We start from the raw sequence: 112,648 nt of genomic DNA, 5'->3' as shown, positions 1-112,648 counted from the left end.
TGCGCGTCGGTGTACTGCGGTGCGTATTTCTGGATCGCCTGGGTGATGGTGAGGCGATGGAAGGGCTTGGACAGATCCAGCTCGCGGCCCTGGTAGTTCAGCACGGCGCTGCCGCGTGCGTCGATGGCGGCCTGGCGGATCAGGTTCTCGGTGAAGTCCATCAGCCAGCGGTAATCCGTGTAGGCCGCGTAGAACTCCATCATCGTGAACTCGGGGTTGTGGCGCGGGCTCACCCCTTCGTTGCGGAAGTTGCGGTTGATCTCGAACACGCGTTCGAAGCCGCCTACCACCAGGCGCTTCAGGTACAGCTCGGGCGCGATGCGCATGAACATCTGCATGTCCAGCGCGTTGTGGTGGGTGATGAACGGCTTGGCCGTGGCGCCGCCCGGGATCGGGTGCAGCATGGGCGTTTCCACTTCCATGAAGCCAGCGTCGGCCATGTGACGGCGCAGCGAGCTGATCGCGTTGGTGCGGGCGCGGAAGGTGGCGCGCGTTTCCGGCGACACGATCAGGTCGACATAGCGCTGGCGGTACCTGGTTTCCTGATCGGCCAGGCCGTGGAACTTGTCCGGCAGCGGGCGCAGGGCCTTGGACAGCAGGCGCAGTTCCTGCACCTGTACCGACAGCTCGCCCTTGTTGGTGCGGAACAGCACGCCGCGCGCGCTGATGATGTCGCCCAGGTCCCAGTGCTTGAAGGCCGCGTAGACGTCTTCGCCGACCTTGTCGCGCGTGATGTAGAACTGGATCTGGCCGCTGCCGTCCTGCACGGTGGCGAAGCTGGCCTTGCCCATCACCCGCTTGAGCATCATGCGGCCGGCGATGGCGACTTCCACCGGGCTGGCTTCCAGCGCGGGCTGGTCGGTCTCCCCGTGCTGCTCGTGCAGCGCGGCGGCCTGGTGGGTCGGGCGGAAATCGTTGGGGAAGGCCACGCCTTGCTGACGCAGGGCCTGCAGCTTCTCGCGCCGTTCCGCGATGATCTTGTTTTCGTCGGCTGCGGCCGGGGCGTTGGCCTCGGCGGGAGCGCGGTTGGATTCGGTCATGATGTCTTGGTGAGTCGCGCGGCGCAGGCCGCGCGAGGTTCAGGTATTGCGGATGTCGTCGAGCTCGGTGCTGCCGAAGTCCGGCCGCTCCAGGTACGCGGCGATGCGCTGCGCGGTGTCATCGGCCGAGGCCAGCTGGTCGTTTTCCTTGAGGTCGCGGAAGCGCTGTACCTGCGCGAAATCGGCATCGCGGATGGTGGCCTGCATGCCGGTGTCGACCACGCCCGGCGCCAGCGCCACGGCGCGCACGGCACGTTCGGCCGGGGCCTGCGCGTACTCCGCGTTGATCGAGCGCACGAACATGTCCAGGCCTGCCTTGCCGGCGCAATAGGCGCTCCAGCCTTCAATCGGCCGGCGCGCCGCGCCGGACGAGATCGCCAGGATCTTGCGCGGGCAGCCGAAGCGCTCGGTATGCGCCAGGAACGCCGCGGTCATGGTCATTGGCGCGGCAAGATTGGTCAGCAGGTGCGGCACCAGCGTCGGTTCACGCAGTCTGGTGATCGGGCCGATCGGCTCGATCATGCCCGCGTTGAGGATCAGCGTGACGCTGGCAGGCGTTTCCTCGACCGCGTCGAGCACGCTGCCGAGCCAGGTCGCCGCCGGGCCGGGCTGCGACAGGTCCTGCAGGTGCCAGGCTACCTTGACGCCGCTGGCGGATGCGATCCGTTCCAGTTCGGGATTGCGGCCGCGCGCCACGCACAGCAGGCGGTTGCCCGGTTTGAGCAGTACCTGTGCCAGAGCGGCGCCGAGCCCGCGCGAGGTGCCCGTGATGATGATCAGATGCGATGCTGCGGTCATGGTCGAGTTTGTCCCGGCGGGTGTGTGGCCGCACCGGCCGCCGCGCCGTGCCCCGGCGCGGCGGCGTGGCGCCGCTGCTGCGTGTTACAGCCCTTGCTTCAGGCTGGCTTCGATGAACGGGTCCAGGTCGCCGTCCAGCACCTTCTGCGTGTTGGACATTTCCACGTTGGTGCGCAGGTCCTTGATGCGGCTCTGGTCCAGCACGTAGGAGCGGATCTGGTGACCCCAGCCCACGTCGGTCTTGGACGACTCCAGCTTGTCGGCCTCGGCCTGACGCTTGCGCATTTCGTGCTCGTACAGGCGCGATTTCAGCATCGACATGGCTTCGGCGCGGTTCCTGTGCTGCGAACGGTCGTTCTGGCACTGCACCACGATGCCGGTCGGGATGTGCGTGATCCGCACTGCCGAATCGGTCTTGTTGATGTGCTGGCCGCCCGCGCCGGAGGCACGGTAGGTGTCGACGCGCAGGTCCGCCGGATTGACCTCGACCTCGAAGGAGTCGTCCACCTCGGGGTAGACGAACACTGACGAGAACGACGTGTGGCGGCCGCCCGACGAGTCGAACGGCGACTTGCGCACCAGGCGGTGCACGCCGGTTTCCGTGCGCAGGTAGCCGAACGCGTACTCGCCCTCGACCTTGATCGTGGCGCTCTTGATGCCCGCCACGTCGCCTTCGGATTCTTCCAGCACCTCGGCCTTGAAACCCTTGCGCTCGCAGTACTTCAGGTACTGGCGCAGCAGCATCGAGGCCCAGTCGCAGGCTTCGGTGCCGCCGGCGCCGGCCTGGATGTCGATAAAGGCGTTGGCCTGATCCATCTCGCCGGCAAACATGCGGCGGAATTCCATGTCCGCGACGATGGCTTCGAAGCCCGCGACGTCGGTCTCGATGGCTTCCATCGTGTCGTCGTCGCCTTCCTCGCGCGCGAGCTCGAACAGCTCCTCGGCGCCGCTGAGGTCATCGGTGAGCTTGCCGAGCACGCCGACCACGCCCTCCAGCATTTTCTTTTCCTTGCCGAGATCCTGGGCCCGCTTGGGGTTGTTCCAGACCTCGGGATCCTCGAGTTCGCCGTTGACTTCGTCGAGTCTTCCTACTTTGACATCGTAGTCAAAGATACCCCCGTAGATCTTCCGTTCGCGAACGGAGATCGGAGATGGCACCGGAGATGGCGTTGAGGCGTTCTGCTTCCATGATGTTCCTGCGCTTTCAAAACCTTGAATTATAGCGGATCGGGGGCTGTCTTCCCCCGCCCGGATGCAGTCTGTTGCATGATTTCGAACGGTTCGCGTCGCGAACGGTCTACAGTTGCGGGTGCCTCATGGCAGACGCGAGGGTGCTGGCGGGCGCAACCGGCTTCAAGATATGGACAGGGAGGAACGATAAGTACGTGATGAAGCAAAGCAACCACGACAAGACAAACGCGCGCCGCCGCGCGCTTGGCCTGCTGGCCGCCGCGGCGGCGGCTTGCCTCGCGGCCGGCTGTGGCACCCTGGCCAGCGAACCCGCGCCCGACGGCTATTACCGGGTGCAGAGCGGCGACACCTTGTATACCGTCGCCCGGCGACACAAGCGCACGGTGCGCGAGCTGACGCGCTGGAACCAGTTGCCCAGCGCCGATCGCATCGAGGTAGGGCAGTTGCTGCGGATTCGCCCACCGGCCGGCGCCAGCGCCAGCACGGGTGGCGGGGCCAGCGGCGGCCCGGTGGCGGTGGGGGATACCCCGCGCGTGGACAACAGCGCGCCGTCGCGGGCGCCGGCTACCAGCATCCGCCTGCAATGGCCGGCTGACGGCCGCGTTACCGCGGGCTACGGGCCGCCCGCCAGCAAGGGCCTGCGCATCAACACGGCGCCTGGCAGCACGGTGCGCGCCGCGGCCGGGGGCAAGGCGATCCACGTCGGCAACCTGCGCGGCTACGGCATGCTGGTCATCATCAAGCACGACGACAACTGGCTGACGGTCTACGGCAACCTGGACAAGCCCTCGGTCAGCGAGGGCGCGCAGGTGTCCGGGGGGCAGGAAGTGGGCCGCATGGGCACGGCCGACAGCGAACTGCACTTCGAGGTGCGCAGCAACGGCAAGCCGGTCGATCCGGCAGGATTGCTGCCCGCGCGCGGCTGACGTCGGGGCGGGGCGCGCACGCTACTGCGCGTGCTCGATCACCATCTGCACGCGGGTGACGCCATTGAAGGTGTTGTTGTCGAGCCGGTAGGCCACCAGCGCGCTGGCGCCCAGCGACTCAGCATGGTTGAACCAGATGGCGTCGAAGCGCTGGCTGCCGCGCCCGAGCTGCAGCTTGAGGTGCTTGCCCTTGAGCACGCTCTGGCGCAAGACATCGAACTCGCCGCAGAACGTGGGCGCCGGGAAGCCCTGGCCCCATACCTGCTGCTCCAGCAGCGAAACGAACTCCGGGCTGAAGCAGGCATCCTCGATATCGCCATCGGTTTCGATCACACGGGCAAGCTGCTCGTCGCTCAACCATTCGCGCCCCACGGTCTCGAACGCCTCCATGAACTGCGCGAAATCGCCCGCGCCCAGGGTCAGGCCGGCCGCCATGGCGTGGCCGCCGAATTTCTTCAGCAGGCCGGGGTGGCGTTTGGATATCAGATCCAGGGCATCGCGCAGGTGAAAGCCCGGGATCGAACGGCCCGAGCCTTTGATCGTATCCTCGTCGCCCGGCGCGAAGGTGATGGTGGGGCGGTGGTATTTTTCCTTGAGGCGCGAGGCCACGATGCCGATCACGCCCTGGTGCCAGGTGTCGTTGAACACGCTGATAGTGAAGCGCGCGGCCGGGTCCAGCGCGCCCAGCGGGCCTTCCAGGATCTGCAGCGCTTCCTGCTGCATGCCGGCCTCGATATCGCGCCGCTCGCGGTTCATGCCGTCAAGTTCCTGGGCGATTTCCCAGGCGCGGTTGGCGTCGTCGGTCAGCAGGCATTCGATGCCGAGCGACATGTCGGCCAGGCGCCCGGCGGCGTTCAGGCGCGGGCCCACGCCAAAGCCCAGGTCGAAGGTGTTGGCGCGCGTCGCCTCGCGCCCGGCGGCGCGGAACAGGGCGGCCACGCCGGCGTGCATGCGGCCGGCGCGCATGCGCTTGAGGCCTTGCGCGACCAGGATGCGGTTGTTGCTGTCGAGCTTGACCACGTCCGCCACGGTGCCCAGCGCGACCAGGTCGAGCAGGGTGTCGAGGCGCGGCTGGGTCTGTGTGTCGAATACGCCACGGCGGCGCAGTTCCGCGCGCAGCGCCAGCAGCACGTAGAACATCACGCCCACGCCCGCCAGGTTCTTGCTCGGGAATTCGCAGCCTGGCTGGTTGGGGTTGACGATCACTGCGGCGTCGGGCAACTGGTCGCCGGGCAGGTGGTGATCGGTCACCACCACATCGATGCCGAGCGCATTGGCCGCTGCGACGCCGTCGACACTGGCGATGCCGTTGTCCACGGTGACGATCACATCCGGCTGCTGCTTAGCGGCCAGCGCCACGATTTCCGGGGTCAGGCCGTAGCCGTACTCGAAGCGGTTGGGCACGATGTAGTCGATGCGCGCGCCCAGCATGCGCAGGCCGCGCACGCCGACCGCGCAGGCGGTGGCGCCGTCGCAGTCGTAGTCGGCCACGATCAGCAGGCGCCGGCCGGCGGCGATGGCGTCCGCCAGGTAAGTCGCGGCCTGGTCGATGCCCTTCAGGGCGGCCGGCGGCACCAGGCCCGGCAGTTCAGTGGCGAGTTCGGCGGGTTCGCGCACGCCGCGCGCCGACAGGATGCGCGCCAGCGTGGGATGCAGGCCGAGTCCGGCCAGCTTGCCGGCATGTTCGGTGGAGAAGGAGCGAACGGCGATTCGGGTCATGTACGGCTTGCGGGAAAACGGTGATCAGGCGGCATAGGCGAGGTCGGACAGCAGCGCGCGCCAGTCGCCGCGCTGGCCCAGGCCGCGCCAGAATTTGCGCAGGTCGGCGCGGCGCACGGTGAATTCGGCGTAGTGGTTGTCGCCGGCCAGCATCAGCGTCACCGCTTGCAACTGGCCGCCTTCGAGTGCGGCCAGCGCCGGGGAGAACCATTCGGCATCGAGTGCGTGCATGCGCTCGATCCACAGGCCCCAGTCTTCGGCGATATGGGCTTCGATGGCGTCCTCAAGCAGCACCATGGCGCTGCCCTCGATGCCTTCGATGGCCTTGAAGCGCGCCGGCGCGGGCTGGCACACAGTGCCGCCGGCCAGCGCCAGGCCGTGCAGGAAAGCGTCGCCTGTCAAAACCGTGTCGGCCAGGCGCGGCACTTGTTGCAGGATGCCGCCGCCGTGGAGCCAGACAGAATTGATGGAGAGCTCTCCGGCGGCTTCCCTGGCCTGGTTCACCGGATGGTCGTACCAGGTCATCTGGATTTCGTTCTGGATCCGGCGCCAGTCGCGGGCGCGCACTCCGGACTGCATCCATACATCGATATTGCGGCCGGTGGCGCGCAGCGGGCTGGCCGCCACAAGTGGCCCGAACACGGCTTCCGGGATGTACCAGCGGGCCGGATGCGGCGTTTCCAGCAAAATGCCGGACTCCCGCAGCAGGTCAGACACCGCGGCGTGCAGGGCGGCCGACTCCTCGGCCCGGACGTGCAACTGGGCCGGGTCCATCAGCACCAGGTGGTCGCGCGCGGCGTGGATGTGTACCGGTTGCAGGCAAGCCCACGCCTGGCCGTCGTTCGCGGCGCCCGCGCTGGCTGCGCCTATATCCGCCAGTCGCATGAACGGGGCGCTGGGCACGCGGACAGTGTCGAGCCCGGCACGTCCGGCCAGCCAGCGCTCATGCGGCAGCGAGCGCTGGAAGGGATCGTCGTGGCGCTCGCGCGGGCCGGGGCTGGCGCGGGTAAGCAACTTTCCCAGCGCCGGCAACTCCAACTGCCGCAGCAGGGCTTCCAGCATGGCGTCGTTGCCCCCGCCGTCCGCGTCGATCGCGGCGCCGGGCGGGACGGAAAAGGGCACAATCAGGGTCAGGTGCGTCATCATGGTGCCGAGATTGTAAACTTGCGGCTGGCGGCCGGCGGAAATATCGTCCCCCGGCCCGGCTGGGACAGTGGCGCGAGCCCGCAGCCAGTAAGCCAAATGCGGCGTTGGCGGTGTGGCGCCGGCGTTACTCCCTAACAACAGGAACCCTCTTGAACTTTCCTTACGAGTGGCAGATCGGTTGGCGATACACCCGCGCAAGCAAGCGCGCCAGCCGCAACACCTTTATTTCCTTTATCTCGATGATTTCCATGGCCGGCATCGCGCTGGGCGTGGCGGCGCTGATCGTGGTGCTGTCGGTGATGAATGGCTTCCAGAAAGAAGTGCGCGACCGCATGCTATCGGTGCTGTCGCACATCGAGGTGGTCGGGCCCGGGGCGCTGCCCGACTGGCAAAAGACCGCCGCCGAGGCGCTGCGCAACAAGGAAGTGATCGGTGCCGCGCCCTATGTGGCGGCGCAGGCCATGCTGACCCGGGATGATGCGGTGCGCGGCGTGCTGCTGCGCGGGGTCGAGCCTTCCGAAGAACCCAAGGTGTCCGATATCGGCAAGCAGTTCCGGGGCGGCGGCATGGATCGCCTGCTGCCCGGCGAATTCGGCATCGCGCTGGGCAACGAACTGGCCAATGCCATGGGTGTGCAGGTGGGCGACAAGGTCACGGTGGTCGTGCCGCAGGGCACCATCACGCCGGCCGGGGTGCTGCCGCGGCTCAAGCAGTTCACGGTGGTCGGGGTGTTCTCGTCGGGCCATTTCGAGTTCGACAGCGCGCTGGCGCTGATCAATATCCGCGACGCCGAAGCCATGTTCCGCCTCGCCGGGCCCACCGGCGTGCGCCTGAAACTGACGGACATGCAGCGCGCGCCGCAAGTGGCCGACGCGCTGGCCGGCACGCTCTCGGGTGAGCTCTACCTGCGCGACTGGTCCAAGCAGAACCGCAACTGGTTCGCCGCGGTGCAGACCGAGAAGCGCATGATGTTCATCATCCTCACGTTGATCATCGCCGTGGCCGCGTTCAACCTGGTGTCCACGCTGGTCATGACCGTGACGGACAAGCAGGCCGACATCGCCATCCTGCGCACCATGGGCGCCCAGCCCGGTTCGATCACCAAGATCTTCATCGTGCAGGGCGTGGCCATCGGCTTTATCGGCACGCTGGCGGGCGTGGCCGGCGGCGCGCTGATCGCCTTCAACATCGACGTGATCGTTCCCTTTATCGAGCGGCTGCTGCATGTGCAGTTCCTGCCGCGCGACATCTATTTCATTAGTGAATTGCCCTCGGATCCCCGCGTGAACGACATTGCCACCATCGGTATCGTTTCCTTTGTACTGTCCATCCTGGCCACGCTCTACCCAAGCTGGCGCGCTGCCCGCGTCAATCCGGCGGAGGCGTTGCGCTATGAGTGAAACCCTGTTGCGCGCCGAACCGGCCGGCAGCGCCGCCGATGCGCCGGGCCAAGCCAACGGCACGCCCGTCCTGCTGGGCGAGGGCCTGACCAAGCGTTTCCGCCAGGGCGGCCTGGACGTGACCGTGCTCAAGGGCGTGGACGTGCGGGTCGAGGCGGGGGAGAAGGTTGCCATCGTCGGCGCGTCCGGCTCCGGCAAAAGTACCTTGCTGCATGTGCTGGGCGGACTCGACAACCCTGACAGTGGCCGGGTTGCCTTGCAGGGCCGGCCCTTTACGGCGCTGCGCGAGAGCGAGCGCAATATCGTGCGCAATCGCGAGCTGGGATTCATCTACCAGTTCCACCACCTGCTGCCTGAGTTCACGGCGCTGGACAACGTGGCCATGCCGATGCGCATCCGCGGGCTGCGTCAGCCCGAGGCGCGGGCGGCGGCGATGGCGGTGCTGGAGCGGGTGGGGCTGGGCGACCGGGCGCAGCACCGGCCCGGCGAGCTGTCCGGCGGCGAACGGCAGCGGGTGGCGATTGCCCGCGCGCTGGTCGGCAGCCCGGCGTGCGTGCTGGCCGACGAGCCCACAGGCAACCTGGACGACCACACGGCGGGTGGCGTCTACGACCTGATGCTGGAGCTGTCGCGCACGCTGGGCACCAGCTTCGTGATCGTGACCCACGACCTCGACCTGGCCAGCCGCTGCGACCGCGTGCTGCGCCTGCGCGACGGGCACCTCCACGCCGAACGCTGAAGCGCATCGCCGCGCCGGCACACCGCCATGTGGATCGATACCCATTGCCACCTCGACGCCGGCGAATTCGACGCCGACCGTGATGCCGTAGCCGCCGCCGCCGCCGCGGCTGGCGTCACCGGCATCGTGCTGCCGGCGGTGGCCCTGTCCAATTTTGCCGCGGTGCGCGCGCTGGCGCAGCGGCACCCTGGCTGCGTCTACGCCCTGGGTATCCATCCGCTGTGCACGCCGGGTGCCGCGCAGTCCGATCTCGATGCCTTGCGCCGGGAGGTGCAAGCCTCGCTGGCCGATCCGCGCTTCGTCGGCATCGGCGAGATCGGGCTGGATTTCTTCGTGCCCGGCCTCGATGCCGCGCACCAGACGTGGATCTACACCGAGCAGCTCAAGATTGCCCGCGAGTTCGACTTGCCGGTGCTGCTGCATGTGCGCAAGTCGCAGGACCAGGTGGCGGCGCAGCTGCGGCGCGCCGGCGTGCGCCAGGGCATCGCCCACGCCTTCAATGGCAGCGTGCAGCAGGCGCGCGGCTTTGTCGATCAAGGCCTCAAGCTGGGCTTTGGCGGCAACCTGACTTTCAGCCGCGCGAAGCAAATCCGGCGCCTGGCGCTGGAGTTGCCGCTCGACGCCATCGTGCTCGAAACCGATGCGCCTGACATCGCCCCCGCATGGCTGTCCGACGACCAGTTCGGCGAGCAGCACAAGGCGCGCAATACGCCTGCCGAAGTGGTGGGCGTGGCCAGGGTGCTGGGCGAGTTGCGTGGTCTCGATGCCGCGACGCTGGCACCGGCGATGTGGCAAAACTCGGTGGCTGCGCTGCCACGCCTGGCCGCCTTTGCGGCAACCATGTTCCCATCGGCATTGCCTGCCCCGGCCGAAACAACCGGCAACCTTTCCGTCTCATCCTGACAAGTTTCGCGGCTGGCGACGGCTGTATAAGCAAACACATCTGACTTCCCGTCCGGGAGCTGGCATGCGTTTGATCCTGCTCGCCTTCGTGGCGGGCTGCTGGTGGCTGCAACAACAGGGCTCGCTGCCGCGCGGCGCCACGGCGTGGGGGCTGGTGGCGGCCGGGGTTGTCGTGGCCCTGCTCGCGCTACGCATGCGCCGCTCCGGCCGGGCTCGCGCGGTCTTGATCGTGCTGTCGGTGCTGGCGGGTTTCGGCTGGTCGGCTTGGCGCGCAGAACTCAGGCTGGGAGAACGCCTGGCGCCCGAACTGGAAGGCGTGGACCTGCTGCTGAGCGGCGTCGTTGCAGGCCTGCCGGCGCAGGCGCCGCGCGGCCAGCGCTTTGTGTTCGCGCTCGATGAGACGCAGGCCCATGGCATGACGACCGGCATTCCCTCGCAGATACTGCTGAGCTGGGACGATGCGCCACCCGCGTTGCGCCCCGGCGAGCGGTACGTCTTTTCGCTGCGTCTGCGCCGGCCGCACGGCCTGGCCAACCCTCATGGTTTCGACTACGAATACTGGCTGATGGCAGCCGGAATCGGCGCTACGGGCTACGTGCGCGACGTCCGGCGCGAGGCGCAGGAGGCCGTTGGTGAACAACTGGCGTGGAGGATCGCGCGATGGCGGATGCAGGTACGCGACCACGTGCTGGGCAGCCTGCCTCCGGATGCGCGCTTTGCTCCGGTCCTTGCGGCGCTGGTGGTGGGCGACCAGCGGGGTATCCAGCAGCGCGACTGGACCTTGTTCACCCGTACAGGCGTCGGCCACCTGATCAGCATCTCCGGCCTGCATATCACCATGATTTCCGGTCTCTTTTCCAGCTTCGCATACTGGTTGTGGCGGCATTCGTTTGGCCTTGGCAGTTGGCTGCGGCGGCCTTTACCGCTGTACTGGCCCGCGCGGCGCGCCGCACTGGTGGCGGCGGTGATGGCCGCACTCGCGTACGGCCTGCTGGCGGGCATGCAGGTGCCGGCGCAGCGTACCGTGTCGATGCTGGTCGTGGCGGCGCTGGCGCTATGGAGCGGCCGCGCGCCGCCTGCTTCCCTGGTGCTGGCCTGGGCCGCGTTCGCGGCGATCGGGCTCGATCCCTGGGCCGTGCTGTCGCCCGGCTTCTGGCTGTCCTTCGGCGCTGTGGGCGTGATCTTCCTGGCCGCGGCGCAGCCCGCCGGGGATGCTGCGTCCTCGTGGTGGCAGCGTCTGCGGTCCACGCTGGCGCAGGCCACACGCACGCAATGGGCCGTCACCGTCGGGCTGGTGCCGTTGACTCTGTTGCTGTTCCAGCAGGTCTCGGTGATCTCGCCACTGGCCAATGCAGTGGCGATTCCGCTGGTCAGCCTGCTGGTGACGCCGCTGGCCCTGCTGGCGGCGGCGCTGCCGGCACCGCTGGCGGGCTGGCTGCTCGTCCCTGCGCACCTGCTGCTGCACTGGCTGGTGATAGGCCTGGAGTGGCTGGCGGCGCCGCCGTGGGCGGTGTGGCAGGCCGCGCGCGCGGGTCCGTTCGCGCTGGGGCTGGCGGTGCTCGGCACGCTGCTGTTGCTGGCGCCCGTGCGTTGCGGCGTGCGTGCGCGCCTGCATGGCGTCGTGCTGCTGCTGCCGATGGTGGTGGCGGGGCGTCAGCCGGTGGCGCAAGGCGAGTTTCGTGCCACCGCGATCGATATCGGGCAAGGCACCGCGGTGCTGGTGGAAACGCACTCGCATGTGCTGCTCTACGATGCCGGTCCGGCCTACGGGTGGGGCGCCGGACGCGGCGAGCCGGGCAGCAGCGCGGGCGCGCGCGCCATCGTGCCGTATCTGCGCGGCGCGGGCGTGCGCAGGCTCGACGCACTGGTGATCAGTCATGAAGATGCCGATCACGCAGGCGGGGCGCGCGACGTGATGGCGGCGTTGGCGGTGGACAGCCTGCTGTCAGGTGCGCCATCAGGCCATCGGCTGCTGGCGCCGCCTGCGGGTGCTGCCTCGCCAAAGGCCCGGCCCTGCGCGGCGGGGCAGCGGTGGGAGTGGGACGGGGTTCGCTTTGTCATGCTGCATCCCTTGCCGGGCGTGGCGCAGAACGCTGCCATCGACAGCAATGCGCGCAGTTGCGTGCTCAAGGTGGAGGCCAGCGCGCGCAGCCTTCTGCTGACTGGCGATATCTCCCGGCGCGACGAGGCGGCGCTGCTGGCGCGGCTGCCGACGCAAGACCTGCGCGCCGATTTCCTGCAGGCGCCGCACCATGGCAGCAACACCTCGTCCAGCGGGTCGTTCCTGGGCGTGGTGGCGCCCGAGCTGGCGCTGTTCCAGATGGGCTATCGCAATCGCCACCGGCATCCGCGCCCCGAGATCTGGGATCGCTACGGCTCGCACGGCATCGCGCGCTATCGCAGCGACGAAACCGGCGCGGTCCAGATCATGACGCGCGGCGAGTCTTACGAGGTGCGGGCTTACCGCCAGCACGAGCGGCGCTACTGGCGCGCGGCGCCGCCGGCGCCTCGCTGAGATGCGCGGGCTCGGCCTGGGCGATGCGGCGCTCGCGCAGATGGGCCTTGGCGCGCTGCAGGCCGGCGGAGACGGTGTCGGCGCGTTCCAGTGCGACGCCGGCCGCAAGCACGTCGCCCAGCACCAGGTGGCAGATGCGGGAGGTCATTGGCGTGTAGACCTCGCTGTCTTCTTCCACGTCCGAGAACACGCATACGTCCGCCAGCGCGGCCAGCGGCGAACCGCTGTGGGTCAGCGCCAGCACGCTGGCGCCGCTGGCGCGGGCCAGCGTGGCGGCGGCCAGCATGTCCCAGGTGCGCCCGCTGTTGGAAACCAGCACCGCCACATCGCCTGGGCCGAGCAACGCCGCGGACATGCTGAATACATGCGAATCCGAGTACGCAACGGTGGGAATGCCGAGGCGGAAGAACTTGTGCTGGATATCCAGCGCGACGATGCCAGAGTTGCCGCAGCCATAGAACTCGATGCGCCGCGCCGCCGCGAGCAGCTGGATGCCGTGCTCGATCTGGTCCGCGGACAGCGCATTGCGCACTGTCATCAGCGTGGCGATGGTGCGGTCGAACACCTTGCCGGCGATGTCGGCGGGACGGTCTTCGGCCTTGACGTCCTGGTGCACGAAGGGCGTGCCGCCGCCCACGTTCTGGGCGAACTGGAGTTTGAACTCGCGGAAGCCGTCATAACCGAGCGCGGCGCAAAAGCGCGCGATGGTGGGCTGGGATACACCCGCTCGCTCGGCCAGTTCTGGCATCGACAAACGGATCACGCTGGCGCCGTGCCGGGCAACGTAGTCGGCAAGGCGGCGTTCGGAGGGGCGAAGCGTGTCGTAGACGGCAAGGATTCGGTCGCGCATGGTAAGGAGGGCTGTCTGTGCCGGGGCATTCTTGTGCCTTTGGCCCCGGTATCCGGGGTTCGGTAGTTCGCACTGCATGTAGATATTCTACATAATCAACATCGAAATCGCCTCGGCTTCCGGTGGGCTTGTGACTAGGGGTTTCACCTATTCTGTCGATTTTTGCCGTGAATGCGGCGCTTTGTGATGCGTGCGCATGGTGTTTTCAAATTGCCTTTCGATATAATGTAGAAAATCTACAAACAAACGCGTTCCCCAGTCCTCCCGGATACGATCAGGCATCACGACCAGGAATCCCACGCATGTCAAAAGCCCTCCACGCCGAAGTACAGTCCGTCACCGCGCGCGTGATCGCGCGCAGCCAGCGCAGCCGTGCCGCCTACCTGGCGCGTTGCGAACGCGCCCAGCAGGAGCTGGGTCCCTTGCGCGGGCTGTCCTGTGCCAACCTCGCGCATGGCCTGGCCGCGTTGCCAGTGCATGACAAGCTCAAGCTGCGGGTCGAGCATGCCGCCAATCTCGGCATCGTCACCGCCTATAACGACATGCTGTCGGCCCACCAGCCGTACGAGCGCTACCCCGGCGTGATCCGCGAGGCCGCGCGCGCCGTTGGCGCGGTGGCGCAGGTGGCGGGCGGGGTGCCGGCGATGTGCGACGGCATCACGCAGGGCAATGCCGGCATGGAGTTGTCGCTGTTCTCGCGCGACGCCATCGCGATGGCGACCGCGGTCTCGCTGTCGCACAACACCTTCGATGCCGCCGTGATGCTTGGCGTGTGCGACAAGATCGTGCCGGGCCTGCTGATGGGCGCGCTGCAGTTCGGCCACCTGCCGGTGGTGTTCGTGCCGGCCGGGCCGATGTCGACGGGCCTGTCCAACAAGGAAAAAGCGCGCGTGCGCCAGCTCTACGCCACCGGCCAGGTCGGCCGCGAAGCCTTGCTGGAAGCCGAGTGCGAGGCCTATCACGGGGCCGGCACCTGCACCTTCTACGGCACCGCCAACAGCAACCAGTTCCTGATGGAGATCATGGGGCTGCATATGCCCGGCGCGGCCTTTGTGCATCCTGACAGCGGTCTGCGCGATGCGCTCACCGCCGCCGCCGCGCAACGCGCGCTGGCCCTGACGGCGCGGGGTGCGGACTACCTCCCGCTGGCGCGCATCGTTGACGAACGCGCCGTGATCAATGCCGTGGTGGGCCTGCTGGCCACCGGCGGTTCGACCAACCACACCATCCACCTCGTGGCGATGGCGCGCGCGGCCGGCATCATCATCGACTGGGACGACTTCGACCGCCTCTCGCGCATCACGCCGCTGCTGGCGCGGGTCTATCCCAACGGCGCCGCCGACGTGAACCATTTCCACGCCGCCGGCGGCGTGGCCTACGTGATTCGCCAGTTGCTCGACGCGGGGCTGCTGCATGAGGACGTGGAAACCGTGGCCGGGCACGGCCTGGCACGCTACACGCAGGAACCCGTGATGATCGACGGCGTGCTGCAGTGGCGTGACGGTGCGGCTACCAGCGGTGACGCGACGGTTCTGGCCACCGCGGCCGAGCCGTTCTCCGCCGAGGGCGGCCTGCGCTTGCTGCAGGGCAATCTTGGCCGCGGCATGATCAAGGTGTCGGCGGTGGCGCCGGAGCATCGGGTGGTGGAGGCGCCGGCGCGCGTCTTCGATTCCCAGGAAGGCTTGCAGGCCGCGTTCGATGCCGGCGAGCTGGCTGGCGATGTGGTCGCGGTGGTGCGCTTCCAGGGGCCGAACGCCAACGGCATGCCCGAGCTGCACCGCCTTACGCCGGTGCTGGGCGCGCTGCAGGATGCCGGCCACAAGGTGGCGCTGGTGACCGATGGGCGCATGTCGGGTGCTTCGGGTAAGGTGCCGGCTGTCATTCATGTGGGTCCGGAGGCACTTGCTGGGGGGCCCTTGTCGCGAGTGCGCGATGGCGACCGCCTCCGCGTGGATGCCGTCGCTGGCACCCTGGAATGGCTCGGTGGCGCCGACGGCGACGCCGACTTCGCGGCGCGCGCCTCGGCGGTACTGCCGGACGACGCTTTCGCCAGCTTCAGCGTCGGCCGCGGCCTGTTTGGCCTGTTCCGCCGCAATGCGCGGATAGCAGAAGAGGGCGGCAGCGCGCTGGACCTGTCCGAAGCCGACGCGCACGGCGCTGTCCAAACCGGCGCGGCCGTCGCACAATAGGCGGCGCGCCCCGATATTTGTGTCATTTGTGTCCCCGGCAGCCAACGGCTGGCGGGGACGACCCCGAGCCGGCCCATGCGGGTCCTATCATGGCTTCAGGGCCGTATGCTTCCGGACACTGCCGGCGGCCGGCGCGGGGACTACCGACAAGGATGGGCAAACCATCCGAACACGATCGCTGGAGCAGACATGATCTACATCCTGATGGGCGTTTCCGGCAGCGGAAAGAGCACCGTCGGCCAGATGCTGGCCGAGACCCTGCATTGCGGCTTTCACGACGCCGATGATTTCCACAGCGCCGCCAACAAGGCGAAGATGCACAACGGCATCCCGCTGACTGATGAAGACCGCTGGCCCTGGCTGGCCGCCATGCGCGCGGCGATCGATGCGGCCCGCGCCGAAGGCCGCACCCATGTGTTCACCTGTTCCGCGTTGCGCCAGACCTATCGCGACCGGCTGACGCCGCCCGACGGCGGCGTGACCTTTGTCTATATGAAGGGCGACGCCGCGGTCATCGGCGGTCGCCTGGCCGAGCGCAGCGAGCACTTCTTCAATCCGGCGCTGCTGCAGAGCCAGTTCGAAACGCTGGAGGAGCCGCGCGACGCGCTGGTACTCGATATCCGCCAGACCCCTGAAGCCCTGGTGCAGTACATCCTGGCCGAAGTGCCGGCATGCAAGGGTACGGCCGTGGCGCGTTAGCGCGGCGCGGTTGCCCCCGCCCGGACCGTTCCCGGGCGCCGTCTTGGTGCGAATTGAGGAGGGGCTGGCAGACATCTTGCTTAATCCATGTTTGATGGCGCGAATGCCCGCCGCTTGCGGCTTTCGTGGTCATAGGTATCCTATAGGTACAGCACTTCGAAGCATGACGACGGTCCGCGGCTGCGCCGCCGGGCTGCGGGTGGTGACCTCAAGGTGCTGTGCCGGGAACAAGAAGCCAATCAAAACGGGATCGCCGGCAGTTTGGGCGGCGCCCAAATCATGGGGGAACGGCCATCATGGCGGCGCGGTTTTTCGACGAGATGCTCGATTGGCAAGATGGCGTGGCGGCAGCGATCCACGCGGGAGAGTCCCTGCCGGCAGGTGCCGTGCGGGGGCATTACAAGCAGTTCGCGGACTGGCTGGCGCGACAGTCCGAAGGCACCATGGGCAACAAGCGCGCGGAGGCGGACCTGATCTTCCGGCGTGTGGGCATCACTTTCGCCGTGTATGGCGAAAAGGACGAGTCCAACAGCGGCACCGAGCGCACCATCCCGTTCGACGTGATTCCCCGGATCTTTCCCGCCAGCGAGTGGGCCACGCTGGAGCGCGGGCTGCGCCAGCGGGTCTCCGCGCTGAATCGCTTCATTCACGATATCTATCACGGCCAGGACATCATCCGCGCCGGCGTGATTCCCCCAGACCAGATCTACAACAACGCGCAGTACCGGCCCGAGATGCTCGGCATCGACGTGCCGCGCGATATCTATGCCCACGTTGCGGGCATCGACGTGGTACGCGCGGGCGAGGGCGAGTTCTACGTGCTGGAAGACAACCTGCGCGTGCCCTCCGGCGTCTCCTACATGCTGGAGAACCGCAAGATGATGATGCGGTTGTTTCCCGACCTGTTCGCGCGCAACCGCGTGGCGCCGGTGGCCCACTATCCGGACCTGTTGCTCGACATGTTGCGCGGGGTCTCGCCGCAGAACATCGCCGATCCCACCGTGGTGGTACTGACGCCCGGCATGTACAACTCCGCCTATTTCGAGCACGCCTTCCTGGCCCAGCAGATGGGCGTGGAGCTGGTCGAGGGCAGCGACCTGTTCGTGCAGGACGATCATCTCTACATGCGTACCACGCAGGGCCCGCAGCGCATCGACGTGATCTACCGCCGGGTCGACGACGACTTCCTCGACCCGCTGGTGTTCCGGCCCGATTCCACGCTGGGCGCGGCGGGACTGCTGTCGGTCTATCGCGCCGGCAACGTCACCATCTGCAATGCCATCGGCACTGGCGTGGCCGACGACAAATCGATCTATCCCTATGTGCCGGACATGATCCGCTTCTACCTCGGCGAGGAAGCCATCCTGAACAATGTCCCGACCTATATGTGCCGCCGTCCCGACGACCTGCAGTACGTGCTCGATCACATGGACGAACTGGTGGTGAAGGAAACCCACGGCGCCGGCGGCTACGGCATGCTGGTGGGCCCGGCCGCCACCCGCGCCGAGATCGATACCTTCCGCGAGGTCGTGCGCGCGCGTCCGGAGCAGTACATCGCGCAACCCACGCTGGCGCTGTCAACCTGCCCGACCTACGTCGAGTCCGGCATCGCGCCGCGCCACATCGACCTGCGCCCATTCGTGCTGTCGGGCAAGGACGTGCGCATGGTGCCCGGCGGATTGACGCGCGTGGCGCTGCGGGAAGGCTCGCTGGTGGTCAATTCCTCGCAGGGCGGGGGCACCAAGGACACCTGGGTGCTGGAGCGCTGAAGCGCGGCGCTCGCAAGGATTGTTTGAGATTCCCGCGCCGGCCGCCTCGATGCCGGCGGCGCGCGGGCGAACAGTGCAGTACGAGGGGACTGACATGCTTAGCCGCACTGCCGACCATCTGTTCTGGATGGCGCGCTACACCGAGCGCGCGGAGAATACCGCGCGCATGCTCGACGTGAATTACCAGACGTCGCTGTTGCCGCAATCCGCCGAGGTGGCGGAGCAGGGCTGGTGGGCCATGCTCGATATCTCCGAGCTGACCACGGTGTTTGACGAGAAGTACGGCCTGCTGACGCGCGACGATGTGATCGACTTCATGGTGCGGGACATGACCAATGTCTCGTCGATCATGAGCTGCCTACGCGCGGCGCGCGAGAATGCGCGCGCGGTGCGCGGCTCGCTGACCACCGAGGTGTGGGAGACCATCAACACCACCTGGCTCGACGTGCAGCGCATGATCGCTGACGGCATTCTGTCCGACGATCCCGCGCAATTCTTCGAGTGGGTCAAGTTCCGCTCCCACCTGGCCCGTGGCGTGCAGTTCGGCACCATGCTCAAGGACGATGCTTTCCATTTCATGCGGCTGGGTACGTTCCTGGAGCGCGCCGACAATACCGCGCGGATCCTCGATGTGAAATTCCAGGCCGGCACGCTGGACGACAGCGATCCCAATCGCGACGCCAACGATTTCTATCATTGGGCGGCGGTACTGCGCTCGGTGTCCGGCTTCGAGGTCTACCGCAAGATCTACCGCACGGTGATCACGCCCGAGCGCGTGGCCGAGCTGCTGATCCTGCGCCCGGACATGCCGCGTTCGCTGGTATCGAGCATGGACGAGGTGGTGGCGATCCTGTCGCTGGTCGGGAACCAGCATTCTTCGGAGACCGAGCGGCAGGCTGGTAAACTCCACGCCGATTTGAAATACGCGCGCATCGACGACATCTTCGCCGTCGGGCTGCATGCTTACCTGACCAGTTTCCTGGAGCGCATCGGCGACCTCGGCAACGGCATCAGCCGGGATTTTCTCGTGCCGCTGCTGGCTGCCTGAGCCACTTCACGTGGGAGGTTGTGCCGGCCTCGCCATATCGTGAAATACAAGATTCATCACAAGACGGTTTACCGTTACGCCGAGCCGGTCCGGCGCAGCGTGCACGAACTGCGGCTCGCGCCGCGTTCGGGCCCGTTGCAGGCCGTGCAAGGCTGGCAGCTATCGGTGCCGGGCAACCTGTCCGAGGCCCGCGACGGCTTTGGCAATATCGTTCACAGCTTTACCGTGGCGGGCCCTGCGCATACGCTGGTGATCGAGGCAGGCGGCGTGGTGGAAGTGACGCCGCCCGCCGGCGGAGAAGTGCCGCTTTTCTGCGATGCGCCGCCGGCGGGCGAGGCGCGTGTCTCGCCGCTTTACTACCTGGGCAGCACGCCGCTGACCGCCGCGCATCCGGAAATGTTACGTTTTGCCTCGCCCTACCTGGCGGCGGGGCACGAGGTGCCGGCCCTGCTGGCTCTGGCCGGTGGCATAGCCGAGCGGGTGCGGTACAAGGCAGACAGCACGGATGTGGGCACGTCAGCCAGCGAGGCCTTCGGGCTGGGCAGCGGGGTTTGCCAGGATCAGGCGCAAGTGATGGTGGCATGTTGCCGCGCCCTCGGTATTCCGGCGCGCTACGTCAGCGGCTATTTCTACGACCCGGCGGCCTCCGAGTTGGCCAGCCATGCCTGGGCCGATGTCTGTGTGGACGTGGACAGGGAGCTGTGGTGCAGTATCGACGTGACGCACGCTTGCCTGAGCGACACGCGTCATGTCCGGCTTGCGGTCGGGCGTGATTACCGCATGGCCGCGCCGGTGAGAGGCATTCGCGAGGGCGGCAGCGGCGAGCAGCTGGCGGTCGAGATTGCCATTGCACCGCTGCAGTGAGCGAGGTGGTGCGAAGCGCACCAGGAATGGGCGTGATACGGTGTTCCAGCCGCGCAGGGGCGGCGCTAGAATGCGGCCTGGCTCCGGGCAGTGCGCCGGGCGGGGCCGTGCACCATAACAAGACGAGATCATGACGTACTGTGTAGCCATGCGGCTGGATGCCGGTCTGGTGTTCCTCTCCGATTCCCGCACCAATGCCGGGGTCGACGCGATTTCGACCGCGCGCAAGATGACTGTGTTCGAGGAGCCGGGCGACCGCGTGATGGTGCTGCTGACGGCGGGCAACCTGGCGATCAGCCAGGCGGTGCGCCAGATACTCGCAGAAGGCCGCGACGAGAAGCGCTCCCTGTGGACCGCGCGCGATATGTTCGAGGCGGCCGCCATCGTTGGCGACGCGGTGCGCCAGGTGCACAAGCACGATGCCCACGCCCTGCGCGAGGCTGGCATCGAGTTCAATGTGAGTCTGATCTTCGGCGGGCAGATCCGTGGCGAGCGGGTGCGCCTGTTCCATGTGTACGCGGCGGGGAATTTTGTCGAAGCCACGCCCGAGAACTGCTATTTCCAGATCGGCGAGGCCAAGTACGGCAAGCCCATCATCGATCGCGTGGTGGAACCCACGCTGCCGCTTGGCCAAGCCGCCAAATGCGCACTGATCTCGATGGACTCCACCCTGAAATCCAATATCTCGGTGGGCCTGCCCCTGGACCTGCTGGTCTACGAGGCCGATTCGCTGCGCGTGACCCGCTTCGTCAATATCGACGAGAAGAACGCCTACTTCCGCATGATCCGCGATACCTGGGGGCATCGCCTGCGCCAGGTCTTCGGCGAGATCAACGATCCGGAATGGGATGCCTGCGCCCCGGCGGAGTTTCCGCTGGCGCGCCAGGGCGAAGGCGACCGCTGGGGGCAGCCGGTGCGCGCCACGCGCGAACGCGCCGGCACCCAGGACTGAGGGCGGATATCCCAGATGCGTGACATCCTGCATTTTTCGCATGCCAACGGCTTTCCCGTCAGCACCTACCGCAAGCTGTTCGCAACGCTGGAAGACGATTTCGAGATCCGCGCCGTGGACCGATACGGCCATGACCCGAAGTTCCCGGTCACGCGAGAGTGGCCGCACCTCGTCGATGAGTTGCTGGCTTCCGTGGAGCAGAAGTACCGCGAGCCGGTGTGGCTGGTGGGGCATTCGCTCGGTGGCTTCCTGTCGCTGATGGCCGCGCTGCGGCGCCCGCAATGGGTGCGCGGCGTGGTGATGCTCGATTCGCCCGTGATCGCCGGCTGGCGTGCCGCCTTGCTAAAGGCCGGCCAGCGCTTCGGCCTGGACGAACGGCCCGGCCCCGCGGCGGTGACGCGGCGGCGCCGCACCCACTGGCCGGGTGCCGAGGCGGTCTGGGAACATTTCCGTTCCAAGCCGGTATTCGCGGCCTGGGATGAGGAGGTGCTGCGCGACTACGCCATGCATGGCACCGAGCCGACCGGCAACGACGCCGAGCGCCGCCTGCGTTTCGAGCGTGAGATCGAGTACCATATCTACCGCACCCTGCCCACCAGCCTGGGCTCGCGCGTTGCGCGCGGCGCGCCGGTGCCGGTCGGCTTTGTCGCCGGCACGCAGTCGCGCGAAGTGCGGCAGTGCGGGCTCGGCGCCACGCGCAAGCTGGTGGGAGAGCGCCTGCGCTTTATCGAGGGCGGGCATCTTTATCCGATGGAGCGGCCCGGCCAGACGGCCGGATTGATCCGCGATCTCGTCGGCGAAATGCGGGGCAATTCGCCCGCGGCCGCGCGTCCGTAGCCGGGGTCAGGCAGGGGCAGCAGCGAGGGCCGGGGTGCGAAGCGGCGAATGCGTCTCAGCGGTTGCCGGGCAAGGCGACTTGTCGCAAATGCGGCGCTGCAGCAGCCAGGCTCTCATGTATAATCCCGATTTCCCCGGCAAGCTCGGTTTATGACCAAATTCGTCTTCGTCACCGGTGGTGTCGTCTCTTCGCTCGGCAAGGGCATCGCTGCTGCTTCGCTCGCGGCCATTCTTGAGTCGCGCGGCCTCAAAGTCACCCTCCTCAAGCTAGATCCCTACATCAACGTCGATCCCGGCACGATGAGCCCCTTCCAGCATGGCGAGGTGTTCGTCACGGAAGACGGTGCTGAAACCGACCTCGATCTCGGCCACTACGAGCGCTTCGTCTCGGCCAAGATGCGCAAGTCGAACAACTTCACCACGGGCCAGATCTACGAGTCGGTGATCCGCAAGGAACGCCGCGGCGAGTACCTCGGCAAGACGGTGCAGGTAATCCCGCATATCACCAACGAAATCCAGGCCTTCATCGAGCGCGGCGCGGCTGCGTCGCACGGTGGCAAGGCGGACGTCGCGCTGGTGGAAATCGGCGGCACGGTGGGCGATATCGAATCGCTGCCGTTCCTGGAAGCCGCGCGCCAGATGAGCCTGCGCATGGGCCGCAACCACGCTGCCTTCGTGCACCTGACGCTGGTGCCGTTCATCGCCAGCGCCGGCGAGCTGAAGACCAAGCCGACCCAGCACTCGGTGCAGAAGCTGCGTGAAATCGGCATCTCGCCGACCGCGCTGCTGTGCCGCGCGGACCGCCCGATCCCGGACGAAGAGCGCGCCAAGATTTCGCTGTTCTCCAATATCCCGCAGGAAGCCGTGATCTCGGTCTGGGACGCGGACAGCATCTACAAGATCCCGCAGATGCTCAACGAGCAGGGCCTCGACCGCCTGATCTGCGAGGAACTGCGTATCGACCCGAAGCCGGCAGATCTCTCCATGTGGCAACGCCTGGTCAATGCCCAGGAAAATCCGCAGCATGAGATCACCATCGGCATGGTTGGCAAGTACGTCGACCTGACCGAGTCGTACAAGTCGCTGATCGAAGCGCTGCGCCACGCCGGCATGCATACCGCCACCCGCGTGAACATCGAGTACATCGATTCGGAAGAGCTGGAATCGGGCCACCTCGAAGTGCTCAAGCCGCTGGACGCCATCCTGGTGCCGGGCGGTTTCGGCAAGCGCGGCACGGAAGGCAAGATCCGCGCGATCCAGTACGCCCGTGAGAACAAGGTGCCGTACCTGGGCATCTGCCTGGGCATGCAGCTGGCCGTGATCGAATTCGCCCGCCATGTGGCGGCGATGGCCGATGCCAATTCGACCGAGTTCAACCTGGAAACCGAACATCCGGTGGTGGCACTGATCACCGAATGGGTCGACCGTGAAGGCAAGGTGGAGGAGCGCTCCGCCGAGTCCGACCTGGGAGGCACCATGCGCCTGGGCGCGCAGCGCGTACCGGTCAAGCCGGGCACCAAGGCAGCCAGGATCTACGGCGAAGAAGTCAACGAGCGCCATCGCCATCGCTACGAGGTCAACAATCACTATGTGCCGACGCTGGAAAAGGCGGGCATGGTGATTTCGGCTCGCACCCCGACCGAAGACCTGCCCGAGATGATGGAACTGCCGGAAAGCATGCACCCGTGGTTCGTGGGCGTGCAGTTCCACCCGGAATTCACCTCCACCCCGCGCGATGGCCATCCGCTGTTCAAGGCCTACGTGGAAGCGGCGCTGGCCAGCCAGCAGAGCAAGGCGGGCTGAGCCCCGGCACCGCAAGCAGGAGACTAGTGATGAAACTCTGTGGATTTGACGTTGGCCTGGACCGGCCCTTCTTCCTGATCGCCGGTCCGTGCGTGATCGAGTCCGAGCAGATGGCGCTGGATACCGCCGGCGAGCTCAAGGCGATCACCGGCGAGCTCGGCATCCCGTTTATCTACAAGTCCTCGTTCGACAAGGCCAACCGCTCGTCGGGCAGGACCTTCCGCGGGCTGGGCATGGAGAAAGGGCTGGAGATCCTCGCCACGGTCAAGCGCGAGATCGGTGTGCCGGTGCTGACCGATATCCACGAGATCGACGAGGTCAAGCCGGTGGCGGCGGTGGTCGATGTACTGCAGACGCCGGCCTTCCTGTGCCGTCAGACCGACTTCATCCGCGCGTGCGCGCAGAGCGGCCGTCCCGTCAATATCAAGAAGGGACAGTTCCTCGCGCCGCATGACATGAAGAACGTCATCGACAAGGCGCGCGACGCCGCGCGCGAGGCAGGGCTGCCGGAAGACAGCTTCATGGCTTGCGAGCGCGGCGTTTCCTTCGGCTACAACAACCTGGTCTCCGATATGCGCTCGCTCGCGATCATGCGCGAGACCGGCGCGCCGGTGGTGTTCGATGCCACGCACTCGGTGCAGCTGCCGGGCGGCCAGGGCACCAGCTCCGGCGGCCAGCGCGAATTCGTGCCGGTGCTGGCGCGCGCTGCCGTGGCGGTGGGCGTGGCGGGCCTGTTCATGGAAACGCATCCGGACCCGAGCAAGGCCATGTCGGACGGCCCCAATGCCGTGCCGCTGTCGCGCATGAAGGAACTGCTGTCCGTGCTCAAGGAACTCGATACGCTGGTCAAGCGCTCGGGCTTCCTCGAAGACAATTTCGGCTGGCCCGCGGCCTGCGCCTGAGCGCGCAGCGCCGTTGCCGACATGGCCGTCATCAGGCGGCCATGATCAGCCAAGTAGAATCAACACCATAAAATCACACGGAGATACGCCATGGCCAGCGGCTATATCATTGCCCACGTCGATGTCACCGATCCCCAGCAGTATGAAGAGTACAAGGTGCTCTCCAGCCATGCCATGAAGGTGCATGGCGCCGAGGTGCTGGTGCGTGGCGGCAAGACCGAGAAGCTGGAGGGCGACTGGGCCCCGACGCGCGTGGTCGTGCTGAAGTTTCCCAGCTATGACGCGGCAAAGTCGTTCCACGACAGCGAGGAATATCGCGCCGCGCGCAAGTCGCGCGAGCATGCCGCGCGCATGAACATGATCGTGGTAGAAGGCGTTTAGGCATTAATCAGCGCCCGTCAGCGGTAGTCCAGGGCATGGCGCCCGTGTAGTACGAAGTCATCAAGCATCAACAGTCCAAGAGGAATCCATGAGTGCAATCGTAGATATCATCGGTCGCGAAGTTCTCGACTCGCGCGGTAACCCGACGGTCGAGTGCGACGTCCTGCTCGAATCCGGCGTGATGGGCCGCGCGGCAGTGCCGTCGGGCGCATCCACCGGTTCGCGCGAAGCCATCGAGCTGCGTGACGGCGACAAGTCGCGCTATCTCGGCAAGGGCGTGCTGAAGGCTGTCGAGCATATCAACACCGAAATCTCCGAAGCCATCATGGGCCTGGATGCCTCCGAGCAGGCTTTCCTGGACCGTACCCTGATCGACCTCGACGGCACCGACAACAAGGCTCGCCTGGGCGCCAATGCCACGCTGGCCGTATCGATGGCCGTGGCCAAGGCCGCCGCTGAAGAAGCCGGCCTGCCGCTGTACCGCTACTTCGGCGGTTCGGGCGCGATGCAAATGCCGGTGCCGATGATGAACATCGTCAACGGTGGCGCGCATGCCAACAACAGCCTGGACATCCAGGAATTCATGATCATGCCGGTGTCGCAGACGAGCTTCCGCGAAGCCCTGCGTTGCGGCGCCGAAGTGTTCCACGCGCTCAAGAAGATCCTGTCCGACAAGGGCATGTCCACGGCGGTTGGCGACGAGGGCGGCTTTGCCCCCAACTTCGCTTCCAACGAAGAGTGCCTGAACACCGTTGTGCTGGCCATCGAGAAGGCCGGCTACCGTGCAGGCGAAGATGTCCTGCTGGCGCTGGACTGCGCGGCTACCGAGTTCTATCACGAAGGCGAAGGCCAGTACCACCTGGAAGGCGAGGGCCTGAAGCTGACCTCGACCCAGTTCGCCGACTACCTGGCCAACCTGTGCGACAAGTTCCCGATCGTGTCGATCGAGGACGGCATGGCCGAAGGCGACTGGGACGGCTGGAAGGTGCTGACCGACAAGCTGGGCAAGCGCGTGCAGCTGGTGGGCGACGACCTGTTCGTGACCAATACCAAGATCCTGAAGGAAGGCATTGAGAAGGGCATCGGCAACTCGATCCTGATCAAGATCAACCAGATCGGCACACTGACCGAGACCTTCGCCGCCATCGAGATGGCCAAGCGCGCTGGCTACACCGCCGTGATCTCGCACCGCTCGGGCGAAACCGAGGACAGCACCATCGCCGATATCGCGGTGGGCACCAACGCCGGCCAGATCAAGACCGGCTCGCTGTCGCGCTCGGACCGTATCTCGAAGTACAACCAGCTGCTGCGCATCGAGGAAGATCTCGGCGATATCGCCAGCTACCCGGGCAAGAGCGCGTTCTACAATCTGCGCTAAGCGCGTGTCATGCGCCGGCCGCGGCCGGCGCTGACGCAACTTCCTTTTCCGCTTAAGCGCCAGAACCCATGCGCCTGATCTCGTTGCTGTTGTTCGTGCTGTTGCTCGCCATCCAGTATCCCTTATGGCTGGGCAAGGGCGGTTGGCTGCGTGTGTGGGACATGGACAAGCAGGTGCAGGAACAATCGGCGCGCAACCAGTTGCTCAAGTTGCGCAATGCCAAGCTGGAAGGGGAAGTGAAGGACCTGGAGGATGGCACAGGCGCCATCGAGGAACGTGCCCGCTATGAGTTGGGCATGGTCAAGGATGGCGAGGTGTTCGTGCAGTTCGTGGCGCCCGCGCCCAAGGTCAGCGCCACGCCGCCGCTGCCGCCTCCGCCGAATTCCCCGGCGTTCAACCGCCACTGACGACTGGCGCCAGTTCCTGGGCAGAGTCTATTGACCTGCCGCACCTCAAGCGGCGCCCGGCAAACTCACCACCAATACGGATAGCCGCCCCAGCCCCGGTAGCCGGGGCTGCTGAAGCCGACTCCGCCGCCCCAGTGGCCACCGCCCCACCCTCCGTAATACAGGTTCCAGCTTGGATAGGCATAGGCTGCAGCCTGCGCCATGGCCTCGGCCTCTTGCTGGCGCGCGATGGCGGCTTCCTGCTCGCGCAGCACCTGTTGGTTCAGGGCGTCGAGCTTCTGCCTTTCTTCAGGGGTGAGGGGCGCCGGCGGAACACCGTTGGGCACCAGGCGCGCGGTCGGCGGCGAGCCGTTGATGTCGCGCGGCAACTCCGCGCAGCCGCCGCAGGCCAGCACTGCGCCGAGCAGCAAGACGCCGATCGTGCCCTGCGCGCGGACCAGGCGTGACGCTTTGCACGCTGCGGCGACGGCGGACGGGGTTGAAGGCAAAGCGGACATGGTGACTCCCTGACTCTGGTAGGTCGCTGATGCTTGGACCGCGGCGGAGGGCGTAAAGGTTCCTCGTGGGGTTCCTTCCGAGCCGCTCCGCCTTACCGCGTTGCAGTTTAGTGTTGCTGCGCCGCACCGTCACCGGCGCCGGTAGCGACGGGGGCCGGCGCAAATAGTTGCGCGCAGTCAACCGGATCGAAGTGATATTGCTGGCCGCAGAAATCGCACTGGATCTCCACTTCGCCGCGTTCGACCAGGATGTCCTCGATTTCCACGCGGCCCAGGTTTTGCAGCATGCCAGCCACCTTGGCACGCGAGCACGAGCACTGGAAGTGCGGCGTGAGCGGCTCGAATACGCGCAGACCGGTGGCTTGCAGGTCTTCCCAGAAGAGGCGGCGCAGCAGAGTATCGGGCGTTTCGGCCAGGAGTTCTTCGTCCTTCAGCGTGGCGCCGAGCTGGCAGGCGCGGTCCCAGGTGTCCAGGTCCTGCGCGCGGCCGGTGTCCGCCAGCGGCACGCCGGTTTCGCCGACTTCGGCGGGCGCGCGCCCGGCATGGCCTTCCAGCGTGCCACCGTAGGACGGCAGCTTCTGCAGCAGCATGCCGGCGGCAACTTTGTCGTCGGCGGCCAGCCACAGCCGGGTGTCGAGCTGCTCGGACGCTTGCATATAGTGTTCGAGCACGGCAGTCATCGACGCCATCGGGCCGTGTGCATCGGCCAGCGGCACGATGCTCTGGTACGGCTGCTGTCCGGGTAGCTTGTCCTGCGGGTCCAGCGTGATGGCGAAGCGGCCGCGGCCGTTGATGTTGACGAGGTCCGCCAGCGTGGCATCGTCGGCCAGCGCTACGCCTTCGGCTAGCTTGGCGGTCGCCCGCATCGACAGGTCGGACAGGCATTCCACCACCAGCATGCGCACCGGGCCGTCGCCGTGCACTTGCATCACCAGCGCGCCGTTGAACTTCAGGTTGGCCGAAAGCAGGGCGGCGGCGGACATCATTTCACCCAGCAGGCGGCGCACCGGCGCCGGGTAATGATTGCGGCGCAGTACTTCCTGCCAGGTGGTCTGCATGCGCACCAGTTCGCCGCGAACGGGGGCCGCGTCGAACAGGAATTTCTGCAGGGTGTCGGGGGTGGTGGTGTCAGTCACGATGATCCGTCGGTAAATCGGTGCGGGCGTCGCGGCGCCTTAGTCGATGCGTTTGAGTTGCGTCTTGTACATGGCCTGGCGCGTGGCGTAGGTCTCGGCATTGCGGTACAGGTTGGCCACATCCTGCTCGGTGAGTTCGCGCACCACCTTGGCCGGCGCGCCCAGGATCAGCGAACGATCCGGGAATACCTTGCCTTCGGTGACCACGGCCCCGGCGCCGACCAGGCACTCCTTGCCGATCACTGCACGGTTCAGGATCACCGCCTGGATGCCGATCAGCGAGCCTTCGCCCACCGTGCAGCCATGCAGCATGGCCTGGTGGCCGATCGATACCTTGTCGCCGATGGTCAGCGGGCAGCCGGGGTCGGTGTGGAGCACGGTGCCTTCCTGCACATTGCTGGACTCGCCCACCACGATCGGTTCGTTGTCGCCCCGGATCACCACGCCTGGCCAGACGCTGGCGCGCGCCTTGAGCGTCACGTTGCCGATGATGGTAGCCTCCGGCGCCACATAGGCATCCGGATCGATGGTGGGGGCAACGTCGCCGAGCTGGTAAAGCGCCATGAGGTCTCCTGCACAAGTTCGTATGGGTATATGGGGTTTGCCGCCAGGCTTTAAAGGGTCGCGGGCGGCCTGGCATGGAGCGCCACCCGCCGGGCCCTACAATGGCGGCAAACCGGATTTTACGCTTATGCCAGCAAACCTTCCCGATGCCGCCTCTCCTGGCGCCCCTGACCCCGATCGCGGCGGCATGCCGCTTGCCGCACCTGGCTCTTTGTCCGGCGTGGCGGTGCCGTCCTTGCGCCGCCAGGCGCTTGCCATCCTCTGTTTGAGCGATGCGCACGAGAAGGCCGCGGCCACACGCCGGATGCGGCTTGCGGGCGAAGCCATGGCGCCGGAGGCCCTGGGCATCGGCGAGGCGATCTCGGCCGAACTGCCGCTGCCCGGCCGGCCGCCGCTGCCCGAACTGGTGGCGCCGCAGCGGGTCGAGCGGCGGCGGTCCATCCATATGCCCGCCGGGCGCGCGGCGCTGATCCACGCGCTTGCGCATATCGAGTTCAACGCCATCAACCTGGCGCTGGATGCCATCTGGCGATTCGATCTGATGCCGGTAGCCTTTTACCTGGACTGGCTGCGAGTGGCCGACGAAGAGGCGCTGCATTTCAGCCTGCTGGCGCGGCACCTGGCCACGCTGGGTGCGCATTACGGCGATTTTCCGGCGCACAACAGTCTTTGGGAGATGGCGGACAAGACCGCCGGCGATGTGCTGGCGCGCATGGCGCTGGTGCCGCGCACGCTGGAGGCGCGCGGCCTGGATGCCTCGCCGCCGGTGCGGGCCAAGCTCGCAGCCGCGGGCGATCACGAGGCCGCCGCAATCATCGACATCATCCTGCGCGACGAGGTGGGCCACGTAGCCATCGGCAACCGCTGGTACCGATGGCTATGTGCCTCCCGTGGCATGGACCCCGTCACCACCTACGCCGAACTGGCCGCACGGTACCAGGCACCGCGCCTGCGGCCGCCCTTCAACCTGGCAGCGCGCCGCGCGGCGGGTTTCGACGAAGATGAGCTGGCGTGGCTGGAAGGACAGGCCAGTCAGTTGTATTCCGTCACCACGACATAGCCCTGCTTGATGCCGCTACCGGGGCCTGCCGTGAATTGCACGGGCACGGTAAAGGCGCGCGCGGTCGTCAGCTGGACTACCCGGCCAGGCAGCAGCGGCAGGGAGGCAGACTCCGCGGAATGGGCGCCGTTTGCCGGGCAATTTACCGATGCGGTCCCGCTCGTGCCGAGTTGCGTATTGCAGGGGGGCGCAACGATGGCCCCCCGGAAGTGGATCACACCATCCGCGCCCCACGCGGATGCCGAAAGCAAAGCACTCGCCAGGGCCAACGGCAGCCGATGCGCGAAGCGGTGGGAGGCGGCGCGGCCGGTGCTTGCAAGCGTGCTCATTGTGATCTCCAGTTCGTCATTAAGTTGAAGCACATTGGGAAATTTCTGTGTGCTCATTGGGAACTTTATTTCCCGGGATTGGGAAAAACAATCAAGATAATCCGAATTTTCCTAATTCCTTTTTTGCATTACTCTGCTAGGTCAGGTTGCAAAATGGGCTGCTATCCGCCATGTAGTTGCCCCCGGGATATAGGAACAACCCTAATTAAAGGGACGAAAAGAAATGGGTCCGATGGGCTTTTATAGGAGTGATCCTATAAATTTCTCGGAAAAAATAAGCTGTCATGGATGACCCCTCCTGCGACTGGAACGTGTGGCCCGATCTGCCGATCGGGATGCGCCATTGCAATGCGCTCCGCATGTCCTTGCTAACGTCAGATTCGGCAAAAACTTGACTGCCGGGAGGGCGGCGAAAAGCATGCCGGCGATCGGTGGTCCGCGGCGCTGCAGGTTAAGCAGGCCGGGCGCTGAGGGGCAGGGCCTGGGGGGGGGATTTGACGGGTAGGGACGGGGACGGGTGCGAGCCTTGCGGCGGCACCCGCCTGCCAGTGCTACGGGCGCGTTGGCGCGCCGCGCCGGGCTTCGATCTCGCGCAGTACGCGCCGCTGGATCTTGCCGGTGGTGGTCATCGGCAACTGGTCGAGGAACTCGATCGCCTTGGGATATTCATACGGCGCAAGCTGGCCGCGCACATGCTGCTGCAATTCGGCGACCAGTTCAGCGTCGGCCTGCGCTGAGCGGGCGACTAACGGCACCAGTACGATGAACGCCTTGACCACCGCGCCGCGCTCCGGGTCGGGGGAAGGCACCACGGCGCAATTCGACACGGCGGGGTGCTTGAGCAGGCAGTTTTCGATCTCGCTCGGCCCGATGCGATAGCCGGAGGACTTGAAGACATCGTCGGCGCGGCCCTGGTACCAGAAGTAGCCGTCCTCGTCGACGCGCGCAAGGTCGCCTGTGCGGCACCAGCGCAAGCCGTCTCGCTCCAGGTACTTGTCCGCGGTGGCCTCCGCGTTGCGCCAGTAGCCGAGGAAGAACACGGGGTCGGGATGGCCGTGGCGGTCGGTGCTGCACACGGCAATCTCGCCGTCTTCGCCCGGCGGACAAGGCTTGCCCTCGTCGTCGACCACGGCGAGGCGGTGGCCGGGGTAGGGCCGCCCCATCGAGCCCGGGCGCGCGGGCCAGCCGGGCTGGCCGTCGTCGTTCTGGGCGGTGCAGTTGCCCACGATGTAGTTGATCTCGGTCTGGCCGAACATTTCATTGACGACCACACCGAGCGCGTCGCGGCACCAGGCGAACACGGTTTCCCCTACGGCTTCGCCTGCGCTCATCAGCGCGCGCAGGTGCAACTGGTAACGCTCGCGCGGCGCGGGGCAGGTTTTCATCATCTGCTTGAGCGCGGTGGGAAAGAGGAAGGTATTGGTGACCCGATAGCGCTCCATCAGTGCGAAGGCAACCTGCGCCGAGAACCGCCCCTGATAGCCGACGATGGGCTTGCCGAAATACAGCGCGGGCATCAGTGCATCCCACAGGCCGCCGGTCCAGGCCCAGTCGGCCGGGCTCCAGAATACGTCGTCCGCCTGCGGGAACCAGTTTTGCGAACAGACGAAGCCAGTGAGATTGCCGATCAGTGCGCGGTGCGGGATCAGCGCGCCTTTCGGCGGCCCGGTGGTTCCGCTGGTGTAGATCAGCACGGCGGCCTCGTCGGCCTTGGTCTGAACGGCGGTAAATTCCGGTAGCTCGGCGGCCAGCAGCGCGTCCCAGTCATGCTCCGCGCGGCCCACCGCGCCGCCAACACCGATCACCGAGGCCAGCGCCGGGCACTCCGCGCGCGCCGCCAGCACATTGTCGATCGCTGTTTCATCGGCAATGGCCACGCAGGCATCGCTGTGCCGGAGCCGGTAGGCCAGCGCTTCCGGTCCGAACAGCATCGACAAGGGCGTGGCGATGGCGCCGAGCTGATAGATTGCCATCTGTGCAACCACCGTCTCGATGCGCTGGGGCATCACGATGCCGACGCGGTCTCCCCGCGCCACGCCCAGCGTGCGCAGCGCCCGCGAGAGGCGGTCCGCCTCGGCCTGGATGTAGGCGTAGCTGTAGCTGGCGCGGCGCCCGTCCTCGTGTTCGGTGTGGACCGCCACCCGGTCCGCGGTGGCGGGAGCGCGCGCCCAGCGGCTACAGCACACGTCGGCGAGGTTGAAGTGCTCGGGCACCTGCCAACGGAATTCATCGTAGAGCGCGCGATAGTCGTCGCGGCGGCTGGCGGGCAGGGCGGGTGCGGCCATGCTGGGTCTCCTGGTTTGCGCTCGATATTGCGCGGATGCGTGCCGGGCCGGCTTGCCGCTATAATCCACACAAACGAACGATCGTTCTATTTTTTTGGCTTCCCCGTTGTCGCGGGTGAAAGCGTCCGCCACGAAAAGGCACCCGGGGAGACACCATGACAATAAGAGAAACCTCGCGCTCGGAATTTATCACGTTGCGCGGCCTCAACATGCACGTACGGCACTGGGGCCAGCCCGGTGCGCCCACCTTGTTCCTGCTGCATGGCTGGATGGATGTGGCCGCCTCGTTCCAGTTCATGGTGGATGCGCTGGAGCGCGACTGGCGTGTCATTGCGCCCGACTGGCGCGGCTTCGGCCAGACCGATTGGCCCACACGCTATCCCGGCACCGAGTCCTACTGGTTTCCCGACTACATTGCCGATCTCGAGGCCGTGCTCGATCATTACCAGCCGGACCAGCCGGTGAACCTGGTGGGGCATAGCATGGGTGCCAACGTCGCCTGCTTCTATGCCGGCATCCGTCCCGAGCGGGTGCGCCGCGTGGTCGACCTGGAGGGGTTTGGCATGACGGGCACCCGCGCCGAGCAGGCGCCCGGTCGCTATGCGCGCTGGCTGGACGAACTGCGGCAGCGCCAGCCGCTGAAGACCTATGACAGCGTGGAGGCAGTGGCGGCGCGGTTGCAGAAGACGAATCCGCGCCTGCCGGACGATCGCGCGGCGTTCCTGGCCAAGCACTGGTCGGCCAGGAACGCCGAAGGCCGCTGGGAAATCCTTGGCGACGCCGCCCACAAGATGGTCAATCCCGTGCTGTACCGGCTGGACGAAGTGATGGCGATCTGGGCAAAGGCCACCGCGCCGGTACTGCATGTGGAAGCGCGCGACTCCCAAACGCTCAGCCATATTGCAAAGGGGCAGCCGCTGGAGGAGTTCAAGCTGCGCTTCAAGGCGTTCCGGGATTTCCGCGAGGCCATTGTCGATGACGCCGGCCATATGCTGCATCACGACCAGCCGCGGGTGGTCGCCGGGCTGGTCGAATCGTTCTGCGCGTAATGTCCGCTGGCGCCATGCCGCTACGCTCAGGCGTGCGTCAGCTTTTCCTTGAGCGTGGCGTTGTTGCTGGTGTGCACGTGCACCAGCGCCTTTTCGGGGAAGGCATAGTGATAGGCGCGGCGCAAGGCCAGCGCGGCCTCGTGGAAGCCCGACAGGATGAGTTTCTGCTTGTTGGGATAAAACGCGATATCGCCGGCGGCGAAGATGCCGCGCCGGGAAGTCTCGTAGGTGGTGGTATCCACCACGATACGGCCGGCGCGCATGTCGAGGTCCCATTGGGCGATCGGGCCGGGTTCGGAGACCAGGCCATAGAGCGCCACCAGTTCGTCGGCCGGCAGGCTGACGGTGTCGTCGCGGGCGCGGATATCGACGCCGGCCAGGGTGTCGCCCTCGGTTTTGAGCGCGCCCAGCATGCCTACCACGAAGTCCATTTCGCCGGCGGCCACCGCGGCCCGCATTTCGGCCACCGTGCCGTCGGCCGCGCGAAAGCCCTCCCGGCGGTGCACCAGCGTGACGCGCGCTGCGATCTTGCGCAGCGCCAGCGCCCAGTCCAGCGCGGAATCGCCGCCGCCGGCCACCACGACGCGCTTGCCGGCAAAGCGCGCGGTATCGCGCACGGCGTAGTGCAGGTAGCGGTCCTCCAGCGCGGCGGCTTCGGGCAGCGCCACGCGCTGCGGGGCAAAGGCGCCAGCGCCGGCGCAGATCAGCACGGCCGCCACGTCGAAGCGCTTGCCGTTGTCGGTGGTGACCAGCAGGCGGTGCGGGTGTTCGTGGCCGGGCGGGCGAGCGGTGGCCGTGGCGTGCGGTGCGGGCGGAATTTCGGCAAGGCCGTTGGCGCGTTCGTTGAAATGCATGGGAAACGCGAACGGCGCGCATTGTTCGAGCAGGCGATCGACCAGGTCTTGCGCCAGGCAGCCGGGCACGGCAGGGATGTCGTAGATCGGCTTTTCCGGATACAGCTCGGTGCACTGGCCGCCGGCGCGGTCCAGCACGTCGATGAGCTCGCACTTCAATCCCAGCACGCCCGCCTGGAACGCGGCGAACAGGCCGACCGGGCCCGCGCCGACAATCAGGACGTCGGTACGGATCACTTCGGATGGGGCGGCGCCATCGGCAGCATTGCGGGTTTCGGGCGTGGCGGAGTCAGTGGCGTGGATCGGCATGGCTTGGCAGGCAGCGCGCGCGGCGCCGCCAGGGGGGGAGGATCGTCAGGCCACAACTATACCGCGCGGGGCGGCGCTCCATGCCTACGCCAGTGTTGGCGGCAGGGCTATCGGCCTGCCCGCGGGCGTGGGTTGTGTGGGCTAGCCCACGTGGCCGCTGGCGCGGGAGTAACACACGATTAACGCGGAATATGCGCGGGAGTAGAATAGACACATGCAAAATCCACACGCAATCAACGCAGACCTGCATTGCCATTCCACCGTATCCGACGGCATGTTGTCGCCCAGGGACGTGGCCGCGCGCGCGCGCGCCGGCGGCGTGGCGTTCTGGGCGCTGACGGACCATGACGAGGTCGGCGGACAGGCCGAGGCGCGCGCCGCTGCCGAGGCGCTTGGCATGCATTATGTGCCGGGGGTGGAGATTTCCGTGACATGGGCCGGCCAGACCGTCCATATCGTCGGCTTGCAGATCGATCCGGCTTGTCCGGCGCTGGTTGAAGGCCTGGCGGCGACGCGCTCCGGTCGCGCGGCGCGGGCGCAGGATATCGGCGAGGCGCTGGCCGCGATCGGCATCGAGGGCGCCTACGCGGGCGCGCTGCAGCATGTCGGCAATCCCGACCTGATCTCCCGCACGCATTTTGCGCGCTGGCTGGTGGAGCAGGGGCGGTGCAAGACCATCGGCGACGTGTTCAGCGATTACCTCGGCGAAGGCTGTCCGGGTTTTGTGGGGCACCGCTGGGCCAGGCTGGCCGATGCCGTGGGATGGATCCAGGCGGCAGGCGGCATTCCGGTGATGGCCCACCCGGGGCGCTACAACTACACGCAACTGCAGCATGATGCGCTGTTCGACGAGTTCAAGCAGCTCGGCGGGGCCGCGGTCGAGGTGGTCACTGGCAGCCATACGCCGGACCAGTACCGCCGCTACGTCGATGTCGCGCATCACTACGGCCTGCTGGCTTCCCGCGGCTCGGATTTCCATGGGCCGGGCGAAGGCCGGATCGAGCTGGGCTCGCTGCCGCCGCTGCCGTCCTCGGTCACGCCGGTCTGGCATGACTGGTAAGCCGCGCCGGCCCGTACCATGCGCCCCATTCGCTTCTCCCCATCGCAGAGCTGGCCCGGAGTGCGCGCGGTATTCGCCCCAGGCCCGCGACCGTTTTCCCCTGGCCCGCCTATGTCCCAATATTTTGAAATCCATCCGCTCAACCCGCAAGCCCGCCTGATCAAGCAGGCCGCGCAGATCATCGGGCAGGGCGGGCTGATTGCCTTGCCAACCGACTCCAGCTACGCGCTGGCCTGCCGGCTGGACGACAAGGCTGCGGTGGAGCGGCTGCGCCGCCTGCGCGGGATCGACGACAAACACCACCTGACGCTGATGTGCAGCGACTTGTCCGAACTGGGCAACTTCGCGCGCGTGGACAACCGGCAGTACCGCTGGCTCAAGGGCGCCACGCCCGGCCCCTATGTGTTTATCCTGGAAGCCACCAAGGAAGTGCCGCGCCGGCTCTCGCATCCCGCCCGCAAGACCATCGGCGTGCGCGTGCCCGAGCATGCCATCCCGCTGGCGCTGCTGGCCGAAGTGGGCGAACCACTGATCTCGGCCACCCTGCAACTGCCAGGCGACGAGGCCCCGCTCAATGAGCCGGAGGTGATTCGTGCCCGGCTGGAAAAGCTCCTGGAGCTGGTGATCTGCGGCGGCGCCGCACCGGCGCAGCCGACCACCGTGATCGACCTTACGGGCGGGGAGCCTGAACTGGTACGGCAGGGAAGAGGCGACATCGAGCGTTTCGGCCTTTGATCCCGACTTGCCATCGCCGCGCGGCGCCGCTTTGGCGGCGGGCGCACTTTCCCGCGTCCCCGGTACAATAGCGCCCCATGGATTCCTCCCTGATTCAGACCATTGCGGTCTATGCCCTGCCGGTCCTGTTCGCCATCACGTTGCACGAGGCCGCGCACGGCTATGTGGCCAAACTGTTCGGCGATAACACTGCCTATGCGATGGGCCGCGTCAGCATTAACCCGGCGCGCCATATCGATCCCATCGGTACCATCGCGGTGCCGCTGCTGCTCTATTTCATGACGAGCGGCCAATTTGTGTTCGGCTACGCCAAGCCGGTGCCGGTTGCCTTTGACCGCCTGCGCAACCCGCGCTGGCACGGCATGTGGGTGGCCCTGGCGGGTCCGGGCAGCAACGTGCTGCAGGCCTTCCTGTGGGCGCTGGTGGCGATCGGGCTGGTGCTGGGGCAGGTGCAGGAGCCGTTCTTCAGCCAGATGGCGCGGGCCGGCGTGCTGGTCAACCTGGTGATGGCGGCCTTCAACCTGTTCCCCGTGCCTCCGCTGGACGGCGGCCGCGTGCTGACCGCGCTGTTGCCGCGGCGGATTGCCCATGCCGTGTCGCGCATCGAGCCCTACGGCATCTTCGTGGTGCTGGCGCTGGTAGCCGCGGGCGTGATCACCAAGGTGTGGATGCAGCCGGTGATGGGGGCCCTGAGCGGGCTGGTGCAGCTGATGCTGCAGCCTGTCCTGGCACTGGTGCAGTAAGCCGGGCGGGCATCCGCGCTGGCGGCAAAACCGGATACGAGTACCAGTACCGATTCCCCATAAAAACAGACAGACATGTTCCCCGATCGCGTTCTTTCCGGCATGCGGCCCACCGGCGCGCTGCACCTGGGCCACTATCATGGCGTACTGAAAAACTGGGTCCAGCTGCAAGCCGAGTACCCCTGCTTTTTCTTTGTGGCAGACTGGCATGCGCTTACCACGCACTACGAGTCGCCCGAAGTGATTGGCGAATCGGCGTGGGAGATGCTGGTCGACTGGCTCGCCGCCGGGGTCGATCCCGAACGCGCCACGCTGTTTATCCAGAGCCGCGTGCCCGAGCATGCCGAGCTGTTCCTGCTGCTGTCGATGGGCACGCCGCTGGGCTGGCTGGAGCGGGTGCCAACCTACAAGGACCAGATCGAGAAGCTCAAGGAGAAGGATCTCTCCACCTACGGTTTCCTTGGCTATCCGCTGCTGCAGGCCGCCGATATCCTGATCTATCGCGCCGGCCGCGTGCCGGTGGGCGAAGACCAGGTGCCGCATGTGGAGATCACGCGCGAGATCGCGCGCCGCTTCAACTATCTCTATGGCCGCCAGCCGGGCTTCGAGGAGCGGGCGCAGGAAGCCGCCAGGAAGCTGGGCGGCAAGCGCGCCAAGGCCTTTCTCGAGCTGCGCCGTGCCTATCATGAACAAGGCAAGGAAGAGGCTCTGGCAGAAGGCGGCGCGCTGGTGGCCCAGTCCCAGAGCCTGTCCGCCGAGGATCGCGAATTGCTGCTGGGCTATCTGGGCGGTTCGCGCAAGACCATCCTGGTCGAGCCGCAGGCGCTGCTGACCGCGGCTTCGCGGATGCCGGGGCTGGACGGCCAGAAGATGTCGAAGTCCTACGGCAACACCATCCGCATGCGCGAGGACAAGGCTTCGGTGGAAAAAAAGGTGCGTACCATGCCGACCGATCCGGCCCGTGTGCGTCGCACCGATGCCGGCGAGCCGGCGCGTTGCCCGGTGTGGCAACTGCACCAGGTCTACTCGGATGTGCCCACGCGCGAGTGGGTGGAGCAGGGTTGCCGCAGCGCCGGCATCGGCTGTATCGAATGCAAGCAACCGGTGATCGAGGGCATCCTGCGCGAGCAGCAGCCCATGCTGGAACGGGCGCAAAAGTACATGGACGACCCCGCGCTGCTGCGTGATATCGTCGCGCACGGCTGCGACAAGGCCAGCCAGCTGGCGCGCGAGACCATGCGGGACGTGCGCTCGGCCATGGGCCTGGGGTACCGGTGAGCACGGCGGCGGGAGTGGCTTCACACGCGCCACTGGGCGTGCCGTCGCCGTGGGTGACGCGCTGGGCGCACCTGGTGCGCCCGGGCGGCCGGGTGCTCGACCTGGCCTGCGGCAGTGGTCGCCATGCCGTGTGGTTCGCCAACCGGGGTCATGCCGTGCTCGGCGTCGACCGCGATCCGGCCGTGCTGGCGGCGCTGGCCGCTTCCACGGGTGGAGTCGCCACCCGCATGGCCGACCTGGAGCAGGGCACCTGGCCGCTGGCCGATGCGGCGCCCTTTGACGCGATCGTGGTGACCAACTATCTGCACCGGCCGCTATGGCCCCATCTGCTCGATGCCCTGGCGCCGGGCGGCGTGCTGCTCTACGAAACCTTTGCCGCCGGCAACGAAACCGTGGGCAAGCCTTCCAACCCGGATTTCCTGCTGCGGCCGGGTGAATTGCTGGAGGCCGTGCGCGGCACGTTGCGCGTGGTCGGCTTCGAAGATGGTATCCTGCAAGTGCCTAAAACTGCCTTCGTGCAGCGGCTTTGCGCAGTCAGGGAGGATGGTGGAAATACGGGGGGCAATGCGCCGCCCCGTTATCCTTTGCCAGGCTGAAGTGCGGCCCGGGCTATTTGCCTGCCAGGTCGGCGAGACCTGGACTTCACGCGTTGAACTGCCTTGGGATTTGCCCGGTCGAAGGTGCGGTCGGAAGGCCTGAGGTATCCGGTACAATCGCGGTATTCGTTTCTCGAATTCTCAAACGTTATGACACAGATTAACGGCAGCATCGTCGCAATCGTGACGCCGATGCAGGAAGATGGCAGCCTGGATTTCCCGGCGCTGCGCGCCCTGGTCGACTGGCACGTCGCCGAGGGCACCGATGGCATTGTGATCGTCGGCACCACCGGCGAATCGCCCACGGTGAACGTGGATGAGCATTGCGAACTGATCCGCGTCGCCGTGGAGCAGGCCGACAAGCGCATCCCGATCATTGCAGGCACCGGCGGCAACTCGACCAAGGAAGCGATCGAGCTGACCGCGTTCGCCAAGCAGGTCGGCGCCGACGCGTCGCTGCAGGTCGTGCCCTACTACAACAAGCCGACGCAGGAAGGCATGTACCGCCATTTCCGCACCATCGCGGAAGCCGTGGACTTGCCTGTGGTGCTGTACAACGTGCCCGGCCGCACCGTGGCCGACATGCAGCATGACACCATCCTGCGCCTGGCGCAGGTGCCGGGCATCATCGGCGTGAAGGAAGCGACGGGCAATATCGACCGCGCCGCGCAACTGATCAAGGATGCGCCGGAAGGCTTCGCCATCTACAGTGGCGACGACCCCACCGCGATTGCCCTGATGCTGCTGGGTGGCCATGGCAATATTTCCGTCACGGCCAACGTGGCGCCGCGCAAGATGCATGAATTGTGCGTGGCAGCCCTGAAGGGCGATGCGATTACCGCGCGTCGCATCCATATGGAACTGGTTGAGCTGAACAAGGCGATGTTCGTCGAAGCCAACCCGATTCCCGTCAAGTGGGCGCTCCAGCAAATGGGCAGAATGCAGGGCGGTATCCGCCTCCCGCTCACGCCGCTGTCACCGGATTACCACGACGTGGTGCGCAAGGCGCTGTCGAATGCCGGCTTGCTCGGCTGATCGCACCGTGTTTTGCCGTCATCCCATCAACTAGGATTGCGTGTCAATGAAACTCAAGCTTAACCGCCACGGCGCAACGCAAGTTAGCCGTGCCGCCTTGGTCTTGCCCGTGCTGGTGGCGAGCGCGATGACCGGTTGCAGCAGCATCAACGATGCCATGGCGCCCGACAAGATCGACTACAAGTCCGCCGCCAAGCGCACTTCCACGCTGGACGTGCCCCCGGATCTGACCAAGATCGAAGGCGATCGCCGCTATTCGGTGCCGGACCAGAACGGCACCTCGACGCTCTCGACGTATAACCAGTCGAACAAGGTGGCGCAGCAGCAGTCAGGTACCGAAAACGTGCTGCCGTCGACGCAAGGCATCCGCATGGAGCGCGACGGCAACCAGCGCTGGCTGGTGATCAGCAATGGCATGCCGGCCGACAAGCTGTGGCAGTCCCTGCGTGAATTCTGGCAGGAGAGCGGTTTCCTGCTGGTGCAGGACTCGCCGGAGACCGGCATCATGGAAACCGACTGGGCCGAGAACCGCGCGAAGATCCCGCAGGATTTCATCCGCAATACCATCGGCAAGGTTTTCGATGGGCTGTACTCGACTTCCGAGCGCGACAAGTTCCGCACCCGCCTGGAGCGCGCGCAGAACGGCAATATGGAGGTCTTCATCAGCCACCGCGGCGCGCAGGAACAGCTGACCGGCATCGACAAGTCGAACACGATCTGGACGGCGCGTCCGTCCGATCCTGAGCTTGAAGCTGAATTCCTCTCGCGCTTCGCGCAGCGTCTGGGCGTGCAAAAAGAGCAGGCTGATCGCATGGCCAAGAGCGGTGCCGCCCCGGCGCCTGCCGCTGCTGCGGCCCCAGCCGCCGCCGCCGGTACCGCCAAGGCATCCAGCGCCAACGCCAACCTGACCCAGGTGAACGGCACCCAGGCGCTGCAGCTGGCCGAACCGTTCGACCGCGCCTGGCGCTCGGTCGGGCTGGCGCTGGACCGCGTCAATTTCACGGTGGAAGACCGTGACCGCGCCCAGGGCCTCTACTATGTGCGCTATGTCGACACGCGCGATACCGTGGACAACCGCGGCTTCTTCTCCAAGCTGTTCACCAAGACCGGCACCGAGGACAGCAAGAAGGCCAAGAAGTACCGCGTGGCGCTGAAGGGCGACGGCACCGGCACGACCGTGACGGTACAGAACGATGCGGGCCAGCCGGAAGGTACCGAAGTCGGCAAGCGCATTCTTACGCTGCTCGACGAGCAACTGCGCTGACCGGAGTGCAGGTCGCGCAAGACTACCCGCGGCGCCCGGCCGCGGGGTGGCCCCGCAAGTTGTCCGGGGAGGCTGGCGCATGATGCGCTTCGCCTTCCTCGGCAGCGGCAGCGAGGGCAATTCCCTGTTGATCGAATCGCAAGAGGGCACCACCACGACCCGGGTGTTGCTCGATTGCGGCTTTGGCATCCGCGAAACCGCGCGGCGGCTGGAGCGGCTCGGCGTCGCGCCGGACCAGCTCGATGCCGTGCTGGTCACCCACGAGCATGGCGATCATGTCGGCTCGGCGTATTCCTTCGCTGCGCGCCACGACGTGCCGGTGCACACGAGTCACGGCACCTGGCTGGCCACCTCGCATATGCGCGGGGCGGACAAGGCCGATGTACGCGTCTGCTGCGCCGACCATCCGCTGGTCGTCGGCGGCATCCACATCCTTCCGTACACGGTACCGCACGATGCGCGCGAGCCGCTGCAGTTCGTGCTGAGCGATGGCGATGCCCGGCTTGGCGTGCTGACCGATGCGGGCATGGAGACGCCCTATGTCACCGCCCGGCTGGCGGGCGTGCATGCGCTGGTGCTGGAGTGCAACCACGATCGCGAAATGTTGCGGAATTCGGCCTACCCGTATTCGCTCAAGCGCCGCATCGGTGGCGATTTCGGGCATCTGGCAAACGAAGTCGCTGCCAACATCCTGGCAAGCGTGGCACACCCGGGGCTGCAGCGCGTGGTCGCGGCGCACCTGAGCCAGCAAAACAATACAGGGGAGCTGGCCACCCAGGCGCTGGCAGCGGTGCTGGGCACATCCGCCGGCGAAATCCTGGTGGCGGACCAGCATGAAGGCCTTGATTGGCAACCGGTCAGGGCCTGAGGCGGGGTGGCGCGGATGGCCGGTCCGTCGTTGTGATGGCGACGCCCCTGGACGAAATATGGACGAAAAAAAGCCGACCCGAAGGTCGGCTTTTTTATCGGTGGAGACCGATTACTGCTTGGCAGCTGCGGCCGAAGCGTCAGCGGCTGCGCCGGAGGCTTCAGCGGCTGCGCCGGAGGCTTCAGCGGCTGCGCCGGTGGCTGCAGCAGCCGAGGTTGCTGCGCTGGAAGCAGCAGCCGTTGCGTCAGCAGCGGCAGCCGATGCTTCGGCAGCCGGTGCCGGAGCAGCGGCTTCTTCCTTCTTGCCACAAGCGGCGAGAGCAACGGCGGCGAGCAGCGATGCGATCAGGAGAGACTTCTTCATTGTTCGTCCTTTAACTTTAATAACAGAAAAACAGGCGATGAATAATTACCGGTAATTATCGCTCTTGAACTGCAAAATAGAGGCTCTCCCGGGTGCCGACAAATGCAGTGGTACACAGTACTAGCCAGCCGACGATTATATCCGCGTTTTCCCGGCTTGTGTAGCGCTCTCTTTTGCTGTTTTTGCTTGTTACGGATTATTACAGGGCAGATGGTGCAAATTGCAGCCATCCTTCCAGCGTCCAGTGATGAAAAGTCTCCATCAGGTCCGGCAAATCCGCGCAGGCGGCCACTTCCGCGGCGCTCAGGCAGCGGTGGTCCGCCAGCTGCCGCAGCCAGCGCGCCAGCGCGCCGGGCGGTTCGTAGGCTTCCCCATTGATAAAGAAATGGGTGCGGTCATACAGGGCAATTGATCCCGGCGCAAGCACGATGCCGTGCGCCAGGGCGAGTTTGTTGTATTTCTTCAATGTGATTTCGGGTATTTCCGCAAACTCGACGCTCGGCTTGGGTTCGGAGAGATGCGCGCCCAGAAACTCCGAGACCATGCCACCCGACCAACGCAGGGCACTCAGCCGTTCGGTCACGGCACGCACCATCTGGGCCGGCAGTTGGGCTGGATGTGCCGTGGCCGCCTCACCCGGATCGGCATAGCGGCCGCCCAGATCCTCGTTGTCCTCGACCGTTTCCGACAGCCATGCCAGGAAGTGCCCTGCCAGCTCGCGGTAGGCGGGGGCCCGGAAGCCGATCGAGTAGGTCATGCACTCGCCCTCGGCGACGCCGTCGTGGGCATACTGGGGTGGCAGGTAAAGCATATCGCCCGGCTCCAGCACCCATTCCTCTTCCGGGGTGAAGTCCGACAGGATCTTCAGGGGCAGGTCCGGGACGAGGTCGAGCTTGGCCTGGGACGAGATGCGCCAGCGGCGCCGGCCCGATACTTGCAGCAGGAATACGTCGTAGGAGTCGAAGTGCGGGCCCACGCCGCCGCCATCGGTGGCGTAGCTGATCATCAGATCGTCCAGGCGCGCATCGGGGGCGAAACGGAATTGTCCCAACAAAGCCGCGGCTGCACTATCGTGGAGGTTAACGCCCTGCACGAGCAAGGTCCATTGGCGGGCTTTGCGCGAGGGCAGGTTATCGGCGGCGAAGGGGCCTTGCTCAAGCTTCCAGCGGTTCCGGAAGTGCGATATCAGGCGCGACTCGACGTCGTCGCGGTCGGCTAGTTCGAAAAGCGACTCGCGCGATACCGGCGGCTCGATTCCCGGTACCGCTTGTCGGATCAGCAGGGGTTTGCGTTGCCAGATATCGCGCATGAAAGCGGCCGGCGTCATGCCTCCCAGCAAGGCGAGTGGCGCGTCGGGATCGACGGGGCCGGGGGGCAAGGCCTGCGCGTATAATGCGGAATCGTTCATGGAGTCAAGAATTGAAAATCGCTAAGAACACGGTGGTATCCGTGGTGTACAAGCTGTCGGATGCGCAGGGCAATCTGATCGAGGAGTCGGATGAGCCGATGGTTTACTTGCACGGCGGATATGATGGCACGTTCCCCAAGATCGAGGAAGCGCTGGAAGGCCATGAATCCGGCTTCGAAACCCAGTTGCAGCTCGAGCCCGAGGAAGCCTTCGGCGACTACGACGCCGACATGGTGAAGGTCGAGCCGCGCGACCGTTTCCCCGAGCCGCTGGAAATCGGCATGCAGTTCGAAGGCGTGCCGGAAGACGGCGATGACGAGGACTCGATCATCTACACGGTGACCGACGTCGCGGAAGACAAGGTGGTGCTGGACGGCAACCATCCGCTGGCGGGCATGGCACTGCGTTTCTGGCTGCAGGTGGCCGAAGTGCGCGAAGCTACGGCCGACGAAGTGCAGCACGGCCACGCGCATGGTGCCTCGGGCATCGAAGTCGTGGACGAGGATGAGGACGACGAAGGCGATAGCAGCCGCACCCTGCACTGAGTGCGAGGCGCGCGCGAGACCTCGCGGCAGTACCCACGAATAAGCCGGCCTTGCCGGCTTTTTTGTTGGGCTCGCGGCATTGGATTTACCCGATGCGCCCGATGCGTCTTTACTCCGCTTCGGGGCCATCCTTGAGCGTGACTTCGAACAGAGACGGCGAACCAGGGGTGATCGCCAGTTCGGCGTACTGGCCGGGAGCGCCGCTGGGCAGGACCACGCGAGAGACGTTACGCAGTGTCTTGCCGCCGGCATCCTTGAGCGGCCTGTCGATGCCGAAGCCGCCGGCGCCGGTGTGCACCAGCAGGACCTGGCCCCGATAGCGGCCGGCCAGCTCCCGCAACTGCCGCTTGAACTCCAGGAAGCCGTCGCGCGCGCGGCGGCGCAGGAAGCCATCGAACAAGGAAGGGTTGCCGCGCTGTTCCCAGCCGTTGCCGAACTGCGGGTCGGCATGCGCCAGCACCACGATGCCGGGCAGGTTGCGCTGCTGCGCCAGCGAAAAAGCGCGCGCCAGCCACTGGCGGTTGGCCTCGCGGCGATCCTCGAACTCGCCGTTGCGACCGCCTTCCGAGCGGTAGTGATTATTGTCGCCAGGCAGGTTCAGGCCCACCAGCATCACATTGCCGGCGCTCCAGCGCACGTTTTCCCGATAGCTGCGGAAGGTGGCCTGGTCGGATTGCCGCGTCAGCGGCAGGACGCGCTGGCCAAGCGTGGTATCCGCCGGGTAGAACAGCTCACGCAGCCGGTTCAGCCGCTCCACGGCATCGAAGCGGCCGTTCGCGGCGCGTTGGCATTCCGCCCAGTCGGTTTCGCCGGGCAGGTAGACGAGCGGCAGGGGCGACTGGTCGAGCAAGCGCTGGCGAACGGTGAGCAAGGCATCGCCGCAGGATTCGGTGTCGCCCTTGATCCCGCCCAGATGGACGACGAAATCGAGACGGCGCGCGGCCACGAAATCAAGCAGGCGGGTGGTGCCCGTCTCGGCAGCCGGCCACTGCGGCTGATCGGCAATCAAGGCGACGCGCACCATCTCGGCAGCCGGGCCGCGGGCGCGGTCAGCCAGCGCCTGGCCAGGCAGTGCCTGCAGCGCCATCAATATGCCCAGCGTGGCAATCCGCGCCGGGCCGCCAGGCGGCCGCGCATACGCAGCGGTTGGCCCGGATGTCCCCGATCGTTGCATGCGCTCGCGCACGAGCCGGATTGGCATCATGCGGTGGCTACTGCGCCCCTGGCGAGCGCCTGCAAGCGATAGAGCGCGTCGAGCGCGTCACGCGGGGTCAGGCTGTCCGGGTCCAGCTCGGCGACCGCGTCGAGCAGCGCAGCCTGCTGCGGCGAGATGGCGCTGGCCGGCGGCCCGCTGTCCCGCTCCGTGTAGTCGTCGTCATCGTCGTCCAGCGGCGACGGTGGTGCGGCAAACAGGTCGAGCTGGGGCGTGGGCGTGGCATCCGCCGATTGCTGCTCCAGCCACGCCAGATGCTTGCGCGCCGCGCGGATCACCGGCTGCGGCACACCTGCCAGCTGTGCGACCTGCAGGCCGTAGCTCTGGCTGGCAGGGCCATCCTGCACGGCGTGCAGGAACACGATGCCATCGCCATGCTCGACCGCCGACAAATGGACGTTGGCCGCCTGCGTGAATTCCTGCGGCAGTTGCGTCAGCTCGAAGTAATGCGTGGCGAACAGCGTATGGCTGCGGTTGTGCGCCAGCAGGTGGCGCGCGATCGCCCACGCCAGCGCGAGGCCGTCGAAGGTCGAAGTGCCGCGCCCGATCTCGTCCATCAGCACCAGGCTGGCCGGTGTGGCGTTGTGCAGGATGCCGGCGGCTTCGGTCATTTCCACCATGAAGGTGGAGCGCCCGCCCGCCAGGTCGTCGGCGGCGCCGATGCGCGTGAAGATGCGGTCGATCGGACCGATCACCGCGCGCCGTGCCGGCACGTAGGCGCCCACGCAGGCCAGCAGCACGATCAGCGCGGTCTGGCGCATGAAGGTCGACTTGCCGCCCATGTTCGGGCCGGTGATCAGCAGTAGTTTGCGCGCTTCGGTCAACTGGCAGTCGTTGGCGATGAACGGCACGGATTCCGCGGCGAGCTGGCCCTCCACCACCGGATGCCGGCCTTGCACGATGTCGATCACGTTTTCCTCGACGCGCTCGGGCTGGGTCCAGTCCAGCGTCTGCGCGCGCTCCGCCAGGGCGGCCAGCACGTCGAGCCGGGCCAGCGCGCCCGCCACGCGTTGCAACTCGCCGATATGAGGCAGCAACTGTTGCAGCAGCGCATCGTAGAGCAGCTTCTCCCGTGCCAGCGCGCGGTCCTGCGCCGACAGCGCCTTGTCTTCGAAGGCCTTGAGCTCGGGCGTGATGTAGCGCTCGGCGTTCTTCAGCGTCTGGCGGCGGCGATAGTCGTCGGGGACCTTGTCGGCCTGGCCGTTGGTCACTTCGATGTAGAAGCCATGCACGCGGTTGTACTCCACGCGCAGGTTGGCGATGCCGGTGCGGGTGCGCTCGCGCGCTTCCAGTTCCACCAGGAACTGGCCGCAGTTCTCGGAGATATCGCGCAGCTCGTCCAGCGTCGCATCGTAGCCGCGGGCGATCACGCCGCCATCGCGGATGACGGTGGCCGGTTCCGGCGCCACCGCGCTGACCAGCAGCGCATGGCATTCCCAGGGCACAGCCAGTTCGCTCACCGTCTGGTTCAGCAACGGCGCGGCATCGTCAGCGCGCAGGCAGGCCTGTACGTCGGGCAGCGCGGTCAGCGTATCGCGCAGCGAGGACAAATCGCGCGGACGCGCATTCATCAGGGCAAGGCGTGCGGTGATCCGTTCCACGTCGGACAGCCGGCGCAGCGCCGCGCGCAGCGCATCGGTGCCCTGGCCGAGCATGGCGCCGATAGCCTGCTGGCGTGCTTGCGGAATCGTGCTGTCGCGCAGCGGATGGTGCAGCCAGTGGCGCAGCAGGCGGCTGCCCATGGCGGTGGCGCAGGTGTCCAGCAGCGAGAACAGCGTCGGCGACTCGCCGCCGCGCAGCGTTTCGGTCAACTCCAGGTTACGCCGGGTGGCGGTGTCCAGGCCGACGAACTCCGACTCGCGCTCCACCGTCACGCCCTTCACGTGGCGCAGCGATTGCCCCTGGGTGGATGCGGCATAGTTGAGCAGCGCGCCAGCCGCGCCGAGCGCGGCGCCCAGCCCGGCGCAGCCGAACGGATCGAGGCTGGCCACGGCGAGTTGCTCGCGCAGGCGGCGGGTGCCGGCTTCCTGGTCGAAATGCCATTCGGGCAGCCGGGTCCGCGCGCAGGCCAGGGCCGGCAATTCCATGCCGTCGGCAAACAGCAGTTCGGCCGGGCGAATCCGCTCCAGCTCGCGGCCCAGTTGCGACACCTCGCACTCCATCAGGCGCAGCTCGCCGCTGGCGAGGTTGAGCCAGGCCAGGCCGGTCTTGCTGACGCCGCGGCGCGTGGTTTGCTGATGCACCGCCATCAGGTAGGTATCGGCCTTGTCCGGCAGGAGCGCCGCGTCGGTCAGCGTGCCCGGCGTGACGATGCGCACCACCTTGCGCTCCACCGGCCCCTTGCTGGTGGCCGGGTCGCCGATCTGTTCGCAGATCGCCACCGATTCGCCCAGCTTGACCAGCCGCGCGAGGTACTGGTCCACCGAATGGAAGGGGATGCCCGCCATGCGGATCGGCACGCCGTTGGATGAGCCGCGTGATGTCAGCGTGATATCGAGCAGGCGCGAGGCCTTCTCGGCATCGTCGTGGAAGAGCTCGTAGAAGTCGCCCATCCGGTAGAACAGCAAGGTGTCCGGATGGTCGGCTTTCAGGCCAAGGTACTGCGCCATCATGGGCGTGTGCTTTTCCGCGGCACCGGCCTTCGGCTCGGTCTTGGCGGACTGTCGGGGTTCTACGGACATGCAATCCTCTCGGGCGGCTTTGGCGAAACCGCCTGTTTTCGGGTACTCCGGCGGCCTGCGGCCCTGGCGCGGCGTGCGCGGCAGGCGCCGTGGATGGGGCAGGCGCGGATAAAACGGGCATTTTACTGCGAGCCGGGCGCGGAAGGGGCAGGAAGAGGCGAGAAGGGACCGGGATGGGGGCGGGGAGGCATCGCCGGGCAGTCGGAGGCAGTCCAAGGGTCTTTACAAAAAAAATACACCATCGCCAGTCTCTTTACAGAATATTTGCGCCGTCCGGCCTTATATGGATTCCAGATAGCAGGCCTGGACGACAGGCGAAACAATTGAGACAAGGGAAGGTGTTCGACATGCTGAGAGTTCTGGTGCCCGTCAACGGCTCTGCGCACGCGCTGGATGCGGTGCGCCATGCTGCCTTCATGTTCCGGGACCGCTGCGTGTCCGAGGTGGTCCTGCTCAATGTCCAGCCGCCGCTGGAATCCGGCCGGGCGTCGGCCTTTCACTCGCTGGCCGCCTTGCGTAAGCTCGAAGAAGCAAGTGGTGAGGCGGCGCTACGCGATGCACGGAGCATTCTGGACGATGCCGGGGCCAGGTATGTCGCGCAGATCAAGGTGGGCGATGTGGCGCAGACCATCGCGCAGGTTGCGGCGGCGAACGACTGCGATGCCATCGTGATGGGCACCGCCGGGCGCACGGCGGTGGGCGCGCTGCTGGCGGGGAGGCTGACCAACAAGCTGTTGCGCATGTCGCGCGTGCCGGTGACGCTGGTCAGGTAGAGCGCGCCGTCACGCCACATTCATCGGCAGCAGCACCATTTGCTTTCCTTGTTGGTGTAGCCGCGCCTGCAGTTCGCCGGGTAGCGGGATGATCTCGCCCGCCGTGAAGGCCAGCCAAGTCACCATGTAGAACCTTGTCCACTTGCCGTTCGGCACTCGCGGCTCGGCCAGCAAGCCAGGAAGGCCTCCTCGGGCCCGTGGCACGAGGACGAAAGCTCGTCGGCGCCCAGAGCCCAATCCATGCCAGCAGCGGCACCACGGCAATGGCATGGCGGGTTCCCGGTGCGAGTGGATCGAGCGGCTTGTCAGCCAGGCGCCTCCACCATTTCGACCATGCCGCCATGTTCGCCACCCGGGTCGCTATTGCGGCGCAGCGCACGGAGCGCGGCGTCGGTGCTTGCATACTCGCCTGCCAGCACGCCGAACTTGGAAGTCCCGTGGGAGTGATGCAGGCGGCAAGCAGGCCGACTCCCAAGAGTGGTCTTCGACGCCGCGCTTTTACGATCCCTGCTGCGGCCGCAGTGCGTCGATTACCTGCGCCAGCCGCGCGATCAGCCCGTCGATGGCGCCGGGAGGCACGCCGGCGTAGCCGAACACGAAGCCGTTGTACTGCGCCAGCGGCGTGCCGGGCAAGCGGTAGGTGCTAAGCGGCCGCACGATCAGTCCTTGCTCGCGCGCCGCGCGGCTGACCACGGTGTCGGCAAGAGGCAGTTCCAGGCGTGCCGACAGGTGCATGCCGCCGGCGCTGGCCGAGACCGTCACGCTGCCGCGCAGGTGCCGATCCAGTGCCGCTTCCAGGGCATCGCGGCGTTGCCCGTAGCGCTGGCGCATGCGGCGCAGGTGACGGGCGAACTGGCCACTGTCGATGAAATCAGCCAGTGCAATCTGCTCGGCCACATGGCCGCGCCGGGCGATTTCCCCCAGCGTGCCGGCGATGGATGCGGCCAGGTAGCGCGGCACCACCATGAAGCCCAGGCGCAGGGCCGGGAACATTGTCTTGCTGAACGTGCCCAGGTAGATAACGGGCGCGTCTTCGCTGAGCCCCTGCACCGCCGAGAGCGGCACGCCGCCGCGGCGGAACTCGCTGTCGTAGTCGTCCTCCACGATCCAGGCGCCGGCGGCGCGGGCGTCTTCGATCAGCCTGAGGCGGCGTTCCAGGCTGAGGATGGAGCCCAGCGGGTACTGGTGCGACGGCGTGATGTAGATCAGCCGCGGCGGCGCGTCGTGCCACTGTTCGGGCCGGGGCGCCAGCCCGTCCGCGTCGACGGCCACGGGTTCCAGCCGGAGGCCGGCGGACTGGAAGGCGGCCCGCGCGCCGCCGTAGCCGGGGTTCTCGATCCAGGCGGTGTCGCCGGGGTCGGCCAGCATGCGCGCGCACAGGTCAAGGCTGGTCTGGGTGCCGTCGGTGATGAAGACCTGGTCCATCTCGCAGCGCACCCCGCGTGATACCTTCAGGTATTCGGCGATGGCATGGCGCAGTGCGGGCTGCCCTTCGATCCTGCCATAGCCAAGGTGGTGGGGCGCGAGCTGGCGCCACGCGCGCTCGACGCAGCGCCGCCACGCCGCCAGCGGAAACGCTTCGAGGTCCGGCACGCCGGGCACGAACGGCAGCAGGTCGTGCATGCGATCGCCATCGCGCCGCAGGCCTCGCACGCGGCGCGATAGTTCGGCGACGCGCTTGACCGCCCCCGCGCCATGGCCGGCTCTTACCAGACCTACGCGCGCGACCGTAGTGCCATGCCGTGTCGATACCACGAAGCCCTCCGCGGCGAGGCTCTCGTAGGCGTAGATCACAGAGTTGCGCGCCATCCCGAGTTCCGCCGCCAGCGTGCGCGTGGCGATCAGCTGGCTGCCCTGCGCAATCCTGCCGTCGAGGATGGCGCCGCGCAGGCATTCGTACAGCAGCCGTTGCTGGGTGAGCTTGCGCCCGTCGAGCTGGCGCGTGAAGGTAGAGACCAGCAAGCCGTAGTCCATGGTGTCGTTGCAAAAAGCCGTGGTTCTAAAAATGGGACTGCTCATGGGTCTACCCATGGTGCCACGAAAACCCTATCTTGGCTGCAACGCCGGACGTGGCATGTCGCCGCCAGGCAAAACCCACCATAGCCCAGGGAGCCACCATGAACCAGAAACCGATGCCGCCGAGCGAACGTACCCGCGTGCGGCGCGTTGCCGATCGCGGCCGCTACGATCGCGCCATCCTTCATGCGATCCTCGATGACGCCTATCTTTGTCACGTGGCTTTCGCGGACGATCGGGGCACCCATTGCATTCCCACCGCGTGCTGGCGCGAAGCGGAGCACCTCTACATCCATGGCTCGAATGGCAGCCGCATGCTGAAGCTGGCGGCCACGGGCAGCCAGGTCTGCGTGTGCGTGACCCATCTGGATGGGCTGGTGATGGCGCGCTCGGCATTTCATCACTCGATGAACTATCGCTCGGCGGTGATCTACGGCAGCTTCGAAGTGGTTGACGGCGCCGCCAAGGCAGCGGCCATGGACGCCTTCCTGGAGCGCATCGCGCCGGGCCGCTCGGCGCAGGCCAGGCCGGGTGACGTCAATGAGCTGGCGGCGACCACGGTGTTGCGGATCGGTCTGGACGAGGCGGCAGCCAAGATTCGCAGCGGAGGTCCCAAGGATGACGAGTCAGATCTTGCGCTGCCAGTGTGGGCCGGCGTGTTGCCGATGGCTTTGCAGGGGTTGCAGCCGGTGCCGGACGGCGTGCAGGGGAGTCTGCCGGAGTATGTGGCGCGTTGGGGAGATCTCACTGCAACTGCCTGACGTCGAAGGCAGTTTCATCCTCTGCGGGGGGGGGGGGAGGGGCGACCTGCCTTCTTGTCTTGCCAGGAAGGGAAGCGAAGAAGGCGCCCCGCGCGGCCAAGCACACCCTCACCGCTCGCTTCGCATCGCGTGAAGGGGCCCGCCGGCGGGCAGCCCATGGATGTGGGGCGCTTTGTTGCGTTGTGCTTTTACCGGGCCGGCTTGGCGTTGTCCACGGAGAACGGGGACAGCAGGCGCACCATCTGTGCGAAGGCCTTGGGGTTGCCGGCCAGGACTTCGCCTTGTTCGAGCTGGCGCGCTTCGCCCGAATAGTTGCCCACCAGGCCGCCCGCTTCGGTCACCAGCAGCATGCCGGCGGCCATGTCCCAGGGATGCAGGCCTTGTTCGAAGAAGCCATCGGTGCGGCCGCAGGCCACGTAGGCGAGATCGAGCGCGGCCGAGCCCGGGCGGCGCAAGCCGGCGCAGCTCTGCGTCATCAGCGCGAACAGTTCCATGTACTGGTCCAGGCCTTCCATGTCGCGGTAGGGAAAGCCGGTGCCGATCAGGCAGTCGGCCAGCTTGTCGCGGCGCGATACGCGGATGCGGCGGTTGTTCAGGAACGCGCCCGCGCCTTTGCTGGCGGTGAAGAGTTCGTCACGCGAAGGGTCGTAGATCACCGCTTGCGCCGGCACGCCCTTGTGCAGCTGGGCGATGGAAACCGCGTACTGGGGGAAGCCGTGGATAAAGTTGGTGGTGCCGTCGAGCGGGTCGATCATCCAGACGTATTCGCTGGTGGGTTCGCCCTCGCCCCAGGACGGGCCGGACTCTTCCGCTAGAATGGCGTGATCCGGGTAGGCCGTGCGGATGATCTCGATGATCGCGGCCTCGGCGGCGCGGTCGACTTCGGTGACGAAATCGTTGTGCTGCTTGCGGGAGACCTGAACCCGGTCGACGTCCATCGACGCGCGGTTGATGACGGAACCTGCCTTGCGGGCCGCCTTGACGGCGATATTTAGCATCGGATGCATGAATCTCTCCAGGCCGGCCAAGGGTGCGCGCCTGGCGCAAAAGGCCGGCGCGCCGCCCCCCGGGGCGGCTGACAACACAACGGATTGTAGAAGAACGGGCGCGTCGCCATCGCATAAAAACGGGCGGCGCACCGAAGATGAAGCCTGAATTGTATATGAACCCGCAGAACCAGACGAGCGCGGCCGCCAACGGCGCCCCCGCCGCAGCCGCCGATCCCCAGACCGGCCCGGCCCCTATTCCGCCCCCGGGTGCTTCTCCCGGCACCGGCCCGGATGCGGCCGGCGGCGTCCCCGCCGCGTTTGCCGCGGTGCGCTTCGTGCTGGTGGAAACCAGTCATCCGGGCAATGTCGGTGCGGTTGCGCGGGCCATGAAGACCATGGGCTTTGGCGCCGCGCCGGGCAGCCTGGTGCTGGTTTCGCCACGCGAGCCGGCGGTGCGCGAGCACCCGGATGCCATTGCCATGGCCAGTGGCGCCGACGATGTGCTGGCCGGCGCGGTGATCGTAGAGAGCATCGAGGTCGCGCTGGCCGGCACCGCTTACGCGGTGGCGCTCACCGCCCGCCAGCGCGAGTTCGGGCCGCCGCGGCTGCTCCCGCGCGACGCGGTGGCGCAGGCCGGTGCCCGTATCGCCGCCCAGCATGCCGCCGCCCCGGCCGCCGCCGGCGCCCACATTGCCTTCGTGTTCGGCAATGAGCGCTTCGGCCTGCCCAACGAAGTGGTGGATCGCTGCTCGGCGGTGACCCATATTCCCGCCAATCCGGCCTATACCTCGCTCAATCTGGCCCAGGCCGTGCAACTGGTGGCCTACGAGATGCGGCTGGCGCTGCTGGAGGTGAGGGCTACGCCGCTCGCCGAGATCGGCTATGCTGGCGAACCGGCCACGGCCGAGCAGATCGAGGCCATGTTCGGCCATCTGCAGGCCGGCCTGGAAGCGATTGGTTTTCTCGATCCGGCCAGCCCCAAGAAGCTGATGCCGCGCTTGCGCCGGCTGCTCGCGCGCACCGGGCTGGAGCGAGAGGAAGTCAATATCCTGCGGGGCATTGCCAAGCACATGCTGATGGCCACGCAAGGCGCCGGCGCACGGGCGCCAGTGAAACAGGAGAAGTAAGCAAGTGGCGGAGATTCCGGCCTACTACATGCGCGGCGGCACCAGCAAAGGCGTGTTCTTGCTGGCAGACGACCTGCCGACCGACCCGGCCGAGCGCGATGCCGTGCTGCTGCGCGTGATCGGCTCGCCCGACCCGTATGGCACGCATGCCGACGGCATGGGCGGCGCCACTTGCAGCACCAGCAAGGTTGCGCTGCTGCGTCCCTCGCAGCGCCCGGACTGCGACGTCGATTGCCTGTTCGGCGCGGTGGCCATCGGCGAGCGGCGGATCGACTGGTCCGGCCATGGCGGAGACCTGTCGGCGGCGGTGGGCCCGTTCGCGATCTGGCGGGGCTTTGTCCCGGCGCGCGACAGCATCACCACGGTCCGCATCTGGCAGCAGGGCATTGGCCAGGTGTTCCACGCCCACGTGCCTTGCCGCAATGGCCATCCGTTCGAGGACGGTGATTTCCGCGAAGACGGGGTGCCGTTTCCCGCAGCCGAAATCGTGCTCGATTACCTTGAGCCGGCCACCGCGCAGTTGCCGTTGTGTCCCACCGGCAACGTGGTGGACACGCTCGATGTGCCAGGCATGGGCCGCATCGAGGCGACGCTGGTGACGGCCGGCACTCCCACCGTGTTCGTGCGCGCTGCCGACCTGGGACTGGATGGCACAGAACGGCCCGAACGGATCGACTCGGACACCGGGCTGCTGACCGGGCTCGAGGCTATCCGCGCGAAGGGCGCGGTGGCCATGGGACTGGCGCCGGATGCGCAAACCGCCACGCGCGAGCGTCCCACCACGCCCAGGATCGCATGGGTGGCACCGCCCGCAGGCTATCGCGCCAGCACCGGGGCTTCGCTGGCCGCGGCCCATATCGATGTGTTGCGCCGCAGCGCCGACCCTGCCTTTACCGGGGCCGACGCGATCGCGCTGGCGGCGGCTGCCAACCTGCCGGACTCGGTGGTGCATCGGGCCGCCGTGCGCAGCGGCAGCCAGACCCGCATCGGCCATGCGTCGGGCGTCCTTGCCGTGGGCGCCGTCACGGCAAGGCGCGATGGGGCCTGGGTGATGGAGCGCGCCGTGATGAGCCACAGCGCTCGCCGCCTGATGACTGGCCTGGTCCACGTGCCCGAGCGATGTTGATGGCGGCCGCCGTCCACCTCCACGCACCGCGGCCGATACCGCGGTACGGCAAAGGCGGACCGCGTCATCGCAATCCATGTCCATGGCGGCAGCAGGGTAGCAAATCTCTTACACTCCCTGATCCCGTTCCCACCGGCCAATGACCATGCCGGCGACGCGCGTCAGTCCTGCTGACCCAGGACGCGCGGCGCACGGCGTGGCAACACGACACGACCAAGATGTTCTCTCGTCTGAAGGAAGATATCGACGCCATCATGCGGCGCGATCCCGCCGCGCGCAGCCGTCTGGAGGTGCTGACCTGCTACCCCGGCTTTCATGCCGTGATGTTTCACCGCTTCGCCCATGCTTGCTGGAACGCGGGGTTTCACTGGCTCGGCCGGTGGATTTCCCACTGGGCCCGTTTTTTCACCGGGATCGAGATACACCCCGGCGCCAAGGTAGGGCGCCGCGTGTTCATCGATCACGGCATGGGCGTGGTGGTAGGCGAGACCGCCGAGATCGGCGACGACTGCACCATTTACCAGGGCGTGACCCTGGGCGGCACATCGCTCTACAAGGGCGTGAAGCGCCATCCCACGCTGGGCGCCAATGTGGTGGTGAGTGCCGGCGCCAAGGTGCTTGGCGGTTACACCATCGGCGACGGCGCGCGCATCGGCTCCAATGCCGTGGTGCTCAAGCCGGTGCCGCCGGGCGCCACCGCGGTTGGTATCCCGGCGCGCATCATCCTGCCGGATGCACCCACCGGGCAGCAGGGTGCCAAGCAGGAGTTCTCCGCTTACGGCATCACGCCGAACGCGGACGATCCGGTGTCGCTGGCGCTCAAGAGCCTGATCGACAATGCGGCCCAGCAGCACGAGCGCCTCGAGACGGTGATGGCTGCGCTGGACCGGCTCGGCGAGCACCTTGAGAACACGCCGAACGACCGCTTCGACGCGAGTGAGTTGCGCAAGCTGATGAAGTAGGGAGGCCGGGGCCGCCTGGGGGACGCCGGCCCCGGCGTCAGTCCACTTGCGGCAGTACGTGGAAGCCGTCCGCGTCGAGTTGCAGCACGGCGGCGCGTGGCCGCTTGCCGTCGAGGTCCCAGTCGGTCAACACCCAGCGCACGCCCTCCGGACTTTCATGGCGGGCGGGGCGGTGCGTGTGGCCATGCACCAGAACCGGTGCATGGCTGTCGCGCAACAGCGCCGCCACGGCTTGCGGCGTGGTGTCGCCGTAGTCGGGCGGGGCATCGCGGCGCGCCTGGTCGGCGCGGCCCGCCTCGCTATCGGCGCGCAGCCGCCGCGCCACGCGCAGGCGCAGCGTCAGCGGCAGCGACAGGAATGCGCGCTGGACCCACCGTTTGCGGGTCCAGCGGCGGAATTTCATGTAGCGTTCATCGTCGGTGCACAGCATGTCGCCGTGGCTGAGCACCACGCGCTGGTCGGCGCATTCGATCACGGTCGGATCGGGCAGCAAGGCGGCGCCGGCGGCGCGCGCAAAGCGCTGTCCCAGCAGGAAGTCGCGGTTGCCATGCATCAGGTACACCTGGACGCCTCGGCTGGCGAGCTGGCGAAGCATGGCGGCCACTTGCGCCGCAAAGGGGCTGTCGGCTTCCTCGTCGCCTACCCAGAATTCGAAGAAATCACCCAGGATAAACAGCGCGCGCGAGCCTTGCGCCGCGCGTTCGAGCACGCGCTCGAAGGACGCCAGCGTGCGCGGCATCTCCGCCGTGAGATGCAGGTCGGAAATGAACCACGCCGGCGCTGGCACCGCAAGGGCGCCGGCAGCCGGCGTGGATTGGGTCACAGTCATGCGCTTGGAGAGAGAGTCTGGCCTGACTTCGTGCCGCGACCCCGCCAAGGCGCGCGGTAGAGCGTGTCCTGGCGGGGGGCAGTGACTTATTCAACCACCACGGCCTTTTCGATGATCACGTCTTCGAGCGGCACGTCCTGGTGGAAGCCGGCGCTGCCGGTGCGCACGCCCTTGATCGTCTCGACCACGTCGGTACCGTCGATCACCTTGCCGAACACGGCGTAGCCGAAGCCCTGGGGGGTCGGCGAGGTGAAGTTGAGGAAGTCATTGTCGACCGCGTTGATGAAGAACTGCGCGGTGGCCGAATGCGGTGCGTTGGTACGCGCCATGGCAACCGTGTAGCGATCGTTCTTGAGGCCGTTGCCGGCTTCGTTCTCGATCGGGGCATCGGTGGCCTTTTGCTTCATGCCGGGTTCGAAACCGCCGCCCTGGATCATGAAGTTCTTGATCACACGGTGGAAGATGGTGTTGTCGTAGTGGCCCTTGCGCACATAGGACAGGAAGTTTTCAACCGACTTGGGCGCCTTTTCGGCGTCGAGTTCGATGGTGATGACACCTTGGCTGGTGTGGAGTTCTACCTTGGACATTTGCTTTCCTTTGTACGGTGGTACGGTGTTATTTGACGACAGAGGCCGACTCGATCACGATCGGCGTGGCCGGGACATTACGCATCGGGCCATACGAGGTGGTGGGCGTGTTCTTCATCTTTTCGACGGTATCCATGCCTTCCACCACCTTGCCGAACACAGCGTAGCCGTTACCGTCCGGCTGCGGATAGTCGAGACTGGAATTATCCACCACATTGATGAAGAACTGGGCGGTGGCCGAGTTGGGATCGCTGGTGCGTGCCATGGCGACCGTGCCAGCCTTGTTCTTCAACCCGTTCTGGGCCTCCAGCGGAATCGGCGCGCGCGTGGGCTTCTGCTTCATGTCGCGGTCGAAGCCACCGCCTTGCACCATGAAACCGTTGATGACGCGATGGAAGATGGTGCCGCTATAGAAGCCGCTCTTGACGTATTCCATGAAGTTCGCGACCGTCTTGGGCGCGGCGTCCGGATAGACCTCCAGCGTGAACTTGCCGGCGCTGGTGACGAATTGCACCCGCTCGGCTTTCTGCTGCTGTGCCTGCGAGGCCAGGGGCGAGAGCGCCAGGGCACCGGCGACCATGCCGGCAAGGACGAGGCGACGCGAAAAGATCATGCTTGACTCCGTGGATCTGGAAAACGATAAGACCGGGGCCTGGCTGCGGCCCCGCCTGCCGGGCAAGGCATTACCGGGCGGGTGCGGCCGCCGGCTCGCTGGCCGCGGCGCTTGCCTTGCGCGTGGTGCCCGCGGGAGGCTGGATGGCCGCCGCGGGTTGCGATAGCTTGAGGCCCGAGGCCGCAGCCGCGTCCTTGGGATTGCGGCGGAGTGCTTCCCGGTAGGCATTCTCGGCCAGGCGGCGGTAGACATCGCCCAGATTGGTGTAGCCCACCGCGAAATCGGGTTTGGCATCGAGAGCGAGCAGCAGTTCCGCCTCGGCGCGCTTGAGATCCCCGCGCTTGGCGTACAGCAGGGCCAGGTTGTTGTGCGGCTCGGGCAGTTCCGGGAAATCCTGTGCCATGGAAGACAACGCCGCGATGGCCTCGTCCTCGCGTCCGGCCTGGGCCAGGGCCCAGGCACGCTCGAAGCGCGCCTGCGCATTGCGCGGGTTGGTGGCCAGCACGCGGTCGAAGCGATCGATGGCCTCGCCATATTTCTTCTGCGCCGCCGCCTTCTCCGCCTCGGCCATGCCCGGATCGGCAGAGCGCACGCCGCCGGGCGGGACGGCCGGCACGGCAAGCGATACGGGCCCGGCCTGCGCGCGCACGGGGCCCGCCATGACAAGCATGCCTGCCAGGCTGGCCGCCAGGGTTAACGAGGCGGCCGCAATGCGCCGGCGCAGGGGCGGGGATGAAGCGGTTGCTATGGTGGGCAGGAACAGGCTCATGTATGGCGGTCCGTTATACTCCGCGGCATTCTAGCAAAAGCCCGGCCATGCCGGCCCGGGTATCGGGGCGTTCCCTTTGCCACGCGGGCTTGCCGTGGTGCGCCGCAAGGCGGGCGCGGGGCCACCCTGGTCGGTCGCTTCCGGTAAGATATGGGTCGCGCCTGGTTTTGCGCAGGCGCAAGTTGCCGGTCTCGCGAAGGCGCGACAATGGCGCATCTGGTGTCTTGCAAGTGCTGTCCCGCCGTATCGTTGCAGTGTTGTCCCGCTGTGCCGTTGTCCCTCTCGTCCCGCATCGTTGCGCGAGGATTGCCCGCAGTCGGTTATGGGCAACTTCGGGGCAACGCGGGGGCGGCCCCTGGCAGCCCCGGGGGCAGGGCAGCAGAATGCGGGCGGCCGGTTCAGTTCCAGCCAGTGCCAGTTTGTGCCCGGTCATGCCGCCGGCAGGATTCCTCATCCTTTCACCTCGTTTCATGCATCCTCTGAATATCTACAACACGCTCGCGCGTGAAAAACAGCCTTTCGTGCCAATCGAACCCGGCCGTGTACGCATGTATGTCTGCGGCATGACGGTGTACGACTATTGTCACGTTGGCCATGCGCGCGTGATGGTGGTATTCGACATGGTGCAGCGCTGGCTGCGCACGGCCGGCTACCAGGTGACCTACGTGCAGAACATCACCGACATCGATGACAAGATCATTCGCCGCGCCGCGGAGAATGGCGAGACCATCGGCGCGCTGACCGACCGCTTCATCCGCTACATGCACGAGGATGCCGACGCGCTGGGCATCCAGCGCCCGGACCATGAGCCGCGCGCGACCGACTACGTGCCGCAGATGCTCGATATCATCGGCAAGCTGGAGGCCCGCGGCCTGGCTTATCAGGCCAGCGATGGCGATGTGAACTATGCGGTGCGCAAATTCCCCAATTACGGGCGCTTGTCGGGCAAATCGCTGGAAGACCTGCGCGCCGGCGAGCGCGTGGCCACCAACGAAGCCAAGCACGATCCGCTCGACTTTGTGCTGTGGAAGCCCGCCAAGGAAAGCGAGCCCGCCGAAAGCAAGTGGGACTCGAAATGGGGCGCCGGCCGTCCGGGCTGGCACATCGAATGCTCGGCCATGAGCTGCGCGCTGCTGGGCGAGCATTTCGATATCCACGGCGGCGGCGCCGACCTGCAGTTCCCGCACCACGAGAACGAGATCGCGCAGTCCGAAGGGGCCAGCGGCAAGACCTTCGTCAACTTGTGGATGCACAACGGCTTCGTGCGAATCAATGACGAGAAGATGTCGAAATCGCTCGGCAACTTCTTCACCATCCGCGACGTACTCAAGGAGTACGACGCCGAGGTGGTGCGCTTCTTCATCTTGCGCGCGCATTACCGCAGCCCGCTGCACTACAGCAATGACCACCTGGAGGACGCTCGTCATTCCCTGACGCGCCTTTACACGGCACTCAAGGACGTGCAGCCCGATGATCAGCCCCTGGACTGGGAAGAGGCGCATGCGCGGCGTTTTATCGACGCGATGGGCGACGACTTCAACACGCCGATCGCCATGGCCGTGCTGTTCGACCTCGCCGGTGAAGTCAATCGCACCGGCTCGCGGGCGATGGCGCGCCAGCTCAAGGGCCTGGGTGCCACGCTGGGCTTGCTGGAGCGCGGCGCGCACGCGTTCCTGCAAGGCGGCAAGACAGCCGATGGCCTGCAGCCGGAGCAGATCGAAACCCTGATCGGTGCGCGCAAGCAAGCCAAGGCGGAGCGCAACTTCGCCGAAGCCGACCGCATCCGTGCCGAACTGCTGGCCGGCGGCGTGATCCTTGAAGACAAGCCGGGCGGTGCCACCGAGTGGAGGCGCGCTTGAACGCTGCCGTGCGCAAGACGGCGACGCCTGCGGCGCCGTCCAAGACTGCTGCGGCCAGCAAGGCCAGGCCTGCGGCGAAGCCGCCGGTGCCGCTCAAGTCGCCCAAGGCAAGCACGGTGGCGAAGGCCGCCAAGCCGCTGAAGAGCGGTGTCAAGGTGGCCAGCAAGGCCCCGGTCAAATCGTCCGGGCCGGTGGTCCGGGCGGACGGCAAGGCGGTGCTGAAGACCGCGGCACGCACGCCCAGGGCGCCCGTGCTGCCGGAAGCCGCGGCAATCCCCCTGCCGGTCGAGACGGTGGTGGGCGCGGTGCGTCCCGCCTACTGGGACGAGGCCTGCGCCGACCTGATGAAGCGCGACCGCATCCTGCGCAAGATGATCCCCACCTACGGTCCGGCGCACCTGATCTCGCGCGGCGATCCCTTTATCACGCTGGCCCGCTCCGTCGTTGGGCAGCAGATCTCGGTGAAGGCCGCGCAAACGGTGTGGGAGCGTCTGGCGGCACTCTGTCCCAAGCTCACGCCGGCACAGATGCTAAAGGCCGGGCACGACAACCTGGCCGCTTGCGGCCTGTCGCGCCGCAAGGCTGAGTACATCGTCGACCTTGCCGAGCATTTCAAGGCGGGACGCGTGCATGTCGACAGCTGGACGGAGATGGACGACGAAGCCGTCATCGCCGAATTGACGCAGATCCGCGGCATCGGCCGCTGGACCGCCGAAATGTTCCTGATGTTCAACCTGATGCGGCCCAATGTACTGCCGCTTGACGACGTCGGCCTGATCAACGCCATTTCGGCGAACTATTTCAGCGGCGAACCCGTTACCCGCAGCGAAGCGCGCGAGGTGGCGGCCAATTGGGAGCCGTGGCGAACCGTCGCCACCTGGTACATGTGGCGCAGTCTTGACCCTCTGCCGGTGACGTATTAGCCTGACAGGCAGCAGAAAGACAGCAGAATTTGCATGGAAGTGCGCGAGGCTGCATCCGCAGACTTGCGGTTTAGTGGGTGAATTCCGGTAGAATGCGCCCCTTCACAGACAGGTACGCGAGTCTCATGAAAACCACCTTCCTGGATTTTGAGCAGCCAATTGCCGAACTCGAGGCAAAGATCGAAGAACTGCGGTTTGTGCAGGACGATTCGGCTGTCGATATCTCCGAAGAGATTTCGCGGCTGGCCGGCAAGAGCCAGCAGCTTACCAAGGACATCTACGCCAACCTGACCCCATGGCAGGTGGCACAGATCGCCCGGCATCCGCAACGTCCGTACACGCTGGACTATGTGCGGGAGATCTTCACCGACTTCCACGAACTGCACGGCGACCGCAGCTTTGCCGACGATCTCTCCATCGTGGGCGGCCTGGCCCGCTTCAACGGGCAGGCGTGCATGGTGATCGGTCACCAGAAGGGGCGCGACACCAAAGAGCGCGCGATGCGCAACTTTGGCATGCCCAAGCCCGAGGGCTACCGCAAGGCCAAGCGCCTGATGGAGCTGGCCGACAAGTTCGGCCTGCCGATCTTCACCTTCGTTGACACGCCGGGTGCATTCCCCGGCATCGACGCGGAAGAGCGTGGCCAGTCCGAAGCCATCGGTCACAATCTCTACGTGATGGCCGGCCTCAAGGTGCCCCTGATCGCCACCATCATCGGCGAAGGCGGCTCCGGCGGCGCGCTGGCGATTGCCGTGGGTGACGTGGTGCAGATGCTGCAGTTTGCCACCTACGCCGTGATCTCGCCGGAAGGCTGCGCTTCCATCCTGTGGAAGACCGCCGAGAAGGCACCCGAAGCTGCCGAAGCCCTCGGCCTGACCGCGCACCGCCTCAAGGCGCTTAGCCTGATCGACAAGATCGTCAGCGAGCCGCTGGGCGGCGCGCACCGCGACGTCAAGGGCATGGCCGCCATGCTCAAGCGTTCGCTGGCGGATTCGCTGCGCCAGTTCCAGGGCATGAGCGTGAAGGAGTTGCAGGCGCGTCGCAACGAGCGTCTGCTGTCCTATGGCAAGTTCAAGGAAACCGGCGCACCGGGCTGACCCGTCCGCCGGCTTGACCGACAAGGTCGCACAGGCACTTCAGGCCGGTGCGGCCTTTGTTGTTTCTGGCCATGGCGCACGGGCAGGCACGGTGGCGGTGGCGCTCTCCGGCGGACGCGATTCGGTAGCGCTGCTGCACGCGTTGCGTGCGGCGGTGGCGTCGTCGTCGCTGCCGCTGCGCGTGGTGGGGCTGCATGTGCACCACGGGCTGCAGGCGCAGGCCGACGAGTGGGACGTTTTCTGCGCGTCGCTGTGCCGCGACTGGCAACTGCCGTTCTACAGCCGCCGCGTCACGGTGAGCCAGCAGCACGGCGAAGGGCTCGAGGCGGCCGCGCGCCGCGCGCGCTACGCAGCGCTGGAGGCCATGTGCGATGAGGCCGGGGCGGAACTGCTGCTGTTCGCGCATCACCTGGATGACCAGGTCGAGACCGTGTTGTTGCGCCTGTTTCGCGGCAGCGGGCTGGCCGGGCTGGGCGGCATGCCGCGCCTGCGCCGGCTCGGGCCGCGGCAGCAGATTGTGCTGCTGCGGCCCTGGCTTGACGTGGCGCGTGACGACATCGATGCCTACTGTGCCGCCCATGCGCTCGCATGGATCGACGATCCCTCCAACGACGACCCCCGTTTCGCCCGCAACGCGCTGAGAGGGCAGATGCCCGCGCTGGTCGCGGCGTTTCCCGCCTTGCGCGCCAACGTGGCACAGGCCGCCGCCCACCTGGCGCAGGCCGGCGAATTGCTGGATGGGCTCGCCATGCAGCTGATGGCCGGGCTGGTGCGCCCGCCGCGCGATGCCGGCACCATCGCGGAACTCGATCTCGCGGGCCTGCGCGCGCTTTCGTCCGCGCAGGCCGACACTGTGCTGCGCCTGTGGTTGCGCGACCTCGGCACGCAGGCCCCTTCCACCGCGCGCTTGTCCGCCATGCGCGCGCAATTGATCGAGCACGAAGGCGGGGAGCCAGCCATCCATCACGAGGCGCTGGTGCTGCATCGTTTCCAGGGGCGCGTGCTGGCCCGGAACGCCGGGCCAGCGATCGCTTCGGGCGATCTCGCGCTAGCCTGGCAGGGCGAGGCAAGCCTGGCGGTGCCGGCCTGGCATGGCGAACTGCGCTTTACGCGCGACGACACCTATGGCTTGCCCGAAGCCGCGTTGCGGCAGCCCCTGCGGCTCGCGGCACGGCAGGGCGGCGAACGCATCGTGCTGCGCCCGGGCGGCCCGGCGCGCGCACTCAAGCAGGCCTATCAGGAGGCCGGCGTGCCGATGGCGCGGCGCGCGCGGCTCCCCCTGCTGTGGGCGGGTGGTCAACTCGTGTTCGCGGCCGGGCTGGGCATGCACCGGCGCTGGCCGGCTGCACCCGCATCGCCACGCTGGCGCATCGAATGGGTGGAGTGGACGAGGGCGTAACCGCGCCCTGAACAGGCGGTGCAAGCGGACGCCAGATCGCATCGATACCGCGCGCAAAATAGGCGCGCGAGCCGTGCGCGCCACTTCCGCCGGGCGCGTGTCATCATGCGATGCCTTGCTTCACGCCGCCTCTTCGTGTATTTTCAGAGGTTTTGCACAATCGCTGGCGTCGACAAATAGATGGCTCTCATCGTTCACAAATACGGCGGCACTTCGATGGGTTCTCCGGAACGCATCAAGAATGTCGCCAAGCGCGTTGCCAAATGGCATCGTGCTGGTCACCGCGTAGTCGTGGTGCCTTCGGCCATGTCCGGCGAAACCAATCGCCTGCTTGGTCTTGCCAAGGAAATTTCGGCGCAGCCGAGCCCGCGTGAGCTGGATATGCTGGCCGCGACCGGCGAGCAGGCCAGTTCGGCCTTGCTGGCCATCGCGCTGCAAGGCGAGGGCGTCGGCGCGATCAGCTACACCGGCTGGCAAGTGCCGGTGAAGACCGACTCGTCCCACACCAAGGCCCGCATCGAATCGATCGACGACGAGCGCATCCTGGCCGATCTCGACGCCGGGCGCGTGGTCGTCATCACGGGTTTCCAGGGCATCGATGGGTACGGCAATATCACCACGCTCGGCCGTGGTGGTTCGGATACCTCGGCAGTGGCCATCGCCGCCGCCATCGAGGCTGACGAATGCCTGATCTACACCGACGTGGACGGCGTCTACACCACCGATCCGCGCGTGGTCGAGGACGCCCGCCGCCTGGACCAGATCACCTTCGAGGAAATGCTGGAAATGGCCAGCCTGGGTTCCAAGGTGCTGCAGATCCGTTCGGTGGAGTTCGCCGGCAAGTACCGCGTGAAGACCCGCGTGCTGTCGTCGCTGACCGACCCCCTGATGCCCCTCGAGCAAGAAATGCACTCGGGCACGCTGATCACTTTTGAGGAAGAGTCTGAAATGGAAGCAGCCGTCATCTCCGGCATTGCCTTTGCCCGTGACGAGGCGAAGATCACCGTCCTGGGCGTGCCCGACAAGCCCGGCATCGCGTACCAGATCCTGGGCCCCGTGGCCGACGCCAACATCGACGTCGACATGATCATCCAGAACCAGTCCGTCGACGGCAAGACCGACTTCACCTTCACCGTGCCGCGCGGCGAATACCAGCGCGCGCTGGCTATCCTGAACGATGGCGTGAAGGCGCATATCGGCGCTGCCAGCGTCTCCGGCGACCCCAAGGTGTCGAAGGTCTCGGTGGTCGGCGTGGGCATGCGCTCGCACGTTGGCATCGCCAGCAAGATGTTCCGCACGCTGTCGGAAGAAGGCATCAACATCCAGATGATCTCCACTTCGGAAATCAAGATCTCGGTGCTGATCGACGAGAAGTACATGGAGCTCGCGGTGCGCGCGCTGCATAAGGTGTTCGAGCTGGATCAGGCGTGATTCATGTTGGACAGGCCGCGTGCGGCTTGTCCAACCGCAGGTCCAACTATCGGTTCTGAGATTTTTTTGAATTAGTTATCGAATCATCGTTGACCAATTGAAATCTGACCGATAGAATACGCGCTTCGTTGTGTGGCCTCCCTCACACAACGGCAGGTTTGGGAGACGTGGCCGAGAGGTCGAAGGCACTCCCCTGCTAAGGGAGCATCCGGGCCAAAACCTGGATCGAGGGTTCGAATCCCTCCGTCTCCGCCAGCAATGGCGGCAGAACCCCGGAAGATCGCGGTCTTCCGGGGTTTTGTTTTTTGTGGCCCCGATTTCACTGCTGTCCCCGCGTGTGTACCTGACACAGACAGAGCGGGAACCAGCATGTACCTCACCCCGCCGAGACGGCATCTGCTACCTGCGCAAGCGCGTGCCGATGGACCTCGTTGCCGTCCATGGCAAGCGAGAGATTCTGCGCAGCCTCAGCGTCAGATCCTCGCCGCGATCGCGCAGTGCCGGGGCACCGAGCCGGTCAAGTATCGGGTTCCCCGGCTGGGACGGTTCACGGGCGCACGTTGAATAGGTTGTGCCAGCCTCGCGCGTTCGACATCGTCGTTCCTGACAGCATCTGCGGTCTCCTGCTGGCCGATCGGATCTCGCCGTTCGTTGCAACGAACGCGCTGAGCGTGTGCGGCACGCCGACATGCCCAGGTCCGTCCGGACCTACTTCGTCGCCCGTTCGCGTAGCAGCAGCGTCTGGATCGCGATGCCGATCGTCCCCATCTCGTCATAGAGGCGTGACATCGTGACACCAGTTCCGCTGCCATGCACCTCTGTACCGGACAAAAGCCCGATCCATTCCCCGACGGGCTCACGATGCAGATGCAGGCTAAGGTCAGCATTGGCGAACAGATAGCGACTCGCCGGAAGCACCCAGCTCAGCCCATTGCCGAAATCGGACGCGGCGGCAGCACGCATGGCGGGAGATGTCGGCGCTCCCTGCACGATCGGCACCGTGAGCCTGAACCAGGCAGCGCTGGGGCCGGCTTGCGAAGGGTCGCCTTGTGCGACGCGTGTCTCCATGGCCGATTGATAGAAGGACGTTCCGTCGGGCAAGCCTGGGATGCGCACGCTGTCATTGCAGTTTGCCGGCAACGGTTCAAGCCGCGTGGGCGACCAGCCGGCAGGCAGGTCACCAGGCAGCGTCAATTGCGCGCCACGCAGCATCAGGGCATGTCCGCGGGCAACCAGAAGGTCTCCGGCAAGCAGGTCGATAGTGATACGCGATGTGGCTCGCGACGACTGGAGGTTACATCTCGTTGTCAGCGGGGTAATCGGAACTGGCTTGATCAGTTCGACACTCAAGCGCGCGAGGCGCCAGCCAGGCTCCGTAACTGCGCTTTCGGCCGCATGCGCCAACAACGCGCATGGCGCCCCGCCGTGCTGGAAACGCGCGTCCCATGGACCGCGTGAGAGCTCTGTCGGCAACCATGTATCGCCTTGTCGTTCGTAGACAGCCGATGAACTGTCACTGAATGCCGGGATCGCTTGCGTCATGGTGTGCTCCAAATCGAATCGTGGGCGGCCGTGGCTGCCCAGTTGTAAATTGGATGGCCCGGCGCACGCCGAGGCCGGTCTTTTCGTAGAGAATCCTGGCGCCGTTTCCCGTCTTGAAGGCTATCAAGGGCGGGGAGATCATTCAGCGTGCAAAGTCGTTCCGCGTGAGTTGGTAGTCGCCATTAGCGAGCCGGAGGCACGATCAGGAGCGTTGAAGTTCCGTGTGCCAGGACGCGGCCATCGGTGGCCAGGACCCGCGCCTCGGAGGTGACGATTTGGCGCCCCTGGCTGACAACCTTCGCTTCGGCGCGAACACGGCCGGTATCTGGCCTGATCGGCCGCGAGAAGTTGCCCTTGGTTTCGACGGTGGTGTAGCTGGTCCCCGCAGGCAGCAAGGAATGGGCAGCGCAGGCGGCCACACTGTCGATCAGGGTCAGCGCCCAGCCGCCATGCACCGTGCCCATCGGATTCAGCAAGTGCGGCGCGGGTTCGCCCTCGAAAGCAGCAAAGCCGTCGCCGACTTCAACGAGCCAGAAGTCCAGCGCCTGCGAGATCGGCGCCTGCGGCAGTTGGCCGTCAATGATTGCCTGAAGCAACACTCTGCCACTCATTCCGGCGATGTCTTCCAGGTCGGCCACGCCAAAGCGATAGTTTTTCATGTCTCTGTTTGTTATTGAAATTATATGTAGATGCAATAAATGCAGATGCATATAATAGAAACATGAACAGGAAAACACAAGCACCAAGAACATTGCGCGCGGACGCCGCCGATGCGCTGGAGTCGGATCTTGGCTGGCTCTCGCGCTTGGTGGCGCGGCGCATTACTAGCAAGCTGGATGCAGCATTGCTGCCATCTGGCTTGTCCAATACCCAATTTGGGCTGATGTGCCTGATCGCATCCGCGCCGGATGACACGCTGGGGGCGCTTGCGCTGCACGCCGGACTGAATCAATCCACCATGTCCCGAAACGTGGATCAACTCGCCGGGGCCGGCTTGGTGGAAGTCGTGAGCGCAGAGAGTGACCGCCGGCGACGCGCAGTCTGGCTGACCGAGGAGGGGGCTTTTCGCCTCCAGCGGGCCCTTGCGTTTTGGTCGCCGGCGAACCGCGAACTGTCTGCGAGTCTGGGGCCGGACCTGCTTGGCCTGCTCGGCAAGGCGGCAGACAAGCTAGGCGACTAGGTCGCGCTGGCAAGATGGGGGCGCACAGGCGATCGCCGAAGCCGGCGATCGCCTGATCGAGCAGATATTCCTCCGGGCGGCCACAAGATAGCGGCTCAAGTAAAGCGGTCGCTCAGCACCTGTGCCGTCAGTTCCCGGCCTTTCCAGAACATGTGATGGATGCGCTCGGCGTACTTGTGCAGCGTATCCGGGTCAATGTCATCGAAGGTCATTACCACGGATGGCCGCGTCCCATCGCCAGGCACCTGCTCTATGACATCGCAGGGTGGTAGACCGTACTTTTCGAGAAGCGCGCGGACTTCGTCGTCAGCGGTGCCGGGTTCGATATTCGTCAGCAGTAGACGTGACATGATTACCTCTTGCTTCGATACAACGGGCAATGTCCACTATGTGCCGTTGGCTGGGTTAGCCTGATATCTGGCAACTGCCAAATCCAGGGTGATGAACATCCGGTCACGGCCGAGCGTCTCTCCCAGCGGGGAGCGTCGAACCATCGCCAGCACGTCGGGATTCATGCCGACCAGCCAGAGCAGGACACCGTCTTCCTCACGCAGTTCTTTCTCCGCATCGATCAGCATATGGAGCGCGGTGTACTCGAGGTCCGAAACGCCTGCCAGGTCCAGGGCCAAAATCTTCGGCCTGACCTTGGCAACCAGAGGCCTCAACTTATGCCCGATGCGCCGCGCATTCGCAAAGTAGACTCTTCCTTCCGGCCTCAGCATCAGCAAGCCGGGGATGGCCTCGTCTTGCGGATGTTCATCCGACCGCGGGCGGATCACATTGGTGTCGGGCTTGCGGACGAGCACGTAGACGGGTGGGTCTGATGTCTGGTACGCCAGGGCTAGCAGCGACACGATGATGGCGATGACGATCCCCTGCAGCGTGCCAAGAGCAACAACGCCGGCCATCGCAATCAGCGCCCAACTGAACTCGGTGCGCCGTATGCTCAGAATCGCGCGAAATTCGGCGGGCTTGATCAGGGTCACGGAGTACACGATGACCACTGCGGCCAGTGTGGCCTCCGGCATCAGTCCCACTACTGGTGCGAGCACCAGCATGGTCCCGAGCGACGCCAGGGCGGTCACCAGTCCGGCCAGTTGCGAGCGTGCGCCAGAAATGCGGTTGACGGCGGTTTGCGTGGTGCCCCCGCCGGCTGCCATGGCACCGAGGAAGGCGCCGCCCAGGTTTGCGAGTCCCGTGGCCAGCAGTTCGCGATTTGCCGCTGGCGGCGGCTCCCCGCTTTGCGCGAATGCGCGCCCGGCGGCAATGCTCTCGGTAAAACTCATCAGCGCGACGCCAAGCGCCCCAGGCCATAGCCGCTGCATCATATCCACATCGGGCAGGGTCACGGGCGGAAGGCCGGTCGGGACTTTGCCGACGATGGCCACGCCGTAGTCCGGGAGGTTCAGCAGCGTCACGCCGGCGATGCCTGCGGCCACGGCAATCAAAGGCGCGGGCAAGCGCGGCAGCCAATGCTCCATGGACAACAGGATGCCGACCATGGCGATACCCACAGCCGCAGTCGCCAACGACGCGTGCGGAATGCCTTGCGCGATGGCCAGGAGATTATGGAAGATCGATCCCTTCTGAATATGCATGCCGAGCAGCTTCGGAATCTGGTCCACCATGATGACGAGGCCGATCCCCGCCTTGAAGCCAACGAGCACGGGTTCGGAGATGAAGTCGGCGACAAAGCCCAGGCGGAGCAGCCAGGCGGCGAGGAGCATGGCGCCGACCAGGAACGTTAGCGTTGCCGAAGCCGTGATCAGGGTTGCCGGGTCGGGGTGCGGGCCCAGGCTGCCGAATGCCGCCGCAACCAGGATCGCGAGCGTTGTCGTCGTGCTGACGCTGAGCGTGCGCGAACTGCCGAGCAGGGCGTAGATCAGCATGGGCGCGAAGGCGGTATAGAGCCCCACCTGAACGGGCAGGCCGGCAATGGTGGCATAGGCGAGCGCCTTGGGGATGACTACCGCCGCAACCGTGAGTCCGGCAATCATGTCCGGTGCAACCCACTCCTTCCGATAGCCTTGCAGCGACCAGCGCATATGGCTGACGTGGATGTCGCGGCGCCCGTCTGGCGCTTCCTGCTGCATGGCTGCCTCCCTCCCGGTTTCGGTTCTGATGAGGGAACCTAGAATTTCTCGGGAACGCGCTTGTACGGGTAGTCCGGCTCCACGTAGCCTTCCGGCTTTTGCCGCGCGGGCAGCGACACCTCCTTGCGCGGCATGGCTTCATAGGGAATCTTGTGGAGTATGTCGCTGATGATGTTGAGGCGGGCGCGCTCCTTGACATCGGAATTGGCCAGGTACCATGGGGCGATTGCGGTGTCGGTAGCCCGGAACATGGCGTCACGGGCGCGAGAGTAGTCATACCAGCGGCTGTAGGACTTCAGGTCCATGTCGGACAGCTTCCACAGCTTGCGTCCGTCGTGGATGCGCGCTTCCAGCCTGCGAGTCTGTTCCTCCTGGCTGACTTCCAGCCAGTACTTGAACAACATCACTCCAGAGTGGACGATGGCCTGCTCGACCAACGGAACGGCCCTGAAAAAGCTCTCCACCTGTTCCTCGGTACAGAACCCCATGACGCGCTCCACGCCCGCCCGGTTGTACCAGCTACGATCGAAGATCACCACTTCTCCCGCGGCCGGCAGGTGGGGCAGGTAGCGTTGCACGTACATCTGACTCTTCTCGCGTTCCGTGGGTGCCGGTAATGCCACCACGCGGAACACGCGCGGGCTCACACGCTCGGTCAGGGCCTTGATGGTTCCCCCTTTGCCAGCGCCGTCGCGGCCTTCAAAAATGATGCAGATCTTGGCGCCCGACTGAACCACCCATTCCTGGAGCCTGACCAGCTCTACATGCAAGGGGAGCAGGGCCTTTCTGTATTTCTTATATGACAAAGGCTCTCTCTGATCACCGTGCTCAGGCTTTTCGCGCCTGGTTTTTTCCTTCTCCTTTGGCATGGTCGTCTCCTTCCGGTGTGTGCGGATCCTTGCATGAGGAGCCATTTACAGTTTCGTCGTCCATGCGGAGAGAGTCAAATCACCGGCCATTACATGGACGACGCAGTGCACCCATGGAGCAAACCATGGCAAGGCAAACCGGCGGACGGCTTGAAGCGTGAGCAGGCTCCCAAAATGCACCGCGAATAGCCCCGGGCTGCCTTGCCGCTACCGCGCATCCACGGCCGTCGTCCTTGAAATCACACGCTGCGCTGCCGTGCGTCAGCACTCGGGCATGCGGGGGATGAAACGTTCACGTTCGACGACGCCGCCTCTGGCAAGAATGGCCGTACCCTCCGGGATCTCCTCCCATGCGCCAGCGAGGTCGACCACGGGTTCCGAAAGCACCAGGATGGCATCGTCGCCCGCTTCGGCAATGTGCGAATTCTCAGGATAGAGTTCGCGTAAATGACGAACGCATGTACTGTGGAAGAGCGAGCGCGAATCCGCTTCGCTGGAGTAGCGCGCTGCGACGATCTGTTCTCCGTCGCTCGCGCAGACCGTCATGTTCAGCGGGTACTCGACGCCATGGCGGTGGCCAACGTTCTCGATCAGGCCCACCATCTGTTCCAGCGCCGCGCGCGGATCGCGTTCAAGCCCGAACGTGAGGGCGAGAAAGAACATGACTTCCGAGTCGGTGGAACCTTCGATCCAGCGGAACAACTCAGGCGCAATGGCCATCATCAGCTCCCGCCTGACCGTCGGATAGTCCCGTATCAGTCCATTGTGGGCAAACAGCCAGCGACCATAGCGAAAGGGGTGGCAGTTGGTTTCCTGCGCCGGCGTGTCGGTCGCCGCACGGATATGCGCAACAAACAACGAGGCCCGGATAGCGCGGGCCGCCTCGCGCAGGTTTGTGTCATTCCACGCGGGATGCACGCAGCGATAGCGGAACGGAACTTCCGAGTGGTGGCCATACCAGCCCATCCCGAACCCGTCCCCGTTAGTCGTGGTGTGCCCGAGCCGTGAGCGCAGGCTCTGGTCGATCAAGGAATGCTCGGCCCGGAACAGCACGGTCTCGAGTTGGATCGGATTGCCCGAGTACGCCAGCCACCGACACATGATGCCTCTCCTCAACGCGTTTCCATGCGGAAGCACTTCTGCCAGGCGGCCGATCGCTCGTCCTGCGCCCGCCAGATCGCTATTTGAAGTTTTAGGACAGTGCGCCGCCTCAGGCAATGAGGCAAGCGGCGATTCCCGAAACCGCGGCGTCGCAAGAGGATATATGGCGTGCAACGCGCATCGGCGCTCTGCATTGAAGTGGCGCATGTGCCATTTACGCCAATCTTTCCAGGTAGCCGGGATCAAAGCCATGCTGGCGGGACGCCAACGCGTTCACATCACAATGCGCAGGCGCCGGCCACCGCTCAGCGCGGCCTGAGTTCAACCGGCGCATCGGCCAGGTAGCCGCCGCCAAGTGCCTTGGCCAGGGCAATCTCCTGGCTGATCTTCTGGCCGTTGACGTTGAGCAGCGCAATCTGCTCGGCAATCAGCGGCTGGCGCGCCTCCATGGCCAGGAACCGGCTGCCGAGTCCGCGCTGGTAGCGGGCCTCGGCGCTGTCCCGGACGAAGGAAACCGACTGGACCTTCCGCCGCTGCAGTTCCGCTTCGGTGTCGAGGTCCTGCAGGCGGGTGCCGGTGATGGCGACATCCCGCACCGCATTGAGCACCGCCTGGTTGTATTGTGCGATGAGCGTGTTACTCGCCGTGCGCGTGCCGCCCAGGTTTGCATTGAGCCGCCCGCCGTCGAAGATCGGCAGGTACAGGCCGGGAATCAGGTTGATCTGCTGGCTGGCGTGGGTGAACAGATCGGCCAGGTGCAGGGCATTGAAGCCGAAGAAGGCGCGGATGTCGAAGCTCGGATAGAACGCCGCCCTGGCCGCGTCGATCCGGTCGAACGACGCTTGCACGTACCAGCGCAGGGCCTGCAGGTCGGGGCGCCGCGCCAGCAGTTCGTACGACAGCGTGGCCGGTACGCCGGACGTGGACTGGGGCAGGGGAACCGGGCGGATCTCCGGCAAGTCATCCGGTCCCGCGCCGATCAGGGCCCGCAACGATTCGCGCAATTGCCTGACCGTGCCCCGCGCCGCGACAAGCTGCCGTTCCAGGGCCAGTTGCTGCGCTTGCGCTTGCTCGACGAATGTGCGCGATTCCAGGCCGCGCGCGGCACGTGCCTGGTGTGTCTGCACCGAGAAGGCGGCGACCTGCCGCGATTGTTCCAGCAGTTCGATCAACTGGTGGCTGGTCTGGATGCCGTAGTACAACTGCGCCACATCGGCCGACAGTTCAAGCTCCACCGCATACGCTTCGGCCAGGCGGGCATTGTTGACGCCCATCGAAGCCGCCACCTGCGCCCGGTGCAAGCCCCAGAGATCGATGTTCAGGCTGGCACCCACGCCGACGATGCCCTCGGTGTACCAGGGACCGTCGAGCCCCAGGGCCGGCACGTTCATCGCGAACGGCCCTAGGAAGCCGTTCGCCGAAACGTGCTCGCGATCGATCGCCCCGAACGCCACGGCCTGCAGGCGCGAACCGGACTTGACCAGTTCGACGTCGGTTCTGGCCTGGGCCACGCGCCTGCGTGCCACCACCATGGTGGGGGCGTCCGCCAGGGCCCGTTCGATCAGCGCGTCGAGCTGCGTGTCGCCGTAGCGCGTCCACCAGCGCGTTTCGGGCCAGCCATCGCGGGCCAGGTGCGTGTCGTCCGCCAGACGGATCTGCTCAAGGGGAATTTCCGGTGAGGGAACCCCGTTTTCGTGGATCAGGGCGCAGCCGCCCAGCGCATACAGGAGCGCGGCGGCCAGCCAAGCTGCGGGGCGGCGCGGCCAGGCGCGGGGTGGCTTGCGTTCAGCCGGCATCATGGGACTCGCGAAGCATCGCCGGGGACTGCGCCGCCGCAGCCTGCCAGTCCGGAAGGACGCAGAGCTGGCGCACCAGGTGCCGCATGGCCGCGACGACAGGCGCCGCAAGGGTTGCGTCGCCAAGCGCCGGGATCTCGACGGGCGGCGGTGTACTGGCGGAGGGTGGGTTGGCAACCAGCGCGTCCGCATAGTGGCCGAGCCGCGCGGCGGTTTGCGCCTGAAAGGCGCGCGCCGCGTCGTAGGCCGTACTGCCCAGGTGGCCATCGGTGGCCTCCAGTGCATTATGAAGTGCATTGCCGGCCAGCATGATCTCACGCCCCTGCGCCAGGACTTCCTGGGCGCGCAGCGTGAGCGGCGCCTGCTCTCCTTCCTGCCAGCCCGGCTCGAGCGCAACGCGCGCCAGCGTATCCTCGCAATCGGACAGCACGGCCCAGGTCTGCAGCTGTAGCTGCGCGTAGGCCAGGTGCCCGGGAGGCGTTGCGGTGCCGGTTGCCGCCTGCGCCAGCAGCTTGCCAACCGAATGCAGCATGGTGGCCAGCTTTTGCCGCAGGGCTTCCCCTTCCGCCTCCGGCCACAGCGACATCTGGATAAAGGTGGAAATGCCAACCCCGAGCAGGATGCCGAGCACGCGGTCCCGGATTTCCGTGAGATTCGTAGTGGGGCCGAACTGCTCAAGCAGTGCAAGCGAAAAGGTGAAGAGGATCTGGGTCCCGGCGTAGCCGATGCGCTCCGATCCGGCCGCGATCCATGCGGCGAGCGCGACCACCGGCAGCGTCATCAGCAGCAGGCCGGCGATGCTGTCGAGATGCGGGATGACGAACACCACCATGAACAAGGCCAGCGCGCTGCCGCCCAGTGCGCCACCGACGCGCAGCAGCGCGCGCTGCATCGACGCGCCAAGGCTGGGCAGGGCAATGATTACGCAGGTCAGCATGATGGTGTGGATGCCTTGCCAGTCGGCCGCGGTGTAGAAGACGTAGCAGATCAGCACGGCGAGCAGGGTCTTGAGCGCGAACCGTACGTACGCCGGATTGGTCAGGGCGTCCGGCACCACCATCGGCGGCTCTTCCGGCGCCTTGCCGGGCGCGCCGGCGGCCGTGTCCGCATCGGCGAACGCCACCAGCGCCCGCTGCATTTCTTGCGCGGCGGCGGGCAGCGGCGCGGCCCCGCCTTGGCCGGGCGTGGCAAGTGGGGCGGGCCGGTATGGCTGGTCCGCGATGACCGATGCGTCCAGCGCCTGGCAGTCGGCGCGTAGCTGCCGCAGCGCTCCGAGCTGCGCCGCCGAAGCGTTCGGCAGATCGTCCGGCAGTTCGCCCGCTGCACGATACAGCCGCGACACGGTAGCGATGCAGGCTAACTGATGCGCCTTGTCTTGCCGATAGTGCGCATCGCGCATGGTGGCGAACTTGAGCAGTTTCTGCAGCGTCAACGCACCTTGCTGAATCGCCATTGGCGTGATTGGTTCCGCCATTGGCGTGCCGTCGGTCAGCCGCGCCAGATGCGCGTCGACAGCACCCAGTTGCCGGTGGACTTCCGCCTTCAATTGCCGCTGCGGCTCCGCGGGCAGCAACAGCGTATTGATCAGCAGCGTCAGCGCGATCGGATAGTTCACGGCGACCCACACCCACAGCACGGCGCGGATCAGCAATTCTGCCTCGCCGGTGCGGTCGACGAAGGTCTGCACGTAGATCACCACGATCGCGACGATGAAGAAAACGATGCCGATCTTCAGCACGCGCATGAGGTACACGCTGGCGAAGAACAGCAGGCTGGCGACCACGATGCGCAGCAAGGGAAAGTCGAAGGTCAGCTTGAGCAGCAGTATCGAAACGCCGATGGCGAGTGTGGATCCTGCGATGAACATCACACCCACCAGCCGGGTGACCACCACGTTCGCTTGCGTGACGTAGAACACGACGAGCAGCGAGAGCGCGAGCGAGGGCACCTGGAGCGCCATCGAGACGACGATGACAATGGCGCTGGTCAGCATGCAGCGCAGCAAGATGTTGACGCGTCCCGGATACGGCGCGAGCTGGGCGCGCAGGAACGCCGCCGCCTGCAGCAGGCTGTCCGGTACGAGCGTGCCCGGGCTCATGGCGGTGCCTCAGCGACGCCCGTCGGGGTTGCCTGCCTCGGGGTGCAGGATGGCCACCGCTGAAGTGCCGACCCGGAACAGATCCGGATTGGGATTTTCGACGCGGATCTTGACCGGGAAGCGCTGGGCCACGTGCACCCAGTTAAGGCTGCGCTGGATGCGCGGCAGCCCGCCGGGCAGGGCCAGGCCGCCTTCGTCCGGCGCCACGCCATAGCTGATCGAATCGACTGTGCCGCGAAAATGCTGGCCGGTGTCGCTCATCAGGTAGACGGTGGCCGGCGTGCCGGCCCGCATGCCTTTCAGCTCCGTTTCCCGGAAGTTCGCCACCACGTACCAGTGGCGCGTATCGATCAGCGTGAACACCGGCTTGAGCGCGGAAGCGAACTGGCCGGTCGATGTCTTCAGCGCCGCCACCCGGCCGTCGAATGGTGCCCGCACGGTGGCAAATTCCAGATGCAATTCGGCCAGCGAGATTTCCGCCAGGACCACCGCGCGTTGCGCAACCAGCGCGTCCACGCCGCTGACCGCCGCCGCCGCCTGCTGCGCCTGCAGTTGCACCGCATTGAGCTCGGCCTGGGTGGCGCGCTGCGCGGTGCGGGCGCGGTCGACGTCTTCCGCCGACACATAGCCTTGCGGCAAAAGCGGCTCGGTGCGGCGCAGGGTATCGGTTGCCTGGGTGGCCGCTGCCCGGGCGCGTTCGACCGCCGCCCGTACGGATTGCGCATTGTACTGCTGTGCATTGACCGTGCGCTGCGTCAGCATGATCTGCTGGTCAAGCGCGGCCAGCGAAGCCTTGGCCCGGGTCAGCGCATCCTGGTAGGGGCGTGGATCGATCTGTAGCAGCAGGTCGCCTTGTTTCACCGCCTGGTTGTCGCGCACGGCGAGCTGGACGATGCGCCCGTTGACTTCCGGCACCACGTCGATCGCGTCGGCGTAGACATAGGCATCGTCGGTGCGCGGCGAGCGGTCCAGCATCCAGATCACCAGAATCAGCAGCGCCAGCGTGATCAGGACCAGTACGAGGGCCGGCCACGCCTTCTTGTTGTTCGTTGTCGTCATGTTCATGCGCCCGGGCGGGTCAAGGTTGGAACAGGATCAGCCAGGCAACGAGGGAAAACAGGGTGACGAGTGTTGGATAGGCCAGGGCCGGAGGGCCGAGCCAGTATCCGGACCGGCTGCGCTCCAGCAGCAGGTAACAGGCGATGGCAAGCGCAACGCCAGCGATGATGCAGAACATCCAGTCGGGAAAATACGCGCCGAGCACGCTGAGGGAGGGCGATCTTGCACATCCCCCAAGCGCGGGGGCGACAACGGCAGCAACACCGATCACTCTCATGGAGTCTCCCATTATTCAGCGCTGCGTGTGTCTGCCGGCAGGCGTCGACACGTTGTGCAGATCGCCTTTATGCGCCGACTCCGGCTGCCCATTTTGCACGATCCGCATAGCCAATGGAAGAATTTGCTCCGGGACTGGCCCTGTCTGCGCGGCCGGCCGGCAAATTTGGCAAGCGGTCTTCGATGGTCTACATTGCATGCATTTCCATGCGCTGGTTCCCGTTCCTGGCGCGGTCGCGTTCATGCCAAAGGCCCGGTCCGTGCGCTGAAGCTGCGCACCATGGGCGCATATCATGAAGTTGCGAATAAGTGACTTGATGAGCCTGTATCGGGGGGGGCGCGACGCCAGCGGAAGATCGAGCCGGGCGGCGCGCCGGCCACCACATGATGCCAAAGCCCCGGGAGGGTTTCATGAGCACGGTCTCCATACTCCTCTCGGCTTTTATCCTTTCCGTGGTCGGCCTGCTCGTGTTTATCCTGAGCGTACGGTACGGCTTGCTTGACGGTTCCCCGAGCGCGGCAGCGGTGATTTTCGCGCCCGGGGAAATCGGCAGGGCGGAGGAGCCCTCGGTCACCGGGCAGCAGCGCACGGCATTGCAGGAGGTCGCAACCCGCACCGGGTTGCCGGCGCCGTCTCCGACGCTGGCCGCGGAACTGACGGCCAGGGCGGAAGCGGATCGCTCGTCTTCCATGGTGGTCTTCGTTTTCCTGTGTTGCGCCATGGCCTGGCTGCTGGTGGCGTCGCTGGCCGGGCTGACGGCTTCGCTCAAGCTGCACCTGCCGGATGCGCTCGCCTCGCAGGCCTGGCTGTCCTTCGGGCGCATCCGCACCGTCCACCTGAATGCCGTGGCGTATGGCTGGGCGCCGATGGCCGGGCTGGGCATTGCGCTCTTTGTCTTGCCGCGCGTGCTGAGGACCCGCCTGGTTGGCGCCAACTACGCGCTGCTGGGCGCCATGATGTGGAACGCCGGCGTGGTTGCCGGCCTGGGCAGCATTGCCGTCGGTCTGTCCGACGGCCTCGAATGGCTGGAGATCCCCTGGCAGATCGGCATCGTGTTCGCCGTGGGCGGCGCCTTGATCGGCATGCCGCTGGTACTCACGTTGTTGGCCAGCCGCGTCAGCCATTTGTATGTCTCGGTCTGGTACATGGGATGCGCGCTGTTCTGGTTCCCGGTCCTGTACCTGGTGGCCAAGGTGCCCTACGTGCATTTCGGCGTCGAGCAGGCAACCATGAACTGGTGGTTCGGGCACAGCGTGCTGGGCTTGTTCTATACGCCGCTTGCCCTGGCATCGATCTATTATTTCCTCCCCAAGATCATTGGCCGGCCGATCCAGTCGTACGGCCTGTCGCTGCTCGGTTTCTGGACGCTGGCGTTCTTCTATGGGCAGGTCGGCGGCCACCATCTGGTGGGCGGCCCGGTTCCCGGCTGGATGGTCACGCTGTCCATCGTGCAGAGCATGATGATGCTGATCCCGGTCGTGGCGTTCTCTGTGAACCTGCACCAGACCATGCGCGGCCACTTCAAGGCGCTGCTGTATTCGCCCACGCTGCGCTTCGTGACCCTCGGCGGCATGATGTACACGCTGAGTTCGTTCCAGGGCTCCTTCGAAGCCCTGCGCAGCATCAACGTCATCACGCATTTCACGCACTACACGGTTGCCCATGCCCACCTGGGGCTCTACGCGTTCGTGAGCTTCGTATTCTTTGGCTCGATCTATTTCATCGTGCCGCGTGTCACGCAGCGAGAGTGGCCGTACCCGAGCCTGATCGCGGCGCATTTCTGGTGCGCCGCAGTTGGTATCGCGATTTACTTCATCGCCCTGACCATCGCAGGCACCCTGCAGGGGCTGGCCATGCTGGATGCCTCGCGGCCGTTCATGGATTCGGTCACGCTGACGGTGCCTTACCTGCAGGCCCGCTCGCTGGGGGGCGGCCTGATGGTGCTGGGGCACCTCTGTTTTATCGCCAACTTCGTCTGTGTCATCCTGGGGTTGGGGCCGAACCGAGACAAGCCCGCCATGTTCCCGCTTGCCGACCTGAACAAGACAGGAGCCAGTTCATGAGGAACGTCACCCTGATGATCGGTGCCGGCATGGTCATGCTGGCGGTGGCCACCAGCGCGCTGGTGGTGGTGCCGTACCTGCAACTGCAGTACGTCAAGCCTGCTCCCGGCCTGAAACCTTATACGTCGGCGGAACTTCGGGGCCGGCAGGTCTATATCGGCAATGGCTGCGTCTACTGCCATTCGCAGCAGCCGCGGGATCCGTCGTTCGCGCCCGACGTGAAGCGCGGGTGGGGCAGGGCATCGGTGGCGGCGGACTATTACTACGATCACCCGCACTTGCTTGGCACGATGCGCACCGGGCCCGACCTGTTCAATATCGGCGCGCGCCAGCTCAGCGCGGACTGGCATCTCGGGCACCTCTACCAGCCGCGCGCCTACGTTGCGCAGAGCATCATGCCGAGCTATCCCTACCTGTTCGATGTCAAGGCAGCTGCCGATCCGGGCGAACACGTGGTGACGCTGCCGGCGGGGGCCGCACCGGTTGGCAAGGTGGTGGTGGCAACGCCCGAGGCGCTCGACCTGGTTGCCTACCTGAAGGCGCTCGACCACACGTATGCTGCCTTGCCCGCGCCGGACGATGCGGCCTCCAAGGCAGGCAAATAGCCGTTTCACGCGCCGCTTGACGGAACCCGATGCCATGCCAGACAACCAGCCACCCTCCCAGCCCTCGCCGCAGGAGCAGCGGGAGTACGCCGACCCCGGCGAAGGGCAGACGCCGATTCCGCGCAGCATCGTGGTGCTGGTGGCGGCGCTGATCCTGTGGGGCATCTACTACATCTCCAGGGCACCGATCAATATCCCCTCCGAGCTCGGCGACGGCCGCACCGTCGGCGCGCTGCAAGGCCAGAAGGCGGCCAGCGGCGGCGCGGCGGACGGCGCTGCAGTGTTTGCTTCGCGCTGCGCCGCCTGCCATCAGGCTACCGGCCAGGGCCTGCCCGGGGTGTTCCCGCCGCTGGCCGCTTCCGAGTGGGTGCAGGGCAAGGCCGAGACCGCGGTGGCGATCGTGCTGCATGGCATCACCGGGCAATTGACGGTCAAGGGCAGCGCGTTCAACGGCGCCATGCCGCCCTTCGGCACGCAGCTCAGCGACGCGGAAATCGCCGCCGTGCTGAGCTACGCAAGAAGCCAATGGGGCAACGCCGCGCCCTCTGTGACGGCGGACCTGGTCGCCCAGGTTCGCATCGCCACCAAGGACAGGGCGGCCCCCTTCGATGGCGACAAGGAACTCGCTCCGCTGAAGTAGTGACAGGGAAGGTAGTCAAGGCAGTGATGGCCACGGACTCTCGAACTTCGCGCCGCCCGCCCAGCCTGTGGGCCGCGGGCCTGGGTTGCCTGGCGTTGTGCCTTGGCTTCGCGGCGGCGCTCGCCTGGCTCACGTGGGGCATGCGGGTGTGGACGCTGGATGACCGGCGCAGCGCCATGGCCATGGCGGGAAAACTGGTGGCGCCGCCGCTGGCGATGCGCGACGCGCGTGGCGACCGGTTCACGCCCTGGACGCCGGCATCCCGCTCCGGCCAGGTGTACCTGGTGGATTTCATCTATACCCGCTGTGCCACCGTGTGCGCCGCGCTCGGGCCGGCATTCTTCCGGCTTCAGCAGGATATTCAGGCACAGGGGCTGGCAGACCGGGTCGGGCTTTTGTCCATCTCCATCGACCCCGCCCATGATGAGACGCGGCGCCTGGCTGCCTATGGCGCGCAGCAACGCGCCGACCCCGGCATCTGGCGGATCGGCGCGCCCGTGGCGCCTGCCGCGCAAGCGGCCCTGTTGCGCTCGCTCGATGTGGTGGTGATACCGGACGGACTGGGCGGATATATCCACAACGCCGAAATCCATCTGATTGACGGGCGCGGCGTGGTGCTCGGCCTGTACGACTACCAGTCGTTCGACCAGGCGCTGGTCGCGGCGCGGCAGGCGGCGCGATGAAGCCGGCTGCCGGTGTCGCGGCCCTGCCCGCGCCGCGCCCGCGACGCGAGTGGGCGTTGTGGTGCCTGCTCTGCCTGCCCGGTGTTCTGTTGCTGGCGCCGGTCCGCCAGGCCATCGAAGCCAGCATGGCACTGCAGATGCTGGCGGAGTTTCCCGTTCTCCTGGCATTGGGCTTCGTCGCTTCCGTCCTCGCCGCTCGCCGGCATGACGGTATTCGCGCAGTCGAAGCCCTGATGCGCATGGGCCTGGCGCCGTTGCTGTGCTTCTCGCTCTGCCTGATGTTCTGGATGGTGCCGCTGGCGCTGGACCTGGCGCGGCTCGATGCAGGCGTCAACGCAGCCAAGTACATATCGCTGCTTTTCGCCGGAGCCGCGCTACAGCACGGGCTGAGGCGGGCGCCAGCGGCAGTGCTGTTGTTTTTCGCCGGCAATCTTGTATGGACGCTGGCCACGGTGGGCATGCTGTTCCATGACACCCGGAGCCGACTCTGTGCCAACTACCTGCTGGCGGATCAATGGCTCGCGGGGAATGGGCTCATTGCCTATGCCGTCGCGGTTGCCGTCGGGCTAGTTTTGCACCTGCGGCGACTGCCCGGCTTTGGCTTTTCTCCGCGCGGCGGCTCACACGAGGGGGAAGAGCAATAGGCCGCCGGTGCGCGGAGGTGGTTTTTTTAAGGCCCTGACGACGCCTTGTCGGGGAGGGCGGCTATGCCGCCGGGAACGTGGCGACCGCCTTGGTAGCCAGCACGTCCTTCAGGATGCTGATCTAGCGCAAAGCGAAGCACACCGGCTGCCCTAACCTTTAACTGCAGGGTTGTATCAGTGCGTTGCGACTTACCGAGTGCCTGTGGCCACAGTCCCCCAAGGAGGAAAAAAATGAAACGTCGTACTTTTTGTTCCCTGACCGCCGTTGCGCTAGCCGCCTCCGTTACGGCGTGTTCCACCACGTCAGGCTCTGCCACGGACACTGCGAGCAAGCGGCGGGAGATCGACGCCAGCGTCGATGGGGCGCTGAACAAGCTCTTTGCCACGGCGGACGGATCCAGGGAACTTTCCGCCAAGGCGGAGGGCATCCTGGTATTTCCGAGCGTGATTGCCGCGGGCTTTATCGTCGGCGCCGAGTATGGCGAGGGCGCGTTACGCGTGGCAGGGGGGTCGGTGGGCTACTACAGGACCACGACCGCGTCATTCGGCTGGCTGGCGGGGGCACAGTCCAAGGCGCTCATCCTGATGTTCATGACCCCGGACTCGCTGGCGTCGTTCCGTGCCAGCAACGGCTGGACCGCGGGTGTCGATGGGTCCGTGGCGCTGGCGACGATTGGCGCCAACGGCAAAATCGATACCAATACCGCCCGCGCGCCGATCATCGGCTTCGTAGTGACCAACGCTGGCCTGATGGCGAACCTGTCGCTCTCAGGGACGAAGATCGGGAAGCTGGACATTTAGCCCGCGATTCGCAAGGCGGCCGGCCCTGGTTCCCGCTCAGGAGCCAGGGCGGGCGGCCTTGCCCGAGCTGTCGCGCGGGATTGCAGGGCTAAGGCTTGCCAAGGAACAGGTAGTAGGCATAGTGGCCGCCAGCGGCGCGGCCATAGGCGAGGTAGAGTGGCCCGATCGGCGAATCGATGGCGACGAACAGCGAGCCGGACTTGAGCACGCCGGTAGGACTTCCCTGCACCAGCGGCTCGCCCATGCGGCCGGCCTCCAGCGAAAAGCCGCCATACACGCCTTCCAGCAGCGATTGCCTGGCCAGCTTGTTGTAATAGACCGCCCGGAGATACTGGAGGTTGCCACCCAGCAACTCCCCGGTGCTGTATCCCGATTGCTTCAGGAAACCGCCCCACTGGAACAAGTCGTAGCGTGGCAGCGGGTTGCCACCGATATTGCTGCCGGCCTTGAATCCGAAATTCAAGGTGTGCCGGCCTGAGGACCAGGCGTAGGTGCCGTCGGCATCCGCCTTGACATAGGATTGGTCGGCGCCGAGTCCCGGCTCGGAGGCGTAGACGTGCATGCTGCCGGCATAGCCGGTACGCGGGAAGCTCGCGCTGTCGAGTTGGTCCACCAGCAGCCGGCCGGTGATGGCGCCGCGCTTGTTGTTCTCCTGGCCGGGCGACAGCGCGGCCGGACCGGTGCTTAGCGTGACGTGTTCGCTGCCGGTAAGCACGCCGATCCTGGCTTCGCCATATTTCGTGAACTGGCTGCCTACATCCAGTGCCAGGTCGAAACGGCGCAGGTCGTAGGTGGCGATGCGGTCCGTGTCCCGGAACACGTTAACCGAGCGGCGTTCCAGTTCCACCCGAGGCGCGATGAAGAAGGTATGGCGCGTGTCCAGGGGCTGGTAGAACTCGCTGGTCAGGTTGGTTGTCTGTCCGAGCTGGGCATCGGTGCGCCATTCGGCGCCGAGTGAATTGATCCAGGTGCGCCGATGGCTGGCCAGCAGGTTGAAGAACGCATCGCCACGAAAGTCGGTGCTCAGCCCGAGACCGAAGCGCAGGTAGTTGGGGCCATAGGACTTCTCGACGGCATCGACCGACAGGATCCGTTGGCCTGGTTCATCGAGCACGCGATAGTTGACGTGCTCGAAGTCGCCGGTGCCGAACAGCCGGCTCATGTCCTTATCCAGCTGCTCCGGCCGGATCGGTTCGCCAGACTTGGTTTCCATGGTGCCGGCGGCGAAATCGGGGTTGACGCGCTGCAGCGGTGCAAAGCGTATCTCGTCGACCGGGCGACGGTCTTGCGGCGCTGCGGCCTGCTGGCGCTGGCGCAGTGCGGCATACTCCTGCTGTGGCAAGGCCAGCGGGGCCAGCCGGTCGGCAACCTTGCGTGCCGCGGCCTCGCCGATCGGGATCGTCTTTTCCAGGTTATCGAAGTCGCCTGCCGAAAAATCCCCGAGTTCCGGCAGAATCAGGATGTCCTCTGGCCGGAGTTGTGCCAGCGACGCACGTACGTTTTGCTCGGTCAGGATATTCAGCATCTGGCCGGTCACGCTGATCACCGATCCCAGTTCGTCGCGCCGCATCAGCGGCGTGCCGAGGTTCACCGCAATGACAATATCCGCGCCCATGGCGCGCGCCACGTCCACGGGGAGGTTGTTGGTCAGTCCGCCGTCGACCAGCAGCTTCCCTTCGTAGTCGACGGGGGCCACCACGCCCGGCACGGACATGCTGGCGCGCATGACCATGGCCAGCTCGCCCTGGGTGAACACCACGGGCGTGCCTGTCACGAGGTCGGTGGCCACTGCGCGGTACGGAATCGGCAGGGCATTGAAATCGCGATAGCCTGGCGCGCGCGCCAGCCCGCGCAGTACCTTCTCGAGCTGCACGCCCGTGACGGCGCCTTTGGGCAATTCCAACTGGCCGCCCTTGACGCCGATTTCCGGCGTAAACAGATTGCTGCGATCTTCCTGCTTGCGCCTGATGCTCAGATCCTGCCGCGGCGGCCGTTCCTTGAATAGTGCGCTGGTGGACAAGCCAGCGACGATTTTCTCCATTTCGCCTGGCGTGACGCCGGTCGCATAGGCGGCACCGACCAGCGATCCCATGCTCGTACCCGTTATGCAGTCCACCGGCACGCGCAGCGATTCCAGAACCTTCAGGATGCCGATATGGGCGGCGCCGCGTGCGCCGCCGCCGGACAGCACCAGGCAGATCCGCGGTCTGCCCATGGCCTGCGGGGGGGCGCTGGCGAGAGGGGCGCCGGTGGCAGCAGCAGGCTGTGCGGCCGGCAACCCTGGCTCCGCAAGCGCTGGAAGCGCCGGGATCGCCAAAAAGGCGGCAAAGGCAGCCAGCAAGGCGCGCGCAAGACACCGAGGGCGCGCGTACCCCGGCGGGCACAAGGCAACACCACCCGAGCCGATCCAGATTTGAAGCTGTCGCCTTCCTGGTCTGGCTGCGGCTTTCATGGGCAGTTTTCAAGGCGAACGTTCTGTATAGCTTAGATGGACGAACACCGCTGCGGTAGGTATTGCACTGGTTACTTGTTGCAGGTCAATTTTTCCTCGCGGATCTGCACTACCTTGAAACAAGGAAGAAACGCCGTGCCGGTCGGTGCATCGCAGCATCATCAAGGTGGGGCGCCATTGGCGGCCCTGTGCGTACCAGCCATCACCCGCCAATGCGCAAGGCCCGATATTGAGAATGAGAACAAATTTCGTTGCGCGGCGCATGTGTAGGACCAAAGTCCGATTGCCAACGCAGAAGCCGGCGGCCACATTTGACGTACATGCCCACCCGGGGTTGTCAGCGGCGGTATCAGGAGAAGAATCATGGCAAAGACGAATCAGCATGACGCCGATACCGAGCCACGGGAGGACGGAAAGTTCAGCAATAAGGAATACCTGAAGGAACTTGCCCGCCTGCATGTGGAACTCGTGAAACTGCAGGAATGGATTCTCGCGACCGGCTGCAAGCTTTGCATCATCTTTGAAGGGCGCGATGGCGCAGGTAAAGGCGGCACGATCAAGGCCATTACCGAGCGCGTGAGTCCGCGCGTGTTCCGCGTGGTTGCCTTGCCGGCGCCCACCGAGCGCGAAAAGAGCCAGATGTATGTCCAGCGCTACCTTCCGCACCTGCCCGCCGCAGGCGAGGTGGTGATTTTCGACCGCAGCTGGTACAACCGTGCCGGCGTGGAGCGGGTCATGGGCTTCTGCACCGAGGAACAGGCCGAGTCATTCCTGAGCGCCGTGCCCCTTGTGGAACGGGCCGTCGTGAGCTCGGGCGTTATCCTGCTCAAGTATTGGCTGGAGGTCAGTGAGCAAGAGCAGACCCGCCGCCTTGAGGCGCGCATTAACGATGGGCGGAAGACCTGGAAGTTGTCGGGCATGGACCTGAAGTCCTACAGCCGGTGGTATGACTACTCGCGCGCGCGCGACGACATGTTCCTTGCAACGGACACGGACTTCGCACCATGGTATGTTGCCAACTCGAACTGCAAGCGGCGCGCCCGTCTCAATATCATCAGCGACATATTGGCCAAGGTTCCCTACGAAGCCGTGCCGCGCAAGAAGGTAAAGCTGCCAGAACGGCAGAAGCCTGGTGGCTATCGGGAACCGGACTATCCCTACAAATTCGTTCCAGAGCAGTTTTGAGGGCCACGGGTTTCAATCCGTAACCTCTGTCAGTTTCGCCTAAGCGCACGCGCGGACCGCCGTGGCAACGCGGTCCCCTGGGCCAACTACAAACAAGGTCACCATGCAAGACAATCCCCTCTCTGAAATATCGCTGCCGGCCCGGGTGGCGCTGCGCGATGGGCGGCAGGTAGTGCTGCGCAAGATCCGGGAGGAGGACAAGGCCGGCTTGCTGGCGGCCTTCGACCGGCTTTCCGCGGACTCGCGTTACACGCGTTTCATGGCCTCCCTGCGGGAGTTGCCGGAGGCGATGCTTGAGTCGGCAACGCATCCGGCGCCGGAGCTGGAGTGCGCGCTGGTCGCCATCTACGGCGATGCGCAAAGCATTGTCGGCGGCGCGCGCTATGCCGCCGCGCCGGGCAGCGATGTCTGCGAGTTTGCCGTGACGATCGACGACGAATGGCACGGTCTCGGGCTGGCGCGGTGTCTCATGCAAGTATTGATCGCTGCCGCCCGCGCACGCGGATATCGCACCATGGAAGGCTACGTGCTGGCCTCGAACACCGGGATGCGCGGCCTTGCCCGCCGGCTCGGGTTTGTCGACACGGCCTGCCACGAAGATGCCACGTTGCGCGTGGTCAGTCTCGGCTTGACGGGGGCGGCGGAAGCACCGGCACCAGGGTAAGGGCGGATGATAGTCCGTCTCTCTGGTTCTGGCCGACTGGTGCCGAAGCTTCATCCCTTCCCGACCCTCATGGCGTCCGGCAACGGTTGCTCAATCTCGGTCAACCTCAGATCTCCAGCCCGTGGTGAAACGTCCTCCTCCACGTTCGCTATCCCATGACCTGCGTTTCAGCTCCCGCCGGGCCGCCCGTTTCCGCGTGTCGCTGAAACTCGTCGATCGCATCGGCCACCGAGACGCGGCGCCCGAAATAGCCGAGGCGATCCTCCAGCCCTTCAGCGCGAAGCATATCCCGCACCTTCGCATGCGCCGCCACAAGCCGCAGATCTATCCCTTCTGCCTTCAATGCCGTATGCAATGCCGCCAGCATGCGTGCGCCGGCGAGGTCGACGGCGGGCGAGGTGGACAGATCCCAGATCACCAGCCTGACCGGCGCGGCGGCCGAGCGGATTCTCTGCCAGACGGCAGCACGCACATGCTCGACGTTGAAGTAAAGCAGCGACGCCTCGACGCGGAACACCCGCACATCAGGAATGGCTTCGTTGTCGGGATTACGCTCCATATCGGAGTAAATGCGCGTGCCGGGGATGCGGCCGAGGATGGCCACATGCGGGTGCGCCGCGCGCCGTATGATCAGCAACATCGAAACGAGTACCGCCACGAGCACGCCGTTCAGGATGCCCAGCAAAAGCACGGCGGCAAACGCCACCATCGATACAATGAATTCAAGGCGGCTTACCCGCCACACGTGGCGCAGTTCGCCGATGTCGATCAAGCCCTTGACGGCAACCAGCACGATGGCTGCGAGTACCACGTTAGGCAGGTTGGCTAGCAAGCCGGTCAGGAACATCAGGCACAGTCCGATCGTGACCGAGGCGAAAACCAGCGCGAGTGGCGTCTTGGCACCAGCCTTGTCGTTCACCGATGACTGGGACAGACCGCCGGCGACAGGGTAGGCCTGGAAGAAGCCCGCGGCCAGATTCGCCGCGCCCAGGCCGAGCAGTTCCTGGCGCGGATCGATCTCGTAGCCGTGCGTCTGTGCCAGTGCCCGCGCCGCGGAAACGCTTTCCACGTAGGACAGCAACACGCAGGCGAATGCCAGCGGAACCACCCCGTCCACATCGCGTGCCCGCAGCCCGGGAAGGCGGAACTCCGGCAAACCTTGCGGCAACGCACCGACGACCTTGAAGCCGAACTGACTCAGCGACGTTGCCGACAGCACGATGATGGAAATCACCACCACGAACAGAGCGACCGGGCGGCCAGGCAGGAATTTCTCCCCCAGCAGCAGCAAGGCAAGCGCGACAAGACCGAAAGCGAACACGACCAGGTTGGTATCGGGGATCTGACCGGCGAGAATGACGACGCGCTCGAAGAAAGCCTCGCCGCCACCCTTGACCCCGAACAGCTTGGGCAATTGCGTCAAGGCGATGGTCAGGGCCGCGCCGGCTTTGAAGCCGAGCAGTATCGTTTCGCTGATGAAATTGACCAGGGAGCTCAGCCGCAGCAGCCATGCCAGCAAACACATGCCGGCCATGAGCACCGCCGTCAGCGCCGCGATGGCGGCCCAGCGGCCCGGATCGCCATTGGCCATGCCCGCCACCGTGACCCCGACGAGCATCGAGATCGCAGAGGTGGGCCCGATCGCAAGCTGGCGAGAGGAGCCGAACAGCGCGTAGAAGAGGCCGCCAACCAGATAGCAGTAAATGCCATATTGCGGAGGCAGGCCGGCGAGCGATGCGTAGGCGAGCGAAACCGGAATGCCGTAGGCAGCGAGCGTGACGCCGGCAATCGCGTCGCGCGCCAGCCACTGCGGCCGGTAGGTGGTCAGCCACTGCGCAGGAGGAAATACTGCGCGCCACCCACGCATGGAAGTCCCGCTGGTGGCTTCGCCGGCGGTGCCGGGATCTTCGGTCATGGCATCACATCCTCTTGGGGCGCGGATCTGACGGGAACCTGGATCAGGCATAACACTCAGGTAACAGACCTGCTCACGCTAGTTGCCTGTTCCCGCCGTCAAAATCGAATGCGCCATATGGAAAAGCAAGGCCTCCAAGAAACAACGCTTAGTGCACGCCGGTGTGCTGCGCCTCACGCGCTGGTGCCACAGCCGCAGTCCATACTTCCAAGATATTCGGCACAGGGTGCTTGTGCTTGATTTGGCGCAAAGTCCGGACGGGTCTGGCCTGTTCACTTCACGCGAAAACGGTGGCGCCCATTTCTTGAGCCTCTGCGCTACCGGACGCGTTTAGGACCGGCAAGCGTCACGACTTGCGGCCGGACGTCGTCCAGGGAAAAGTGCTCCCGGCACATCCCGCTGGCGCGCGGCGCCAGGGTGCCGCCATAGGTGCCTGGCCGCCGGCGCTGGCCTCTCAACAACCGCCCGTGCGCCGCGTGGCAACTGCATTCCGGTCACCGGGGCAATGAACAAGCCCGCCAATGAACGGTGCGTGACGTCATTTCGGCAACGAGCACGCATTCTTGATGCAAGTCAATGTGCTGGCGGACCGCATGTATAAAACATAGGCATATCAAGTCTGCGAAACGCGACGCCCCGATACGCCGGCGTTGCCGAATCGCACGTGCATGGCTCAGTGGGCATAGCCCGCCACTATTGAGGCCAATCCTATACGCGAAGGTACCTTCCATATCCGCCGGCGATGCCGCTCGCGGACGGTTTAACAACTGGCTGTCGAGGTCATCACCATGGATGCTGGAAAGCAACTAGTACATGCGCACGAGATCGGTATCAAGACCGGTCTGGTACTTCAGAAACGCGTCAGGAATGCACAGGAAGCCTTTGGTCACCGGGTGCAGGAGGCCTGCGGCGATGGCAATGGCATTGGCAAAGGCATTGGCAAAGCCGAGGGCCTTGCCGACGCCGCCAGGCTGATGACAGGCGCCGATCCATTGAGTTGTTACGCTTACGCCGTGGATGCGGGGCAACGTGCCATCCTCTTCTGGGACACGCTCCGGCAGCGCGGCAATCACTTTGTCGAGAACGCGGTGCAGGGCCTGAAGCCGGTACTGCACTTCGACTACGAGTTTGTCCTCGACGGCCGCCAGTTCGAGCGGCCGGTGAACTACGCGCTGCTACGGATCACACCGCCCGAAGGCGTGCATATCGACAACAGCCGCCGTCCCTACCTGATCATCGACCCCCGCGCGGGCCATGGTCCCGGTATCGGGGGATTCAAGGACGATTCGCAGGTGGGCGTCGCATTGCGTGCAGGCCATCCTGTCTACTTCGTTATTTTCTTCCGCGATCCCGAACCGGGCCAGACCTTGCTCGATGTGTGCGAGGCCGAGCAGGTCTTCGTGAAGAAGGTCCGTGCGCTGCATGCGGACAGCCCCAAGCCGGCCATCATCGGCAATTGCCAGGGCGGCTGGGCGGCCATGATGCTGGCGGCCTCTGGCCCGGACGACACCGGACCCATCGTCATCAACGGTGCGCCGATGTCGTACTGGAGCGGCGCCTGGAGCGAGGATGAGGGAGACAACCCGATGCGCTACGCGGGCGGCCTGCTCGGCGGTACCTGGCTGTCCTCGTTCACGGCGGATCTCGGCAACGGCAAGTTCGATGGCGCCCACCTGGTGCAGAACTTCGAGAACCTGAATCCCGCCAACAGCCTGTGGGACAAATACTTCAACCTGTACAACAAGGCCGACACGGAGCCGCCGCGTTTCCTGGAGTTCGAGCGCTGGTGGGGTGGCTACTACCTGATGAACCGGGAGGAGATCGAGTGGATCACCCGAAATCTGTTTGTCGGCAACAAGCTATGGTCCGGTGATGTGAAGGGCGCGGGCGGCAAGGGCTTCGACCTGCGTGATATCAGATCGCCCATCGTGCTGTTCGCCTCGATGGGCGACAACATCACACCGCCGCAGCAGGCATTCAACTGGGTAGTGGACGTGTACGAGAGCACCGAGGAGATCAAGGCGCGAGGCCAGGTCATCGTCGGGATGCTTCACCAGAACATCGGTCACCTGGGCATCTTCGTTTCGGGGAAGGTGGCACAGAAGGAGCACGCGCAGATCGTGTCCGTGCTGAAGAGCATCGAACTGCTGCCTCCCGGGCTCTATGGCATGGCCATTACGGAGCGTGCGGAAAAGAGCGCAAGCGGCGACGTCGAGTACGACGTGGAGTTCCGGGAGCATCGCCTCGAGGATATCGTGGCGCGGCTCAATCGCTTCCAGCGAGTCGACGAGAAGCCGTTCGAGGCTGTAGCGGCGCTGTCGGATTTCAATCAGCGCGCCTATGAGCTGTTCGCGCAACCCTTCGTGCAGGCGATGTCCAACGATTTCTCGGCACGCTTGCTGCGCGAGTTCCACCCGCTGCGGGTGCAGAACTGGGCGCTGTCGGATATGAACCCCTGGCTCGCCTGGCTGGGTCCCGCCGCCGAAGCCGTCAGGGAGAACCGTCAGGCCATGGAGCCAGACCATCCGCTGCGGCAGCGGGAACAAGCCGGGGCCGAACTCGTCAGCGCGGCGCTGGACGGATACCGTGCCGTGCGCGACGCCATGACGGAGGCATCGTTCTTCGGCATCTACGCCAATATGTTCTCCCTGTACTTCGGCAACAAAGAGCCGGCGCATGACGGACGGCCGGTGGCGGCGGAGCCGGCGGAGCTGCCGCAGGTCAGGGAGGCCCTGGCTTCGATAGCGCGAGGAGGCTATGTGGAAGCGCTCGGCAGGATCGCGTTCCTGTTGATCCGCCATGGGGAGCCGCTGCCGCTCTCGCGGCTGGAGATGCGCAAGGAGATGGTAGCTGACTACGGTGAATTCCTGCCCGAAGTGCCGATGCACGAGTGGCGCTCGATTCGCGGCCAGCAGGAAATCATCGTTCAGCATGCGCCGGAGCAGGCCCTGGAGACGCTGGCGGTCCTGCTCCAGGATCCGGCCGACCGCGAACGGCTGCTGACGCTGCTGGACAAGCTGTCGGCGGATGAGCGCGTGCTTGGCAGCAAGCCCACGGCAGAACAGGTGGCCATGCTCGCGCGCATCCGGAGAGCCGCGGCGGGAAAGCCGGAGCGCGTGCGCCGACCGGCTACGCTCGCGCGGGCCTGAGCGCGCCGGGAATGCTGCCGGCCACGGCTTAATCGAGCAGGAGGAGTGCAAGTGAACACCAAGCACGAGAAGTACCAGCGATTGATTGAGTTCTGCAAGTCCATCCCGCCAACGCCGACGGCGGTGGTGCATCCGTGCGACCGGAGTTCGCTGGAAGGGGCGGTGGAAGCTGCACAGATGGGGCTGATCGCCCCCATCCTGGTCGGTCCCAGGGCGCGCATCGAGGAAACAGCGAAGGCCGCCGGTATCGACATCAGTCCGTATCCGATCGTCGATGCGCCTTTCAGCCATGCGGCTGCCGCCGCTGCCGTGCAACTGGTGCGCGAAGGCAAGGCCGAGGCGCTGATGAAAGGCAGTCTGCACACGGATGAGCTGATGGCGGCGGTGGTCAAGGGCGATACTGGCTTGCGCACCTCCCGGCGTGTCAGCCACTGCTTCGTGATGGACGTGCCGGACCATGAGGAGGCGCTGATTATCACGGACGCCGCCGTGAACATTGCTCCCACGCTCGCCGAGAAGGCGGACATCCTCCAGAACGCCATCGATCTGGCCCATGCGCTGCAATTCAAGGAGGTAAGGGTGGCGATCCTGTCGGCGATGGAGACCGTCAATCCGAAGGTCCCGTCCACTATCGAAGCTGCAGCGCTGTGCAAGATGGTTGAACGTCACCAGATCACCGGCGCGGTCGTTGACGGCCCTCTGGCGCTCGACAACGCCATCAACCTGGAGGCCGCCCGCATCAAGAAGATCGATTCGCCGGTTGCGGGCCGCGCCAACGTGCTGCTGGTGCCCGACCTGGAGGCCGGCAACATGCTCGCCAAGAGCCTGTCCTTTCTCGCCGGTGCCGATGCGGCCGGCATCGTGCTCGGCGCGCGGGTACCTATCATCCTCACCAGCAGGGCGGACTCCGTGTCGACCCGGCTGGCATCCTGCGCGGTTGCCGCGCTGGTGGCAAAGGCCCGCCGCGAGTCGGGCAAGGCACTGGGGTAAGGCCATGGCCGACGTGATACTGGTACTCAACGCAGGCTCGTCGAGCATCAAGTTCAGCGCTTTCGGTGCCCACGGCGACGAGCCGGAGCTGGTGCTGCGCGGCAGTCTCGATGGCATCTACACGTCGCCGGGCTTTCGCGCCACCAACGCATCGGGCGCGGAGGTGGAGACGAAACACTGGGGCGATGGCACCGAACTGGGTCATGGCGGGGCCATTGCCTTTCTCGCCGATTTCCTGCGCGGGCACGGTGAAGGCCACCATCTGGTCGCCGTGGGGCACCGCGTGGTGCATGGAGGCGTGCAGTTCACGCAGGCGGTGAAAGTCACGCCCGAGGTCGTTTCTGCGCTGGACGCCCTGAGCCCCCTGGCCCCTTTGCACCAGCCGCACAACCTCAAGCCGATCCGCATTCTCGCGCAGCGGCGCCCCGAACTGCCGCAAGTGGTTTGTTTCGACACGGCGTTTCACCGCGGCCAGCCAGAAGCGGCACAGGCTTTCGCGCTTCCCGCCTCGATCACGCAGCGCGGCGTGCGGCGCTACGGCTTTCATGGGCTCTCCTATGAGTACATCGCCAGCGTTTTGCCGGCGGTCGACGCCGCCGCCGCCGCCGGCCGCACCGTGGTTGCCCATCTGGGTAACGGCAGCAGCATGTGTGCGCTCGTGGCCGGCCGGAGTGTCGCCAGCACCATGGGGTTCACCGCGGTGGACGGGCTGCCCATGGGTACGCGCTGCGGCAATCTGGATCCCGGTGTCATCCTGTACATGATGGATGAGCTCGGCATGGATGCCCGCGCTATCGAGGACCTGATCTACCGCAAGTCCGGGCTGCTCGGCGTCTCCGGGATCTCCAGCGACATGCGGGCGCTGCTGGCCAGCGACGATCCGCGCGCACGCTTCGCCGTTGAACTCTATACCTACCGGATCGCGCGCGAGCTAGGTTCGCTTGCGGCCGCGGCTGGAGGACTGGATGCACTGGTGTTCACCGCTGGTGTCGGCGAGCATGCCGCGCCGATACGCGAGCAGGTTTGCCGGCAGGCGGACTGGCTTGGCATCGCGCTGGATGCCGGCGCGAACGCCAGGGGCGAGCCGAGAATCAGCACGCTGTCGAGCACGGTGCCGGTGTGGGTCATCCCGACGAACGAGGAACTCATGATCGCAAGGCACACCAGGTCGGTGATCGGAACGGCGGCGCAATGAAGACCATTTCGTTCGCCACGGGCAAGGCGGTGCCGATGGAGACGGCACCCGGCGTGTCGCCCGGGCAGGCGCAAGCGGCACAACCCAGGCTACGCTTGCGGCGCCCGCACGGGTGCCGGAGATGTCCTATGATGGAGCAGCAACATGACAGCCGAAACACTCCGGCCGATCCTGGCGGGCAAGAAAGCGCTGGTCTGCGGGATCGCCAACGACCAGTCAATCGCCTATGGCTGCGCAAAGGCCTTTCGGGAGATGGGTGCCGACCTCGCGATCACCTATGTGAACGAAAAGTCCAGGCAATACGTGGAGCCGGTGGCGAAGGAACTGGAAGCCCCGATCTTCATGCCGCTCGATGTGTCGCGCGAAGGGGAGCTTGAGGGCGTGTTCGCCGAGATCGAAAAGACCTGGGGCAAGCTGGATATCCTCGTGCATTCGATTGCCTGGGCGCCAAAGGACGATCTGCAGGGCGGCCTGCTGAATTGCTCCGCTGAGGGATTCGGCAAGGCCATGGACGTCTCCTGCCACTCCTTCATCCGCATGGCGCGGCTGGCCGCGCCTCTGATGCGGGACGGGGGCACGATGTTCACGATGAGTTATTACGGCGCAAACAGAGTGGTGCCGAACTATAACGTAATGGGTCCGGTGAAAGCCGCGCTGGAGGCCGTTTCGCGCTACCTGGCCTACGAGCTCGGCGCCAGGGGCATCCGTGTGCATGCGATATCGCCTGGTCCGCTCAAGACCCGCGCCGCTTCCGGGCTGAAGGACTTCGACCTGATGCTTAGCGACGCAGCGAAGCGCGCGCCCGTTGGCGAACTGGTCGACATCCTCGATGTCGGTTTTACGTGCGCGTTTCTCGCGACGCCGTTTGCGCGGCGACTGTCGGGAGAAACGCTGTATGTGGATGGCGGCGTCAACATCATGGCGTAGCGCGCCGCGGCAGCAACCGAGGAGAGTGAATCATGTCCTTGCTATTACTGGGGAATATCGACAGCGCCACCACCGATGACGAGATCAGGGAATTCCTGGTCAAGTACGGCTTCCCACCGTTTGACGAAATCGAGCATGTTCCGGGGGACGGGTCGCGGCCAGCCGTGATGCTGACCTTCCATGCCCTCGAGCCGGATGCATTGCGCAAGCTTCAGCCGCGCATCCAGCACATGTTCTGGAAAGGCCACAACCTCAGCGCGCTGGTCATGGCGGAGCGCTATAGCTGATCTCGCGGGGCCAGGCGAAGCGCGGTGAAGGGAGCTGTTGCATGAGTATTCTGAACTGGCTGCGCCGGCGTGACGCCGGCGCGCACCCGCATGACGAGCAGGAGATCGCCGGGTTGACGGAGCGCGTGCTCAGGCTCAGCCCGCGCCTGCGGCTGGTGCCGCGCTACGAGCAACGGCTCGGCCCCGCGATCGGCATGGCGCTCGATTATGTGCGGGGCCTCGTAGCCGGCCTCCCTGCGCCGCTGGAAGCCAGCAAGGCGGCGTGGGGATCCGACCCCTATATCCACGCTTTCTTCGGCACCGCGCATGATGTGGAGCTCGCCTTCAGCCGCTCATCGGACCTGCGCGAGTTTTTCGAGGCGTCGGCGGGCGCGCAGGATGCCTGCGCCGTGCTGGGCATGACGATGACGGAGCGCCATACGCTGGGCGTGGCCCTCGAAGGGGATGTGATGCGTGCCGAGGTGCCGCAGACCACGGTCAGTTTCAGTGACCATCAGGTCAGGATCTGCGGCACGACCGATGCGGCGCTGCGCGAGGAGATCGTGCGGAGAATGCTGGATCAGATGGTCCTTCAGAGCCTTTCCAATATCGCTGCCGATACATCGCGGCGCGATGTGCTGGAGCGCGAGCATGGCCTGCTGAAGGCGCGCTTGCGCCTGCTGGAACGGCAGAGCACCGGTATGCGTTCGGTGATGGGCGGCGACGAGCAGGCGGACGCCGGGGAACGGGCCCGGCTGCGCGAGCAGATCGAACAGAACGACAGGGAACTGGGCGAACTGGGTGACAAGTCCGGCGCGCTTGACCGCCAGCTGGAAGGCATGGCGGCGGTGTTCAAGGATGCAAGGTCGTGCTTCTCCATCGAAAGCCAGCGCAGGCGGCTAAGCCTGATGAATGTGCTTTTGCCGGAAGGCAGCACGGTGCCCGGGCATGAACTGGAGTTGCTGACGGCGCGCGTTCCCGGCGATCCGCCACTGGTGCGTACGTTCGCACTGGTGCGCTTCGCACGCGCAGCGATGTTGTCGTGCACGAGCCTGCTCGACGAGGCCGAGCGCTTGCTGTAGCGGCGAGCGGGTGAAAGCGGGTTTCTGGTGTTTCAAAGGAGAGGAAAATGCAAAGCAAGAAATTCCTGATGGTGGCCGCCCTTGCGGTGATGGCGGGCTCGGCGATGGCGCAGCCGGAAACCAAGGTGGACGTCGCGAAGGCGCCGGGCCAGGTGACCGTGGGAGGGGTAACCAGCGTCACGGCCACGGTGACAGCCATCGACGCGGCGACCAGAACGGTTTCGCTGAAGGACAAGAAGGGCAAGGTGACGAGTCTTGCGGTGGGTGAGGAAGCGCGCAATTTTGACCAGCTGAAGGTTGGCGACGTGGTGACTGTCGACTACAGGGAAGCCATGACGCTGACGCTCAAGAAGGAGGGGCGCGGCAAGAGTTCGATCAGCGAGAGCGCGACGATGAACCGGTCCGAACCGGGCGCCAAGCCGGGCGGCACAGCCGGGCGCGAAGTGACTGTCCTTGCCGACGTCGTCGCGGTCAATGCCAAGACGAAGATGGTCACCTTGAAAGGGCCCAAGGGCAATACGCTGGACCTGAAGGTTGACGACCCGGCGCAGTTGAAGGACATCAAGAAGGGCGACCAGGTAGAAGCTGTATACACCGAGGCGCTCGCGGTATCCGTCAAGCCGGCTGCGGGGAAGTAAGCAGCGATGGAGCGCGGGGGATATGCATCCCCCGCTGACGAAGCCGCAGTGAAACTCGCGGTGCGCAGCGGCAAGCCCTGCGCAACCTGCGGTCAGTCCGGGCAGATCACGCGTCAACGAGGAGCTCGCGGGAAGCGGCCGGGAGCCATGCATCCATGCATCCCAAGCGGGAGCGGTCCCGATATGGATCGTAGTTGTGACATTGGCGGATCGAGCCCATGGACCGGAAATCGTCAGCATCATCCCGCGGCGGCGTAAGCCTGCTGGTGCCGGAGTGGATCCGCGCGTACCAGAAGGACTGGGTCGCGCCGGATGTCGTCGCCGGGCTCACCGCCGGTGCCGTTGTCATTCCGAAGGCGCTGGCCTATGCAACAGTGGCGGGCTTGCCGATCCAGGTCGGGCTCTATACGGCGTTCCTGCCGATGGTGATCTATGCCTTCCTCGGAACGTCGCGCCCGCTTAGCGTCAGTACTACGGCAACGCTAGCCATTCTCGGTGCGGCGGCGCTCGGTCGGGTGGCGCCGGGCGGGGCTCCTGCCAGCCTGCTGGCGGCCTCGGCGACGCTTACCCTGCTCGTCGGCGCCATCCTTGTGCTGGCTTCGCTGCTGCGGCTTGGCTTCGTTGCCAACTTCATCTCGGACCCTGTCCTGACCGGGTTCAAGGCCGGGATTGCCGTCGTGATCGTGCTCGATCAGGTGCCGAAGCTGCTGGGCATACACTTTGCCAAGGGTTCGTTCTTCCACAATTTGCTGGCCATCGTCACCGGGCTGCCGCATACATCGCTCACCACGCTGGCTGTCGGCGTCATCACCATTGGCATGCTGCTGGTCATGGAGCATGTCTCGCCCAAGGCGCCCGCACCGCTGATCGCGGTGGCAGCCGGGATCGCCGCCGTGAGCTTGCTCGGCTTGCAGGCGCACGGCGTGGAGACCGTCGGCCAGGTGCCAACGGGCCTGCCGACGCCCGTCCTGCCGGATCTTTCGCTGATTGCGGAACTCTGGCCGCCTGCCGTTGGCATTGCGTTGATGAGCTTTACCGAGTCCATCGCGGCGGGCCGTGCGTTTGCCAGGAGGGGAGAACCGGCACCCGTGGCAAACCGGGAGTTGCTGGCGATCGGCGCCGCAAATATCGGGGGAGCCCTGCTGGGCGCCATGCCGGCGGGCGGCGGGACGTCGCAGACCGCGGTGAACCGGCTGGCCGGTGCATGCACACAGCTGGCTGCACTGGTTACCGCGGCGCTGGCGCTGGGCACAATGTTGCTGCTCGGACCGTTTATCGCAAAGATGCCGCACGCCACGCTGGCTGCCGTGGTCATTGTGTACTCGATCGGCCTGATCGATCCGGTCGAGTTTCGCGCGATTCTCCAGGTACGCCGCACGGAGTTTATCTGGGCGGTGACGGCGATGGTCGGCGTCGTGCTCCTCGGCACGCTGCAGGGCATTGTGGTGGCCATCGTAGTCTCGCTTTTGGCGCTGGCGCACCAGGTATCCGATCCGCCGGTCTATGTGCTCAGGCGCAAGCCGGGCACGCATTTGTTCCGGCCGGTGGGGCCTGAGCATCCGGAAGACGAGAGCTTTCCCGGCTTGCTGTTATTGCGCCCGGAGGGCCGTATCTTCTTCGCCAATGCCGGGCGCATCGCGCAAAAGATGCGTCCGCTTATGGCTGATGCCGACGCGCGCGTTATCGCGCTGGATCTTGGCGCTGTGTTCGATCTCGAGTACACAGCGCTCAAGATGCTGACGGAGGCGGAAAAGACATACCGCGAAGGCGGTGGAATGCTGTGGCTCGTCGGCATGAACCCCGGCGTGCTGGCGCTGGTGCAGCGCTCGCCGCTGGGCCAGGAGCTAGGGCGCGAGCGGATGCTGCCGGATCTGGACCAGGCGGTTGCCCGGTATCAGGCGTCGCGGGAGCCGGCCGGGGGGCGGTGAGGCTGCCGCGCCCGAGTCGGCGCGCCATGTCAGGCCTTGATTTCGTTCGTAAGCGGCTTGCCGGACTCGCATGCGGTGACGCTGCGCAACGTCGTCTGGCAAATCGTCGTCATGGCTTCGTGCGTGAAAAAGGCCTGATGGCCGGTCACGATGACGTTTGGAAAAGAGACCAGTCGCTGAAGCACGTCATCGGTGATGATGGTGCTGGAGAGATCCCGGAAGAAGATATCCGCCTCCTGCTCGTACACGTCGAGGGCCAGCCCGCCCAACTGTCCGCTCTTCAGCGCCTCGATCGCGGCCTCGGTGTCGATCAGCCCGCCACGGCTGGTGTTGACCAGCAATGCCCCGCGCTTTGTGCGCAGCAGCATGTCGGCATTGATGATGTGGCGCGTCTGCGGGGTCAGCGGGCAGTGCAGTGAAATGATATCCGCGCTGGCGCCGATTTCGCCGGGTAGGGCGTAGCGCGCGCCCAAGGCCTCGAACTCGGGCGTGGGGAATGCATCGTAGCCGACGACGTTGCATCCGAAGCCGAGCATGATCCTGGCGAACACACAGCCGATCTTGCCGGTACCCACCACGGCGACGGTTTTGCCGCAGAAATCGAATCCCATCAACCCGTCGAGGGAAAAGTTGAAGTCCCGCGTGCGGTTGTACGCACGGTGAATCTTGCGATTGATCGCCAGCAGCAAGGCAACGGCATGCTCCGCGACCGAATTTGGCGAATAACTGACGACGCGAACCACCTTCATGCCCAGCCTTTCCGCGGCTTTCAGGTCGACGTTGTTGAATCCGGTGCAGCGCAGCGCAACAAGGTTCGTTCCGCCGCGTTTGAGCGCATCGAGAACCGCGGCGTCCGCGGTGTCGTTCACGAAGATGCAGACCGCGTCATAGCCCGCGGCAAGGCCGGCGCTTTCCATTTCCAGCAGGTCATCGAAGTACTTGAGCTGATGACCCTCGGCAACATTGGCGGCATCGAGATATTCGCGGTCGTAGGGCTTGGCGCTGAATACGGCAACTTTCATTGCGTGTCTCCCAGAATGATGGAGCGTTGTTCTTCCGGCCAGAACTTGTCCGCGCTACCCGCCGGCCAGTGCCGCGGTGATCTGTGCGAACAGGATTTTTGCAACCGTCATCGAAGGGAAAATCATGGCATAGCCGAGGTCCGTCCGATCCGTGGGGGCGACGCGATTGGCAAAGGCAAGGATGGCCGGGTTCCCCGTCGCCCCGCTGATGACGCCTGCGGTAGTGTCAAACGGCAGCTTGAAGATCCACAGGCAACACAATGCGGTGATCAGCACCAGTGCCAGGACAATGGCAACGCTGTAAAGCAGGAACCAGGCTCCCGCTACGCCGATCGTGGCGAAGAACTTCGGCCCGGAGGAAATGCCCACCTGCGCCAGAAAGATGGTGAGGCCGAAATTGCGCAGGACCAGATTGGCCGAGAGGGGCATGGTCCAGACGAACGGTCCGGAGCGGCGAAGCTTGCCAAGATAAAGGGCGACCAGCAGCAGCGCGGCCAGCCCGAGGGTCAGCTTGCCGACGCCTGGAATCGGCAGCGGGATGATGCCTGCCAACAGCCCCGCGGCCGCACCGATGCCGATCGAGATGAAGCTCAGTTCGGCGGTGCCCTTGATGGAGTCGCCGAAGAACTTGCGTATCGATTTTGCGTGGGCACGATTCACCAGCAGGCCGACCCGGTCGCCGACCTCAAGGATAAGATCGGGGCCGGGCAATATATCGGCATCGCCCCTGCGCACATGGGCAATCGAGCAGACGACACCTTCCGGAAACCGGATATCGCACAGCGCCAGTCCGACCACGTCGCGGCTCGACGCAAATACGCGAGCATAGTCAAGATCCTCCCGATGGCTGCTGATCCGTCCCGGTTGCAGCTCTCCCAGGAAGGCGGCGGCTTCCTGAAGTGCCGCCGGGTCCGTGGCAGTCGCAAGCAGGACATCGTCCGTTTGCAGAACGAGGTCGTCCGTGGGCAGCTGGTTATGGTGTTCGCGGCGCACCGCGGCAATCGCCAGGCCTGCCGGCAGGCGTGCCTTCAGTTCGGAGAACCTGAGGCCAATGACTTCGCGGTTTCTCAGGGCGATTTCGGCCGTTTCAATGATCTTTGCCGGAGGTGCCTCGATCTTTGCCTTGAGCACCGCGCCAAGTCCGTAAAGGATCAGGATCGGACCGGCGACACCGAAGGGATACGCCACGCTGTAGCCAACCGCGGCGCCGTCGCCTTTCATGGCAGTAATGATCGCCTGCAAGGTCGCCGTGCTGGTCCCCGAGCCCGCGAACATCCCCAGCGACTCATCGAGTTTGACACCGAACAGCGGCACCAGCGCCAACGAGACAAAGCCGGCACCGGCTACGCCCAGTGCGGCCGCCGCGTTGGCCTTCAGTCCGTCGGCGCTTGTCAGGCCCGCAAAAAACTGGCCGCCGTATTGGATGCCGATGCCATAGAGGAATAGCAGCAAGCCGAGGGTGCCGAGAAGGGCGGGTGGAGCCGCCTTGGGCGCAAACCCCCCAAGCGCCTATCCGACAAAAAGTACGGCCCCGGACCCTAGCGAGACCCCCTTTATATTGAATTCGCCGACAACGTAACCCAATGCGACCGTGAGGAACAAAGTGAACAACGGCTGGGTTTCCAACAGTGACCTGACGGCTTCCATGGCCGGCTCCTTATTATCAGGATTGAAGATCCAGCACGTTGACGCGGCAGCGTACCGCGGACGCTTGGTCGAGAGGGGCGGATGGCCGTCGCACCCAAGCCCGCAATTCCCCGGATTTCAATCACTGTGCCGGTGCACGCACAGTGGATCCGTTGCCTTCGGGTAGTTGATTTCGAACTGCCTTGATGGACATGATGTCCGGTGACGCCCGGATCGCGACGTCGCTTCCATCGAATTCGAGTCCAAAGGGCGACGCGGGAATGGGCGTCTGGCGCGCACCGCACTTTGTAAGCATAGGCATGGCTAAGATCGAATCATTGACGTAGGTCAGCGTATTTGAACGGCACACTGAAGACGCACGGATCCGAACAATCGGAATCATCGCGGGTGACGCTATCTCGAACAGCCTGGAGTGCACGCCAGAAGCAAGAGGAACAAGACCGGGAATGCGGGACTCGGGGAAGTGATGTGTGCGGCAATTGCAGGACGTCCTCTCGATCGACACAGTACCGGGACAGGGTGTCCGTATCCTGATCCGGCTTCCAATTCGAACCGTGAACGCCGGAAGATTGCAGGCTTCCCGGCCTTTTGTTTCTCATGGCGCCGGTTCGGCCCGGCTAACGAATTGCCGGCGGCTTGCCGAAGGGAATTAGAATGCTGGTCCAGAGCATGGCGGTGCGCCTTCCTCCGCGCGGCCCGGACTACCGGGTAGCCGTTGTGCAAGGGCTCGCGCAGCGCTCATCCGCAATTCGGAATTCCATCGTGACCATTCGCAGCTTCCAGGGCAAAGCCCCCAAACTCGGCGACCGCGTGTTCGTCGACCCGAGCGCCGTCGTGATCGGCGACGTAGAGATCGGCGCCGACAGTTCCATCTGGCCGCTGGTCACCATTCGCGGCGATATGCATCGCATTCGCATTGGCGAGCGCACCAGCGTGCAGGACGGCAGTGTGCTGCACATCACGCATGCCGGTCCCTTCAATCCGGATGGTTTCCCGCTCACCATCGGCGACGATGTGACGATCGGCCACAAGGCGCTGCTGCATGGCTGCACCATCGGCAGCCGCATCCTGATCGGCATGGGCACCATCGTGATGGATGGCGCGGTGATCGAGGACGAAGTGATTCTTGGCGCCGGCAGCCTGGTGCCGCCGGGCAAGGTGCTCAAGGGCGGGCATCTGTACGTCGGGAGCCCGGCCAGGGAGGCACGGCCCCTGACGGAAAAGGAACGCGGTTTCTTCCGCTATACGGCGGCCAATTACGTGAAGCTGAAGGACCAGCATGTCGCGGAGTTGCAGGGCGTTTGAGCGAATTGCCAGCGCCGCAGCCGGCTATCACACCCGGCTGCCGGCAGCGTTTCCTGTCAGATCACCTTCCCCGGATTCATCAGCCCCTGCGGATCCAGCGCCTGCTTGATTGCCCGCATCATCGCGAGTTCGACTTTGCTCTTGTAGCGCCGGTTTTCTTCACGCTTGAGCTGGCCGAGCCCGTGCTCGGCCGAGATCGAGCCGCGATGCGCGTGCACGCTGTCATGCACGATCAGGTTGATGGCTTCCGAATTGCCGAGGAAGGCATCGTGGCTCTGCCCGGCGGGAGGCGATACGTTGTAGTGCAGGTTGCCATCGCCAAGGTGGCCGAAGGTGACCATGCGCGCGCCGGGAAAGGCTTGCTGGATCAGGGCGTCGGTAGTGTCGATGAAATCCGCGATGCGCGAGATCGGCACGGCGATGTCGTGCTTGATGTTCTTGCCTTCGTCGACCTGCGCCAGCGGGATATGTTCGCGCAGGTTCCAGAAGTCGCGCGACTGTTGAACGGATTCGGCCACCACCGCGTCTTGTGCCACGCCGGCTTCGAAGGCCGTTTCCATCAGCGCTTCGAAGATGGCGCGCGCATGGTCGTCGCTCTCGTTGTCCGACAGTTCCAGCAGCACGACCTGCGGATGCGGGCGGTCGAACGGATAGCGCAACTGCGGGTAGTGCGTGGTGACCAGCGACAGGCACATCTCCGACATCAGCTCAAAACCCGTCAGCATGGCCCCGGCGCGTTGCTGGGCAATGGCCAGCAGGGCGAGGGCCGCGCGCGGATTGGCCACTGCCGCCAGCGCCGTGACGCGGGCGCGCGGCAGCGGATACAGCTTCATCACGGCGGCGGTAATGATGCCGAGCGTGCCTTCCGCGCCGATGAAGAGGTCGCGCAGGTCGTAGCCGGTGTTGTCCTTGCGCAGGCCGCGCAGGCCGTCCCAGATCTCGCCGGCGGGCGTTACCACTTCCAGCCCCAGGCATAGCTCGCGGGTGTTGCCGTAGCGCAGCACGGCCGTGCCGCCCGCGTTCGTGGAGAGATTGCCGCCAATGGTGCAGCTGCCTTCCGCCGCGAGACTCAGCGGAAACAGCCGGCCATGCTCGCGCGCGGCGTCCTGCAACTGCTGCAGGATCACGCCGGCTTCCACCGTGATGGTGTTGTTGAGCGGGTCTACCTGCCGCACGCGGTTCAGGCGCTGGAGAGAGATCACCACGGACTGCTGTCCCGCTGTCGGCGTGGCGCCCCCGCATAGCCCGGTATTGCCGCCCTGGGGCACCACGGCCAGCTTGTGCGCGTGGCAGGCGTGCACGGCGGCGGCGACTTCCTCGGCCGAGCCTGGCCGCAGCACCGCCAATGCTTCCCCCGTATAGCGCTTGCGCCAGTCGGTCAGGTAGGGAGCCTTGTCGGCGTCTTCGGTCAGCACGTGCTGCTCGCCCAGGGCGGCGCGGCAGAGGGCGAGGAAGGAATCGGGATGCGAGGCGGTCATGGCGGTAGGTCCAGGAGGGCGGCCGCCGTCGTGACGGCCGCGCGGAGTGGATTGCTGCGGGCTTACAGCGCGTTCATCGGCGATGTCATTTGCCGGGCTTGGCCTTGGCCGGTTGCAGCGCCTTGGCGCGGCGCTTGTACGGGCGCAGGTAGAGGATGGTGCCGAAGAAGAACAGCAGCGTCAGCGCGACTTCGACCCACGCCAGCGTGGAGGACGGCGGCCGGTCGCTGGTGGCGCGCACGATGCCTTCCGTGAAGAACAACAGGATCAGCATCGAGGACCACTGCATGGTGTAGCGGTTGCGGGTCAGTACGCCGCGCAGCGGCAGCAGCAGGGGCAGGAACTTGAGGATCAGCCAGGACCCGCCGGGACGCAGCGGCGCCAGGAACCATTCCCAGGCGATGCACAGCAGGATCAGTGCAATCAGGCTGCCGGCGCTCAGCCGGTACAGGCCGGCGCTGTGCAGCGCGCTGTCGGTGGCGTTGGCCGCGGGCGCAACCGCGGGCTTGGGGGCGGCGTTCATGCGTGGCTCCGGCCAGCCAGGCGCAGCGCGGTCTCGGCCAGGCGCTTGCCCATGGCGCGCGCGAGCGCGGCTTCCTCGTCGGACACCGGCGCACTGTTGTCCACGCGCGCGTGATGGCTGGGGCCGTAGGGCGTGCCGCCGCTGGCGGTGGTCATCAGGGCGCTTTCCGAATAAGGCAGGCCCAGCACCAGCATGCCGTGATGCAGCAAGGGCAGCATCATCGACAGCAAGGTGGTTTCCTGGCCGCCATGCAGGCTGCCGGTGGCGGTGAACACGCAGGCGGGCTTGCCGGCAAGGGCGCCCGACAGCCACTGGGCCACGGTGCCATCCAGGAAGTACTTCATCGGCGCGGCCATATTGCCGAAGCGGGTCGGGCTGCCCAGCGCCAGGCCGGCGCATTCCTCCAGATCGCGTAATTCGGCGTAAGGCGGGCCTTCCGCCGGGATATCCGGCGCGGTGGCCTCGCTCACGGTGGAAACCGGCGGCACGGTGCGCAGGCGTGCCTGGGCGCCGGGCACGCTGTCGATGCCGGTGGCGATCAGTTCGGCCAGCTTGCGGGTACTGCCGTGGCGGCTGTAATAGAGGACTAGGAGTTCGGTCATGGACAGGGCTGCGGCGCGCAACAAGGGCGCCGGGGTGGGGCGGTCCCAGGGGGCAGGCCGGATTGGTGCCTTGTGCGGCGCACAGGGCAATGCGCGTATTATAGTTGCGGCCCCGGCGTGCGCCGCGCGTCGCCGCGCCGGGGTACCCCACTGAATCAGCAAGGAGTTTGCCCCAGCATGTTCGCCGCCCGCTTCGTTCGCCTGCGCAGGGAATGGAATCTGCAAAAACTGCGCGCGCTCACGCGCTACGCGCTGCGCCGCGCCGGCGAAGGCCGCTTGCCGCAGGTCGCGGCCAGCCTTACCTTCACTACGGTGCTGGCGGTGGTGCCGGTGTTGACGGTGGCCTTCGCCCTGCTGGCGGCCTTCCCCGTATTCCGCGAGTTTCGCAGCGCGACCGAGTCATTCCTGTTCCAGAACCTGATCCCGGGCAACGTCAGCAATTCCATCACGAGCTACCTTGGCCAGTTCGCGAAGAACGCCAAGGGCCTGACCGCGGTGGGCCTGGGCGGGCTGATGCTGACCTCGGTGCTGACGATGCTGACCGTGGAGGACGCGCTCAACGCAATCTGGCGCGTCAAGCAGCGCCGCCCGCTGGCGCAGCGCATCCTGGTGTTCTGGGCGGTGCTGACGCTGGGCCCCGTGCTGATCGGCGCCAGCCTGTCGATCAGTTCCTACCTGATCTCGGTTTCGGCCGGCTATGTGGGCACCATGCCGTTCGGGCTGGAGCTGGTGGTGAACCTGACGCCGGTGCTGCTGTCGGCGCTCGCCTTCGCCTTTCTCTATACCGCCGTGCCCAACGCCAACGTGGAGTGGCGCGACGCGATTGCCGCCGGGCTGGTGGCGGCGCTTGCCTTCGAGCTGGCCAAACGCGGCTTCGGTTATTTCGTCACCCATATCCCGACCTACACCGCGGTCTATGGCACCTTTGCCGCGCTGCCGATCTTCCTGCTCTGGATTTACCTGAGCTGGCTGGTGACCCTGCTGGGCGCCACCATTGCCGCCAACCTGCCCGTGATCCGGCAAGGCTACTGGCGGCGCCGCACCTTTGCCGGCAGCGAGTTCTTCGACGCGCTGGGCGTGCTCTACCTGCTATACCGGGCACGGGACGAGGTGCCGCGCAGCGTCGGCGAACTCGACCTGGGCCGCAAGCTGCGGGTAGAGGCGGATTACCTGGCGGGCCTGCTGGGCAAGCTCAAGGCCATGCACCTGGTAGGCAGGCTGGCGCAGGAACGCGGCCAGGCCCATTGGGCGCTGCTGTGCGATCCCGGGCAGGTCACGCTGCGCACGCTGCACGACCGGCTGGTGCTGAACCTGCCGCGCCTGCCGCGCACGGCATTGGCGCAGCAGTTGCAAGGCGCCGATGCGCTCAAGCAGGTGCTGGACAACCCGCGACTGGACCAGCCGCTGGATGCGGTGTTCCGCCGGCAGCAACCGGAGGATGGCCCGGCGGTCCAGGAACGCCCAGCCGATTCCGCGCGCCGCACGCTGGAAGTGGTGCCGCCCGGCTGGCATGGCCAGGTCTGAATGCCCCCCTAGAAGGGAATCCTGCCACGCCAGATGTCGGCGTACATGACCCAGTCTCCCATCAGGCTGTAGAGCGGGTGGCGGAAGGTGGCGGGGCGGTTCTTCTCGAAGGCGAAATGGCCGACCCAGGCGAAGGCATATCCCGACACGACGGCCGCTGCCAGCCACCACCAGTTGCCGCTGAGCAGGAGTGCAAGCAGGCACAGCAATGCCACGCTGGAGCCGGCGAAATGCAGGCGGCGGCAGATGGGATTGCGGTGCTCGTTCAGGTAGAAGGGATAGAAGGCGGCGAAATTCTCGAACTCACGGGGGTGGGCCTGGGGCATGGCGGGGGCCTGTGGGGTGTTCGGGGGCTTTTAGTTTAGGTGGGGGGTGACTGTCACTGCAACTGCTTACCGTCAAAGGCAACTGCGGTTTCACCACCCCTGCGGGGCGGCGACCTACTTTCTTGTCTTGCCAAGAAAGTAGGCAAAGAAGGCGCGCCGGATGGGGCGACACCCCCTCGGGCTTCGACGAAAAGAGCGGCCGGGACCCAAACTCGCATCGCCTTAAGGCGATGCTCAGACATGGGTCCCTCTTTTCCGCTCTTTTCGCCGAATCCCGAGGCGCCCCATACGGCCTTGGCACACCTTGACGGCTCGCTTCGCATCGCGCTTGGGTGTTTCCCGCCCCTTGGGGCGGGAAACACGGCTACCACAGTTGGTTGATCTTGCCGCTGGTTGGCTCCCCTCTCCCACTTGTGGGAGAGGGGCCGGGGGAGAGGGCGGGCGCTCGCTACGCCGCCGCAGCCTTCAACCTGCTGCTACCACTTTGCACCACGCCGTCCTCCCGCATCTTGACCCGCAGCGCGTCGAAGAACACCACCGGGTACATCACCTCAAGCGGGCGAGCCTGTCAGGCCGTGACTTCGTCCATCACCGCATCGGTCACTGAACTGATGAACTCGGGCGAGACCTCGGTGCGGTACTGCTCGGCCAGGAACGCCTGGGTCTCGCGCATGGTCATGCCCCGGGCATACATGGCGATGATCTTGTCATCGAAGCCGGTGAAGCGTCGCTCGTGTTTGGGGATCAGGATCGGGGCGAAGGTGCCATCCCGGTCGCGGGGGACCTCAACGCGCAGCGGCCCGTCGTCCGTGAGCACGGCTCTGGCGCTCTTGCCGTTGCGCTGGTTGGCCGTGCCGGCCGGGCGTTCGGCGCCCGGGGCATAGTGATGGCCCAGCTCCGCGTCCAGGGCGCGCTCGATCAGGGCCTTCTTGAACGCCATGGAGGCCTCCACGGCCTCGGTGGTCACGGGGCCTTTTACGAAATGGGCAATCAGGTCCTCGGGAATGGTCGGCAGCCTGTCTAGTCTTCATTTTGCGTGGCATGACATGCTCCTTAGCGACATGTTATGCCCTAAGCACAAAATTCCTGACAGGTCCGGCCGAGACGTTCACCGGCACCGCTGGTGTCCGTGTTCGGAACCATTGACGACTATCGTGCCCCACTTTGCACAAACGGAGCTCGCTAGAACCCGATCGCGAGGCGGGCACACGAGAAGGCACTATCGGACGAATCCGCGACCGATTCGGAATCTTCGCAAACAAAGCTGGATGCGCACTTGATACGCTACTTCCATCCAACTCCATCGCCGATGTCTTGGGGGGGCTCCCTGGCGGACTCTTCAACCCGCTAGTTTCGGCTCAACCGCCTCATGTGCGGGATGGGGCATTTTTTCCAGGGGGCGCGGTAGCCCTTGTCTTCGCGCCATAGACAAGCGATTGCGGGATAACGGAAAGAAGCGACGGGCAGTGCAGCATGGTGATCAGGTCATCAATGAAGCCGCTCTCGAGATGTCGATTGCTCGATGCGATGTTGCTTGTCGGCGCAATCCTCCTTGCCGCCGTCGCGCTTTGGGCGCCATGCCGAGGAACGTCATGATCTGCCGCCGTTCGAATACGAAGGGAAAAGGAGCCCTTGGAGGAGAAACGGTCGGAATATGAACTGAGCCTGTTCAACGAATTGCATTTCTGGAACACAGGAACGCCGAAGTACATGGGAAATGACGGGAACAGTCAGGGGAGAGCAGATTGATTGGCGATGCTCTATGAATGGCTACTAGTTGGTCTATGTCATGTTGCAATTCCTGCCGCCGTCCACGGACATTCGCTATGTGGTCGATAGGCCTAAAGCGGAAAGCCTCGGAAATATGAAGAGATCTATCGTCTAAAACCCACCACCGCGTTCAAGGAGAATATTTATGAACTTGTTTCGCTCGGAAGTTCTTTCGTCAACCAACGATTGGTCTGGGCCTATTGTGCTTCCGAGGCCCTGGTCAAGCTGGGTTATTGTTAGCGTGGGCACATCTATTGGAATGCTGACTCTCGCATACCTAGTGTTTGGCACATACACAAAACATGCGTCGGTGCGCGGTATTCTTCTACCGGCACACGGCGTGATCCGCATCTCATCACAGGCAACAGGGATCATAACCGAAAGAAGAGTCTCGGAAGGCGAGCAAGTGAACAACGGAGACATCCTTTTTGTACTTTCCGACGAGCGCCGAACATCCGATATACAAGGGAGCCTCAAGTTGGCGGATGCTCACGCGCACTTGCTCGAGCAGCGACGCTCAAATCTTCAAGTGGCAATTGACGCAAGCCATCTACTCAATCAGCAAACTCAAGACGGCCTTCGATCGAGGTTAAACGCCCAAGCGGATGAGCTAACTAATCTCCGGCAAGAGATCGAAGTGCACACTCGTCGCGTTGCGTCGGCAGAGAATATATTTCATCGCCAAGTAATTCTCGCGCAAAATAATTTTATTTCCCCGGCAGGCCTGCTTGAGAAAGAAGATCAAGTCGAAACTCTGCGCATTCAGCTTATTTCTGCGCGACGTAAAAGGGCGGAGTTGACGAACAGTATTGCTTCGCTTCGAAGCGAGCTAAGCCAAGTAGCCACGCGCGCGGGAAGCCAAATAGCAGACTTGCGGCGCCAAATGGCTGAGTTACTGCAAGAGAGTGCTGAAGTTCGAACGCGTGACCGACTCGCTATCACGGCCCCACTTGCAGGAACAGTCACGGCCATTACAGCGGAAGTTGGGCAACTCGCCAGCAACCAGCCCATTGCCACGATACTGCCAAGAGGCTCGGCACTGATCGCACAACTTTTCGCGCCATCACGCGTTGTCGGCTTCGTCAAGCCGGGTCAGCGCATGCGATTGAGGTACCAAGCCTATCCATATGAAAAGTTCGGCCAATACTCAGGGACGGTAATCGAAGTCTCCCGCAGCCCGATCTCGCCACTGGATCTGGCATCCAATTTTCCTCCTCTGCGATTGGCAATTGACGAAGGCGTATACCGCATTACTGTAAAGGTTGATGATCAGAGCATACTCGCCGATGGGAAGAATATTCCTCTAATGCCGGGAATGACACTGGACGCCGACATCGAACAGGAGAAAAGAAGGCTATATGAATGGATATTTTTCCCTGTAATAGGAGTTAGCAGGCGGCTATCGTAACTAATAAAAGGCAAGTCAGATGAATTATATGGGTCAAAATCTACGTCGAAAATATTTTTTAATTGTTGTTCATGTGGCTATTATCATGATTCTCGCTTCGGCGTCACTTGCGAGTGCAGATGGCGGTACTTCTTCGTTAGGTGAGCAGCGAAAATTCGAGGAAATAGAAACTTTCAGTCTCGGAATGGTTGGGTTCTATGGGCATGTAAGTAATCAGGAGGAATTATATCGGTCTATTCTAAAAAAGCGTGATTCCGTTTCATTTTTTATACGAATAGTAAATTCTAAAACGGCAACAGTAGAGTCAAAATTGTATGCCGCCTGTGGGCTTCGCGAAAAATCGCCGCTGGCATTCGATGAGGCGAAAATATCGATCATTAAATCTGGAGGGATGGCATCAGTTTTGAGGGCTGACATTTTAAAAAGGGAGGACGTAGCAGAAATAATCGAGTTCATTGATGATCATGGCTGCAAATCCGTTTACAAAAAGGACAAGAGATGAGAGTTATTACAGATGAAGAAATGAAAATGATGGCGGGTGGAATGAATATGTCTGGTGAAGCCGAGTCAAGCAATGTGATTGACCTCCGGGGGCGAAACATGGGGAGCTATATTGACGCAAATGGTGGGTGTTGGGCTCCTGGTACGCCCTCTTCGTCGATGTATCCAAATGGCGCGGATGGCGATGAATGACTGAAATTGAGGGTGGTTTCCCTCGAAACCACACCTTGCTGAGACCGGCTACGCCTGGTGAGCCAATGCCAGCGTAGCCGAAATGGTCGGTTAGTCATAAGGTTATTAGCTTTGGACCCATATTTCGTGGACTAGGAAAGAGGCGAGCCCGTAAAGATATGATATCCGAGACGATTAGTGCATCCAGTTTCTTTGAAGAGAATTTTGAGAGATATCCGGCTTTATTCAAATCTTGCTATACAGGGAAATTTTTCGACTGGCACGATCTTGATGAGTCAATATACTCCAGTCAATCAAGTCCACTTGGGGTGAGAATCCATAATGGAGTGGATTTTATTGACCCGGCGGGGTATAGCAAAAGATGTATTGAGGTGGGGGTAATTAAAATCCAACTTAATAAAGATCTTGTTGAGATGCATCTGGCGGCTGGCTCAACACTTGTGTTCAATCGAATAGAGTCAGTTTCAATTAAAATTAGAAACATTTGTAACGAATTGTCTGATTTTATTGGTGAGGTCGTCATTGCAAACGGTTATGCTGCTTTCGGAAATAGTGGATCTTTTGGTGATCATTGGGATACGCATGATGTTTTTGCCATCCAGCTGATGGGGCGCAAGCGATGGCTGTTGTATTCGCCCACCTTCACACTTCCTTTGCCTGGGCAGACGAGCAAGAACTACAAGCACTGCCGACCGGCGGAGCCAGTGCTTGATGTGGTTCTTGAGCCCGGCGATGTTCTTTACGTTCCACGAGGGTGGTGGCACTCCGCGACCCAATCCACCCAAGATAAGCCGCCAAATAAAATCGCATTTTGCGCCGAGGACACTTGACAGGTGACGAGGTTCGAGCGGCCGCCGCCCTGCTTGCGCTGGCTGTTTAGCGCAAGCAGGGCGGCGGCCAATAGAGGATCATTTCTCGA

General features: G+C 65.2%; 101 protein-coding genes, 1 tRNA gene and 2 pseudogenes (1 of these 104 cut by a window edge). 63 read left to right on the top strand and 41 right to left on the bottom strand.

What is annotated here, in order from left to right:
- The 3 genes from lysS to prfB all read right to left on the bottom strand — a co-directional run.
- Positions 1-1,040, bottom strand: the 5' portion of a protein-coding gene (gene lysS, locus AC1DS6_RS17190; RefSeq protein WP_441630012.1) for a lysine--tRNA ligase. The gene continues 499 nt to the left of window position 1, outside the view; the window shows 1,040 of its 1,539 coding nt (coding positions 1-1,040); the start codon lies at positions 1,038-1,040; its stop codon lies beyond the left edge, outside the window.
- A 39-nt stretch (positions 1,041-1,079) separates the two neighbouring features.
- Positions 1,080-1,838, bottom strand: a complete 759-nt coding sequence (locus AC1DS6_RS17185; RefSeq protein ID WP_477102782.1) for an SDR family oxidoreductase — start codon at positions 1,836-1,838, stop codon at positions 1,080-1,082.
- A gap of 84 nt (positions 1,839-1,922) precedes the next feature.
- Positions 1,923-3,027 (bottom strand): peptide chain release factor 2 gene (gene prfB / locus AC1DS6_RS17180; protein ID WP_276285680.1). Its coding sequence is split into 2 segments (ribosomal slippage): positions 1,923-2,945 and positions 2,947-3,027, totalling 1,104 coding nucleotides; the frame shifts between segments, so codons are not numbered across the junction.
- Between the two features lie 199 nt (positions 3,028-3,226).
- Between prfB and AC1DS6_RS17175 the strand changes: the two genes are divergently transcribed.
- Complete coding sequence (locus AC1DS6_RS17175; protein WP_441630016.1) at positions 3,227-3,955, top strand: peptidoglycan DD-metalloendopeptidase family protein; 729 nt, start codon at positions 3,227-3,229, stop codon at positions 3,953-3,955.
- Positions 3,956-3,976: 21 nt separating this feature from the next.
- Here AC1DS6_RS17175 and recJ read toward each other — a convergent pair whose 3' ends face one another.
- The gene (recJ, locus tag AC1DS6_RS17170; RefSeq protein WP_441630018.1) at positions 3,977-5,674 is read right to left on the bottom strand and encodes a single-stranded-DNA-specific exonuclease RecJ; all 1,698 of its coding nucleotides are present in this window, start codon (positions 5,672-5,674) and stop codon (positions 3,977-3,979) included.
- A gap of 24 nt (positions 5,675-5,698) precedes the next feature.
- Positions 5,699-6,820 (bottom strand): hypothetical protein, encoded by a 1,122-nt coding sequence (locus AC1DS6_RS17165; RefSeq protein ID WP_441630020.1) that lies wholly within the window; start codon positions 6,818-6,820, stop codon positions 5,699-5,701.
- A gap of 149 nt (positions 6,821-6,969) precedes the next feature.
- On the opposite strand from AC1DS6_RS17165, the gene AC1DS6_RS17160 reads away from it, so the two are divergent.
- The 4 genes from AC1DS6_RS17160 (at position 6,970) to AC1DS6_RS17145 (ending at position 12,377) form a co-directional block, all read left to right on the top strand.
- The gene (locus tag AC1DS6_RS17160; protein WP_045238062.1) at positions 6,970-8,220 is read left to right on the top strand and encodes a lipoprotein-releasing ABC transporter permease subunit; all 1,251 of its coding nucleotides are present in this window, start codon (positions 6,970-6,972) and stop codon (positions 8,218-8,220) included.
- Positions 8,213-8,959 carry a lipoprotein-releasing ABC transporter ATP-binding protein LolD gene (gene lolD, locus AC1DS6_RS17155; protein WP_441630022.1) on the top strand — a complete coding sequence of 249 codons (747 nt, stop codon included), beginning with the start codon at positions 8,213-8,215 and terminating at the stop codon, positions 8,957-8,959. The genes AC1DS6_RS17160 and lolD overlap by 8 nt, the downstream gene beginning before the upstream one ends.
- Before the next feature lie 27 nt (positions 8,960-8,986).
- Positions 8,987-9,862: a TatD family hydrolase gene (locus tag AC1DS6_RS17150; protein ID WP_441630024.1), complete on the top strand. Its 876-nt coding sequence runs from the start codon at positions 8,987-8,989 to the stop codon at positions 9,860-9,862.
- A gap of 64 nt (positions 9,863-9,926) precedes the next feature.
- The gene (locus tag AC1DS6_RS17145) at positions 9,927-12,377 is read left to right on the top strand and encodes a DNA internalization-related competence protein ComEC/Rec2 (protein ID WP_441630026.1); all 2,451 of its coding nucleotides are present in this window, start codon (positions 9,927-9,929) and stop codon (positions 12,375-12,377) included.
- On the opposite strand, the gene AC1DS6_RS17140 is transcribed toward AC1DS6_RS17145, so the two are convergent.
- The gene (locus tag AC1DS6_RS17140; protein WP_045238058.1) at positions 12,289-13,227 is read right to left on the bottom strand and encodes a MurR/RpiR family transcriptional regulator; all 939 of its coding nucleotides are present in this window, start codon (positions 13,225-13,227) and stop codon (positions 12,289-12,291) included. The genes AC1DS6_RS17145 and AC1DS6_RS17140 overlap by 89 nt on opposite strands.
- Before the next feature lie 302 nt (positions 13,228-13,529).
- Here AC1DS6_RS17140 and edd point away from each other — a divergent pair, with 302 nt between their 5' ends.
- From edd to ftsB, 12 genes are all read left to right on the top strand, one after another.
- Complete coding sequence (edd, locus tag AC1DS6_RS17135; RefSeq protein ID WP_441630028.1) at positions 13,530-15,416, top strand: phosphogluconate dehydratase; 1,887 nt, start codon at positions 13,530-13,532, stop codon at positions 15,414-15,416.
- Positions 15,417-15,605: 189 nt separating this feature from the next.
- Entirely contained in the window at positions 15,606-16,115 is a 510-nt protein-coding gene (locus AC1DS6_RS17130) for a gluconokinase (protein WP_035859211.1), read from the top strand.
- Between the two features lie 296 nt (positions 16,116-16,411).
- Positions 16,412-17,884, top strand: a complete 1,473-nt coding sequence (locus AC1DS6_RS17125; protein WP_441630030.1) for a circularly permuted type 2 ATP-grasp protein — start codon at positions 16,412-16,414, stop codon at positions 17,882-17,884.
- A gap of 94 nt (positions 17,885-17,978) precedes the next feature.
- The gene (locus AC1DS6_RS17120; RefSeq protein WP_441630032.1) at positions 17,979-18,932 is read left to right on the top strand and encodes an alpha-E domain-containing protein; all 954 of its coding nucleotides are present in this window, start codon (positions 17,979-17,981) and stop codon (positions 18,930-18,932) included.
- Positions 18,933-18,971: 39 nt separating this feature from the next.
- The gene (locus tag AC1DS6_RS17115; protein WP_441630034.1) at positions 18,972-19,796 is read left to right on the top strand and encodes a transglutaminase family protein; all 825 of its coding nucleotides are present in this window, start codon (positions 18,972-18,974) and stop codon (positions 19,794-19,796) included.
- A 130-nt stretch (positions 19,797-19,926) separates the two neighbouring features.
- Entirely contained in the window at positions 19,927-20,748 is an 822-nt protein-coding gene (locus AC1DS6_RS17110; RefSeq protein ID WP_200876673.1) for a proteasome-type protease, read from the top strand.
- Positions 20,749-20,763: 15 nt separating this feature from the next.
- Positions 20,764-21,585 carry an alpha/beta fold hydrolase gene (locus tag AC1DS6_RS17105; protein ID WP_441630036.1) on the top strand — a complete coding sequence of 274 codons (822 nt, stop codon included), beginning with the start codon at positions 20,764-20,766 and terminating at the stop codon, positions 21,583-21,585.
- Positions 21,586-21,735: 150 nt separating this feature from the next.
- Complete coding sequence (locus tag AC1DS6_RS17100) at positions 21,736-23,388, top strand: CTP synthase (protein ID WP_045238051.1); 1,653 nt, start codon at positions 21,736-21,738, stop codon at positions 23,386-23,388.
- Positions 23,389-23,417: 29 nt separating this feature from the next.
- Positions 23,418-24,290, top strand: coding sequence for a 3-deoxy-8-phosphooctulonate synthase (gene kdsA, locus AC1DS6_RS17095; RefSeq protein ID WP_441630039.1), 873 nt, complete (start codon positions 23,418-23,420; stop codon positions 24,288-24,290).
- 90 nt (positions 24,291-24,380) lie between these two features.
- Positions 24,381-24,671: a DUF1330 domain-containing protein gene (locus AC1DS6_RS17090; protein WP_150983857.1), complete on the top strand. Its 291-nt coding sequence runs from the start codon at positions 24,381-24,383 to the stop codon at positions 24,669-24,671.
- Between the two features lie 88 nt (positions 24,672-24,759).
- Complete coding sequence (gene eno / locus AC1DS6_RS17085) at positions 24,760-26,049, top strand: phosphopyruvate hydratase (protein ID WP_441630041.1); 1,290 nt, start codon at positions 24,760-24,762, stop codon at positions 26,047-26,049.
- Positions 26,050-26,117: 68 nt separating this feature from the next.
- A complete protein-coding gene (gene ftsB, locus AC1DS6_RS17080; protein WP_035859184.1) occupies positions 26,118-26,456 on the top strand; it encodes a cell division protein FtsB in 339 nt (112 codons plus the stop codon).
- A gap of 65 nt (positions 26,457-26,521) precedes the next feature.
- Here the strand turns inward: ftsB and AC1DS6_RS17075 are convergent, their stop codons facing one another.
- The 3 genes from AC1DS6_RS17075 to AC1DS6_RS17065 all read right to left on the bottom strand — a co-directional run bounded on the left by AC1DS6_RS17075 (position 26,522) and on the right by AC1DS6_RS17065 (position 28,653).
- Positions 26,522-26,953, bottom strand: coding sequence for a hypothetical protein (locus AC1DS6_RS17075; RefSeq protein WP_441630043.1), 432 nt, complete (start codon positions 26,951-26,953; stop codon positions 26,522-26,524).
- 107 nt (positions 26,954-27,060) lie between these two features.
- Positions 27,061-28,089, bottom strand: a complete 1,029-nt coding sequence (hslO, locus tag AC1DS6_RS17070) for an Hsp33 family molecular chaperone HslO (protein WP_441630045.1) — start codon at positions 28,087-28,089, stop codon at positions 27,061-27,063.
- 39 nt (positions 28,090-28,128) lie between these two features.
- The gene (locus AC1DS6_RS17065; RefSeq protein ID WP_006160208.1) at positions 28,129-28,653 is read right to left on the bottom strand and encodes a gamma carbonic anhydrase family protein; all 525 of its coding nucleotides are present in this window, start codon (positions 28,651-28,653) and stop codon (positions 28,129-28,131) included.
- A 127-nt stretch (positions 28,654-28,780) separates the two neighbouring features.
- Here AC1DS6_RS17065 and AC1DS6_RS17060 point away from each other — a divergent pair, with 127 nt between their 5' ends.
- Entirely contained in the window at positions 28,781-29,713 is a 933-nt protein-coding gene (locus AC1DS6_RS17060) for a ferritin-like domain-containing protein (protein ID WP_441630048.1), read from the top strand.
- On the opposite strand, the gene AC1DS6_RS17055 is transcribed toward AC1DS6_RS17060, so the two are convergent.
- Together AC1DS6_RS17055 and AC1DS6_RS17050 are read right to left on the bottom strand one after the other, a co-directional pair.
- Positions 29,686-30,042 (bottom strand): hypothetical protein, encoded by a 357-nt coding sequence (locus AC1DS6_RS17055; RefSeq protein WP_441630050.1) that lies wholly within the window; start codon positions 30,040-30,042, stop codon positions 29,686-29,688. The genes AC1DS6_RS17060 and AC1DS6_RS17055 overlap by 28 nt on opposite strands.
- Before the next feature lie 551 nt (positions 30,043-30,593).
- Positions 30,594-32,327, bottom strand: a complete 1,734-nt coding sequence (locus AC1DS6_RS17050; protein ID WP_441630052.1) for an acetate--CoA ligase — start codon at positions 32,325-32,327, stop codon at positions 30,594-30,596.
- A gap of 155 nt (positions 32,328-32,482) precedes the next feature.
- Between AC1DS6_RS17050 and AC1DS6_RS17045 the strand changes: the two genes are divergently transcribed.
- Positions 32,483-33,376 carry an alpha/beta fold hydrolase gene (locus tag AC1DS6_RS17045; protein ID WP_441630054.1) on the top strand — a complete coding sequence of 298 codons (894 nt, stop codon included), beginning with the start codon at positions 32,483-32,485 and terminating at the stop codon, positions 33,374-33,376.
- A gap of 26 nt (positions 33,377-33,402) precedes the next feature.
- On the opposite strand, the gene AC1DS6_RS17040 is transcribed toward AC1DS6_RS17045, so the two are convergent.
- The gene (locus AC1DS6_RS17040; protein ID WP_441630056.1) at positions 33,403-34,539 is read right to left on the bottom strand and encodes an NAD(P)/FAD-dependent oxidoreductase; all 1,137 of its coding nucleotides are present in this window, start codon (positions 34,537-34,539) and stop codon (positions 33,403-33,405) included.
- Positions 34,540-34,753: 214 nt separating this feature from the next.
- On the opposite strand from AC1DS6_RS17040, the gene AC1DS6_RS17035 reads away from it, so the two are divergent.
- The 9 genes from AC1DS6_RS17035 to AC1DS6_RS16995 all read left to right on the top strand — a co-directional run bounded on the left by AC1DS6_RS17035 (position 34,754) and on the right by AC1DS6_RS16995 (position 42,536).
- The gene (locus tag AC1DS6_RS17035; protein WP_441630058.1) at positions 34,754-35,599 is read left to right on the top strand and encodes a 3',5'-nucleoside bisphosphate phosphatase; all 846 of its coding nucleotides are present in this window, start codon (positions 34,754-34,756) and stop codon (positions 35,597-35,599) included.
- Positions 35,600-35,710: 111 nt separating this feature from the next.
- Complete coding sequence (locus AC1DS6_RS17030; protein WP_276289521.1) at positions 35,711-36,334, top strand: L-threonylcarbamoyladenylate synthase; 624 nt, start codon at positions 35,711-35,713, stop codon at positions 36,332-36,334.
- Between the two features lie 77 nt (positions 36,335-36,411).
- On the top strand, positions 36,412-37,077 hold the full coding sequence (locus AC1DS6_RS17025) for a site-2 protease family protein (RefSeq protein ID WP_441630060.1): 666 nt from the start codon (positions 36,412-36,414) through the stop codon (positions 37,075-37,077).
- 75 nt (positions 37,078-37,152) lie between these two features.
- The gene (locus AC1DS6_RS17020) at positions 37,153-38,355 is read left to right on the top strand and encodes a tryptophan--tRNA ligase (protein WP_441630062.1); all 1,203 of its coding nucleotides are present in this window, start codon (positions 37,153-37,155) and stop codon (positions 38,353-38,355) included.
- A 14-nt stretch (positions 38,356-38,369) separates the two neighbouring features.
- Positions 38,370-38,951: a class I SAM-dependent methyltransferase gene (locus tag AC1DS6_RS17015; RefSeq protein ID WP_441630063.1), complete on the top strand. Its 582-nt coding sequence runs from the start codon at positions 38,370-38,372 to the stop codon at positions 38,949-38,951.
- 150 nt (positions 38,952-39,101) lie between these two features.
- Positions 39,102-39,986: a 4-hydroxy-tetrahydrodipicolinate synthase gene (gene dapA, locus AC1DS6_RS17010; protein WP_045238036.1), complete on the top strand. Its 885-nt coding sequence runs from the start codon at positions 39,102-39,104 to the stop codon at positions 39,984-39,986.
- 46 nt (positions 39,987-40,032) lie between these two features.
- Entirely contained in the window at positions 40,033-41,250 is a 1,218-nt protein-coding gene (bamC, locus tag AC1DS6_RS17005) for an outer membrane protein assembly factor BamC (RefSeq protein WP_441630065.1), read from the top strand.
- Positions 41,251-41,329: 79 nt separating this feature from the next.
- The gene (locus AC1DS6_RS17000) at positions 41,330-42,118 is read left to right on the top strand and encodes an MBL fold metallo-hydrolase (RefSeq protein ID WP_441630067.1); all 789 of its coding nucleotides are present in this window, start codon (positions 41,330-41,332) and stop codon (positions 42,116-42,118) included.
- A 58-nt stretch (positions 42,119-42,176) separates the two neighbouring features.
- Positions 42,177-42,536 (top strand): hypothetical protein, encoded by a 360-nt coding sequence (locus AC1DS6_RS16995; protein WP_441630068.1) that lies wholly within the window; start codon positions 42,177-42,179, stop codon positions 42,534-42,536.
- Positions 42,537-42,680: 144 nt separating this feature from the next.
- Here AC1DS6_RS16995 and AC1DS6_RS16990 read toward each other — a convergent pair whose 3' ends face one another.
- Positions 42,681-43,889 (bottom strand): ribosomal protein uL16 3-hydroxylase, encoded by a 1,209-nt coding sequence (locus tag AC1DS6_RS16990; RefSeq protein ID WP_441630069.1) that lies wholly within the window; start codon positions 43,887-43,889, stop codon positions 42,681-42,683.
- An 11-nt stretch (positions 43,890-43,900) separates the two neighbouring features.
- Here AC1DS6_RS16990 and AC1DS6_RS16985 point away from each other — a divergent pair, with 11 nt between their 5' ends.
- Positions 43,901-44,434: an FKBP-type peptidyl-prolyl cis-trans isomerase gene (locus tag AC1DS6_RS16985; RefSeq protein ID WP_276289530.1), complete on the top strand. Its 534-nt coding sequence runs from the start codon at positions 43,901-43,903 to the stop codon at positions 44,432-44,434.
- A 109-nt stretch (positions 44,435-44,543) separates the two neighbouring features.
- Here the strand turns inward: AC1DS6_RS16985 and AC1DS6_RS16980 are convergent, their stop codons facing one another.
- The gene (locus AC1DS6_RS16980) at positions 44,544-45,521 is read right to left on the bottom strand and encodes a hypothetical protein (RefSeq protein WP_441630085.1); all 978 of its coding nucleotides are present in this window, start codon (positions 45,519-45,521) and stop codon (positions 44,544-44,546) included.
- 113 nt (positions 45,522-45,634) lie between these two features.
- A complete protein-coding gene (gene mutS, locus AC1DS6_RS16975; protein ID WP_441630071.1) occupies positions 45,635-48,328 on the bottom strand; it encodes a DNA mismatch repair protein MutS in 2,694 nt (897 codons plus the stop codon).
- 347 nt (positions 48,329-48,675) lie between these two features.
- Here mutS and AC1DS6_RS16970 point away from each other — a divergent pair, with 347 nt between their 5' ends.
- Positions 48,676-49,101 carry a universal stress protein gene (locus AC1DS6_RS16970; RefSeq protein ID WP_441630073.1) on the top strand — a complete coding sequence of 142 codons (426 nt, stop codon included), beginning with the start codon at positions 48,676-48,678 and terminating at the stop codon, positions 49,099-49,101.
- 9 nt (positions 49,102-49,110) lie between these two features.
- Here the strand turns inward: AC1DS6_RS16970 and AC1DS6_RS16965 are convergent, their stop codons facing one another.
- Positions 49,111-49,275, bottom strand: coding sequence for a hypothetical protein (locus AC1DS6_RS16965; protein ID WP_441630089.1), 165 nt, complete (start codon positions 49,273-49,275; stop codon positions 49,111-49,113).
- Between the two features lie 324 nt (positions 49,276-49,599).
- Positions 49,600-51,075 carry a MocR-like pyridoxine biosynthesis transcription factor PdxR gene (pdxR, locus tag AC1DS6_RS16960; RefSeq protein ID WP_441630087.1) on the bottom strand — a complete coding sequence of 492 codons (1,476 nt, stop codon included), beginning with the start codon at positions 51,073-51,075 and terminating at the stop codon, positions 49,600-49,602.
- A 143-nt stretch (positions 51,076-51,218) separates the two neighbouring features.
- Here pdxR and AC1DS6_RS16955 point away from each other — a divergent pair, with 143 nt between their 5' ends.
- A complete protein-coding gene (locus AC1DS6_RS16955) occupies positions 51,219-51,878 on the top strand; it encodes a pyridoxamine 5'-phosphate oxidase family protein (protein ID WP_441630075.1) in 660 nt (219 codons plus the stop codon).
- A 188-nt stretch (positions 51,879-52,066) separates the two neighbouring features.
- Here the strand turns inward: AC1DS6_RS16955 and AC1DS6_RS16950 are convergent, their stop codons facing one another.
- Positions 52,067-52,885 (bottom strand): inositol monophosphatase family protein, encoded by an 819-nt coding sequence (locus tag AC1DS6_RS16950; RefSeq protein ID WP_045238028.1) that lies wholly within the window; start codon positions 52,883-52,885, stop codon positions 52,067-52,069.
- Between the two features lie 137 nt (positions 52,886-53,022).
- On the opposite strand from AC1DS6_RS16950, the gene AC1DS6_RS16945 reads away from it, so the two are divergent.
- The 3 genes from AC1DS6_RS16945 to cysE all read left to right on the top strand — a co-directional run bounded on the left by AC1DS6_RS16945 (position 53,023) and on the right by cysE (position 56,082).
- Positions 53,023-53,994, top strand: coding sequence for an RNA methyltransferase (locus tag AC1DS6_RS16945; protein WP_441630078.1), 972 nt, complete (start codon positions 53,023-53,025; stop codon positions 53,992-53,994).
- A gap of 4 nt (positions 53,995-53,998) precedes the next feature.
- Positions 53,999-55,120 (top strand): PrpF domain-containing protein, encoded by a 1,122-nt coding sequence (locus AC1DS6_RS16940; protein WP_441630080.1) that lies wholly within the window; start codon positions 53,999-54,001, stop codon positions 55,118-55,120.
- A gap of 218 nt (positions 55,121-55,338) precedes the next feature.
- Positions 55,339-56,082, top strand: a complete 744-nt coding sequence (gene cysE, locus AC1DS6_RS16935; RefSeq protein WP_045238026.1) for a serine O-acetyltransferase — start codon at positions 55,339-55,341, stop codon at positions 56,080-56,082.
- A gap of 37 nt (positions 56,083-56,119) precedes the next feature.
- On the opposite strand, the gene AC1DS6_RS16930 is transcribed toward cysE, so the two are convergent.
- The 4 genes from AC1DS6_RS16930 to AC1DS6_RS16915 all read right to left on the bottom strand — a co-directional run bounded on the left by AC1DS6_RS16930 (position 56,120) and on the right by AC1DS6_RS16915 (position 58,880).
- Positions 56,120-56,911 carry a UDP-2,3-diacylglucosamine diphosphatase gene (locus AC1DS6_RS16930; protein ID WP_477102781.1) on the bottom strand — a complete coding sequence of 264 codons (792 nt, stop codon included), beginning with the start codon at positions 56,909-56,911 and terminating at the stop codon, positions 56,120-56,122.
- Positions 56,912-56,997: 86 nt separating this feature from the next.
- Positions 56,998-57,498, bottom strand: a complete 501-nt coding sequence (locus tag AC1DS6_RS16925) for a peptidylprolyl isomerase (RefSeq protein ID WP_428177898.1) — start codon at positions 57,496-57,498, stop codon at positions 56,998-57,000.
- 28 nt (positions 57,499-57,526) lie between these two features.
- Positions 57,527-58,111, bottom strand: a complete 585-nt coding sequence (locus AC1DS6_RS16920; RefSeq protein ID WP_045238023.1) for a peptidylprolyl isomerase — start codon at positions 58,109-58,111, stop codon at positions 57,527-57,529.
- 70 nt (positions 58,112-58,181) lie between these two features.
- Positions 58,182-58,880: a tetratricopeptide repeat protein gene (locus tag AC1DS6_RS16915; protein WP_441636820.1), complete on the bottom strand. Its 699-nt coding sequence runs from the start codon at positions 58,878-58,880 to the stop codon at positions 58,182-58,184.
- A 470-nt stretch (positions 58,881-59,350) separates the two neighbouring features.
- Between AC1DS6_RS16915 and cysS the strand changes: the two genes are divergently transcribed.
- The 6 genes from cysS to AC1DS6_RS16885 all read left to right on the top strand — a co-directional run bounded on the left by cysS (position 59,351) and on the right by AC1DS6_RS16885 (position 65,844).
- Positions 59,351-60,739: a cysteine--tRNA ligase gene (gene cysS, locus AC1DS6_RS16910; RefSeq protein ID WP_477102780.1), complete on the top strand. Its 1,389-nt coding sequence runs from the start codon at positions 59,351-59,353 to the stop codon at positions 60,737-60,739.
- Positions 60,736-61,662 carry a DNA-3-methyladenine glycosylase family protein gene (locus tag AC1DS6_RS16905; RefSeq protein ID WP_441636824.1) on the top strand — a complete coding sequence of 309 codons (927 nt, stop codon included), beginning with the start codon at positions 60,736-60,738 and terminating at the stop codon, positions 61,660-61,662. The genes cysS and AC1DS6_RS16905 overlap by 4 nt, the downstream gene beginning before the upstream one ends.
- Before the next feature lie 125 nt (positions 61,663-61,787).
- The gene (locus tag AC1DS6_RS16900; protein ID WP_183030977.1) at positions 61,788-62,759 is read left to right on the top strand and encodes an acetyl-CoA carboxylase carboxyltransferase subunit alpha; all 972 of its coding nucleotides are present in this window, start codon (positions 61,788-61,790) and stop codon (positions 62,757-62,759) included.
- The gene (gene tilS / locus AC1DS6_RS16895; RefSeq protein ID WP_441636828.1) at positions 62,725-64,158 is read left to right on the top strand and encodes a tRNA lysidine(34) synthetase TilS; all 1,434 of its coding nucleotides are present in this window, start codon (positions 62,725-62,727) and stop codon (positions 64,156-64,158) included. The genes AC1DS6_RS16900 and tilS overlap by 35 nt, the downstream gene beginning before the upstream one ends.
- Before the next feature lie 180 nt (positions 64,159-64,338).
- Complete coding sequence (locus AC1DS6_RS16890) at positions 64,339-65,589, top strand: aspartate kinase (protein WP_477102779.1); 1,251 nt, start codon at positions 64,339-64,341, stop codon at positions 65,587-65,589.
- 161 nt (positions 65,590-65,750) lie between these two features.
- Positions 65,751-65,844 (top strand) — tRNA-Ser (locus AC1DS6_RS16885).
- 453 nt (positions 65,845-66,297) lie between these two features.
- Here AC1DS6_RS16885 and AC1DS6_RS16880 read toward each other — a convergent pair.
- Together AC1DS6_RS16880 and AC1DS6_RS16875 are read right to left on the bottom strand one after the other, a co-directional pair.
- Positions 66,298-67,131 (bottom strand): thioesterase family protein, encoded by an 834-nt coding sequence (locus AC1DS6_RS16880; protein ID WP_441636832.1) that lies wholly within the window; start codon positions 67,129-67,131, stop codon positions 66,298-66,300.
- Between the two features lie 182 nt (positions 67,132-67,313).
- On the bottom strand, positions 67,314-67,790 hold the full coding sequence (locus AC1DS6_RS16875; RefSeq protein ID WP_441636834.1) for a PaaI family thioesterase: 477 nt from the start codon (positions 67,788-67,790) through the stop codon (positions 67,314-67,316).
- Positions 67,791-67,882: 92 nt separating this feature from the next.
- On the opposite strand from AC1DS6_RS16875, the gene AC1DS6_RS16870 reads away from it, so the two are divergent.
- Positions 67,883-68,311, top strand: a complete 429-nt coding sequence (locus AC1DS6_RS16870) for a MarR family winged helix-turn-helix transcriptional regulator (protein WP_477102778.1) — start codon at positions 67,883-67,885, stop codon at positions 68,309-68,311.
- Positions 68,312-68,406: 95 nt separating this feature from the next.
- On the opposite strand, the gene AC1DS6_RS16865 is transcribed toward AC1DS6_RS16870, so the two are convergent.
- From AC1DS6_RS16865 to AC1DS6_RS16830, 8 genes are all read right to left on the bottom strand, one after another.
- On the bottom strand, positions 68,407-68,661 hold the full coding sequence (locus AC1DS6_RS16865; RefSeq protein ID WP_477102777.1) for an RNA-binding protein: 255 nt from the start codon (positions 68,659-68,661) through the stop codon (positions 68,407-68,409).
- Between the two features lie 36 nt (positions 68,662-68,697).
- Entirely contained in the window at positions 68,698-70,404 is a 1,707-nt protein-coding gene (locus AC1DS6_RS16860; RefSeq protein ID WP_441627407.1) for a SulP family inorganic anion transporter, read from the bottom strand.
- A gap of 38 nt (positions 70,405-70,442) precedes the next feature.
- Positions 70,443-71,273: a polyphosphate kinase 2 gene (gene ppk2 / locus AC1DS6_RS16855; protein WP_441627405.1), complete on the bottom strand. Its 831-nt coding sequence runs from the start codon at positions 71,271-71,273 to the stop codon at positions 70,443-70,445.
- A gap of 261 nt (positions 71,274-71,534) precedes the next feature.
- Positions 71,535-72,374 carry a class II glutamine amidotransferase gene (locus AC1DS6_RS16850; protein WP_441627403.1) on the bottom strand — a complete coding sequence of 280 codons (840 nt, stop codon included), beginning with the start codon at positions 72,372-72,374 and terminating at the stop codon, positions 71,535-71,537.
- Between the two features lie 305 nt (positions 72,375-72,679).
- Entirely contained in the window at positions 72,680-74,173 is a 1,494-nt protein-coding gene (locus AC1DS6_RS16845; protein ID WP_441627401.1) for an MdtP family multidrug efflux transporter outer membrane subunit, read from the bottom strand.
- Entirely contained in the window at positions 74,160-76,268 is a 2,109-nt protein-coding gene (locus tag AC1DS6_RS16840; RefSeq protein WP_441627399.1) for an FUSC family protein, read from the bottom strand. Before AC1DS6_RS16840 ends, AC1DS6_RS16845 begins: the two co-directional genes overlap by 14 nt.
- Positions 76,269-76,277: 9 nt before the next feature.
- Positions 76,278-77,327: a multidrug transporter subunit MdtN gene (gene mdtN, locus AC1DS6_RS16835; RefSeq protein ID WP_441627397.1), complete on the bottom strand. Its 1,050-nt coding sequence runs from the start codon at positions 77,325-77,327 to the stop codon at positions 76,278-76,280.
- Positions 77,328-77,346: 19 nt separating this feature from the next.
- Positions 77,347-77,604, bottom strand: a complete 258-nt coding sequence (locus tag AC1DS6_RS16830) for a YtcA family lipoprotein (RefSeq protein WP_045239049.1) — start codon at positions 77,602-77,604, stop codon at positions 77,347-77,349.
- Positions 77,605-78,014: 410 nt separating this feature from the next.
- Between AC1DS6_RS16830 and AC1DS6_RS16825 the strand changes: the two genes are divergently transcribed.
- From AC1DS6_RS16825 to AC1DS6_RS16800, 6 genes are all read left to right on the top strand, one after another.
- Positions 78,015-79,667 (top strand): cbb3-type cytochrome c oxidase subunit I, encoded by a 1,653-nt coding sequence (locus tag AC1DS6_RS16825; protein WP_441627395.1) that lies wholly within the window; start codon positions 78,015-78,017, stop codon positions 79,665-79,667.
- Positions 79,664-80,272 (top strand): cbb3-type cytochrome c oxidase subunit II, encoded by a 609-nt coding sequence (locus AC1DS6_RS16820; protein ID WP_441627393.1) that lies wholly within the window; start codon positions 79,664-79,666, stop codon positions 80,270-80,272. Before AC1DS6_RS16825 ends, AC1DS6_RS16820 begins: the two co-directional genes overlap by 4 nt.
- A 34-nt stretch (positions 80,273-80,306) precedes the next feature.
- On the top strand, positions 80,307-80,912 hold the full coding sequence (locus tag AC1DS6_RS16815) for a c-type cytochrome (RefSeq protein ID WP_441627391.1): 606 nt from the start codon (positions 80,307-80,309) through the stop codon (positions 80,910-80,912).
- 26 nt (positions 80,913-80,938) lie between these two features.
- Positions 80,939-81,595 carry an SCO family protein gene (locus AC1DS6_RS16810; protein ID WP_441627389.1) on the top strand — a complete coding sequence of 219 codons (657 nt, stop codon included), beginning with the start codon at positions 80,939-80,941 and terminating at the stop codon, positions 81,593-81,595.
- Positions 81,592-82,239, top strand: a complete 648-nt coding sequence (locus tag AC1DS6_RS16805) for a hypothetical protein (RefSeq protein ID WP_441627387.1) — start codon at positions 81,592-81,594, stop codon at positions 82,237-82,239. The genes AC1DS6_RS16810 and AC1DS6_RS16805 overlap by 4 nt, the downstream gene beginning before the upstream one ends.
- A gap of 231 nt (positions 82,240-82,470) precedes the next feature.
- Entirely contained in the window at positions 82,471-83,040 is a 570-nt protein-coding gene (locus tag AC1DS6_RS16800) for a BPSL1445 family SYLF domain-containing lipoprotein (RefSeq protein ID WP_441627385.1), read from the top strand.
- Positions 83,041-83,128: 88 nt separating this feature from the next.
- Here AC1DS6_RS16800 and AC1DS6_RS16795 read toward each other — a convergent pair whose 3' ends face one another.
- Positions 83,129-85,255, bottom strand: coding sequence for a patatin-like phospholipase family protein (locus AC1DS6_RS16795; RefSeq protein ID WP_477102776.1), 2,127 nt, complete (start codon positions 85,253-85,255; stop codon positions 83,129-83,131).
- A 600-nt stretch (positions 85,256-85,855) separates the two neighbouring features.
- Here AC1DS6_RS16795 and ppk2 (AC1DS6_RS16790) point away from each other — a divergent pair.
- Both ppk2 (AC1DS6_RS16790) and AC1DS6_RS16785 read left to right on the top strand, forming a co-directional pair.
- Positions 85,856-86,677, top strand: a complete 822-nt coding sequence (gene ppk2 / locus AC1DS6_RS16790) for a polyphosphate kinase 2 (protein ID WP_441627381.1) — start codon at positions 85,856-85,858, stop codon at positions 86,675-86,677.
- Positions 86,678-86,780: 103 nt separating this feature from the next.
- Positions 86,781-87,341, top strand: coding sequence for a GNAT family N-acetyltransferase (locus AC1DS6_RS16785; protein WP_441627379.1), 561 nt, complete (start codon positions 86,781-86,783; stop codon positions 87,339-87,341).
- Between the two features lie 148 nt (positions 87,342-87,489).
- Here AC1DS6_RS16785 and AC1DS6_RS16780 read toward each other — a convergent pair whose 3' ends face one another.
- Positions 87,490-89,256: a SulP family inorganic anion transporter gene (locus tag AC1DS6_RS16780; RefSeq protein WP_441627378.1), complete on the bottom strand. Its 1,767-nt coding sequence runs from the start codon at positions 89,254-89,256 to the stop codon at positions 87,490-87,492.
- A gap of 788 nt (positions 89,257-90,044) precedes the next feature.
- Between AC1DS6_RS16780 and AC1DS6_RS16775 the strand changes: the two genes are divergently transcribed.
- The 8 genes from AC1DS6_RS16775 to AC1DS6_RS16740 all read left to right on the top strand — a co-directional run bounded on the left by AC1DS6_RS16775 (position 90,045) and on the right by AC1DS6_RS16740 (position 99,431).
- On the top strand, positions 90,045-92,405 hold the full coding sequence (locus tag AC1DS6_RS16775; RefSeq protein ID WP_441627376.1) for a DUF3141 domain-containing protein: 2,361 nt from the start codon (positions 90,045-90,047) through the stop codon (positions 92,403-92,405).
- Positions 92,406-92,456: 51 nt separating this feature from the next.
- On the top strand, positions 92,457-93,395 hold the full coding sequence (locus AC1DS6_RS16770) for a phosphate acetyltransferase (protein ID WP_441627374.1): 939 nt from the start codon (positions 92,457-92,459) through the stop codon (positions 93,393-93,395).
- A gap of 4 nt (positions 93,396-93,399) precedes the next feature.
- Positions 93,400-94,590: an acetate/propionate family kinase gene (locus tag AC1DS6_RS16765; RefSeq protein ID WP_441627372.1), complete on the top strand. Its 1,191-nt coding sequence runs from the start codon at positions 93,400-93,402 to the stop codon at positions 94,588-94,590.
- Between the two features lie 144 nt (positions 94,591-94,734).
- A complete protein-coding gene (gene fabI / locus AC1DS6_RS16760) occupies positions 94,735-95,517 on the top strand; it encodes an enoyl-ACP reductase FabI (RefSeq protein WP_441627370.1) in 783 nt (260 codons plus the stop codon).
- Positions 95,518-95,549: 32 nt separating this feature from the next.
- Positions 95,550-95,804, top strand: coding sequence for an RNA recognition motif domain-containing protein (locus AC1DS6_RS16755; RefSeq protein ID WP_441627368.1), 255 nt, complete (start codon positions 95,550-95,552; stop codon positions 95,802-95,804).
- Positions 95,805-95,845: 41 nt separating this feature from the next.
- A complete protein-coding gene (locus AC1DS6_RS16750; RefSeq protein WP_441627366.1) occupies positions 95,846-96,865 on the top strand; it encodes a hypothetical protein in 1,020 nt (339 codons plus the stop codon).
- A 47-nt stretch (positions 96,866-96,912) separates the two neighbouring features.
- Complete coding sequence (locus AC1DS6_RS16745; RefSeq protein WP_441627364.1) at positions 96,913-97,503, top strand: hypothetical protein; 591 nt, start codon at positions 96,913-96,915, stop codon at positions 97,501-97,503.
- Between the two features lie 218 nt (positions 97,504-97,721).
- Entirely contained in the window at positions 97,722-99,431 is a 1,710-nt protein-coding gene (locus AC1DS6_RS16740; RefSeq protein WP_477102775.1) for a SulP family inorganic anion transporter, read from the top strand.
- 29 nt (positions 99,432-99,460) lie between these two features.
- Here AC1DS6_RS16740 and AC1DS6_RS16735 read toward each other — a convergent pair whose 3' ends face one another.
- A complete protein-coding gene (locus AC1DS6_RS16735) occupies positions 99,461-100,453 on the bottom strand; it encodes a 2-hydroxyacid dehydrogenase (RefSeq protein ID WP_441627362.1) in 993 nt (330 codons plus the stop codon).
- Between the two features lie 54 nt (positions 100,454-100,507).
- Positions 100,508-102,100 (bottom strand): annotated as a pseudogene (locus AC1DS6_RS16730) (aspartate:alanine exchanger family transporter).
- A 762-nt stretch (positions 102,101-102,862) separates the two neighbouring features.
- On the opposite strand from AC1DS6_RS16730, the gene AC1DS6_RS16725 reads away from it, so the two are divergent.
- Positions 102,863-103,405: a gamma carbonic anhydrase family protein gene (locus tag AC1DS6_RS16725; protein WP_477102774.1), complete on the top strand. Its 543-nt coding sequence runs from the start codon at positions 102,863-102,865 to the stop codon at positions 103,403-103,405.
- A gap of 56 nt (positions 103,406-103,461) precedes the next feature.
- Here the strand turns inward: AC1DS6_RS16725 and AC1DS6_RS16720 are convergent, their stop codons facing one another.
- The 3 genes from AC1DS6_RS16720 to wrbA form a co-directional block, all read right to left on the bottom strand.
- Entirely contained in the window at positions 103,462-104,883 is a 1,422-nt protein-coding gene (locus AC1DS6_RS16720) for an FAD-binding oxidoreductase (protein WP_441627358.1), read from the bottom strand.
- Between the two features lie 85 nt (positions 104,884-104,968).
- Complete coding sequence (locus AC1DS6_RS16715; protein WP_441627356.1) at positions 104,969-105,406, bottom strand: DUF2069 domain-containing protein; 438 nt, start codon at positions 105,404-105,406, stop codon at positions 104,969-104,971.
- A complete protein-coding gene (wrbA, locus tag AC1DS6_RS16710) occupies positions 105,403-106,008 on the bottom strand; it encodes an NAD(P)H:quinone oxidoreductase (protein ID WP_441627354.1) in 606 nt (201 codons plus the stop codon). The genes AC1DS6_RS16715 and wrbA overlap by 4 nt, the downstream gene beginning before the upstream one ends.
- 177 nt (positions 106,009-106,185) lie before the next feature.
- Between wrbA and AC1DS6_RS16705 the strand changes: the two genes are divergently transcribed.
- Positions 106,186-107,532, top strand: coding sequence for a YihY family inner membrane protein (locus tag AC1DS6_RS16705; protein WP_441627352.1), 1,347 nt, complete (start codon positions 106,186-106,188; stop codon positions 107,530-107,532).
- 8 nt (positions 107,533-107,540) lie between these two features.
- Here AC1DS6_RS16705 and AC1DS6_RS16700 read toward each other — a convergent pair whose 3' ends face one another.
- Positions 107,541-107,858 (bottom strand): Mpo1-like protein, encoded by a 318-nt coding sequence (locus AC1DS6_RS16700; RefSeq protein WP_441627350.1) that lies wholly within the window; start codon positions 107,856-107,858, stop codon positions 107,541-107,543.
- A 481-nt stretch (positions 107,859-108,339) separates the two neighbouring features.
- Positions 108,340-108,901, bottom strand: a pseudogene (locus tag AC1DS6_RS16695) (transposase); the annotation flags it as partial.
- 872 nt (positions 108,902-109,773) lie between these two features.
- Here AC1DS6_RS16695 and AC1DS6_RS16690 point away from each other — a divergent pair.
- From AC1DS6_RS16690 to AC1DS6_RS16675, 4 genes are all read left to right on the top strand, one after another.
- Positions 109,774-111,036 (top strand): HlyD family secretion protein, encoded by a 1,263-nt coding sequence (locus AC1DS6_RS16690; protein WP_441627348.1) that lies wholly within the window; start codon positions 109,774-109,776, stop codon positions 111,034-111,036.
- A 19-nt stretch (positions 111,037-111,055) separates the two neighbouring features.
- Entirely contained in the window at positions 111,056-111,538 is a 483-nt protein-coding gene (gene mchS3 / locus AC1DS6_RS16685) for an MchS3 family protein (RefSeq protein ID WP_441627346.1), read from the top strand.
- Positions 111,535-111,729, top strand: a complete 195-nt coding sequence (locus tag AC1DS6_RS16680) for a hypothetical protein (protein ID WP_441627344.1) — start codon at positions 111,535-111,537, stop codon at positions 111,727-111,729. The genes mchS3 and AC1DS6_RS16680 overlap by 4 nt, the downstream gene beginning before the upstream one ends.
- Positions 111,730-111,887: 158 nt before the next feature.
- On the top strand, positions 111,888-112,559 hold the full coding sequence (locus AC1DS6_RS16675; protein WP_477102773.1) for a JmjC domain-containing protein: 672 nt from the start codon (positions 111,888-111,890) through the stop codon (positions 112,557-112,559).
- Positions 112,560-112,648 lie beyond the last annotated feature (89 nt).

The organism is Cupriavidus sp. 05L310 (assembly GCF_056398185.1).
The sequence above is the reverse complement of the archived record's forward strand: the minus strand, read 5'-3'. Positions and strand labels throughout refer to the sequence as shown.

Excerpts from the sequence above, each read along its gene's own strand:
- bamC (WP_441630065.1), top strand. The coding sequence starts at position 40,033 with ATGAAACTCAAGCTTAACCGCCACGGCGCAACGCAAGTTAGCCGTGCC.
- AC1DS6_RS17120 (WP_441630032.1), top strand. The coding sequence starts at position 17,979 with ATGCTTAGCCGCACTGCCGACCATCTGTTCTGGATGGCGCGCTACACC.
- AC1DS6_RS16805 (WP_441627387.1), top strand. The coding sequence starts at position 81,592 with ATGAAGCCGGCTGCCGGTGTCGCGGCCCTGCCCGCGCCGCGCCCGCGA.
- AC1DS6_RS16800 (WP_441627385.1), top strand. The coding sequence starts at position 82,471 with ATGAAACGTCGTACTTTTTGTTCCCTGACCGCCGTTGCGCTAGCCGCC.
- AC1DS6_RS16950 (WP_045238028.1), bottom strand. The coding sequence starts at position 52,885 with ATGCATCCGATGCTAAATATCGCCGTCAAGGCGGCCCGCAAGGCAGGT.
- AC1DS6_RS16955 (WP_441630075.1), top strand. The coding sequence starts at position 51,219 with ATGAACCAGAAACCGATGCCGCCGAGCGAACGTACCCGCGTGCGGCGC.
- AC1DS6_RS16740 (WP_477102775.1), top strand. The coding sequence starts at position 97,722 with ATGGACCGGAAATCGTCAGCATCATCCCGCGGCGGCGTAAGCCTGCTG.
- kdsA (WP_441630039.1), top strand. The coding sequence starts at position 23,418 with ATGAAACTCTGTGGATTTGACGTTGGCCTGGACCGGCCCTTCTTCCTG.
- AC1DS6_RS17150 (WP_441630024.1), top strand. The coding sequence starts at position 8,987 with ATGTGGATCGATACCCATTGCCACCTCGACGCCGGCGAATTCGACGCC.
- AC1DS6_RS17110 (WP_200876673.1), top strand. The coding sequence starts at position 19,927 with ATGACGTACTGTGTAGCCATGCGGCTGGATGCCGGTCTGGTGTTCCTC.
- AC1DS6_RS16990 (WP_441630069.1), bottom strand. The coding sequence starts at position 43,889 with ATGAACGATTCCGCATTATACGCGCAGGCCTTGCCCCCCGGCCCCGTC.
- AC1DS6_RS16900 (WP_183030977.1), top strand. The coding sequence starts at position 61,788 with ATGAAAACCACCTTCCTGGATTTTGAGCAGCCAATTGCCGAACTCGAG.
- AC1DS6_RS16815 (WP_441627391.1), top strand. The coding sequence starts at position 80,307 with ATGCCAGACAACCAGCCACCCTCCCAGCCCTCGCCGCAGGAGCAGCGG.
- tilS (WP_441636828.1), top strand. The coding sequence starts at position 62,725 with ATGGCAAGTTCAAGGAAACCGGCGCACCGGGCTGACCCGTCCGCCGGC.
- AC1DS6_RS16865 (WP_477102777.1), bottom strand. The coding sequence starts at position 68,661 with ATGTCACGTCTACTGCTGACGAATATCGAACCCGGCACCGCTGACGAC.
- AC1DS6_RS16675 (WP_477102773.1), top strand. The coding sequence starts at position 111,888 with ATGATATCCGAGACGATTAGTGCATCCAGTTTCTTTGAAGAGAATTTT.
- AC1DS6_RS17035 (WP_441630058.1), top strand. The coding sequence starts at position 34,754 with ATGCAAAATCCACACGCAATCAACGCAGACCTGCATTGCCATTCCACC.
- AC1DS6_RS16755 (WP_441627368.1), top strand. The coding sequence starts at position 95,550 with ATGTCCTTGCTATTACTGGGGAATATCGACAGCGCCACCACCGATGAC.
- pdxR (WP_441630087.1), bottom strand. The coding sequence starts at position 51,075 with ATGGACTACGGCTTGCTGGTCTCTACCTTCACGCGCCAGCTCGACGGG.
- AC1DS6_RS16875 (WP_441636834.1), bottom strand. The coding sequence starts at position 67,790 with ATGAAAAACTATCGCTTTGGCGTGGCCGACCTGGAAGACATCGCCGGA.
- AC1DS6_RS16735 (WP_441627362.1), bottom strand. The coding sequence starts at position 100,453 with ATGAAAGTTGCCGTATTCAGCGCCAAGCCCTACGACCGCGAATATCTC.
- AC1DS6_RS17055 (WP_441630050.1), bottom strand. The coding sequence starts at position 30,042 with ATGAGCACGCTTGCAAGCACCGGCCGCGCCGCCTCCCACCGCTTCGCG.
- AC1DS6_RS17100 (WP_045238051.1), top strand. The coding sequence starts at position 21,736 with ATGACCAAATTCGTCTTCGTCACCGGTGGTGTCGTCTCTTCGCTCGGC.
- AC1DS6_RS17145 (WP_441630026.1), top strand. The coding sequence starts at position 9,927 with ATGCGTTTGATCCTGCTCGCCTTCGTGGCGGGCTGCTGGTGGCTGCAA.
- wrbA (WP_441627354.1), bottom strand. The coding sequence starts at position 106,008 with ATGACCGAACTCCTAGTCCTCTATTACAGCCGCCACGGCAGTACCCGC.
- AC1DS6_RS16750 (WP_441627366.1), top strand. The coding sequence starts at position 95,846 with ATGAGTATTCTGAACTGGCTGCGCCGGCGTGACGCCGGCGCGCACCCG.
- AC1DS6_RS17060 (WP_441630048.1), top strand. The coding sequence starts at position 28,781 with ATGCCAGCAAACCTTCCCGATGCCGCCTCTCCTGGCGCCCCTGACCCC.
- AC1DS6_RS16890 (WP_477102779.1), top strand. The coding sequence starts at position 64,339 with ATGGCTCTCATCGTTCACAAATACGGCGGCACTTCGATGGGTTCTCCG.
- AC1DS6_RS17000 (WP_441630067.1), top strand. The coding sequence starts at position 41,330 with ATGATGCGCTTCGCCTTCCTCGGCAGCGGCAGCGAGGGCAATTCCCTG.
- AC1DS6_RS16795 (WP_477102776.1), bottom strand. The coding sequence starts at position 85,255 with ATGGGCAGACCGCGGATCTGCCTGGTGCTGTCCGGCGGCGGCGCACGC.
- AC1DS6_RS16690 (WP_441627348.1), top strand. The coding sequence starts at position 109,774 with ATGAACTTGTTTCGCTCGGAAGTTCTTTCGTCAACCAACGATTGGTCT.
- AC1DS6_RS17025 (WP_441630060.1), top strand. The coding sequence starts at position 36,412 with ATGGATTCCTCCCTGATTCAGACCATTGCGGTCTATGCCCTGCCGGTC.
- mutS (WP_441630071.1), bottom strand. The coding sequence starts at position 48,328 with ATGTCCGTAGAACCCCGACAGTCCGCCAAGACCGAGCCGAAGGCCGGT.
- mdtN (WP_441627397.1), bottom strand. The coding sequence starts at position 77,327 with ATGACGACAACGAACAACAAGAAGGCGTGGCCGGCCCTCGTACTGGTC.
- AC1DS6_RS17140 (WP_045238058.1), bottom strand. The coding sequence starts at position 13,227 with ATGCGCGACCGAATCCTTGCCGTCTACGACACGCTTCGCCCCTCCGAA.
- cysE (WP_045238026.1), top strand. The coding sequence starts at position 55,339 with ATGTTCTCTCGTCTGAAGGAAGATATCGACGCCATCATGCGGCGCGAT.
- AC1DS6_RS17130 (WP_035859211.1), top strand. The coding sequence starts at position 15,606 with ATGATCTACATCCTGATGGGCGTTTCCGGCAGCGGAAAGAGCACCGTC.
- ppk2 (WP_441627405.1), bottom strand. The coding sequence starts at position 71,273 with ATGCCAAAGGAGAAGGAAAAAACCAGGCGCGAAAAGCCTGAGCACGGT.
- AC1DS6_RS16700 (WP_441627350.1), bottom strand. The coding sequence starts at position 107,858 with ATGCCCCAGGCCCACCCCCGTGAGTTCGAGAATTTCGCCGCCTTCTAT.
- mchS3 (WP_441627346.1), top strand. The coding sequence starts at position 111,056 with ATGAATTATATGGGTCAAAATCTACGTCGAAAATATTTTTTAATTGTT.
- AC1DS6_RS17045 (WP_441630054.1), top strand. The coding sequence starts at position 32,483 with ATGACAATAAGAGAAACCTCGCGCTCGGAATTTATCACGTTGCGCGGC.
- AC1DS6_RS17090 (WP_150983857.1), top strand. The coding sequence starts at position 24,381 with ATGGCCAGCGGCTATATCATTGCCCACGTCGATGTCACCGATCCCCAG.
- AC1DS6_RS16970 (WP_441630073.1), top strand. The coding sequence starts at position 48,676 with ATGCTGAGAGTTCTGGTGCCCGTCAACGGCTCTGCGCACGCGCTGGAT.
- dapA (WP_045238036.1), top strand. The coding sequence starts at position 39,102 with ATGACACAGATTAACGGCAGCATCGTCGCAATCGTGACGCCGATGCAG.
- edd (WP_441630028.1), top strand. The coding sequence starts at position 13,530 with ATGTCAAAAGCCCTCCACGCCGAAGTACAGTCCGTCACCGCGCGCGTG.
- AC1DS6_RS16845 (WP_441627401.1), bottom strand. The coding sequence starts at position 74,173 with ATGATGCCGGCTGAACGCAAGCCACCCCGCGCCTGGCCGCGCCGCCCC.
- AC1DS6_RS17050 (WP_441630052.1), bottom strand. The coding sequence starts at position 32,327 with ATGGCCGCACCCGCCCTGCCCGCCAGCCGCCGCGACGACTATCGCGCG.
- AC1DS6_RS16765 (WP_441627372.1), top strand. The coding sequence starts at position 93,400 with ATGGCCGACGTGATACTGGTACTCAACGCAGGCTCGTCGAGCATCAAG.
- AC1DS6_RS17175 (WP_441630016.1), top strand. The coding sequence starts at position 3,227 with ATGAAGCAAAGCAACCACGACAAGACAAACGCGCGCCGCCGCGCGCTT.
- AC1DS6_RS16980 (WP_441630085.1), bottom strand. The coding sequence starts at position 45,521 with ATGGCGCTGCAGGCACTGCCTGGCCAGGCGCTGGCTGACCGCGCCCGC.
- AC1DS6_RS16825 (WP_441627395.1), top strand. The coding sequence starts at position 78,015 with ATGAGCACGGTCTCCATACTCCTCTCGGCTTTTATCCTTTCCGTGGTC.
- AC1DS6_RS16920 (WP_045238023.1), bottom strand. The coding sequence starts at position 58,111 with ATGATCTTTTCGCGTCGCCTCGTCCTTGCCGGCATGGTCGCCGGTGCC.
- AC1DS6_RS16680 (WP_441627344.1), top strand. The coding sequence starts at position 111,535 with ATGAGAGTTATTACAGATGAAGAAATGAAAATGATGGCGGGTGGAATG.
- AC1DS6_RS16830 (WP_045239049.1), bottom strand. The coding sequence starts at position 77,604 with ATGAGAGTGATCGGTGTTGCTGCCGTTGTCGCCCCCGCGCTTGGGGGA.
- AC1DS6_RS16850 (WP_441627403.1), bottom strand. The coding sequence starts at position 72,374 with ATGTGTCGGTGGCTGGCGTACTCGGGCAATCCGATCCAACTCGAGACC.
- AC1DS6_RS17020 (WP_441630062.1), top strand. The coding sequence starts at position 37,153 with ATGTTCCCCGATCGCGTTCTTTCCGGCATGCGGCCCACCGGCGCGCTG.
- lolD (WP_441630022.1), top strand. The coding sequence starts at position 8,213 with ATGAGTGAAACCCTGTTGCGCGCCGAACCGGCCGGCAGCGCCGCCGAT.
- eno (WP_441630041.1), top strand. The coding sequence starts at position 24,760 with ATGAGTGCAATCGTAGATATCATCGGTCGCGAAGTTCTCGACTCGCGC.
- AC1DS6_RS16945 (WP_441630078.1), top strand. The coding sequence starts at position 53,023 with ATGAAGCCTGAATTGTATATGAACCCGCAGAACCAGACGAGCGCGGCC.
- AC1DS6_RS16720 (WP_441627358.1), bottom strand. The coding sequence starts at position 104,883 with ATGACCGCCTCGCATCCCGATTCCTTCCTCGCCCTCTGCCGCGCCGCC.
- cysS (WP_477102780.1), top strand. The coding sequence starts at position 59,351 with ATGCATCCTCTGAATATCTACAACACGCTCGCGCGTGAAAAACAGCCT.
- AC1DS6_RS16775 (WP_441627376.1), top strand. The coding sequence starts at position 90,045 with ATGGATGCTGGAAAGCAACTAGTACATGCGCACGAGATCGGTATCAAG.
- recJ (WP_441630018.1), bottom strand. The coding sequence starts at position 5,674 with ATGACCCGAATCGCCGTTCGCTCCTTCTCCACCGAACATGCCGGCAAG.
- AC1DS6_RS17105 (WP_441630036.1), top strand. The coding sequence starts at position 20,764 with ATGCGTGACATCCTGCATTTTTCGCATGCCAACGGCTTTCCCGTCAGC.
- AC1DS6_RS16820 (WP_441627393.1), top strand. The coding sequence starts at position 79,664 with ATGAGGAACGTCACCCTGATGATCGGTGCCGGCATGGTCATGCTGGCG.
- AC1DS6_RS16840 (WP_441627399.1), bottom strand. The coding sequence starts at position 76,268 with ATGAGCCCGGGCACGCTCGTACCGGACAGCCTGCTGCAGGCGGCGGCG.
- AC1DS6_RS17030 (WP_276289521.1), top strand. The coding sequence starts at position 35,711 with ATGTCCCAATATTTTGAAATCCATCCGCTCAACCCGCAAGCCCGCCTG.
- AC1DS6_RS16810 (WP_441627389.1), top strand. The coding sequence starts at position 80,939 with ATGGCCACGGACTCTCGAACTTCGCGCCGCCCGCCCAGCCTGTGGGCC.
- AC1DS6_RS16705 (WP_441627352.1), top strand. The coding sequence starts at position 106,186 with ATGTTCGCCGCCCGCTTCGTTCGCCTGCGCAGGGAATGGAATCTGCAA.
- fabI (WP_441627370.1), top strand. The coding sequence starts at position 94,735 with ATGACAGCCGAAACACTCCGGCCGATCCTGGCGGGCAAGAAAGCGCTG.
- AC1DS6_RS16930 (WP_477102781.1), bottom strand. The coding sequence starts at position 56,911 with ATGACTGTGACCCAATCCACGCCGGCTGCCGGCGCCCTTGCGGTGCCA.
- AC1DS6_RS16995 (WP_441630068.1), top strand. The coding sequence starts at position 42,177 with ATGGACGAAAAAAAGCCGACCCGAAGGTCGGCTTTTTTATCGGTGGAG.
- AC1DS6_RS17040 (WP_441630056.1), bottom strand. The coding sequence starts at position 34,539 with ATGCCGATCCACGCCACTGACTCCGCCACGCCCGAAACCCGCAATGCT.
- AC1DS6_RS17125 (WP_441630030.1), top strand. The coding sequence starts at position 16,412 with ATGGCGGCGCGGTTTTTCGACGAGATGCTCGATTGGCAAGATGGCGTG.
- AC1DS6_RS16880 (WP_441636832.1), bottom strand. The coding sequence starts at position 67,131 with ATGACGCAAGCGATCCCGGCATTCAGTGACAGTTCATCGGCTGTCTAC.
- AC1DS6_RS16860 (WP_441627407.1), bottom strand. The coding sequence starts at position 70,404 with ATGCAGCAGGAAGCGCCAGACGGGCGCCGCGACATCCACGTCAGCCAT.
- AC1DS6_RS16780 (WP_441627378.1), bottom strand. The coding sequence starts at position 89,256 with ATGACCGAAGATCCCGGCACCGCCGGCGAAGCCACCAGCGGGACTTCC.
- AC1DS6_RS17065 (WP_006160208.1), bottom strand. The coding sequence starts at position 28,653 with ATGGCGCTTTACCAGCTCGGCGACGTTGCCCCCACCATCGATCCGGAT.
- ppk2 (WP_441627381.1), top strand. The coding sequence starts at position 85,856 with ATGGCAAAGACGAATCAGCATGACGCCGATACCGAGCCACGGGAGGAC.
- AC1DS6_RS16925 (WP_428177898.1), bottom strand. The coding sequence starts at position 57,498 with ATGTCCAAGGTAGAACTCCACACCAGCCAAGGTGTCATCACCATCGAA.
- AC1DS6_RS17075 (WP_441630043.1), bottom strand. The coding sequence starts at position 26,953 with ATGTCCGCTTTGCCTTCAACCCCGTCCGCCGTCGCCGCAGCGTGCAAA.
- AC1DS6_RS17165 (WP_441630020.1), bottom strand. The coding sequence starts at position 6,820 with ATGATGACGCACCTGACCCTGATTGTGCCCTTTTCCGTCCCGCCCGGC.
- AC1DS6_RS16745 (WP_441627364.1), top strand. The coding sequence starts at position 96,913 with ATGCAAAGCAAGAAATTCCTGATGGTGGCCGCCCTTGCGGTGATGGCG.
- ftsB (WP_035859184.1), top strand. The coding sequence starts at position 26,118 with ATGCGCCTGATCTCGTTGCTGTTGTTCGTGCTGTTGCTCGCCATCCAG.
- AC1DS6_RS17185 (WP_477102782.1), bottom strand. The coding sequence starts at position 1,838 with ATGACCGCAGCATCGCATCTGATCATCATCACGGGCACCTCGCGCGGG.
- AC1DS6_RS16915 (WP_441636820.1), bottom strand. The coding sequence starts at position 58,880 with ATGAGCCTGTTCCTGCCCACCATAGCAACCGCTTCATCCCCGCCCCTG.
- AC1DS6_RS16715 (WP_441627356.1), bottom strand. The coding sequence starts at position 105,406 with ATGAACGCCGCCCCCAAGCCCGCGGTTGCGCCCGCGGCCAACGCCACC.
- AC1DS6_RS16785 (WP_441627379.1), top strand. The coding sequence starts at position 86,781 with ATGCAAGACAATCCCCTCTCTGAAATATCGCTGCCGGCCCGGGTGGCG.